Consider the following 112,836-nt stretch of genomic DNA (forward strand, 5'->3'; position numbering starts at 1 on the left):
TACGGTCAAAAGTGATACAAAAGCTTCGAAAGCTGCTGATGCCATGGCAAATTTACAAAGCAAACCACTCTATCGTTTCATCACCGATTGGACAGGGGTGAGGTACCGGTTTGGCGGATTAGATAAAGGCGGTATTGATTGTTCTGGTTTTGCGTTTTTATTGGAGAAAGAAATTTATGGGGTTACACTTCCGCGTATTTCACGCGAGCAGGCCAATGTGGTGAAGCGTAAAAATGTAGATAATTTAAAGGAAGGAGATCTGGTGTTTTTCTCTTTTGGCGGCAATGATGTAGATCATGTAGGGGTATACCTCAACAATGGTTTTTTTGTGCATGCCAGCACTACCAGAGGTGTAATTGTTGATGATTTAACACTCCCTGCTTATCAACGTGTATTGGTTAAATCGGGATCGGTGAATTAGTTTCTTACTGTCATTCTGAACGCAGTGAAGAATCTTTAATTTAAAGTGAAGAAAAGATTCTTCGCTTTGCTCAGAATGACAAATAATGACAAAACAATCCCCATTAAATTTCGTTATTCATTTATGCGTATATTTTTCATAATCTGCTTATCTTTAATTACTTATTGCGCTACTGCGCAGGTAACATTGCTCAAATTGGATGAGTTGGATAAACGCATTGCCAATGGAAAAGATACAACTTATGTAATCAATTTCTGGGCCACCTGGTGTTCGCCATGCGTAGCTGAGTTGCCGAATTTCGAGAAATTACGTTTAGCCAATTTAAAAAAGCCCGTTAAGGTGCTTTTAGTGAGTTTGGATTTCAAGTCAAAATTGCAAAAGGAAGTGATTCCATTTGTGTTGAACAATAAAATTAATGCTGAGGTATTTCTTTTAAACGAACCCGATCAGCAAGCGTATATTGAACGGATCGACAAAAAATGGTCGGGCGCTATTCCTGCTACATTATTTGTAAACAAGAAAGCCAGGCGTTTTTACGAGAAGGAATTTACAGAAACTGAACTGAAAAATACTTTGTTAAACTTAAAATAGATCGTTATGAAAAGATTGATTTTAATGGCTTTTATGCTGATTTCAGGAGTCGCATTTGCCCAGACTGAAGGTTATAAAGTGGGCGATGTAGTAAAAGATTTCTCGCTGAAAAACGTAAATAACAAAATGGTTGCCTTGGCCGATTACAAGGATGCAAAGGGCTATATTGTAATTTTCACCTGTAATACCTGTCCGGTGGCAAAAGCTTATCAGGAGCGTATCTCGGCCTTAAATGCAACTTATGCCGCAAAAGGTTATCCTGTTGTGGCCATTAATCCAAACGATGCTGGAGCCGTTCCAGATGAAAGTTTCCAAAAAATGCAGGCACTGGCCTCAGAAAAGAAATTCAATTTCCCTTATCTGTTAGATCCTGACCATGTAGTAACCAAACAGTTTGGCGCTACCAGAACACCCCATGTTTTTGTGCTGAACAAAACCGGTAAAGGAAATGTGGTTGAGTACATTGGTGCCATAGATAACGATCCCGAAGAAGCAAACAGTACAAAAGTGGAGTATGTTAAAAATGCAGTTAACGAATTATCTATCGGTAAAAAGCCTGCAATTGCATCAACTAAAGCTGTTGGCTGTGGAATAAAATGGAAAAAAGGCTAAACAAAAAGGTTGTATCAAATATAGATTTGTTATCCTGAGGAATAATTCATTGTATAAAAATCAATATAAATGATATTTAATTATTGGTCTTGGGCGATATGTAATTCCCCTCTTTCAGAGGGGTGTCCGCAGGACGGGGTGTTTTATTAGTCCTAGCCGGACAGGCCTCTTTCTTTTTGATGTCAAAAAGAAACAAAAAACACCGGCTGAAAATTTTTCTTTTGAAGCTAGTAGGTTGGCTTGGGCAGTGCAGCCCGAAAAATTTGTTAGGCCGGAATGAAGTAGAACGGAGATATCGTGCTACGGCCTAGCTAGGCGGAAATACAAAATCCGCAAACCGTTTATACTTAAATGATTATAGAATAACATCAATGGTAACCTGTCGATGGCTCGTTTAAATAGGGCTTGAGATATTTCGACAGACTCGCCGTAGAAGTCCTTTTGGATAACAAGACAGCGTGTGAAGCGAAATCGCCTTTATGAATACCCTCTTGGTTTTAAACATACCTTAACCACCATTGTCGGTGTGTTTCCTTGTATCGTTTAAACCACCTGCAAGGGAGATACAAAGCAGCTACTGCGCAAAGCCATATTAAATACACGATTGGTAAACCAAAGCCAAAAGTTGCAGGCCTAAACCAAAATGGAACCTGTACAATTTCTTTGCTGCTATGTCCTGTGGCAAAAAACACTACAATTAAGAGGCTGTGTAACAGATAAAAGTGCAGTACATAATAGAAGAAGGGGACAGCACCATATACAGAAGCTATTCTGGTAAACCGATTGCTTAAGCTTTCAGTAAAAGCCAAAAATAGCATGGCCGGACCTAAAGTCATCGCGATATACTGTAAAGATGGGGGGTATTTGTTTACATTAAAAAAAGCAAGCAGGTTCTTAAAGAAATCGTGATATTCTTTTCGGGGAACAGGATCGCCGTATATATTGATCAATCTCAAAGAGATAAACACAAAGATAGTGAGCAAACCTACAATTAATAAATTGCGTTGCCGGCGATCGGCAGTATAACCTTTTTTATACCAGGCGCCAACGCCATAGCCCACAAACATCACACCCGTCCATGGGAGGATGGCATAAAATACACCGACAAAATGATTGGCCGAAAGCGGCACAACGGTGCCTGATGCCGTGAAAAATATTTTTAAGATCAAGCCGCCATTTGAATCTGCTGGTGCAGGGAATAAATTGAAAAGATTATGCCCAAAAACCAATATCAGGCCGGTTATGAGTACAGTTTTATAAGAAATGCGACTGGCCAATCCGAGGAATATCATACTGGTGCCTATGGCCCAGATCACCTGAAGAATAATAAAATTATATAATGGATTAAAGGTTAACCCGAATGTGATCACAACAATTTCGATCAGGATTAACCATAAGCCCCGTTTTAATAAAAATGAACTCGCCTGAGTTGCTGTTTTGTTCTGTGCCGATAAATAAGCAGATAATCCTGATAAGAAAACAAAGGTTGGTGCGCAGAAATGCGTAATCCAACGGGTAAAAAATAACATCCCTGTAGTCGTATCTGGATTTAGCGGATCGCCGGTCATGGCGCCAACATGAAAGAAATCTCTCGTATGGTCCATCGCCATAATGATCATCACTAATCCGCGGAGTATATCGATAGATAAAATGCGTTTAGATAGAGTACTGTTATCAGCATTCATAAGAATAGGTTTGGTTATTTAAATATAGGCATTCAAAATTATTTTTACCGGCATAATTATTACCTTTAGCTCCGTCAAAAATGTGATCTGAATCTATTTCAGTATGATGTATAAGAAAATCGATTTAGGAATAGTTTAATTGACTATAATGATTTTGATGTTCGAAAAATTATCATAATATTTGTTAAGCGCTAACCGAATAATATCTTACCATTATTACTTATCATAATCGATAATGTATAGATTTCGTTTAGTAGAAATTAAACTAAAATATCATAACACATCATAATGAAAAGAAGAACATTTATACAAAACACAGGTTTGTTAGGGGCAGGAGTTGTCGCATCGAAATTTTCTTTTGCCGCTAATCTTGCACCAGAATTTCCTGTGGTACGTGTAGCTGCTGCAAAACGACACTTTCAAAGTAAAGCTGTAGATGCTGCAATTAAAACTTTCCAGGCAAACGTTAAAAACCCCGAATTGGCCTGGCTGTTCGAAAACTGTTTTCCCAATACGTTAGATACTACGGTTTATCATTCAGAAAAAGAGGGTAGACCAGATACTTATGTAATTACCGGTGATATTGATGCGATGTGGTTGCGCGATAGCTCAGCACAGGTTTGGCCATATCTTCAGTTCGTAAACGAAGATGAAGCACTTAAAAAATTGATAGCTGGCGTAATTATCCACCAAACAAAATGTGTTTTAAAAGATCCTTATGCAAATGCTTTTTATGGCGATGCGACAAAGGTAGGTGAGTGGAAAACCGATAAAACGGCCATGCAGCCTGGTGTTCATGAGCGTAAATGGGAAATAGATTCTTTATGTTATCCAATCCGCCTGGCTTACCATTACTGGAAAAAAACAGGCGATAAAACACCTTTTGATGCCGATTGGAAAAAAGGAATTGAAGCTACTTTAAAAACATTTAAAGAACAACAACGAAAAACGGATAAAGGGCCGTATCATTTTCAACGCGAAACTACCCAGCCTACCGATTCATTACCGATGGCCGGTTATGGTTTTCCGGTAAATCCGGTCGGACTAATCTGTTCTGCTTTCCGTCCGAGTGATGATGCCACCATTTTTCCATTCCTGGTTCCTTCTAATTTCTTTGCGGTATCGAGCTTAAAGCAGGCAGCAGAAATGATTAAAGCTTTACAGCATGACCAGGCGCTGGAAAGCAGTTTGTTAAACCTGGCTGATGAAGTGAGTGCGGCGCTACAGAAACACGCTATCGTTAATCATCCAAAATATGGCAAAATTTACGCTTTTGAGGTAGATGGTTTTGGAAGTTCGTATCTGATGGACGATTCTAATGTGCCAAGCTTGTTAGGCTTACCTTATTTGGGTGCGATGAAAATTGAAGATCCGATTTATCAAAATACAAGAAAATTCGCCCTTTCTAAAGACAATCCATATTTCTTCAAGGGTACAGCTGCCGAGGGAATTGGTGGGCCACACGCTGGTCAGGATATGATCTGGCCAATGAGTATCACCATGCGTGCGTTAACCTCAAAAGATGATACCGAGATTAAAGCCTGTATCGAAATGTTACGCAAAACACATGCTGGCAAAGGTTTTATGCACGAGTCTTTCAATAAAGATAACCCTGCAAACTTTACAAGGGCTTGGTTTGCCTGGTCTAACACCTTATTTGGTGAGTTACTTTGGAGAACCTATCACGAAAAACCAGCTTTATTAAAAGCTTAATATAACCGGCCGTATTGATTGGTACTGACTGAATTGACATCAGTTCAATTCCCAATCAATACGGTTTTGTTTTATCTTTACATACATTGTATCAGAAATTGCCAATGCCCATAATGGAACAATAAGGTATCTTCAACATTTTAAAAAAAATATTCACGTTGCACTTAACTTTAACAGAATGACAATAATAAATGATCATTTGCCTACTTCTACACTTTTAGAAATTAAGGTAGGAGAGGTTATAACAGATGGAAAGGGCCAATCTGGCAGCGTTAAAAGTATTGAAATCAGTGAAACGGATGAGTTTTTAATGTTTCTTTTTCAACTGGAAGGTAGTCACATCATTGTTAGGAAGCTTAAGCAGGTGTGTTAATTATAAAATTGGTCTCGGATCGAAAATCACCTGGAACGATTTAATCTTTTCGTCTTCCAGTTTGTACCAGCCGCTTGAAAAGATTGTTTTTTCACCCATGTTGATATCGTACCAAAGGCAAACTTCTTCCTGATCTACAAATACTTTTTTAACATCGTATTTGAATTTCATTTTCTTCATGTCTCCGATGTAAATATCTGCGCCGTTTCTTTCACCCATAACACCTTTAAAAGTCATATCGTCATGTAATTGCGCTCTGGCCGTTTCAAAGTTTTCGGTGTTTAAGGCATTGATGAAATCAAGTACAACAACTTTAGCATTATGTTCAGTTAATAGTTTATCGGATGTGCTCATAACAAAATCTATTTACGATTAAACGAAAATTTGAAGAGAAATGTTTGGAAGAGAGTAATTGATTGAGTGGATGATTGAATGAGTGGATGATTGAATGACGGAATGGTTAAACAGGTTACTCCAACATTCAATCATTCAAAACTCAATCATTCAATAATTCTCTCATTTGCTTTAACCTTCAAAACTATATACTTTCCCCACCTGTGTCTTAAAACTGTATTTAAAGTCATTTCCGGATTTTTCTTCATTGGTGCCTTTAAGCTTAGGTTTTAACGCATTAGGAGATCTCACCATACAATCTTCGCCTGATAACGATTTGATTGACAGCCTTACAACTTTACCATTCTTCCACTGCAGATCGGTAATTTCGAAGTTACCCCTGGCTCTTAAACCCTGAATACTTCCTGTTGACCATTGATCGGGCAGGGCAGGTAAAAATTGCAATTCACCAGCCTGGCTTTGTAAAAGCATTTCTGAAACGCCTGCAGTGTAACCAAAATTTCCATCAATCTGGAAGGGTGGATGTGCACAGAAAAGATTGGTGTAAATGCCACCACCTTTATTGTAATCGGTACCTGAGCCACCTACTGGTGTAATAAAGTTCTGTAATATTTTGTAGGCATGATTTCCATCCTGTAGCCTGGCCCAAAAGTTAATCTTCCAGGCCATAGACCATCCTGTCGATTCGTCGCCACGTGCAGTTAAAGTTACCCTTGCGGCTTTGGCAAGTTCTGGTGTTTTAATGGTGCTGATTTCTCCCCCTGGATGCAGGCCAAACAGATGAGAAATGTGTCTATGTTGATCTTTGGGATCATCACGGTCGGTTTCCCATTCCTGTAATTGGCCCCATTTACCAATTTTAGGCTTTAATAAATGTGCTTTAAGGTCTGCAATGTAGTTTTTGTAATCACCATCAATGCCTAAAATTTCGGCTGCTTCTATATAATTGGTGAAGAGATCGTACACAATTTGCTGATCGTGCGTTACGCCATCTTCAGTTGGCCCATGCTCTGGCGACCAGCCTAATGGCGATACCAAAGTACCATCTGGTCTTCTTTTTAAGTGGTCATCCCAAAACTCAGATATTTCTTTAATAATCGGGTAGGCAAAATTCTTTAAATAATCTTTGTCCTTTGTAAAGGCATAATGCTCCCACAGTGCTTGTGCATACCACGCGCTACCAGGGGTGTTCCACAAAAAACTCATTCCCCCGAAAATATTATTTTCTGTTTTTACGGTCCAGCCACGGGTATTCGGATATTGTTTGCGTGTGGCTACAGCACTCACTTCCCGCATGCTATTAATGTAATCCAGGTATGGGAGCTGACATTCAGAAAGATTGGTCGGCTCTGCCAGCCAATAATTCATCTGGATATTGATGTTAGAATGATAATCGCTGCCCCAAGGCGGAGTATTGCTTTCGTTCCATAAACCTTGCAGGTTGGCAGGTAAACCTCCAGGTCGTGATGAACTGATCAGCAGGTATCTTCCGTATTGAAAAATTAAGGCTTCTAAGGCAGGATTAGGAGTCTTTTTATAATTGATAAGTCTTTGATAAGTTGGTAAACTGTTGTTTTTAATATCATGCTCACCTAAGTTAATCGCCAAACGGTTAAATAATTGCTGGTAATCCTGAATGTGTGCTTTTAAAAGACTTGGATATGATTTTGCTGTTGCTTGTTTTAGGATACGGTCTATCTTGGAAGCAGGTTCTTCTCCCTTCCAATTTTGGCTACGTTTGTTACTATAATTAGTAGCAGCGGTAAAGAGGACGGTTATGGCATCGGCATTTTCTATTTTTAATTTTTCGCCATCGTTGTCTTTAACGGCATGGCTGCTACCATTTTCGATTTTAACCAAAGCAGTGGCCTGATAAGGCATTCCGTTGGATAACTTACCAGTAAACTGGATGGTATTTCCATTTACGGTGATATTGCCCTGATGTGCGTTTTTAAGTCTAACCGTGCCTGAGTATGATTTTTTTTGACCAGCAGTTAACCTTAAAACCATTACTTTATCCGGAAAGCTGCAGAAATATTCACGTTTATAGCTGGTCCCATTTTGAGTGTAACTGATGGAATGCACCGCATCCGTTAGATTTAATTTCCGTGTATAATTGCTGAAATTTTGTGTTTTATTATCGAAATCAATAAATATATCTCCAAAAGCCTGGTACATACCGCGATCATTTTCATCTCCGGTCCAGAGTGTATTATCATTAAACTGAATATGTTCCTGATTAACGTCGCCGAAAATCATGCCGCCAATGCGACCGTTTCCAATGGGGTAGGCTTCTGTCATCCAGTTTTTTGCAGGTTTATCGTCCCAAAGCAATAAAGATGGTTTTTCTTTCTTTTGCGCGAAAACTGACGTGGAAAAGCTAAAGGCTGCAAATGAGATGAGCGTGCAGAGAATAGCTTGCTTGCAATTAAAAAACATGTTGGTTATTTGATTAGTGTGTAATCAAATATATAGATAATCAAACGATTGCGCTGCCCGCTAAGTAGGTGAATATATATCGATTATTGGCATACTATTCAATTATTTAAGCATCGGATAATTGCACCAGCGAAATTTTAGTTGGTAACTATTATGATATTTTAGATTGGGTTTTAATAGATTTTCTATATTTGATACAACACGCTAAAACGTTTTATGTAAAATGAAATCACTAACCAAATTGCTCACCTTAATCTTGTTTTTGAACCTTATGAGCGTATATACTGCTCAAAGTCAATCCAAAACATCTTTCACCAAATATGTAAATACTTTTATTGGTACAGCGCCCTTAACCGATCCTAAAATTTTAGGTTATGAGTTGCCACAGGGTTGGCGATCGTGGGCGGGTTTAACTTTTCCAGGTAGCTCATTGCCTAATGCTATGGTGCAATTAAGTCCGATTACCGAATTTGGGTCTGGAGCTGGCTACGAATATGAAGATGATACCATTTATGGCTTTGCACACACCAATAAAGGACATTGGAACCTGTGCAACATTCCAATTCTACCACTATCTAATGCCAACGGTAAATTCGGATCTAAATTTTCGCACAAAAATGAGGGTTCGGCACCAGGTTTTTATCAGGTTTATCTAAATGATTATGAGATAAATGTAAAGCTTACTTCAACTTTGAGGTGTGGTTTTCATCAATATGACTATAAGAATCCTACTAACAGACAGATTCTTTTCGACATGGGAAAGGCCAACAGCAGGGTTTCTACATGGAACATCGAGCAAGTTGGTACTTCTGCCATACAGGGCTTCCAAGGTGGCGAAAATGTATATTTCTACGCAACAGTAAATGCCAGGATCGAAAAACTTAATCAGACCGATGTGGGTAAACGCTCTGGCTATGCGATTATGCACCTGGCTGATGGTAGTACAGCGCCTGTGGAACTTAAAATCGGCTTATCGTTTGTAAGCACGGCTAACGCGAAAGAAAACCTGGAAAAAGAGATTGGCAGCAAAACTTTTCCGGAGATCCATAATGAAGCGACAGCAAAATGGGAAACACTTTTATCTACCATACAAGTAAAGGGTGGTACCGAAAAACAGAAGCAAATGTTATATTCGTGTTTGTACCGCTCTTTTTTGTGGCCAGCTTTGCGGAGTGATGTAAACGGGGAGTTTAAAGACGCTAAGCACAATACAGTAAAGGGTAATTTCGACTATTATACCGAACCTTCTCTTTGGGATACTTATCGCAATAAGGATGTACTGCTGGGTTTAATTACGCCTAAGGTTACCCTTGATGTAATTAAATCGATGAAAGAGGTTGGCGATAAAACAGGTTTCATCCCCACGTTTTTTCATGGCGACCATGGTGCATCTTCTATTGCAGGCGCTTATTTGAGGGGGATAGATGATTTCGATATTAAGGATACTTATCAGATTTTATTGCGTAATGCCAATGTAGATGGTGGTGCCCGTCCGTTTGTGAAAGAATATATCGAGAAGGGTTATATTTCAGATCCCGATGTTAAAAATCCACATGTTGAGACCAAAGCCAAAGCAGGCGTTTCTAAAACACTGGAATATGCTTACGATGATTATTCGCTGGCCCAAATCGCCAAAAAACTAGGTGATAGCAGCAATTACCGCACCTTGATGGCGAGATCGAAAAACTATAAAAATATGTTCGATCCGGGTACACGTTTTATGAGGGGCAGATTAGAGAATGGCGATTGGATCAAACCTTTTAATCCACAATACCCTTATTACGAATATATGTACAGGGAAGCCAACGCCTGGCAGGTTTCATTTTATGCGCCTCATGATATGAAAGGTTTAATTGAACTTTATGGTGGTGCAAAAGGGTTCGAATCTAAATTAGATTCCCTGTTCACTGTACCCTGGAATCCGAAATATATCGCTAGGAATGTTGAAACCATGATTGGTCAATACTGCCAGGGAAATCAGCCCGATCATGAAGCGCCTTTTGCATATACGTTTATCGGGAAACCAGACAAATCGCAAAAAATAATCGATAAAATCTTAAATGAGCTATATGGTATAGGGACTGATGGTTTGGCACTTTCAGGAATGGATGATGCTGGTGAAATGTCTGCCTGGTATGTGTTCAGCTCTTTAGGTTTATATCCATTCTCCGCAACAGATGCCGAATATTTGGTTACTGCTCCACTTTTTGATGAGGTAAAATGGAAAACCAGTACAGGGAAATTGTTAACGATAAGCAAGCCTGGGAAGGGAAGGGGTATCACCAACATTAAGGTTAACGGGAAAGCAAATAACGGATATTTCATCTCCCACGATCTGTTTAAAAATGGTGGTAAGGTAGAAATTGGTACTAAATAAGTTCAAAGCTTAATTCCACATTTGTAAAAAAACAAGATCCCGTTTGCCCGTTAATTTGATAATCCATCCCAAACAGCCATAATTTTAGTATATTAGGATAATCAAAAGGGATGGTAACCCAAACCAATCCATCTGATTAAAAATCCACAAAAAAAAATATTCTAAAGTCCACCTTTACGCCACATTTACCCCACGTTTAGGCCACCTTCCGGCCAGGCCTGGTAGGTACTTGCTTGCATACTGCTTCGCACTTGCTTCGGTTGAGTTATGGCACTGGTGTAGATCAGATAAGTCAAAGATTTGCGTCGCTTTAGATCAGCGTGTTAACAATAGCTAAATGAAATGTAAAGAGAAAGTTATCGTAAGGTATTGTTGGTGTAGAGCTGTGTCGGAGCAGCGCGGATAGTGAGGCGATAAAACGGCTTTGAGATTATTCAAATTATCGAGATATTTTGATGGTACTCCCGGCATTATTTCGAATACTTTTGTATCCGATTTTATCAATTGCCTGCTGTATCAATTAACCCGATCGCGAGCAGTATTGTTTTTTAGAATGTTATGTATTAAACGTTTAGCCCTTTCTTAACCGAATCGGAACTGTGGTATAATGCTTTTGAATGCTACTTTATTTTTTCACGGTGGTTTAATCCCCAATCAACCAATGTTTCGGTGACAGGGAAAACACTTAGCCCATATTCTGTCATTGCATAATTCACGGTAACAGGCCTGGTTTCCATAACCGTTCGGGTAACGAGGAGGTTTATTTCAAGTTCCCTCAACTCTTTAGACAGCATTTTTGCAGATATACCCTCAACCTCGCGCTGGATCTTCTTAAATGTGTTTTTTTCATTTATATGATTGTTAAGATATCGCATAATCCGTAGTTTCCACTTGCCGCCAAGTATTTCCAGACTATCCCGGATAGCCGCCAGCTCCTGCTCGCAGGTCGCTTCCCGTTTGATTGGTGTTTCCATATTTGATAGTTAACAGAAGGTAACCGGTAACCATTAGTTAACCGATAACAAACTTAAAGTTTTGTGTCCTAATTTTGAAATCATAAAAATGAAAACAATGAAAAAGAAAGTTGACTATTACGTATTGGATGTTTTTACGGATCAAAAATTTAAGGGAAATCAGTTGTCTGTAGTTTATATTGAGAAACAATTGGAATTGGAACAATATTATGACATCGCCAGGGAGTTTGGATATTCAGAAACTTCTTTTGTAAATTATTCGGCAGCTGAAAAAGTGTTTAGCGTAAGGTCATTTACGCCAGCGAATTTTGAGATTACCGGAGCTGGACATAATCTTTTGGGTGCAGTATGCTTGGCTATCTTAAAAAAATGGGATATTTTCCGCGAACAAAATGGACAGACTTGGGTGTTAATGGCGGGTGAAAAAATCCCCCTTAAGATCACTGAGAAGGATGGAATTCCTTATGTTGGCATGAAACAGCGGCCTGCTGAAGTTATGGTGACTGTACCTGCCAGCGCAATTGCCGAAGCCATTGGACTAGGTACTGACGATCTTACCCTTAAGGATTGGAATATCAATATTGTAAAGACAGAAGTGGGACACCTGATGGTTCCCCTAAAGAATTCGGAGTTCTTAAACAAAGCAGTATTGAGTAAAAGTCTTTTGAAAGAAGCTTCCTCCAAATTCGGATTTGAAGGTTGCTATCTTTTTACTACTGAACATGGTAAAAGTGAATTTCTTGCTGAAACACGTTTTTTTAACCCCAGTATTGGTATCGATGAAGATCCTGCTACCGGAACTGCAGCGGGGCCTTTAACCGGTTATCTTGAAAATCTTGGCTATGTGGAAAAAAACCAAAGTTATCGCATCTTACAAGGTGCTCATATTAGGAGGCCCTCCGTTATTGAGGCAGAAGTAGTGGACGATGGAATTTGGATAAGCGGATCTTCTATAATTGTAATGGAAGGTGTAATGTATTTAGATTGATTCAGACCCGGGAGCTTTTCAGTACTGATTTTCCCCTAAGTTTTATAGATAACAAATTGTCGGAAAAAAATAGGAATAAAACAAAAAAACCTCACATTTCTGTGAGGTTTCTTGTGATCCCGCTGGGATTCGAACCCAGGACCACTACATTAAAAGTGTAATGCTCTACCAGCTGAGCTACGGAATCATTTCCTTTTGTTTAAGGAGGTGCAAATATAGGGATTTATCCTTTTCTTGCAAACATTTTTTGAAAATGTTTTTAGTGTTTTTTAGTTCATGTAAATTTGGCGCTTCTAACTGGTTGATTTTAAATTTTATAGGCCCTGAAAGAATTTTAAAATTTATTTTTATTTGAGTAAAATTTTCTCAAATCATTGCCTATTCACTCGCTTTTGGGATAAAATTGAGAAAAGACTGAAACTGCGCCTTGTGTTTGTTTTTATCCAGTTTAAAATAAAAGGCCCCACGGCGCGAACTTGATTTGTCCTTGTCGGCTTGTTTAATTAACAATCCACTGGCTGTAATCTTCCGGATAAAGTTCCGGTTATCTATCGGTGAATCGTAAACCTGCTCATATAAAGCCTGCAATTGCGGTATGGTAAACCGTTTTGGTAAAAGCTCAAATAAAATAGGATGGAGGGCTGCCTGATAACGGATTTTATCCATAGCGGCCTTAACCATCATATCGTGGTCGAAAATTAATTCGGGAACTTCTTTTAGTTTAAACCACTCGGCATGGTACTGGTCATTGATCTGTTTACTGTATTTATTAATATCGATCAGTGCAAAGTAAACGACCGAAACCGTACGTTCGATAGGATCCCGATCAGGGCTACCATAAGCATGAAGTTGCTCCAGGTAAACATCGTGTAATCCTGTTAACTCCAATAAAATCCTTTTGGCCGCGCCATCAAGATCTTCACTTTCACCAATAAAACCACCCATTAAACTCCATTGATCTTTTACAGGTTCTATTGCCCTTTTTATTACCAAAAGCTTTAGCTGATCGCCGTCATAACCAAAAATAATGCAGTCTACTGCAACAAGAACAGGTTTTTGATTTAAATATTTTCCCATGTTAAAATAGCGTATTTAATTTAGCATCGTTATAATCCGTAATATAACCCAAGATATTCGGATAACCTTCAAATTCTTCGATGGTATGTGTTGTGGTTAATACAATACAAGGCATACCTGCATTTAAAGCCGATTCTACACCCTTTGGTGCATCTTCGAAAACCAGACAATCTGCCGGTCTTATATTTAATGCTGCCGCTGCCTTTAAAAAAGTTTCGGGGTCTGGCTTGCTCATTTTTACGTCATCTGCACTCACAATTGCATCCAAATAACGACGGATATTCAATCCATCTACTACAAAATCTATATTAAAAGGTATCGCAGCCGATCCGATCGCCATTGGAATGTTAGCCTCTTTTGCGCGTTCCAAAAAATGATCCAGTCCTTCAATCAGTGCTAAATGCGGCATGTAGCCTTCCTGATAGCGCTTCTCTTTATCAATAGAAAGGCGTTCTATTTCTTCGTCGTTAAATTTATCTTTTCCGAAAACGCGTTCTAAAACTTCGTGGTTTTTACCATACATTTCCTTTTTTACGTTTTCGTAATCAAGTTGAGCACCTAGATCTTCCGTCATGATGCTGTACCAGGCCAAGGTATGGTATTCCATATCGTTAATCATAGTGCCGTTCAAATCAAAAAGAAAAGCCTTTGGCTTGAAATTTAAATTATGCATATGGCTGCTAAATTATGTGATTTTTTTTACTGTTTAGAATCCTCACCGATATTATGAAAAAATAAGTATAATCGTTACTCTAACGTTAATAATTTTTTCCTACATTAGCCTTAACCAAAAATAAATCAATATGAAGCCGTTTCTGATTTTGTGCGCAATTGCAGGTCTGCTTCCTCAAATTTTTAATCCATGAAAAAAATATTTCTTAAGGCATTGCCCTTCGCTACATTATGTTTAGCTGTAGCTTTTACTTCTTGTAACCAAAAATCAGATAAAGGGACACAAACAACTGAGCAAACTGATTCGTCAAAATACACCACTACCATTGATGGGAAAAGTGTGAAACTTTATACTTTAAAAAATAAGCAGGGCGCTTCAGTTTCTATTACCAATTACGGAGGTAGGGTAGTATCGCTTTTAGTTCCAGATAAAAATAACAAGTTAACCGATGTGGTTTTAGGCTATGATAGTGTGGGGGCTTATCGCAAAAAAGGTGAGCCATTTTTTGGTGCCTTAATTGGCAGATACGGAAATCGCATTGGTAAAGGTAAATTTACGCTGGAAGGAAAAGAATATTCGCTACAGCTTAATGATGGTGTTAATACCTTACATGGTGGTACGGATGGCTTTTTCTCGAAAGTTTGGGATGCTAAACAATTAGATGGACAAAAATTAGAGTTGAGTTATGTTTCGAATGATGGCGAAGCAGGTTATCCAGGGAAATTAGATGTGAAGGTAACTTACACTTTAACTGATGATAATGCTTTACAGATTGATTATTTAGCTACTACTGATAAGATGACTGTTGTAAATTTAACCAATCATGCTTATTTCAACCTAAATGGTGAGGGAAACAACACGATTTTGGATCATGAATTAACAATTGATGCAAATGCCTACACACCAGTAGATTCTACGCTTATTCCAACAGGTAAATTGCAGCCTGTAACCGGAACAGCATTTGATTTTAACAAAGCGAAAACCATCGGAAAATCGATCGAAGAAAATGATCAGCAGTTAAAGTTCGGCAAAGGTTACGATCATAATTTTGTGTTAACCCACCATGATGGCAAAACGGCTGTTGCGACCGTTAAAAGTCCCGTTACAGGAATAACAATGGAAGTTTATACCACAGAGCCAGGCTTACAGTTTTACAGTGGCAATTTCTTAACAGGTGCTGATAAAGATGGTAAAGGTGGTAAATCATATCCTCACCGTTCTGCTTTTTGCTTAGAAACACAACATTTTCCTGATGCGCCAAATCATGCAAATTTTGCATCTACAGTGCTTAAACCAGGTGAAACTTATAAAACAAGTACAACATACAAATTTTTGAAATAACGTTAACGGGTTGTATCATACATATAGAATTGTCATCCTGAGGGGTAATTTATTCTATAAAAATCAATATGAGTGACGTAGAATTGTTTTCCCTTGCCCTACAGTGCGGTCTTGCCTCGGCTCGCCGCCGCCGAAGGGTTCTTTCTTTTTGGCATCAAAAAGAAACAAAAAATGCCGGCTGAAAATTTATTCATTCATACTATAGTTTTCAGCTGCATTCATGAGGGCTTCGCCGTTTTCTTTCGAAGCTAGTAGGTTGGCTTTGGCAGTGGAACCCGAAAAATTTGTTAGGCCGGATTTAAGTAGAACGGGGATACCTGCTATGGCCTAGCTGGATGGAAATGCGACAGCAGTTAAAATGCTGATTGATGTAAAATAACGTAAATGATAGCCTGTAGAAAGCCTGTCGTTATGCCGGATGGGGCATAACGACAGGCTCAAGGTGACAAACTTCTAGAAAAACTAAGATTTATGATACAGCTTTTTTATACTGCCAATAACCGATCAGGAAATTGTGTGATTTTCTCAATGGTTAATTGTTGCATGATCTGGTATAAGTGAGTTTTGAACATATTGATGGTATGATCGCCTCCTTCATTACCTAAAGCGCCAACGCCATACATAAAAGGCCGTCCCATAAAGTTGAATTCAGATCCAACGGCATGTGCTCTTGCTAAATCAACACCTGAACGGATACCGCCATCTAACATGATCTTCAATTTTGATTTGTATAGTGGATTGTTCGCCAATTTGATCAGCGAATTGATTGAGGATTCTCCTGCATCAATTTGTCTGCCGCCATGATTGGAAACAATCACACCATCGGCACCGATTTGGATAGCAGCCTGCATATCTTCATCAGTCGCGATTCCCTTCAGTACTAAAGGTCCTTTCCAAAGATCACGAATGGCAGCAACCTTTTCAATATCAACCTTACCGGTAAATGTTTTGTTCATGAACTGTCCCAGTTGCGACATGTCCATTCCTTTTTCCATATAAGGTTTTAAGGTAGCAAACGATGGAATTCCATGTTGCAGGGTTTTAATTCCCCACAGCGGACGGGCAAAAGCCTGCAGGATATTATTGATTGACATTTTTGGCGGAATGGATAAGCCACTCTTAATTTCTTTATATCGTAAACCAAATGCAGGCACATCTACCAAAACAACTAATACCGGGCATTCAACAGCTTTTAAGCGATTTAAGATATCATCTCTCAAGCTATTCTCTGTAGGGTGGTACAATTGAAACCATGCTTTTCCTTCAGACACTTCGGCAATTCGTTCGATACTGCTGGTAGATACGGTGCTTAATGTATAAGGAATATCGGCTTTAGCGGCGGCCTTAGCTAAAATTTCAGGCGCATTAGGCCACATCAAACCTTGTAGACCAATTGGAGATACCCCAAATGGAGCACTGTAACGACGGCCAAATAATTCGACTGACATGTCGATATCTCCACCAACACGTAAGTAATTCGGTTTAAGGTAAATATTATCGAAGTCGCTCTCGTTTCTCGATAAATTAAGCCCCTCGTTACAACCACCCTCCAGGTAGTCAAAAGCAAATTTCGGAATCCTTGATTTTGCCTTTTTTCTTAAGTCGGCTACAGAAGGGAATTGAGGGTTGTAAGGGAATGTAATCTTTTTACTCATATTTAAATATTGTGATGGTCAGATTCTATTTTAGAAAGCGAAAACTAATATTTTATATTATATTTTCCATCCTGCTCTATCTGCTATTTTGTATTTGCCGTTTTATGTTGGATATAATTGGTCATCTGCTTACACTAGTCAGTTATAATTACTTTGCCTAGGGTTTTGATCTGTCATTCTGAACGTAGTGAAGAATCCTTTGTAAATAAAGCCACACAAGAAGATCCTTCATTGCATTCAGGATGACAAATGGTTTAATTTTGGTTATGGAGAACGTAAAAAAGTATTGTTTCCTAGGGTTTTAATCTGTCATTCTGAACGCAATGAAGAATCCTTTTCAAATAAAGTTACATCAAAAGATCCTTCATTGCATTCAGGATGACAATGGGTCGAAGATATGTCGTTAAACTCCGTAAAAAGCTTCCGCATTATCAGTGAAAATTAATTTCTTTTCTGCTGCAGAGAACCGCTCAGTGTACTTAGTAACTAAATTAAACCAATCCTCGTATGGCCGGCTGATCAGCATTACCGGCCAATCACTGCCGTACATGATTCTTTCTGTACCAAAATGCTCGAACACCACATCAAAACAGTTAAAAAGTTCTTTTTCAGTCCAGTTTTTCCAATCAGCCTCCGCCAATAAACCAGATACTTTGCAGTTTACATTTGGATTTAAGGCTAGGGTTTTAATGTTTGCCGACCATGATTTCAAATCCTGACTTTTCACATCTGGTTTGCCACAATGATCCAATACAAATGCTTGATCGGGAATTTGATCAACCATTTTAATAATATCAGCTAATTGGTTATGATAACACAATAAATCGTAAGTGTAACTGTATTTTTTTAAAAGATTAATGCCTGCAATAAACTTTTTATTCAGGATAAAATCACTGTTTTCAGCTTGTAAAACATGTCGCCAGCCTTTAATTTTCTTAAAATTACTCCAGTAAGTTAAACGTTCGTCTAAATTTGGATCGAGTAAATCTACCCAGCCCACAATTCCCTTTACAATTTCATTTTGCGCTGCCAGTGATAACAAGAAATGGTTTTCCTCTTCCGATTGGCTGGCCTGCACAGCAATACATCCTGTAATTTGAAGATCGTTATATACGGCTATAAGGTCTTTCGGAGAAAAATCATTGCGGATGGCCGTCATTTCTTCATTTATCCAGCTATCTCTAACCGGATCGAAATTCCAAAAATGTACGTGTGTATCAATCATAAAAATTAATTAAAGTTTAAAAATCTGATCCATCAGGATCCATTTTTCTCCCGGTTTCGAACCTGGTAGTGCCTGCTGGAATTTCCACATCAAATTTTCCCATTCCTGCACTTTTGGATTGGTTAAATCGGCTTTCGATTTTTCCTCAAAAGAAAAGTTTTCATTTACTTCCATAATCATAAACAGCCTGTTTCCCAATAAGTAGATTTCCAGATCATCAATGCCAGAAGAAGTAATGCTTTCTTTAATCTCGGGCCAAACCGATTGATGGTACTGCTTATACTCTTCTATCAGCTTTTCATCATTTACAAGGTCGAGTGTTAAACAGTATCTTTTCATATTAGTTCCCGCTGTAGGCTTTAACGGTTTGTTTGCTCGAGCCTAAGCCATCAATACCTAATTCTACCACATCACCAGCTTTTAAATACCAAGGTTCAGGTTTCTGACCTAAGCCTACGCCAGCCGGTGTTCCAGTCGTAATAACATCACCTGGTAAAAGCGTCATAAACTGACTGATGTATGCAATCATAAAAGGAACATTAAAAATCAGATTTGAGGTATTACCATCTTGCAAGGTTTTTCCGTTTACCGTTAACCAAAGGCGAAGGTTGTGCACATCGGCAATTTCATCTTGGGTAGCGATAAATGGTCCGATAGGTGCGAAGGTATCGCAGCTTTTTCCCTTTACCCATTGTCCGTTTCTTTCAATCTGGAACTCGCGCTCGCTATAATCGTTATGCAAAACATAACCAGCAATGTGGTCTAAAGCATTTTCCTCAGCAACATAACTCGCTTTTTTGCCGATCACAATCGCCAATTCCACTTCCCAGTCGGTTTTTTTACTGTTTTTTGGAATGATCAGATCATCATTAGGTCCAACAATCGCTGAAGTAGCTTTGAAAAACAAAATGGGCTCTGATGGAATAGGAGCGTTGGTTTCTGCAGCGTGGTCTTTATAGTTTAAGCCCACACAGATTATTTTTGAGGGACGGGCCAAAGCAGGGCCAAGGCGTACACCTTTATCAACCTGTGGTAAATCAGCAGATTGAATGGCAGCCTTCAATTTCTCCAAACCATCACCACCAAAAAATTCTTCATTATAATCTTTAACCAATGCAGAAACGTCGAAATAATTATCGTTTATAATTACTCCAGGTTTTTCAGCTCCGGCTTCGCCAAATCGTATTAATTTCATTATAAAATGCTTTATTGTATTTGAAAATATTTATTAATTGTTTAAAGTAGTAAATCCACCGTCAATTGGGTAATCGCAGCCTGTAATAAATGAAGCTTCATCGCTACACAGGTATAAAGCCAGGGCACCTACTTCTTCTGGTTTGGCCATTCTGCCAATAGGTTGTGTTTTAGAAAGTTTTTCGAACATTTCAGGGATGTTATCCGGATAGTTTTTCTGTAAAAAACCGTCAACAAATGGCGTATGAACCCTTGCTGGCGAAATTGAATTACACCTGATGTTTTCGCCAATATAATCTTTCGCCACACTCATGGTAATTGCTTTCACAGCACCTTTTGCTGCACTATAAACAAAACGATCTGGAAGACCAATTAGCGCGGCAATTGAGGCCATATTAATAATTACACCTCCGCCAGCTAAACGGATCTGAGGAATTGCTGCATGCAAACAGTTGTAAACGCCTTTCACGTTTACGCGCATAACACGGTCAAAGTCAGCTTCTTCTGTAGTGTCTGCTTTGCCAATATGTGCAATACCCGCGTTGTTGATCAGGATATTGATATTTCCGATCTGTTTAAAAACTTCGTGAACCGCATTATGGTCTGAAACATCACAGCCGTAGCTGAATGCCGATCCACCATTTTTGTTGATTTCGTCTAAAGTATCCTGGGCGTGTTCTGTTCCCAGTTCGATGATGTGCACCTCAGCACCCTGTTTAGCTAAAATGGTTGCAATAGCTTTTCCTATGCCGCTTCCCCCGCCTGTGACTACGGCTTTTTTGTTTTTTAGTGAAAACATGTATATGGTTATAAATTATAATTGATTAGAATACGAATACAAATAAAATAAATATTGTTGATTAAAAATTTTATCTTCTTGCCTAAATATTAACAGATATTGTCATATATCATTCTGGACATTCTAATGGCCTTACCTTGCATAAATTTTACAAAGCCATTGGGTATTATTACTTATATTTGAATATTGTATTTATATTTAAAAATAAGTATTAACCAAATATTACATAAAAACCTAGCTTATAGGTTTTGTTATTAGAGCCAAGTTGAATGAGAAATTTTCTGATTTTTATTTCCTGTTATTTTCTATCGATATCATTTTCTAATGCCAGTATTCGGGCGCCGAAAACAATTGTAATTTCTACGGAAAATCATGTTCGTGTGCGTTTTGGCGCCGAAAAGTTATCAAAAGCTTTAGTTAGTTTGAATTATTCTACCAAAATCGAGCAAAAAGATAAACTTGCTTCAAATAGCAGTGTTATTGCGATTGGTGTGTTTTCTGATAAACTTTTTGTCAATAACCTTCCAGCAGCGATTAAAAATAAGATTTCAACGACCAAAAAAGAGGGCTTTCATATTTATAGCGGGAAAAACGGTGCGCTTTATATAATCGGCAATGATGCATCCGGTGCTTTATATGGCTGTATAGAACTAGCAGATCAAATCAAGAGTAGCGGTAAATTACCTGCGCAGCTGTCATTTTCCGATCAACCTGAAATGGTATTGAGAGGTACCTGTATCGGTCTGCAGAAACCAGATTACCTGCCTGGCCATGATGTTTACGAATATCCTTATACCCCGGAAACTTTCCCATGGCTTTACGATAAAACTTTGTGGATTAAGTACCTGGATATGATGGTCGAAAACCGCTATAATTCGCTTTACTTATGGAACGGACATCCTTTTTCGTCGCTGCTGCGCTTAAAAGATTATCCTTATGCAGTAGAGGTGGATGATGCTACTTTAAAAAAGAACGAAGAAATCTTCCAGTTTTTAACGAATGAAGCCGATAAACGCGGTATCTGGGTGATCCAGATGTTTTACAATATCATTATTCCAAAACCATTTGCAGATAAACACGGCCTGAAAACACAAGATCGGAACCGTCCGATTATTCCTTTAATCGCCGATTATACCCGAAAATCTGTTTCATCTTTTGTAGAGAAGTATCCCAATGTTGGCCTGATGGTGGCTTTAGGTGAGGCAATGGAAGGTGTTGGTCAGGATGATATTGATTGGTTCACCAAAACGATTATCCCCGGGGTTAAAGATGGACTAAAAGCCGCTGGCATTAAGGAAGAGCCTCCGATTGTACTTCGCGCCCATGATACCGATGCACCAAGTGTGATGAAAGCAGCTTTACCTTTATATAAGAATTTATATACCGAAAATAAGTTTAATGGAGAGGCTTTAACTACTTATACCCCGCGTGGGGCTTGGGCCGAGTTAAACAGGAAATTAGCTGCTATTGGAACGATCAATATCTCTAACGTCCATATTTTAGCTAATTTAGAGCCTTTTCGCTACGGTTCGGCAGACTTTATCCAGAAATCAGTTCAGGCGATGAACAAGATTTATGGCGCAAAAGGCTTGCATTTATATCCTCAAGCCAGTTATTGGGATTGGCCTTATTCGGCTGATGAGGTAAAAGGAAGATTGTTGGAAGTAGACCGCGACTGGATCTGGTACAAGGAATGGGCAAGGTACTCGTGGAACTCGCAGAGAGACCGTACAAAAGAAATCAATTATTGGGGAAATGAGCTGGCCAATAAATATGGTGCTAATTTAACTGGAGGTAAAGCTATTCTGAATGCCTACGAAGAATCGGGTGAGATATCACCTAAACTTTTGCGCAGGTATGGCATTACTGATGGCAACCGACAAACACTGACGCTGGGCATGCTGATGACGCAGCTCATTAATCCGTTACGTTATGGGTTGTTTACCTTAATGTACGAATCGGAAGCGCCTGAAGGTGAAATGATTATCGAATACGCCGAAAAAGAGTGGAAGAAACAAGGCCATATTGGCGAAACCCCAATTCAGGTGGCACGCGAAGTGGTTGAACATGGCAAAAAAGCCATTCAATCTATTAATGAGGCTGCACCTAGTATAACGAAAGATACCTTAGAATTTAAGCGACTTAGAAATGATATCTACTGTTATGATGAAATGGCTAATTTTTATGCTGAAAAAGTTAAGGCAGCCCTGTGGATACTGCGATATAAAAATTCGAATCAGGTAGCCGATTTAGAACAGGCATTGCCTTTTCTCCAAAAAAGCGTAGATCATTATGCTAAATTGGTTAAATTGACAGAACACAGTTACCTGTATGCCAATAGCATGCAAACCAAACAGCGTAAAATCCCGATGCGTGGTGTAGATAAAACCTTTATCCATTGGAAAGAGATGTTACCTGTTTTTACCAAAGAACTTAATCATTTTAAAAGAAGTATCGATTCTCTGAAATCAATAAAAGAAGGAACGGTAACTGCAATTGTGCCTTACAAAAGTGCTGATGTTAAAGTCTTAAACGAAACAGAAAGTTATGTGATAGCCAAAGATGCACCGCTTTTTTCAGATACTGCAATTAAGATTAAAGAAGTTGCAGCGCAATTAGTGGGTTTAAAGGGGATTAAACTTGCAAAAGAAAAGCAGATTAAAATTGGAACCGAAATTAAATTCAGCACCAAAGCACCTGTAAAATTGCTGATAGGTTTTTTTAATCAGAAAGATCCTCAATATCTTGCCCCTCCACAGCTGGAAACAGATGCAAGTGCCAATAACTATGGACAGTCTGAAATCAAGATATCGAATGCGTTGGTGCCTTATGGTTTTCCACCGGTAAATGTTCATGCTTATTCTTTTCCTGCTGGAACACATACTTTAAATTTAGGTAAAGGAGCCTGCCTGGTTCTAGGGTTTATTGATGACAAACAGGAACTGCGGATTTTTAATGCAGGTTTAGATGGTAGAGGAAAAGATATCGATTGGTTATTTGAATAATGATGAATACAAGAAATTTAATTGCAACAGCAGCATTGTCGGTACTGACAATTACAAGCTTTGCACAGCAGAAATCAATTCTGGGTACCGAAAAGCTGAAGAAATATGTTACTTATTTTAATTCGATCGATACCGAGGCGGTTAAAAATCATGTGCTCAATGCCGACGCCTTTACATGGTTAGCGGAGCAGGCACCTTTATTTGAATGCCCCGATTCGGTATTGGAGCAAAACTATTATTACCGCTGGTGGACTTACCGCAAACACCTGGTTAAAACGCCTGAAGGATTCATTTTTACCGAATTTATCGAGCCAGTTAAACATGCCGGGAAATACAATTCCATCAGCTGCGCCTTAGGTCACCATATTTACGAAGGCAGATGGCTAAAGGACAATGCTTATTTAAAAGATTATATCAAATTCTGGCTTTACCATGCCGATGTTGGCCAAACGAAACAACGTTTCCATCAATTTAGCAGTTGGATAGATGATGCCGTTTATCAGAATTATCTGGTGCAGCCCGATCAGGGATTTTTGAAGGAGATATTGCCTGCATTGGATAAAGACTACACCAAATGGGAAGCAGAAAGGCAGCTTAAAAACGGCCTGTTCTGGCAACATGATGTTAAGGATGGCATGGAAGAATCGATCAGTGGTTCACGGAAAGACCAGAACCAGCGACCAACCATAAACAGTTATATGTATGGCAATGCCATGGCTTTAGATAAAATTGCGGTTCTTTTAGGTGATAAAATCTTGGCCGACAAATACAAAAACAAAGCAGTAATACTGAAAAAATTGGTTCAGGATAGTTTATGGAATGTTTCTTCTTCGTTTTTTGAAACGAGAAAAGCCAAAGGAGGTTCATCTGATGTTAGAGAGGCCATCGGTTTTACGCCATGGGGATTTAACTTGCCTGATGATCAGTCAAAATATGCAAAAGCCTGGGATCAATTATTAGATACTGCAGGATTTAAAGCACCCTGGGGCTTAACAACCGCCGAAAGAAGAAACCCAACATTTAGGACCAGGGGAACAGGACATAGCTGCGAATGGGATGGTGCACTCTGGCCGTTTGCCAGCTCGCAAACTTTAAAAGGATTGGCCAATCTGCTAACGAATTATAAAAAACACGGTAAAATGAATGCCAGAGTATTTTATCAGGAGTTACATCAGTATGCTGCTTCTCATGTTAAAAACGGAAAACCTTACATAGGTGAATACCAGGATGAGAAAACAGGAGAATGGTTAAAGGGTGATAATCCACGGAGCAGTTTTTACAACCACTCTACATTTAACGATTTAATTATTAATGATCTGATCGGCATAAAGCCACGTCAGGATAATGTGCTTGAGATTTTTCCATTAATCCCTAAAAACCAGTGGGATTGGTTCATGTTAGATCAAGTTTCGTATCACCATAAAACGTTGACTATTTTGTGGGATAAAACCGGAAAAAAATATAATAAAGGCAAAGGATTGTTGGTATTTGTAGATGGTAAAGAGATTTATAAAGGAAAGGATTTGAAGCCTTTAAAAGTTCAGATGAATTAAAAAGAAGGGCCTCGGTCTGTGTCCTCACAGACCGAAACTTAAATCTTGTTTCGTGGAGACACGAATCAAGGCTTGCGAGTAAAAAGCTATAAAATCGCTGTTCCCGAACATCCTCGTTACAAACAAGGACGATAAATATAAAAAGGGCAAAATTAGAAACACAATAACCAAATGAAATATTCGATCAATATAATTAAAACCTTAATTTTTGTTCTTGCAATTTTTAGTGGAATAACCGTTAATGCCCAGTCTTATTATAACGTAATTAAATACGGCGCAAAAAACGACAGCAGTAAACTGGCTACAACAGCAATCAGAAATGCGATAGATGCGGCTTCAAAAGCGGGTGGCGGAACCGTTTATTTTCCTGCGGGAAAATACCTCACTGGCGCGATCCACTTAAAAAGTAACATCACTATATTAATTGATGCAGGTGCCGAATTGCATTTCAGCGATAATTTTGACGATTATTTACCCATGGTAAAAAGCCGCTATGAAGGTGTTGATGTAACCAGTTTTTCGCCTTTGTTTTATGCCTATAAAGCAGAAAATATCTCGATTATTGGTAGGGGAATTATCGATGGACATGGTAAAAAATGGTGGGATTTTGTAGAAGGTTATAAGGAAGGGCAACCACGATCGAAATGGCAAACCACATTTGATGGTTTAAATAAGGATATTATTTTGCCGGATGATCCTAAGCAAATGAAACGCGGTTTTCTTCGTCCACCGTTTATACAGCCCATGTTCTGTAAAAATGTGCTGATCGATGGGATAACCATCCGCAATTCGCCTTTTTGGACGATCAATCCAGAATTTTGTGAAAATGTTAAGGTTCATGCTGTTACCATCAACAATCCCCATTCGCCGAATACAGACGGCATTAATCCTGAATCTTGTAAAAATGTACACATTTCAGACTGCCACATCAGTGTGGGCGATGATTGCATCACCATCAAATCGGGCAAAGATGCGCCAGGCAGAAAAATGGCTGTTCCTGCAGAAAATTATGTGATTACCAATTGTACCATGTTATCAGGTCATGGCGGAGTAGTTATCGGCAGTGAAATGTCGGGCGATGTACGTAAAATAGCCATATCGAACTGTGTGTTTGATGGAACCGATAGGGGGATCCGCATTAAAACAGCCCGTGGCAGGGGTGGTGTGGTTGAAGAGATCAGAGTGAGCAACATCATCATGAAAAACATTAAAGATCAGGCTATTGTGCTCGATATGCAGTATGCAAAAACAAATGTAGAAGCTGTTTCCGAACGTACACCGATTTTTAGGAATATCCATTTTAGTAATATCACCGGTCAGGTTAACCAGGCAGGTTATTTAAATGGTTTAGAAGAAATGCCTATTGATAATATTACCTTTAATGATATTAATATGGACGCCAAAACCGGCTTTTCTATTCAAAATTCCAGTAATATTGAGTTTCATAATATAACGGTGAATACCGAATTAGGTGCATCGATAAAGGCATTAAAGGTGAATAATTTAATTCTTGATGGTTTAAAAAGTAATAAACCTCATGCCAATGCGGCTGTAATTGATCTTACAAACGTATCTGATCTGTTCCTGTACAATGCTTTCCCAACGAAAGAAACGGTTACCTATTTGAAATTAAACGGGGCCGAGTCTAAAAATATATTCTTAGGAAACAATAATTTTAGACGAGTGAAAGAAGCCGTTAAAAAAGAAAAAGAAGTAAGCAGTAACATCGAAATTATTTCAGGAGATAAAGGACAATAATATGAGGTTTAAACTTTTATTAAGTACATCATTTTTAATATTAGCGGCTCATTTTGGTAGCTTTACACAAGAAAACAACCATACTTTATGGTACAATAAGGCGGCAGAAAAGTGGACTGATGCCTTACCGATCGGAAACGGTAGATTAGGCGCCATGATTTTCGCTGGAGCGGCTGTAGATCATATCCAATTTAACGAGGAAACCGTTTGGACAGGTAAACCAAGGGATTACAACCGAAAAGGCGCCTTTCAATACCTACCTGAGATCAGGAAATTACTATTTGAAGGAAAACAGGCAGCAGCAGAAGCTTTAGCCCAAGAACATTTTATGGGCTTGCAAAGTACATCAGGCGACAGAAAAATTTGGGTGAATGAAATGAAAGCCGGAAAAGGCATTCAGGGCAATCCTGCTCTGTCAAATTTTGATGACCAGCTTTGGAAAACCATAAAAGTACCTGCCTACGAAGGTTGGGAAACGGTAGGCTTGGCCAATTTAGACGGTGCCGTTTGGTTCAGAACCACTTTTGATGTGCCAGAAAACTGGGCTGGGAAAGATCTTGTACTCGATCTTAACCGCATCCGTGATCAGGATTTCACTTATATAAACGGTCAGTTGGTTGGCAATACTGATAATACGGAGCCAAGAAAATATACTATTCCTGCAAAGCTGATTAAAAAGGGTAAAAATGTAATCGCTATTCAGGTACTCAACTACTTTGATAAAGGCGGATTGGCCGGTTATAAAGACACCTCAAAAAAGATTGGCATTTATCCTGCCGGAGAAAGTATGGAGCAGGGCATCTCCTTAGTTAAAGATTGGAAATATAAAATCCAGGATGAAGACCCACCTGCCGTACCGCAATACCAGGGCAGTTATCAGCCTTTTGGTGATTTAAATTTGTATTTCAAGCAGACCAAATCGATTGAATCTAATTACAAAAGATCTTTAGATATCAGTACCGCCGTTGCAAAAACCACTTATACTTTAAATGGCGTAAACTATGTGCGTGAGTATTTTGCCAGCCAGCCGAATCAAGCTGTTGTAGTCCATTTAACGGCAGATAAAAAGGCATCCATTAGTTTCGATGCTGAACTTTCAAGCGCGCACAGAAAATCATCTGTGAAAGTTTTAGCGAATAATGTAATTGCTTTATCTGTTCAGGTAAAAGATGGCGCGATTAAGGGAGAAAGCCGATTAACCGCTTTAATCAAAAATGGATCTGTGAAGGTGATTAATGGCAAAATTAGCATCAATCAGGCAGATGAAGTAACACTTTATTTAACAGCTGGAACGAATTTTATCAATGCGCAGGATGTTTCCGGAAATCCGGCAACAGCAAACATTAAAGCTTTGAATGGATTAAAAGGTAAAACCTATACCGAAATCAAACAGAAGCACATTAAAGAATATCAAAGCTATTACAACACCTTTAGTGTCGATTTTGGCCGATCGGATAATGAGAATCTTCCTACAGACGAAAGACTAGCAAAATTTGCAACGGCTAACGATCCTGCTTTTGCTGCTTTATATATGCAGTATGGAAGATATTTGTTAATTTCAAGCTCGAGGCCGGGTACTCAGCCGGCCAATCTGCAAGGGATTTGGAACGATTTGCTTACACCACCATGGGGAAGCAAGTATACTACCAATATTAACCTCGAGATGAACTACTGGCCGACTGAAATTCTTAATTTATCGGCACTAAACGAGCCACTTTTTAGTAAAATCAAGGGGTTATCTAAAACTGGTGCCGAAACGGCAAAAGCATATTACAATGCCCGTGGTTGGGTTTTGCACCACAATACTGATTTGTGGAATGGAACAGCGCCAATCAACGCTTCAAATCATGGTATTTGGGTAAGTGGGGGTGCTTGGTTAAGTGATCATTTATGGGCGCATTATCAATTTAGTAAAGACCGCAAATTTCTGGAAACCGAAGCCTATCCTTTAATGAAACAGGCTGCTTTATTTTATGAAGATTTTTTAGTGAAAGATCCGAAAACAGGTTGGTTGATTAGTACACCATCTAATTCGCCAGAAAATGGTGGTTTAGTGGCTGGTCCAACAATGGACCACCAGATTATCAGATCGCTTTTCAGAAATTGTATAACAGCAGCCGAAACGCTTAATGTAGATGCCGAATTTAGAAAATCGCTAACTGAAAAAGTTAAGCAGCTGGCACCAAATCAGATTGGTAAATACGGACAGTTACAAGAATGGTTAACCGATGTAGACGATACGGCAAGCAAACACCGCCATGTTTCTCATTTGTGGGGTGTTTACCCTGGAAATGATATTACCTGGGATAGTAACGAGAAGATGATGCAGGCGGCAAAACAATCTTTGTTGTACCGCGGAGATGACGCTACAGGCTGGAGTTTGGCCTGGAAGATCAATTTTTGGGCAAGGTTTAAAGATGGCGATCATGCCATGAAATTAGTTAAAATGTTAATGAAGCCAGCCAATAATGGTGCAGGTTCTTATGTAAACCTTTTTGATGCGCATCCGCCTTTCCAGATAGATGGAAACTTTGGTGGTGCAGCCGGAATCGCCGAAATGATAGTGCAAAGTCACCAGGGTTATTTAGATATTTTACCCGCATTGCCAACGGCTATTCCCAGTGGAGAAATTAAAGGTTTACAGGCACGAGGTGGATTTGAACTGAATTTAACCTGGGAGAAGGGTATGCTTACCTCGCTAATCGTAAAATCTAAAACAGGAGGAAACTGTAAAATACGCTACAAAAACAACAACGCAACGTTCGAAACTAGAGCCGGTGAAAGTTATAAACTGAATGGAGATCTGAAAGCGCGATGAATCAACTTACGAAATCTAAAAGGACTGAGCGGGAGAAAATTTCGTCAGTTTTAGGCTGGATTAACACCCTCCAGATTTACCTGTACACATCCCTGCGAAATTTTCCTAAGAGGTTCGTGTGGACACGTACCTTGGCTAGGTGCCTTGGTTCGTGGCCACACGAACCAAAAAGAATTCAATTTAAACAGTTGTGTTTATTACTGTTATTCTTCATCAATTTTTATGGCGTGAGTTCACTCTATGCACAAAACCAAACCAGGAAAGATATATTATTAAACGCCAATTGGCTCAGTATTGCCGACGAAAAAAACAGCAATGTTTTTGATGGTCTTCAGTTAGCCAGCTACAAAACCATAAACTGGAAGAATGTAAATGTTCCGCACAACTGGGATCAGTACGAAGGCTATCAACGCAAACTTCATGGTAATAAACATGGCTATGCCTGGTACCGAAAAAAATTTAAAACCGGCGAAATTAAGTCTGGAAAACGTTTTTTTCTGTATTTCGAAGGCGTGGGTTCGTATGCAACAGTTTGGTTAAACGGTAAAAAAGTGGGCTACCACGCTGGTGGGAGAACAACTTTTACTTTGGATGTTACTTCAGCCATCAAATTAAATAACCAGGAAAATGTGCTGGCGGTAAGAGCAGATCATCCGGCAAATATCCAGGATTTACCTTGGGTTGACGGCGGTTGTTCTACAGAACGCGGTTTTTCAGAAGGTTCGCAGCCGATGGGCATTTTCCGTCCGGTTCATTTGATTGTAACCAATGAAGTTCGGGTAGAACCTTTTGGTATCCACATCTGGAACGACAATAAAATCTCAGAAAAGGCGGCCATTCTGAATCTGAGTACTACAGTTAAAAATTATAGTTTAAAGCCTAAAAATATAGGCGTTGTAAACAGATTGCTGGATCGGAACGGAAAACAGATCAAAGAACTGAAAAAATCTGTTGTTGTTCCTGTCGGAAAAGAAATTCAGATCGATCAGCAGACCGACAAGATCATCAATCCAAAACTTTGGTCGTTGGAAAATCCATATCTCTATACTTTACAAACCACTATCATAGAAAATGGAAAGGTTGTAGATGAACTGAAAACGCCTTACGGAATCAGATGGATCAGTTGGCCCATTGGCGAACAAGTGAACCAGAAACAGTTTTTATTAAATGGAAAACCGGTTTTTATTAACGGTATTGCCGAATATGAACATCTAATTGGGCAGAGCCATGCTTTTAGTAACGAACAGATCAGTTCGAGAGTGCGACAAATTAAAGCAGCAGGTTTTAATGCTTTCCGCGATGCACATCAACCACATAACTTATTGTATTCTGATTATTGGGATAAAGAAGGGGCTTTATGCTGGACCCAAATGGCTGCTCATATCTGGTATGATACACCCGAATTCAGAAAGAACTTTAAATCACTTTTAACAGACTGGGTAAAAGAACGCAGAAACAGTCCGGCAGTTGTTTTATGGGGTTTGGAAAATGAGAGTACTTTGCCAGAAGATTTCGCAAAAGAATGTACAGAACTGATCCGAAAACTGGATCCAACTGCTTCATCACAAAGAAAAGTTACCACTTGTAATGGTGGAAAAGGAACGGATTGGGATGTTCCCCAAAACTGGACAGGCACGTATGGTGGTAATCCCCTAACTTATGGAGAAGATCTTCAAAGGCAGGTTTTGGTTGGCGAATACGGTGCCTGGAGAACAATTGATCTTCACAAGCCCGATGCCAATGGAAAAGGGTACACAGAGAACAGAATGACCGATTTAATGGAAACCAAGGTGCGTTTGGCCGAATCGGTAAAAGATAAAACTGCGGGTCATTTTTTCTGGTTGTACAGTTCACATGATAATCCAGGCAGGGTGCAGGGGGGAGAAGGATTGAGAGATCTGGATCGGGTTGGCCCTGTAAATTACAAGGGCATGTTTACGCCTTGGGAAGAACCAACTGATGTATTTTATATGTTCAGGGCAAATTATGCGCCAAAACAAACTGAGCCTATGGTGTATATTGTTTCACATACCTGGCCTAACCGCTGGAACAAGCCAGGTATAAAAGACAGTATTGTGGTGTATTCTAACTGCGATGAAGTAGAACTTTTTAATGACGTAAACGGCAAATCTTTAGGTAGAAGAAAACGCGGTGCAATCGGCACACATTTCCAATGGAATAAACCGAATATCCAGTATAATGTATTGTATGCCATAGGTTATGTAAATGGAAAAGCTATTGCCAAAGATCAAATGGTATTGCAGAATCTGCCTCAAAGTCCAAATTTTAATGCTCTAATAAGCGATAAAAAGTTAACCGTTCCGGCGCGGGGATATAAATATGTGTACCGTGTAAATTGTGGCGGTGGCGATTATAAAGATACCAATGGCAATCAATGGTCTGCCGATCGAAATTTAAGTGGTCCTGATAACTTTGGCTCAACCTCCTGGACTGCGGATTTTGCCGGGATTCCAACATTTTTTGCCAGTCAACGCCGTACTTTTCAACCTATAGACGGGACTAAAGATTGGAAGCTTTTTCAAACTTTCAGATATGGCAGAGATCAGTTGAAATATCATTTTCCACTTTCTGACGGTGAGTATCTGGTTGAACTCTATTTTATAGAACCCTGGCTGGGTATTGGCGGAGGCTTTGATGCCAAAGCCATGCGTTTATTTGATGTAGCATTTAATGGAATAACGGTAATTAAAGATTTAGATATCTGGAAAGAAGCAGGATGTAATACCTTGTTAAAGAAAACAATCAAAACGACTATTAAAGGTGGCTTTTTGGACATTAATTTCCCAGAAGTAAAGGTTGGTCAGGCTGTGATTTCGGCCATTGCAATCTCAGGTCTAAATCAAAACATCCAAGCTGCACCATCAAGTAAATCACTCCTGAGCAAAATTAAAAATGCAACACCATGCGATTGGTTGGATATTGGAGATGAACAGTTTAAAGGTGAAAATTTAACCTTTACTGATCTACCTTCGAATTTATATGGCGCCGAGTGGCTAAAGGCATCACGCGGACAGGAAAGTATCGAATTTACCGCAACTGATACTGTCGATACGTTTGTGGCACTGAATATCAATAGTAGTGTACCTCAGGGATTCGAAGACACCAAAACTTCACTAAGCAATAATAAGGATGAGATATTCGGTCTTTATCGGAAAAGACTTAATCCGAATGAACGTATAATTTTTGACAGTAGAATAGCCACCGTTTTTGTATTACCGGTTACCCATTTACAGCCCGCTTACGATTTAAAAACCACCACTACTTATAAAGCTATTGATGGTATTTTAGAAGGCAAGGAGGTTGTGAAAGCAATTTTAATGGATAAACAACGCGTGATTTTTAATGCAGCCAACCAAGGGAACTTAACCTGGCAGTTATCAGTCGGCGTGGCCGATACCTATTCCTTAACCCTAAAATACCATAATCCATCAGCGCAGGTTTTGAAAGGGAAACTCGAGTTTTTATCGGCAGATGGAACATTAATGAAAACAGAAATGGTCGAATTTGCACCAACTAAAACCGGAAAATGGAACTACCTCAGTACCAATACCGGGAGCATGATTAATGCCGGGACTTATAAACTCAAATTGATTGCTACAGAAGCTAAAGGACTGGCAGTTGATGCTTTAGATGTTCAATAAGATAAGATGGTACAATATGTGGCCAAAATCTTATATTAATACTGATATTTAGACATGCATATTTGTTTTAACCAAATTAATAAACGAGCCAACAAATAATGAAAGGACTTCCTGTAGTCGATCTTGCAATAATCTTCATTTATCTTGTTGGAATGATATTAGTTGGGGTTTATTTTTCGAGGAAAAATAAAAACTCCGAGCAATTTACAAAAGCTTCGGGCCTGATCCCCGGATGGGCGATAGGTTTATCAATTTATGCAACATTTTTAAGTAGTAATACCTTTTTAGGTGTGCCCGGAAAAGCCTTTGGTAGCAATTGGAATGCCTTTGTATTCAGTATTTCGATGCCCTTGGCCGCTTGGATCGCTTCAAAATACTTTGTTCCTTTTTACCGTAATACCGGCGAAATATCAGCCTATACCCATTTAGAAAAACGTTTTGGTGCATGGGCAAGGGTATATGCAGTAGTTTGTTTTCTATTGACACAGTTGGCCAGGATGGGATCTATATTTTTTGGGATTGCCCTGAGTTTACAAGCACTTACAGGCTATTCTATGCAGATGATTATGATCGTAATGGGCATTTGTATCATTGTTTATACCGTTTTAGGAGGAATTGAAGCGGTAATATGGACAGAAGTGGTACAAGCTGTAGTGAAAACTTTTGGTGCCCTGCTTATTCTGTATTTAATCATTTCGAATATGCCGGGAGGAGTTTCGAAGATTGTAGAGATCGGGCAATCGGCCAATAAATTTAGTTTAGGTAGTTTTAAACTCGATTTTGTAGGATCATCGTTTTGGGTCGTGTTGCTTTATGGTTTTTTCATCAACCTGAATAACTTCGGAATGGACCAAAACTATATCCAGCGTTATCATACGGCATCATCAAGTAAAGCGGCTTCGAAATCGATCTGGTTGTGTGTGTGGTTATATATTCCTGCATCGCTGCTCTTTTTTATTATAGGATCTTGCTTATATGCCTATTATGAAATCAATCCAGAACTGGTAGAGTCGATTAAACACCAGGTAGCTATAGAACGTTTGCCTTTACATGCTTCGGCAGCAGAGGTGTTGAAGGTGCAGCATGCATTACAGCCATCAGATTATGGTGATAAAATTATGCCACATTTTATGGTGACTAAAATCCCTATAGGTTTGGTTGGTTTAATTGTATCGGCCATTTTATCCGCTGCAATGAGTACAATAAGTTCCGGAATGAATGCCTCAGCAACGGTGTTTTCGGTTGATATTTATAAAAGATATTTTAAGCCAGATGTAACCGAAAAGCAGAACTTATCACTGTTACACTTGGCCACTATTGGCTTTGGTTTATTGGGTATGATTGCTGGCATTGCCATGATTGGTGTAAAAAGTATTTTAGATGTTTGGTGGGAGTTATCAGGCATTTTTGCTGCAGGAATGCTAGGACTATTCCTTTTGGGGATCATCAGTAGGCAAACTAAAAACCATGAAGCCATAACAGCAACAATAATCGGCATTGCCGTAATTATATGGATGACATTTTCTTCACTTCTTCCTCCAGAATATGAAGTTTTTAGAAATCCTTTACATAAAAACATGATTATCGTGATCGGCACTTTAACCATTTTTTTAGCAGGACTTTTCCTCACGAAGATTAAAAGTAAAAAGATTAAAACAGCCACTTAAAAACCATTCTGGTTTGATCAGGCAATTATATAGAACAATTTACCATATCAGAATATAATGGAAAACTCACAAAAAGGGTTCATCCCGGTGATGCTCACGCCTTTTTTAAGCAACGGGAACATCGATTATCCAGCCCTTACACAGCTTACCGAGATTTATTTACAGGCCGGATCATCAGGTTTATTTGCCAATTGTCTGTCGAGCGAAATGTTCGAATTGAGCGGCAAAGAACGGATTCAGGCCATAAAACATGTGATCAAAGTTGTTAACGGTGCCGTGCCAGTGGTAGCCACCGGAACTTTTGGTGGCCCTATTACCGAACAGGCCGATTTTGTGAAAGAGGTGAGCGATTCGGGAGTAGAAGCGGTAATTGCGATTACCAGTTTACTTGCCGAAGAAAACGAAACAGATGAGGTTTTTAACGATCGTGTTTTCGATCTGATCGATCAAACAGGTAAAATTCCATTAGGTTTTTACGAATGTCCGGTGCCTTATAAAAGGGTATTGAAACCTACTCAACTGGCCGATTTTGTATCTACCGGAAGAGTGATTTACCATAAAGATACCTGCCTGGATCTTGGGCAGATTAAAGAAAAACTGAAACTGACAGAAGGTAAGACTTTTGGATTATACGATGCCTACATTGTACATGCGGTGGAATCATTAAAAGCTGGCGCATCGGGATTGTCTTGTATTCAGGGGAATTATTTCCCTGAATTGATTGTTTGGCTTTGCGACCATTATAATGATGAAGCTTTTAAAGATGAAGTACAAGTGGTACAACAGTTTTTAATCGATAACATGGACGTAATGCATAACGTTTATCCCGTAGTGTCGAAATATTTCCTGCAAAAGCGTGGTTTAAATATTTCAACCTTCACCCGAAGAAACGTTGGCTCTTTTACGCCAAGCGTAGTTAAAGAAGTAGAAACATTGTTTGATGACTATACCTTGCTTCGCAATAATTTAAATATAAAGGTTTTTATATAGTGGCGCAGTCGTCATCCTGATGGGCAATTTATTGAATAAAATCAATATAAATGACGCGATCTTAAGGATGAATAACTTCGATATATCGTCATTGCGAGAAGGCTTTTTCAGCCGACGAAGCAATCTTACAACGGTCGCTATTAGCGTGTGCATTAAGATTGCTTCGTTCCTCGCAATGACGAATTTCTGTCTGAATCTATCATTGGTAACTTATTTCAGGATCTATTTTGCTAGACCTTATAGGTTTTAAAAACCTATAAGGTCTGAATTAATACTTAATTCAAATATTTCCTTTTATAGTCCAAAGGGGTCATCCCCGTAACCTTTTTAAAGTGCCTGTAGAAATTGGATACATTATTAAAACCACAATCAAAACAGATCATTTCGGTAGGAAGCTTGTTTTCAATTAAAAAACGGCATGCGTGACTCACCCTGATTTCAATCAGGAAATCATAAAAGGTCTTCTTCGTCATCAGTTTAAAATACCTGCAGAAAGAAGTTACGCTTAAATTACTTAATGAAGCTACTTCTTCCAATGTAATATCCTTTTTATAATTACTTAAGGTATAATTGCATATTTTATTGATCCGGAGCGTTTCAGACTCGTTGCTTTGATAGAATGTATTTTTGCTCGTTACAATTGTCGAAAATTCATCCGTCTCAGCCAATGTTTTTAAGATAGATAAGAGGATAATGATCCGGTCTAAATTGGTTGCATCAACTGCAGCCCGCATCAAATCAACCAGTTTATCTTTAGCTTTCCCTTTAATTACCATTCCGCTTTTTGCTTTTTCGAATAATTTCGGGATCAGATAAGCTTCAGGTAAAGTAAGCATGTATTTCCCCAAACAATCGGGCAAGAAATGAATCACCATGGCTTCGGTGGTAAGATCGGGGTTATTTTGGAAATATTCATCTTTACAACGCCAGGTATGAGGTAGGTTTTCGCCCAAAAGCACCATCTCATCTGGCACAAAATTACTGATGTTATCGCCAATAAAACGAACGCCTTCTCCTTTGATTACATAATGCAATTCCAGCTCAGGATGATAATGCCAGATATTCCCAAAATCGGGTTTGATATCATGACGGATACTAAAGGAACTTTGTAAGGTAATTGGAACTTTATGAAAATGAGGCTTCATGTAAAAATAAATATTTGGTTAGAACTGTATTACAATATTCTACAAATTGTGCCACAGCGGCCTAAAGTTAACGAGTTTAATGATAACATCCTATATTAATTTGATAAAAACTATCAGGAAATAGTGTTTTTCATTGTTGAGTTTTGTATATAGCCGTAAAGGCATAATCCAAATATAAGCTGACAAATTATTTTTATATAAATTATTTGTTCATTAATAAATTATGAGACAAGGTAAACAAGGAGAAATTCTACTGGTTTCAAGTGGTGATTTACGGCTTTCGGCAAATCAAAATTGCTGGGCTGCCCAAGTCGAAATGGAGCGAAAGTTAACTTTAGCCATCGAACAATTTGGCTGGAAAGTTAAACGTGCCCATTCATACAATTCAACAAAAAAACATGGCTTTATCGATTCGCAAAGAATGGGTATGGATATCTTTAGAAATATTGATCCCAACCAACCTATAATTGTAGCAGAAAGTGTTTGGCAATACTCACATCATGTATTAGCGGGGCTTAGCACACATCGCGGACCGATATTAACCGTAGCCAACTGGAGCGGACAGTGGCCTGGTTTGGTAGGCATGTTAAATCTGAACGGTTGTTTAACCAAAGCAGCTATAACTTTTAGTACTTTATGGAGTGAAAACTTTACGGATGATTTTTTTACCGATGGCCTGCAAGAATGGCTCTCGACCGGTAAAATTAGTTACGACCAAAGTCATGTTAAAAGTTTTGCTTTAAGTAAGATCCCCTTAAGCGACGATAAGAAAGGAAGAACTTTTGCCAAAAGCTTAAGAGCGCGAAAAGTGATCATGGGTGTGTTTGACGAAGGCTGCATGGGTATGTACAATGCTATCATTCCCGACGAACTGTTGCACAGAACTGGTTTCTTTAAAGAGCGCCTGAGTCAATCGGCATTATATGCAGGTATGCTGCAGGTTACCAATGGTGAAGCAGAGGCTGTTTTAGATTGGCTTTTGCAAAAAGGAATGACCTTTAACTGGGGAACTGAAGAGGAGACACAATTAACTAAAAACCAAACCCTCGAACAGTGTAAAATGTATATCGCCGCCCTGAGGATTGCGGATGATTTTAGCTGCGATACTATTGGAATCCAGTATCAACAAGGGTTGAAAGATTTAACTGTAGCAAGCGATTTAGTAGAGGGTTTATTAAATAATGAAGACCGTCCGCCAGTATTTTCTGTAGATGGTAAAGAACTTTATCCAAAACGCGCTTTACCACATTTTAACGAGGTAGATGAATGTGCCGGTTTAGATGCCCTGGTAACCTACAATCTTTGGAAAGAATTAGGAATGAGCGGAGAAAACACCCTCCACGACATCCGTTGGGGCGAATATTACAAAAATGATGATGTTGACGGTTTTGTTTGGCTTTTTTTAATCTCAGGAGCAGCACCACCTGCACATTTTATTGATGGCTATGCCGGAGCGAGCAGTGATAGGCAGCCTGCTATGTATTTCCGTTTAGGCGGTGGATCTTTAAAAGGCGTCAGTAAACCAGGTTTCATTGTTTGGAGCCGGGTTTATGTAATGGATAATGAATTACATTGCGATTTGGGCGTAGGGGAAGTAGTAGCTTTGCCTGAGGAAGAAACCAAAAGACGCTGGAATGGAACAACACCCGAATGGCCGATTATGCATGCCATTTTAAAAGGTGTAAGCCGCGATCAGCTAATGACCAGGCATAAAGCCAACCACATTCAGGTGGTTTATACCAATTATGAAGCCGGCGCGCACGAAGCTTGCCGCATTAAAGCAGCTGCAATGGATGAACTTGGCTTAAAAGTGCATTTTTGCGGAGATGTGAGTTTAAAAAAAATAAATACAATTTAAATATAAAGACATGAAATCATCAATTTTAGCCTTATTGTTAACCTTCTCGAGCATTACAGCAATTTTTGCTCAGAACAATCCTGTGAACGATAAAGAAGCCTATGTGAAAATGATTACCGAGCGCTCGGCTAAAATTGTTGCCAATCTTGGAATTACTGACGCAAAGAAAAACGAGAAAGTGACGGTAATCATCAGAGATCAATATAGCAATTTAAACGACATCTATGCTGCACGCGACATTCGTGTAAAAGCAATTAAAGAAAAAAACAAAGACAATAAAGTGGAACGCGATTCGGCCCTTGCTAAAGATAGCCATGTGGTAGAAGCATCATTGGCTAAACTCCATAAAAAATACATCAGCAAACTTTCTGCGCAATTAACTAATGAGCAGGTAGAGCTGGTTAAAAACGGTATGACCTATAATGTATTGCCAATTACTTACAAAGCCTACCAGGAAGAAATTTTAACACTGACCGAAGATCAGAAAAAACAAATCTTAGTTTGGCTTACCGAAGCGCGTGAACATGCTATGGATGCAGAATCGTCAGATAAAAAGCATGCCTGGTTTGGGAAATATAAAGGCAGAATAAATAATTATTTATCAGCCTCCGGATACGATTTAAAGAAAGAGGGAATAGAGTGGGAGAAGCGTAGAAAAGCGAAAGCTCAATCGAACTAGCATGGCTAATGGAGCGTATTTAAACGCTCCATTATTTTTTATATTTTTATTCAAGAATATTTCATTTATATATGAATTTATACTTATATTGTATTGTGAATAAAATCACTAAATAGTTTATAGCCAGAAGGTTATTTTACACTGATAAAATTGTATAATAACTGGCACTATTTAGCTTAAAAACTGGGTTTACTTCATTAATTTAAATGATAAAATATACTTTCTAACCAATAATTATTTAATCCAAAACAGAAATATGGGCCATCACAAAGACAATTAATGTTAGATAGATTTTAAAAATAACGCTGTCTAATTCTTATGCCTAACTAGCAAGCTGTAAAAAGCAAATACAAACAAACAATCAAACCCTTCCTTAACCGGAAACACTAATATAAACTGTATAAAGCAATTGCCTTTACAGCTTATATATGCTAATGAAATTAATCAAGCTCAATGCGTGAATGATATCAGATTAGCATTATTAGTAAAAAAACTAACCAAATAACGAATATGAACTCAAAATTTTTACGAAAAACCTCATGGGTTTTAGTGCTCATGCTAATCACATATACCGCTGTTTTTGCCCAACAAAAGCAGATCACCGGTAAAGTGGTCGACAAGAAAGATGGGCAGGCGCTTCCCGGCGTAACCGTTGGGATACGCGGCAAAACCAATAATGTAAGTACTAACGATAAAGGAGAATTTGCATTAATAGCTGATCCTGCAACTGATGCATTGGTTTTTTCCTTTATTGGCTATATCAGACAGACCATTCCCTTAGCTGGCAAAACCAATATCACTGTAAACTTTGCAGAGGATAATACCGCATTAGATGATGTGGTGGTTATTGGTTACGGAACCAAGAAAAAATCAGAAATTCTTGGTGCTGTAGCAACTATTAGTGGCGCTGAAATTCAAGATGTTCCTGCACCTAACTTGGCAGGCGCCATGAGAAACAGAATTGCGGGTGTGGGAGTGAGCCAAGCATCTGGCCGTCCGGGCGCGCCAATTACCTTTAATATTAGAAATTCTACTACAACCACTGCGGCGGCTGGTACCACAGATGAGCCACTTTATGTTGTAGATAATATTACAGTAACAAGAGAAGCTTTCGATAATATAGATGCTTCTATGATTGAGAATTTAACCTTCTTAAAGGATGCCTCTGCTGCAATTTATGGTGCTGCCGGCGCTAAAGGTGTTATTCTGGTTACGACAAAAAAAGGCAGAATCGGCAAACCAAGCATTACTTACAATGGCTATCTGGGCATTTCAGATGCGATCAAGGTGCCAAAAATGTTATCTGGATATGAGCATGCATTATTATTAAATGATACATTCCGTTCTCAGGGTGCTGCTGCATCCGATTACTTCGCTCCGGAAGATTTGGACTATATCAAAACGCTGGACTATAAAAGCTGGTACGATGAAGTATGGCAAGCGGCTACCACACAAAGACATAATATCGGCATTTCTGGTGGTAGTGATAAAATTACCTTTTTCGCAGGAGGAAGTTACCAGGGGGAAAATGGAAATTATGCAGGAATGAAATTTAACAAATATTCATTCAGAAGTGGTGTGGTTGCCACCGTGGCGAACGGCTTAAAGGCAGATGTGAATTTTAACGTTGATTATGGCACGAAAGAACTGCACCATAATGCCCAGGAGAATGATGCAGCCTTTTTTGAACGACTCATAACAGTTCCAAGATGGGTTCCAATTAGTATCGACGGAAAATTTGTTAACTACAATGTTAACGGAGTAAATTCTGCTAATATAAATCCTTTAGCCATTTCTGAATCTGGTTATTATAATAATGGTTCAAATAAGTCATACCGTATTAATGCCTCATTAACTTACGAACCAACCTTCCTGAAAGGACTTGTCATTCGCGGTCAGGTTTCGCAATCCAGTGGGTCTTCAAAGAACACGCAGTATGTACCACCTTTCACGCTGTACAATTTTGTAAAAAGAGGGAATAACCAAGAATTGTTCACCAATCAATTACCAACTGCTACTGCACCTACTTTTCAGCCAACAAGTGCAGTAAGCTCTACTTTCACACCTGGCTTAACTGATAACAATAGCTATCAGTTCTTTCTAACACTGCAATACAATAAAACTATTGCGAAACACACTTTTAGTGTTTTAGCTGGTGCCGAGCAAAGTGAGGGTAATACACAAAATTCAGCTGTTCGTTATTCAAACCAATTAATACCCGGTGTAGATCAATTTTTTGCTTACGATATCAATACTTTAGTAGCATCAAATTTAGAGCAAACAGCAGTTTCCAAACGTTCGGGTTTTGCTCGTTTTAGTTATGATTTTGATAAGAAATACCTAATTGAAGGGGTTGCCCGTATTGATGCGTCATCTAATTTCGCTTTAGGGAATCGTTGGGGTGTATCGCCAAATATTGGAATTGGATGGGTAGTGAGTCAGGAAAAATTCTTTAAAAACAGTAGTGCCCTTAGCTTTATTAATTTTCTGAAATTAAAAGCAAATGTTGGTATTACGGGTGACGACAGGGTTGGCATTCGTTTATGGCAGGATAGATTCCAGATTGATGTAACCAATGGATATATTTATGGAACTTCAAATGGGAATAGTTTGAACCGTTCCCGTCTGGCTAATCCTGAAATCACCTGGGAGAAGAAAAGAACCATTAATGTTGGCTTAGAAACTTCAATGTTTAACAATAAATTAGATATTAGTATTGAAGCCTTCCAAAACTATACTTATGATGGTTTCGAACTGGGTGCAAATAATCAATATCCACAATATTTCGGTACACAGGCTCCCGTATTAAACTACAGACAGCTTTATAACTGGGGTTCTGAATTTAGCATTGGCTATAAAGCAAAGCTTGCAACAGACTGGAATCTTAGTGCGAGCATGAACTTCTCTTATGGCAACTCGGTTACAGACAGGATTTTGTATACACCAGGGTTTTTGATTAACAATACATTTCCTAACTTACAATTGTTCGGTACAGACCCACGGAAGTACAATAGCGGCAATTATGGTTTAACCAACCTGGGCATGTTCAGAACTCAGGGAGAAGTTGATGCCTGGATGGCGAAATACCCCAATTATAGGATTTACGATAAAATCCCACAAGCTGGGTGGTTATATTATGAAGATACCAATGCTGATGGTGTAATCTCTGATAGCGATCTGGCGCCTTTGTATAACAACACCAATGCATTTTTTTCTTCTGGTATCTCGTTGAATTTAACGTATAAAAACTTCAGTTTAAACACGAATATCAATGCACGATTTGGTGGTAAAATCTTTTACGATAGCAGAGCGAGAACAGCTCCTTCGAAAACAAGAAATACGCTGGATATCTGGTCAGATCGATGGACGCTAGAAAATCCGATGAATGGTAAATATCCAAGATTTGATGATCCATCATTAGGAATAAACTCTGATTTTTGGGCTGTTGACGGAACAATGATCCGTATCAATACCATGACTTTAAGTTACAAAGCACCTACAGCTTTTGCAAACAAATTAGGGATCGGCGGAGCCCGTATTCTACTAACCGGAAATAATCTTTGGACCATTGTAAATCCTTTACCTTATAAAGATCCTTATACTTCAAGTGCATGGGATTATCCAATGTTGAGAACGATTTCTTTAGGATTGAGTGTTAACCTATAATTTTTTGAGCAATGATTAAGCAATTAAAAAACAATATAAAAAAGGCCGTAGCTATTTTAACTTTAGCTGCACTTTTGCCCGCTTGCGTAAATAAAGATGAGTTTTTCTTATTACCGGATACCGGCGGCATCGATCAGGCTATTTGGGATAATGATGGCTCTGTACAACTACACCTTAACAGGGTGTACGATGTAGCCATGTATCAATTTCCATTGCAGCTAGTTCCTGATCGTTTTGGTGTTCACTATGCCAGTGATGAGAACTATTTTCCTGATGGTGATGCAAATGCGAAAGCAGCACTTGGATTGCAAGGTGTGTTGGGGAATAATGATGTGAGGTATACTGGTAATACCTATGGAGGCAACCCAGGGAATAATAAATATTGGGATATTGCCAGATGTAATGATGCGATCGCCAATCTTCCTGGCAGTACAATGCTCACCCAAAAGAAGAATGAATTGCTTGGACAATATTATGCGTTAAGAGCGATAACCTATTTCGAATTGGTTAAGGTTTATGGCGGTGTTCCACTTCCGTTAACACCGCAAGGTGGTGATAGTATTTACGATGAAGGTAGAAGGCCTGCTAAAGAGTGTTTCGCGGCAATATTAAGCGATCTAAATAATGCTATTATCCTATTAGAGGGTTTTTCGCCAAACGATGCCGATGGAAGAGGTAAAATTACTAAATTGATAGCTACGTGTTTAAAAGCAAAAGTATTATTGTACTGGGCTAGTCCTCAGTTTAATCCTACCAATGATGCAAAACATCCTTACCAGGCTTCGAGATGGGCTGATGCTTTAACTGCCAATAAAGAGGCTTATGATATGTGTGTTTCGGCAGGTAAAAAATTAATGCCAAATTATTTAGATATTTTCCGTGTAGAAGGTACAAACAATACTGAGGCCATTCTGGTAAGAACTTATTCTAATACAGTACCAAATAGAGGCAATCAAACTGAGCAGCGTGTAAGGCCAACTTCTGAAGGTGGAAGTCCTAATACATACTTTATGCCTACAACAAAAATGCTGGATGCCTATCCCATGAGAGATGGAAAACCATTAAACACATCTACGGCTTTTCCATATGACGCCACCATGTTCTGGCAAAATAGAGACCCTAGGTTTGAAGCTACGTTTGCAACAAACGGATCGGTATATCCATTGAGTGGAAACGCAAATAGAAAACAGTGGAATTATAATTTAGCAGTTGGCGAAAGCAGTGGAAATGCGGTGTATGTTAAGCGTTTCTCTACGCCTAGTTTAATAGCAAGTGCTTCTGTTTACAATAGTTCTGTTGGTGGTGGAAGTGGTATGGATTGGGTTGAACTTAGATTTGCAGAGGTGATGTTGAATTATGCCGATTGTATGAATGAAACAGGAAATATCGCAGGTGCAAAAGATTTAGTCAGACAAATCCGTCAAAGAGCCGGAGTAGTAGCAGGTGATTCAGATTACGGACTCGCATTGGCAGGAAGCACACCACAATTGCGAAACTTAATTCTTAACGAAAGACAAATTGAATTTGCTTTCGAGAACAAACGTAATTCAGATTTAAGAAGATCCCGCACCATGCACTTGCTAACCGGGAATATGTCAAAATTGGAAGTTCAGTTAGTGAATCCTCCGTCAGGATCAGACCAAAAAGATAAAAAAGTATTAGAAGATCCAACAGTTCCGGGGGGTACAACATTATTCAGAGAAACTTTAAACATTAACGATAAAGCAACTTATACCAAGTATTTTAAAAATGTTGTTGTGACAAACACAACGTATCTACCATATAACGTACCAGAGTTTCATTACTTCTATACCTTCCATAATGATTTTGTGAGTTTCGGTAACAAAATTCTTCCAACAACTGGATGGGCAGGTGGTACATTTGACCCACTTGATTAGTATTTAAAGCATAAATGTTTCAGTTTATCTGATTAAAAATTAAAATAATGAAAACTAGATATATTAATAAATTACTCATCGGGTTATGTTTAATTCTTTTTGCTTCTTGTAAAAAAGAATCGGCGAACATCTTTAACATGTTCGAAGATGTTACAGTAACTTTTAACAATAGCGATCCTCGTTGCGTTACCGATTATAAGGTAATTAACGACAAAGAGGAGGTATGGATTGATTTTACCATAAACTCTGCCAATGAGGATATGTATTCTTATGTGTTTGAGGTTTCTGCAGGTACAGCCCAGGCTACACGTTACACAATTGCAATCAGCGATCCTACCAAACGCAGAAGTTTTTCAGCAATTATTAAACTTCCAAATACCGCTTTTCCAGCAGCTGCACTTCGTGATGGTAAACAAAGCTATCGTATCTGTGCGTTAAATGAAAAGGGAGTGTTCATTGGTGATGGATATAAAAAAGTAACAGTTGATGTAAATCCGAGTTTTATGATTTATGCCAACAGGGATATTTATTTACCAGATACCGTTGCAAAATCTTTACCAAGCTTTTTATCACTTACTGAGGCTACAGGTTTTAGTTATACAAACGCATCAGCTAATGCGGGGAAGATAGATTTTGGTATATATAGAAAACCAGGTTCCAATTCAACAGTTCAGACGCCAACCTGGGTAGTGAATTTATATTCTCCAAGTGTTGCTACTAATCCATTAACTGTTTATGATATTAGTGGCTTTAGTCCTAAAAGAACGACTAAATTTAGTCAGCCTGTTACCGGACAAGCCAATGCATTTCTGACTACGGCAATTTCTGGCTCTTCTATTGAGACTTTGGCTAAAGCAAGAGCAATTACTTTTAACGAAACTACTCAAACGCTTCCAGCTAACGGTTTGGCGGCAGGTAATGCAGTGTTTTTCCTTACTCCTGAAGGTAAATACGGTATGTTATACATAAATGCTGTTACTTCCGATTTACAGAAAAGACCTTACATTAATGTCAGCATTAAAGTTCAGCGATAAGATGCTTTAATTAGCGGATTAACGTTTTAACAATTTTTTAATTTGGTTTGAAAGAAGGGAGCTATTGCTCTCTTTTTTTGTTTAAAACATAATTTTTAAGGGAATTTTAACGGGGACACTTATAATGTTCCCTTTTCTTTTGTAAATATTTCCTTACCAAATCTTTGAAATAAACGTATGAACAACGTTTTAAAGGGGTGGAATAGTTTAGTTTTTAGTTTATAGATATTTTTTATTTAAATACTATATTTATATATGAATATTATACCTACCTTGTATTATGATTATATCAATTAAATACAATCTGGCACCGAGAATGGAGCTGAATGGTAATATGATACAATAGCTAGCCAAAATTATACATAAAATAGTGATATTTTGCGTGCAATTTTGAAATATAATATACTTTCTAACCAGAATAAACATTAAGATCAAAGTAAAAAATGAGCCAATACATCCCATATTATCATCGATTTTTTTATTAGAAATCTTGGTTGATTCTTTTTTTATAAAATAATTTTTTTCATCTATTTCTCTGCTCTCTTAATACGCTCCATTTATAAAAGTTAAAACGATACTATAATTGCTCAGTAGATTAAAGTTGAAAACTTTTGATCATTGAAGATTACAACATTAAACGCAGACGGTAAATTGTCTAAATAGAATTAAAAACTAACCAAATAATAAGATGAACTTAAAATTTTTACGCAAAATTTCTTTGTCCTTGCTATTTATGCTACTGGCAAGCACAATCCTTTTTGCTCAAGACCGAAAGATTACGGGTAAAGTTGTCGATCAGGCAGATGGGCAGGGAATTCCTGGAGTAAATGTAAGTCTAAAAGGTATTCCAAGCAATGTGAGTACAAACTCGGATGGAAACTTTACCATCCAAGTAAAATCAGATGCTGATGTATTGGTATTTTCATTTATCGGCTATGTTCGCCAGCAAATTACGGTTGGCAAACAAACTAATATTAATATCCGCCTGGTATCTGATAATAAAAGTTTAGAGGATGTTGTGGTTGTAGGCTACGGTACGCAGAAAAAAATCAGCTTAACAGGTGCAATTTCTACTGTTAATATGAAAGATATTGAAGATATCCCTACGACAAACCTTGCAGCTGCACTTCGAGGTCAGTTACCAGCTGTTAGTGTGGCCGGTGGCGTATCCCGCCCTGGTGAAAACGCTACAATTACCATCAGAAATCCAATATTTTTTGCGAAAGACGGAAAAACTGATCCACTTTATGTGATTGACGATATCCAAAGAACCATTACCGATTTTAATGCCCTTGATGCCAGTGAGGTAGAAAGTATTACCATATTAAAAGATGCAGCAGCGGCTATATACGGTATTTTAGGTGCAAATGGGGTGGTTGTTGTTAAAACAAAACGCGGAAAAGCAGGAGCGCCAAAAATCAGTTACAGTGGATCTTACGGATTAACTGATGCAACAATGCTACCCAAAATGATGAATGGTTTAGATCAGGCTGTTTATTTAAATGATTATACCCAGGCGCAGAATAACTTCCTTGTACAGCCCAATGGAAATTATACAAACCCTGCTACAGGTGTAACCACAAAAATAACATCTTATTATACTCCTGATGAACTTGATTATTTTAGCAAAAACAGTCAGGATTATCTCGCACAGGCTTGGCAGTCATCATACATTATGCGCCATGCTTTAAATATTACTGGGGGTAATGATAAGGCAACCTATTTTGCCGGAGGAAGTTACACCAGTCAGAACTCAAATTTTAAAGGCGTAAATACCGATCGGTTAACATTCAGGGCAAGCGCAGATGCTAAAGTTGCCAATGGCTTAAAAGTTGGCGTTTCGGTTAGTGGTAATATAAATTACAACAAAAGATATTATTTTAAGCAAGGGTCTGAAAGTTTAGACAATGATTTTAAATCGCTACTGGCATCTCCTCAGTTTGTTCCTTTTTATGTAGATGGTTTACCTGTGTTGCAGGCACCAAATACAGGCACTGTTGAAGGAGCAAATTTTTTCGAAGTTCAAAGATTAAATAATTATACGCTTCAAAATACTACAGGTATTAATCTACAGGCTACTGCTGAGTATGAAATTCCTGTTGTAAAGGGTTTAAAAGCAAGTTTAAATTTCAATAGAAACATCAACAACGATTTCAGCAAACAGTACGGCACAAGGTATAATTTATACCAATTTGAAGGTTTAGGTGATAATAAACATATTGTTGGTGGTAAAGTAACCAACATTATATCGGCAAAAAATGGAGATATTGTTCGTTTCACACCAGGGCGTGTAGATGTTTACCAGTTAAACGGATTATTATCATATGCCCGCAAATTCGGAAAGCATGATATTTCGGCAATTGCCTTATTTGAGCAGCAGCACACTTCAGGAGAGAGCCTTGCCGTATCTCGTGAGGGAACATTAGTTGGCGGTTTAGATAATATGAATTTTGCCACTGGGGTACAGGCTACAGATCAGGTAGGAAGGCTAAATGAATTTGGGCGACTTGCTTATGCAACGCGTATAAATTATGCTTACGCTGATAAATATTTATTAGAAGTTTCATTACGTACAGATGCTAATAATAATTTCGCACCTGGGCAGCAATACGGATTTTTCCCTTCAGCATCATTAGGCTGGGTAATTTCTGAAGAAGGTTTTTTTAAGAATAAGGTTAAGTTTGTTAACTTTTTGAAAATAAGAGGATCAGTTGGTTTATTAGGTAATGATAGTTCAAAACCATATTTATACCAGGAAAATTATAAATTGGAAACGGGCAAATCAGCTGTTTTTGGCGGCAACAATGATAGGGGTTTAAACTATGCACCAAACATTATCATCGCCAATGCAAATACAACATGGGATAGCAATTTAAGCACAAACCTAGGTGTTGATGCACAGTTTTTAGATAATAGGTTATCATTAACAGCAGATGGTTTTTTCGCACACCGTTACAATATGCTTTCGGCCCTTACTTCTTCTGTGTCGGTACTTATTGGCGCAAACCCACCTACAGAGAACTTTGCCAAAGTTAATACCTTTGGATACGAAATATCAGCAGGATGGCGTGATAAAATCGGCAAAGACTTCAGCTATAATTTTAATCCATTTTTTACATGGAATGATAATAAGTTACTAATTGCCGATCAACCATTGGGGAATGTAGGTACTTATCTTGATATACTAGGTCAATCAAGTGATAGAGGAGCATTTGGTTATCATTATTTAGGCATGTTCAGGTCTCAGTCAGAAGCTGATGCATTTGCTGCTGCTAACCCAAAATATACCGTGTTAGGCCAAAAGCCAATGGCAGGTATGTTATATTATGCAGATGTTAGAGGGCCAAAAGTTAACGGTGTATATACCGGACCAGATGGTATAGTGGATGAAAATGATCAAGATTATTTAACAGATAAATCAAGTAATCATTATGCCTTGGGTTTAAATTTTGGAGGTGCTTATAAAGGCATTTCACTTAATGTTACTATGGGTATGTCGTTCGGCGGACAAGATGCTATTGAAGGCGATGCAAGAAAACGTGCAACCAGCACAGTTAACCGCCCGGCTTTCTGGTCAGATCACTGGACGCCTGAAAATCCGAATGCCAAATACCCTAGCCCATATTATAGTGCTACCTACGATTTGAATTCATCATTCTGGTTTGTTAGCAGTTATACTTTCAGGGTAAGCAACATCAATTTAGCTTATAGTTTCCCGGCTAAAATTACCCAGAAAATGGGCATAGGTAGTTTAAAAGCTTCGGTAATCGCCACAAATCCTTTTAACTTCTATAATCCTTACACTTATAGAGATAATGCATCATCATATAATGTTTATCCAAACCTTCAATCCGTGTCCTTTGCACTAAATGTTGGATTTTAATTTTACGAAAATGAAAATACATAAATTATTAATATTCGCTTTACTTGTTGCATCCGGAGCAAGTAGCTGTAAAAAAGTTCTTGATAATGTTGATGAAAATTATGCCGTTGCAGGTCAGATTTTTAATGATTCTACATTAGCTGTTTTAAACCTCAATGTATTGTACGATTCTAATCTGCCATCATGGGCAGGGGTAAACTCAGGTAGTGCAATTACCAATCCTAGCGGTCTGTCAGATGAGGCTTATAATGACAATAAGTTTTTCAGGGGCACACTCAGTAATAATGATGTTGGCGATATTGGAACAGCAGTAAATGTTTCAAATAACTATGGTAAAATCCGTCTGATTAATACTTTTATCAGGGATGTTAATGCAGGTACTTTACCGGCAGGCACAAAAAATCGTTTAATAGCACAGGCATTGTTTTTCCGTTCGTTTAGATATTTCGATCTTGTAAGGCTATATGGTGGTGTACCGTTGGTATTAACCCCACTTCAGGCTGTTGGCGATGAAGCCAAAGATGCAGCCTTGCTGCCCAGAAACAAAACCTCAGAGTGTATTGCGCAAATTACCAAAGATTTAGATACCTGTATTAAATATCTCCCTAAAAAGTGGGCTGGTACGGCCGATTGGGGCAGAGTAACCGCAGGAGCTGCTGCCGCATTTAAAGGAAAAGTACTGTTAACATATGCAAGCCCGCAATTTGTTACAAATGCAACAAGCGATCCCAATAATCCCGCAACAATTGTAGAACGCTGGGAGAAAGCATACACGGCAAATCAGGAAGCTATATCATTGCTAACCGCTTACGGATGGAAACTTGCCACATCATACGATAATATGTGGTTTACAGAAGTAAATAATCCTGAAGCAGTTTTAGTAACGGGTTACAATAATTTTAATACGGCCACAAGCAAAAATAACGGTTACGACAATAGCGCAAGGCCGTCTTATTTGGGAACCGGGGGCGGAAGCTATCAACCAACTTGGGAATTAGTCAAATCTTATCCAATGCTCGATGGTAAAGTACCGGGAACATCAACCAAGTATGTTTACAGTGATCAGAATTTTTATAAAAACAGAGATCCCCGATTCGATAAAACCATTGCTTATAATGGCGCAACCTGGCCAATTGTTGGCAACCAGAATTACAGGCTATGGACATATTTTGTAAACAACAGAACAGTTGAGCCAGGAACAGCTAGCAGCACAGGTTTTTACTGCCGTAAAGCCATTGATCCAACTGTTTTGCAGAATAATGTGATTTATTCTGGTACCGACTGGATGGAGCTGAGATATGCTGAGGTTGTTTTAAATCTGGCCGAATCGGCAGCGGCAACAAATCGTTTGCAAGAGGCTTATGACAATTTAATTCTGATCAGAGCAAGGGCAGGAATTGAAAAAGGAACCGATAATTTATACGGGCTTAAAGCAGGCATGACTCAAACCGAGTTAATTAATGCGATAATGTATGAAAGACAAATTGAATTTGCCTTTGAAGGGAAACGTTTCTGGGATTTAAGAAGAAGAAAATTATTTTCAACTGTATTAAACGGTAAAATCCGAACAGGAAAACAATTTAATCTTATTACAACAGGTGCTCCAGCAAGCCTTTCCACTTCACCATATGTGGGGCGTGATGCACTTTCTACAGATCAGGTTTACACTTACATGAGTATAGTTCCTAAAACTTTAGATAACGGTTATACGATCAATTGGAAAGATGAATATTATTTCTTTGGTATTCCAACCTCATCGATTGCCAACAATCCGAAAATTGAACAAACTATAGGTTGGGGAGGAAGTTTCGATCCTCAGCTTTAGCCGTTAGCAATTTTTCGGGGCGGTTTGCTCACCGCCCCGGTTTTTTTATATTTGGTTTGGAAAAAGGGGACATTAATTTGTTTCCTTTTTTTTTATTTAAGAATGTTACATTTATATATGAATTTTATTCCTATCTTGTAACATGGCTGCGAGAATGAATTTAATTTGTTACAGGCATTTTTGCCAATTGATAAGATGATACAATAGATAGCCAAAATTATACATTAAACAGGTGCTTTTTGCACGCAAATTTGAAAGATAATATACTTTCTAACCAAAATTACTTACAAGGATAGACAAAGAAATGAGCCACGATTTTCAATATCAGCGATTAGATTTTTTCTGCTAGTTAAAAATATTTCGTAATTTCTTTCTCTTCCCAACGAACAACACAAATGAAAAAGAACATTTTAAATCTGTTGCTAACAACAGCATTAATACTCTCCGCAAATTATACGTTTGCACAATATCCAAACATTCCTGCCAATATTAAAAAATCATCTGACTCGATGATGAAAGAAGCTTATCATCAATCTGATATTGCCTGGGAGAAAGCAAAGCCTATTATTGCCAAAGAAGCAGCTCAGGGCAAGCCGTATATTCCTTGGGCGGGTAGACCAACTGATTTGCCACAATCAGATTTATTGGCTTTTCCAGGTGCAGAAGGTGGAGGTGCTTATAGTTTTGGTGGCCATGGCGGTAGGGTTATTGTAGTTAAAAACCTAAACGATAAGGGACCGGGTTCTTTGCGTGATGCCTGTGAACAAGGCGGTGCAAGGATTGTGGTTTTCAATGTTTCAGGAATCATCAGATTAAAAACTCCATTAATCATTCGCGCACCTTATATCACTATTGCTGGTCAAACCGCACCTGGTGACGGTGTTTGCGTAGCTGGCGAATCGGTTTGGTTAAATACGCATGATGTGATCATACGTTTTATGCGTTTTAGAAGAGGAGAAACCTTTGTTGGCCGTCGCGATGATGCCATTGGTGGTAACCCTGTAGGTAACATTATGATCGATCACGTTTCGGCAAGTTGGGGATTAGATGAAAACATGTCGATGTACCGCCACATGTATAATGATAGTACTGGCAAAACAGAAGAGAAATTGGGGACCGTTAATATTACGATCCAAAACTCTATTTTCTCAGAGGCGTTAGATTATTGGAACCATGCTTTCGGTAGTACTTTAGGTGGCGAAAATTGCGCCTTTGTACGTAACCTTTGGGCTGATAATGGCGCACGTAACCCGTCAATCGGCTGGAATGGAATTTTCAATTTTGCTAACAACGTGGTCTTTAACTGGAATAACCGCTCCACAGATGGTGGCGATTATACCGCACAATATAACATCATCAATAATTTTTATAAACCAGGTCCGGTTACCGAACTAAAAGATCCGATCAGTTACCGCATTTTAAAACCAGAATCTGGACGTAGTAAATTACCCTATGTTGTTTTTGGCAGGGCTTATGTGGCTGGAAATATAATTGACGGTAATGAAAAAGTAACTAAAAATAACTGGGATGGAGGGGTTCAATTGGAAGATAAAAAAGGAAATTTAATGTCTTTCGAAGAAGCAGGTAAATATTTCGCTGCGATGAAAGCTAAGAATCCGTTTCCAATGCCTAAGATTAGCATTATCCCTACTTTAAGAGCTAAAGAATATGTACTGGCAAATGCTGGTGCCACCTTACCAAAAAGAGATCCGGTTGATACCCGCGTAGTTAAACAGGTTGCCACAGGCAAAATTGAAGTACATCCTGACGCTAAACCATCTGCTTTTCAGTTTGAACACCGCAGATTACCAGGTGATTCTTACAAACAAGGCATCATTACAGAAGTTTCTCAGGTTGGAGGTTACCCAGAATATAAAGGCACACCATATAAAGACAGTGATGATGATGGCATGCCTGATGCTTACGAGCTTAAAAATGGTTTAAACCCTAAGGATGCATCTGATGCTGCTAAAATTACAAAAAGTGGTTATGCGAACATCGAAGTATATTTAAATAGTGTGGTTCCGGTTTCAATTGTTAAACCTAACTAATATGCGTACCTGGAAATTAATTTTTAGCATAGTAGTGCTTTGTGGTATTGGAAATGTAGCTTTTGCGCAATATCCGGTAATCCCAGAGGCTATGGAAAAGAAAGCCGATTCACTTTTAAAAAGCATTGAAGAAAAATCTGAACTGCAATTTTTAAAAGTAAAACACATTGTAGATGAAGAAGCCAAACATGGAAAACCTTATATTCCATGGGCAGCAAAACCAGGCGATTTGCCACAAGCTAAAACAGTGGCCTTTCCGGGAGCTGAAGGTGGTGGTGCTTATTCTTTTGGCGGCCGCGGAGGAAAAGTTTACGTAGTAACCAGTCTTGAAGATTCGGGCAGCGGAACTTTACGCGAGGCCTGCGAGCAAGGCGGTGCCCGGATTATTGTTTTTAACGTTTCGGGGATTATCAAATTAAAAACACCATTGATTATCCGTGCACCATATATTACCATTGCAGGTCAAAGTGCGCCTGGCGATGGAATCTGTGTAGCCGGCGAATCAGTTTGGATCAATACCCATGATGTGGTGATCCGTTATATGCGTTTCCGTCGTGGTGAAACCGATGTTACCCGTAGAGATGATGCCATTGGCGGAAATCCTGTCGGAAACATCATTATTGATCACGTTTCGGCAAGCTGGGGATTGGATGAAAATATGTCGATTTACCGCCATGTTTACGATCCAAAAGACGGTTCCAAACCTGTAAAACTACCTACCGTAAATGTTACCATTCAAAATTCGATCTTTTCAGAGGCTTTAGATACCTATAACCATGCTTTCGGAAGTACAATTGGTGGTTTGAATTCAACTTTCATGCGTAACCTTTGGGCATCAAATATCAGCCGGAATCCATCTGTTGGGATGTATGGCGATTTTGGTTTTGCCAATAATGTGATCTTTAACTGGTGGAATAGAAGTGCCGATGGTGGCGATAATGCTTCATTTTATAGTTTCATTAACAACTATTATAAACCAGGGCCGATTACCCCTGCAGGCGAACCGATTTCTTATCGTATCTTAAAACCTGAATCGGGCAGAGATAAAAAGTTTGCCAACGAATTTGGTAAAGCTTATGTAACCGGAAATATTATAGAAGGAAACGAAAAGGTAACCAAAAACAATTGGGATGGTGGTGTTCAACCTGAAAGCAAAAGAGATAAACAAAAGTTGTTAGATTCGATGAAAGTGGATAAACCTTTGCCAATGGCTAAAATTTCCATCATTGATACCAAAAAAGCTTATGATTATGTTCTGGCCAATGCTGGTGCATCTCTTCCTGTTAGAGATGCTGTTGATCAACGCATTATCAGGCAGGTAAGCACTGGTAAAATTGATCATGTTGAGGATGGGAAACTGCCAGCTCAACAAAGTTACGTAAAACGTCGTTTACCTGCTGATTCATACAAAAAGGGAATCATTTCCGATATTGCACAAGTTGGGGGATATCCTGAATATAAAGGAAAACCTTATGTAGATACCGATCATGATGGAATGCCGGATGCCTGGGAACTTAAAAACGGGCTAAACCCGAAAGACGCTAAGAATGCTTCGAAAATTTCGAAATCAGGTTATGCCAATATCGAAGTTTATTTGAATAGTTTGGTTGATGTTAATAAAGTGAGGCCGTAGAAAGGTTAAAGGAGAAAGACCAGCTGAAAGGCTGAGCATCTCTATCCAAAATCGTCATCTCGACTGAAGCGTAGCGGAATGGAGAGATCTATCCAAATAGATTTCTCGACTGCGTTGCACTCCGCTCGAAATGACGAAATTAAGATGGGGAATACTCGGTGACTTAGTAGTCAAATGATTAAAATATGCCAAAAACTAACCACATATTAAAAGTTATACAGCTAAAAACCTTGCCGTTTTTGGTAATGGCGCTTTTAGCGACTAACTTTTCATTTGCTCAAAAAACAAAGCCGATAGAGCCACCAAAGCCTATCTTCAAAGGGAAGGACGGTAAAATGGCTTATACACCGGATCCAGATGGAAACCGGATTCCCGATTTTTCTTATGCTGGTTACATGGCAGGAGAAAAAGTCATTCCTAATGCAGCAATAAAGGTAATTGTTCCTGTTTCAAAGGGCGATGCTACTTTAAGAATTCAATCGGCTATTAATTATGTTTCGAAATTACCCCTTGGTAAGGATGGATTACGTGGCGCCGTTTTATTAGAAAAAGGAACTTACGAAGTTGCCGGAACATTAAGGTTATCAACTTCTGGAGTGGTGCTTCGTGGAAGTGGAATGGGCGAAAATGGCACAAAGATTTTTGCAACGGGTTTAGACCGGATTGGGGTAATCAGGATTCTAGGTCAAAAAAACAGGATAGAAGAACAGCCCATCGCGGTTACTGATCCTTATGTGCCCGTTAATGCAAATAAAATTACACTGTCTAATGCCAATGGATTTAAAGTAGGTGATCAGATTATTATTAACAGGCCATCAACTAAAGAATGGATCGAAACCCTTAAAACGATCGAGTTTGGTGGCGGTGAAAGTGCTTTGGGATGGAAACCAGGGACAAGAGATATTCATTGGGATAGAAAAATTATCGCCATAAACGGCAATACAATAACTTTCGATGTGCCAATCACTACAGCTTTAGATGCTAAATATGGTGGCGCAACGGTTTCGAAATATAAATGGGATGGAAGAATTGCGCAGTCAGGCGTTGAAAACCTGAAAATCGAATCAGATTATCATAAAGAAAATATTAAAGACGAATATCACCGTTGGACAGCTGTGTCTTTAGAAAATGTACAAGATGCCTGGGTCCGTCAGGTGGTTTTTGAGCATTTTGCAGGTTCTGCAGTAAATGTTTTGGAAACTTCAAAAAGGATTACTGTTGAAGATTGTAAATCGCTTGCTCCAATTTCCGAAATCGGTGGCGAGCGCCGTTTTACCTTTTTAACAACTGGTCAGCAAACACTTTTCCAAAGGTTGTATTCAGAATATGGTTACCATGATTTTGCTGTTGGCTTTTGCGCTCCAGGCCCCAATGTTTTTGTGCAGTGCCAGTCTTATTTTCCTTTCAGTTTTAGCGGTGCAATTGACAGTTGGGCATCGGGCGTTTTATTTGATATCGTAAATATCGATGGACAAGCTTTAAGTTATTTAAACCGCGGACAGGATGGACAAGGTGCTGGTTGGAGTGCTGCAAATAGTGTATTCTGGCAATGTAGTGCTGCAAGGGTTGATAATTTTCAGCCGCCTACAGCTCAAAACTGGGCTTTTGGAACCTGGTCTCAATTTGCCGGAAATGGCTATTGGGATATGTCGAACGAACAGATCCAGCCACGAAGTTTATATTATGCGCAACTAAAAGATAGATTGGGAAATGAGGTGGATAGCAGGAATTTTGTACTACCTGTTGAAACCGAAGCATCAAGCAGTCCGCCTGTAGATGTCGCATTAAAACTAACCAAATTGGCCTACAAACCTGCTTTAACCGTTGCAGAATATATAGATGCAGCACCTGACAGGAATAAAATCCCGACAGATGCCGGTTCTGCAAAAAGCATAGATAAGATCGGCTTAGATAAAGTTATTCAACCTGTTCCTGCAGGTGCGATGGGCATCAAAAATGGTTGGTTGGTCCGTGGCAGCGAAATCGTTCTCGGCGGTCGTCAGGATGTGCCCTGGTGGAACGGAAGCGCCCGTCCGTATGGATTAAAAAATGCCAAGTTTCATATCACACGTTTCGTTCCTGGTCGTTCCGGTAATGGTTTAACAGATGATCTGGATTCGATGACCGATGCCATGAAAAACGGTAAGGTTAAAGTGATAGATCACAATTATGGCCTTTGGTACGACAGAAGAAGGGATGACCATGAGCGCATCCGTCGTATGGATGGCGAAGTTTGGGCACCTTTTTATGAATTGCCTTTCGCTCGTAGCGGACAGGATAAAGCCTGGGATGGTTTGAGCAAATATGATATTACCAAATACAACCTTTGGTATTGGGATAGGTTAAAGCAATTTGCTAATCTGGCTGATCAAAAAGGGCTGGTTTTAATCCACGAGAACTATTTTCAACATAACATTATCGAGGCTGGCGCACATTACGCCGATTTTCCTTGGCGTACCGCAAACAATATCAACAATACAGGTTTCCCGGAACCAGTGCCGTATGCTGGCGACAAACGCATTTTTATGGCCGAACAGTTTTACGATATCAGCAACGAACACCGCAAGGCGATCCATAAAGCTTACATCAGAAAGTGTTTAGCGAATTTTGATGGAAATACAGGCGTTATCCAGTTAATCGGCGCCGAATTTACCGGTCCGTTGCACTTTGTTCAGTTCTGGATCGATACCATAAAAGAATGGGAAAAGGAAACTGGTAAACATCCGATTATCGGCTTAAGTGTAACAAAAGATGTTCAGGATGCGGTTTTGGCTGATCCAAAGCGTGCCGGAGTGGTAGACCTGATCGATATCAAGTACTGGCATTATCAGGCCGATGGAACGGCTTACGCGCCACAAGGTGGCTTAAGTTTGGCGCCACGGCAGCATGCACGTTTGTTAAAACCTAAAAAAACATCTTTCGAAGAAGTTTATCATGCCGTTTCAGAATATAAGAATAAGTTCCCAGAAAAGGCTGTGATGTATTCGGGCGATAGCTTTGACAGTTTCGGTTGGGCAATTTTAATGGCAGGTGGTTCGCTTTCTAATGTCGATGGAATTGATGCTTCAATTTTAACCGCTGCATCTTCGATGAAACCCTTTTTACCTGCAGATAAATCAGCAAAACAATATGGTTTAGAAAATCCAGGCAAGGCATATATTTTGTATAACGCTTCGGCAAATGCCATCAATCTCGATTTGAGCAAAGTATCTGGAAAATTCAATGTAAAAGTGCTCAACCCGAAAACAGGAAAGCTGCTTAAAGAAGAGAGAATTAATGCCGGCGCTACTGCTAAGTTAGAGAAGCTTGGATCAGGAGACGAAGTCATCATCATCAATAAAATTTAAACATGAACATTAAATCTAAAATATTTCTGCTTGTTGTGGTTTCTTGCTTAGCTCTTGGCTGTAAGAAAAAACCGCATTTTGGTGATAAAAGTCTCTTGGTTTCAGAGAATGGAAGGTATTTAACTACTGGTGATGGCAAACCATTCTTCTGGCTTGGCGACACAGGCTGGTTGTTGTTTGGCAGGTTAACAAGAGAAGAAGCAAATACTTACCTCGAAGACCGTAAACAAAAAGGTTTTAATGTCATCCAGGTGATGTTATTACATGATGTTCCATCTAGAAATGTATATCTGGATTCCTCAGTTGTGCATGCAGATGTTTCAAAGCCGATGCTTACGCCGGGCAATAACCCAAAAGATTCTTTGGCTTATGATTATTGGGATCATGTAGATTATATCGTTGATCAGGCAGCAGAAAAAGGCCTTTATATGGCACTAGTGCCTGTTTGGGGTACAAATGTTAAAGCTGGAAAAGTTAAAACGGAACAAGCAAAAGCTTATTCTGAGTTTTTGGCAAAACGTTATAAAGAAAAATGGAATATCATCTGGCTCAATGGTGGCGATATTAAAGGCAGCGATAAAAAAGAAGTTTGGAATACCATTGGCGAAACCTTAAGGGCAAATGATCCCAATCACCTCATTACTTTCCACCCTAGAGGAAGAACAGCCTCATCACAGTGGTTTCAGGATGCAAAATGGTGCGATTTTGATATGGTTCAATCTGGTCACCGCCGATATGATCAGGATACCTCTAAAAATGAGAAATTACATTATGGAGAAGATAACTGGAAATACATTGAAGCCGATTATAAACTGAAACCAACTAAGCCGACAATTGATGGTGAGCCTTCTTATGAGGATATCCCACAAGGTTTGCACGATACGCTCCAACCACGTTGGACAGATAATGATGTGAGAAGATATGGTTACTGGTCGGTTTTCGCGGGTGCCTTCGGCTATACCTATGGTCATAATTCGGTGATGCAGATGTATAAAAAAACAGATTTAAAACCTGCTTATGGTCCTAAAGATCAATGGATAACGGCTATAAATGCACCAGGAGCTAAACAGATGCAGTATTTGAAAGATTTAATGTTATCTCATTCTTATTTCGATCGTGTTCCTGATCAGACTTTAGTAGCTGGAAAGAACGGCGAAAAATACGAACGGGTTATAGCTACAAGAGGTGAAGAATTTGCAATGCTTTACACCTATACAGGTCACAATTTTAGCGTGCAGATGGGCAAAATTGATGGTGACGAAGTAAAAGCATCATGGTTTGATCCAAGAACGGGAAAAATTACATCAATTGGAGAATTTGAAAATAAAGGAATAAAAGAGTTTAACCCACCAGGTGAGCCTGCAAATGGCAACGATTGGGTATTGGTGTTGGAGGAGATATAGAGGAAGCGGATAGCGATAGGCGTATGGCGTTGAGTCTGTACAAGATCGTCATTTCGACTGGAGTGCAACGGAATGGAGAAATCTACAGTGATCGTCATCCTGAATTTATTTCAGGATCTGAGCAACAAGGCTATTAAGATTCCCGCCTGCGCGGGAATGACGATTCATGAGAAACGTCATTACGTGAAACTAAAAAGATGTCATCCTGAGCGTAGTCGAAGGACAATCTTTTTAACAAATTACAGAAAAGGTCTTCGACTACGCTCAGACTGACAATTGCAAAAAAGAAATAATTAAAGAAAAACAGTGTTTAAACCCAATTCCATATTATCATTTCGCATAGCTATTATTAGTATGCTGCTTTGTGGCTTAACATCCTGCACAAAACAGGCTTATATATTTACCTCCTTCCATGAGCCAGCAAACGAAGGCTTGAGGTTTTTGTATAGTTATGATGCGTACCATTGGACAGATTTAAATAAAACCTTCTTGAAACCTAAAGTGGGAACACAGAAAGTTTTACGCGATCCATCAATCGTTCAAGGCCCGGATGGAACCTTTCATTTAGTTTGGACCTGCAGCTGGAAAGGTGATAAAGGTTTCGGTTACGCAAGTTCTAAAGACCTGATCAACTGGAGTGCACAAAAGTTTCTTCCGGTAATGGAAAGTGAGCCAAAAACGGTAAATGTGTGGGCACCGGAAATCTTTTACGATAACGAGAAAAAAGAATATGTAATCATCTGGGCTTCAACCATACCGTATCGCTTCGCTAAAGGAATAGAGGAAGAGGAAAATAACCACCGGATGTATGGTATTACAACCAAAGATTTTGAGACTTTCTCCAAACCAAAGCTATTTCTCGATCCTGGTTTTAGTGTGATTGATGCAGTTATTTTGAAACGGGCAACTAAAGATTATGTACTGGTTTTAAAAGATAATACCCGCCCAAATAGGAATTTAAAAGTTGCTTTTGCAAAGGATGCTTTAGGTCCTTACGAAAATGTTTCGGAGACGTTTAGTCCGAAATTAACCGAAGGACCAACGGTTGTTAAAGTTGGAAAGGATTGGCTGATTTATTTCGATGCCTACGGACAAAAGATTTATTCAGCTTATAAAACAGCCGATTTTAAGTCTTTTAAGGACGTAACTGCGGAGGTTTCAATCCCCGAAGGACATAAACATGGAACAATTATAAAAGTGAAAAGAAGAGTTATTAAGGATTTATTGAAATAGTAACCACCAAGACACCAAGGCACAAAGAAAAAAACGTCATTAAGAGAAGGAACGACGAACGAATACAAAACTTCGTGCCTTAGTGTCTTGGTGGTAAAAAATATAAACATGAAAATATTTAAAATACTTTGTTTAAGCTTACTATTGGCATTTGCGATACAAAACTCGCAGGCGCAGGATACGGTGCGTTATACAGGTAAAACCTTAGTTAATGCAGATTATCATCATGGCCAACTTTCGCCGGTGATGGGCGTACACAGCATCCAAACTTTCAGGGCAAACAGAGAACATCCAGAACTGGCCGAAAACTTCGGCTGGACCTACAACCATGCACCGATGTTGGCTTATTGGAACAACAAATATTATATCGAATATTTGAGCGATAAAGTTGGGGAAAGTATCCCGCCAGGACAAACATTATTGCAGTCCTCGAAAGATGGCTACACCTGGACGAAACCAGAAGTAGTATTTCCAATCTACCGGATTCCTGATGGCACCACAAAAGAGGGCAGAACTGATGTGGCGAAAGATTTAGACGCGGTGATGCACCAACGCATGGGCTTTTATGTTTCCACTAAAAATGTATTCCTGGTTTTGGGTTTTTACGCGATCAGTTTTGATGCAAAAGATGATCCAAACGATGGTCACGGAATTGGCAGGGCAGTAAGAGAAATTCAGTCAGATGGAAAATACGGTCCAATTTATTTCATCCATTACAATTCAGGTTACTCGGAGAAAAACACCAAATACCCGTTGTATACCAGAAGTAAAAGTAAAGCTTTTATTGAGGCGTGTAATGAGTTATTAACTAACAAATTAATGACACAGCAATGGAATGAAGAGGCAGACAGAAAAGATCCATTAATCACTTTAAAGAAACAATATAAAGCATTCAGTTATTATCACTTGCCTGATGGAAGAGTAGTTGGTTTATGGAAAAATGCCTTAACAGCAATCAGCAATGATAACGGCAAAAGCTGGCCTGAAAACGCATCGCGTGCACCGGGTTTTGTAAACAGTAATGCCAAAATATGGGGACAAAAAACTGCTGATGGCAACTACGCAACGGTTTATAATCCATCTGAGTACCGGTGGCCTTTAGCCATTTCAACCAGTAAAAACGGACTCGATTATACCAATCTTTTATTGGTGCATGGTGAAATTACGCCAATGCGTTACGGAGGCAATTACAAATCTTACGGTCCGCAGTATGTTCGTGGTATTGAAGAAGGGAATGGAAAACCTGCCGATGGGAAGTTATGGGTAACCTACAGCATGAATAAAGAAGATATCTGGGTTTCTTCGATTCCGGTACCTGTTACCGATAAGGCCACACAACATGTAAATGATGATTTTGGAAAAATGCCGGCTGATAAAGCACTCGAAATGTGGAATATATACAGTCCGCTTTGGGCGCCTGTTAAAGTTGATAAAGGTACTTTGGTTTTAAAAGATAAAGATCCGTTCGACTATGCGAAAGCCGAAAGATTGTTTCCTGCATCCAGAAAAATTATTGCTTCGTTTTCGGTTACGCCAAAGCAAAATGATTTTGGTTTACTGGAAATCGAATTGCAGAATGCGAAAGGAATGGCAACTGTACGCCTGACTTTTGATACTGCAGGAACTTTAAGCGCAAAAGCTGGTGCACGGTATAAAAACTTCATGAAATATGAGGCAGGTAAAAGTTATGATATCAAACTAAAATTAGATGCGTTTACCCGATTTTATACCATCACTGTTAATGGAAAAGATGTATTAACCAGTTTAGCCTTTCAGCCAGTTGCCGATGTTTCCAGAATTGTTTTCCGCACCGGCGATGTTCGTCGTTTTCCTGATGTAGATACACCTGCGGATCAAACCTATGATTTGAAAAATGCTGGAGAATCAGAGAAAAAGGAAGCGGTTTATGCGATTAAGTATTTAAAAACGGAGGGATTTTGAGACAGTTGGCAGTTTTCAGTTTGAAGTTTTCAGTTTTTCCCTCGTTACGTTCTAAAGCGTTCGTTATTCCGATCGCCTCATCGTCATTGCGAGGAGGCACGACGTGGCAATCTTTCTTACTCTTAGCCATTCTTGCTTTATTCTCCTTCTCTGCAAACGCAAAAATCCTCTTGCCTCAGATCTTATCGAGCAATATGGTTTTACAACGGGATAAACCCATCAATATCTGGGGTTTTGCATCTCCGGATGAGAAAGTTGAAGTCACTTTTGCCGGACAAAAAAAACAGACAATAACTGATAAAAACGGGAATTGGCTTCTTGTTTTAGCTCCACTCAAAACATCAGCAAAGCCGCAAACAATGTCTATCACAGGCTCAAATAAAATTATACTAACCAATATTCTGGTTGGCGAAGTTTGGGTATGTTCAGGTCAATCCAATATGGAGTACGCCATGCGCAAACTCGCTAAAATTCCGAAACCGAAAAATGAAAAATTGGGTTTTCCATCTGATGAAGTTGCGAAGGCAAAGAACAATCAGATCAGAATTTTCCTGGTTAACCGCAAAACATTAAACAAACCCGATTCCATTCATAAAAGTTGGAGTGTCGCCCAAGATTCCGCTTTACGTGCTTTCTCGGCCGTAGGTTATTTCTTCGCGAAAGAAATTCAGGAAAAATTAGGTATTCCCGTAGGCATGATCTCTTCGGCCATTCCGGGCAGTGCCATTGAACCTTGGATAGCAGAAAATGCATTTGCGCAGGAAGATTACTTCAAAAATCAAAAAGTAAGTAATGATCCAGGTAAATTTTATCCCACCATGATTGAACCGTTAACGCAGTTTAAAATCCGCGGCTTTCTTTGGTATCAGGGCGAAACCAATTGTTTTCTGAACGAGAAAATCAGCTACGCTTATAAAATGAAAGTACTGATCAATAGCTGGAGGAAAGCCTGGAAAGAAAAGGAACTGCCCTTTTATTATGTTCAGATTGCACCTTTCAATTATTCTAAAACCAAAGGCAAAGTACCTGTTGATGAAAATACCGAACCTGAATTCTGGGAAGCACAGACTCAGCTGTTGAGATTACCGAATACAGGTATGGTTTCTACCAATGATTTAACTGATTCAAACGAAGACCTACATCCAACATACAAATGGGAGGTGGGCAGAAGATTGGCGCATTGGGCTTTAGCAAACACTTACAATCAAAAAAATGATTTTTCAGGTCCGGTTTATAAAAGTGTATCGTTTAAAAACGGAAAAGCTTTGCTTGACTTTGATTATTTAAAATCGAATGCATCAAATCTACTGAATGGCTTTACCATAGCTGGAAAAGACGGAAAATTTATCAGTGCCGGCGCTTTTGTTAAAGACGGAAAAGTTATTGTTTCAGCAAAAGAAATTGCAGCGCCTGTGGCCGTGCGTTACAACTGGACAGAAAATCCATCAGGAAATTTTTACAGTAATGCTTTACCTGCATTGCCTTTTAGAACTGATAATCCATTAACTAAAACTTTTAAAACCAATTAATGAAACGCAGATTTATACTTTTCTTGTGTTTAACAACTATGTTTTGCTCCCTTAAAGCACAGCAAACGGAGAAATTATACCTATCAGGAACAGGAAACGACAATACCGTTAACTGGGATTTCTTCTGTACGGCTGGTGCAAATTCAGGCAAATGGACCACCATTCCCGTGCCTTCAAACTGGGAATTGCAAGGTTTTGGGAAATATAACTACGGTTTCAACAAAGAGGAAAACAAAGGCAAAGAACAAGGACTTTATAAGTATAAATTTAAGGTGCCTACAGATTGGAAAAACCGAAAAATTAATATTGTTTTCGAGGGATCGATGACAGATACCGAGGTTAAAATCAACGGCAAATTGGCCGGAGAAACACATCGGGGTTCGTTTTATGTGTTTAGATACGATATTTCTAAATTGGTAAAACTTGGCGGCGATAATTTACTTGAGGTAAAAGTATCCAAACATTCAGCCAATCAATCAGTTAATGAAGCCGAACGCAAAGCAGACTTCTGGATTTTTGGCGGTATTTTCAGGCCAGTTTATTTGGAATCGCTGCCCCAAACACATATAGATCGAATTCAGATTGATGCTAAAGCTGATGGCAATTTAGATGCTCAATTGGCTTACACTGGCGATGCCGATAAAATTGAGATCGAGCTTTTAGGAAAAGATGGAAAAAGACTTGGTGATCGATTTAGCACCACATTGAAAAGTGGAATACAAAAGATAAGGTTGAATCATCAGTTTTCTAACCCAGCATTATGGTCTTCAGAGTTTCCAAACTTGTACAATGCAAACTTTACCCTGAGTAAAAATGGGAAAGAGATCCACCAGGTTTCGAAAAAGATTGGTTTTAGAACGATTGAAGTAAAAGAACGCGATGGTGTATATGTAAATGGGGTGAAAATGAAATTCAAAGGTGTAAACCGTCACTCTTTTTATCCATCCTCAGGCCGTACTACGAGTAAAAAAATCAGCATTGCCGATGTATTGCTAATGAAAGAAATGAACATGAATGCCGTTCGGATGTCGCATTATCCACCAGACGGGCACTTCTTAGATATTTGCGATTCGTTGGGCTTATTCGTAATGGATGAACTGGCAGGTTGGCATGGTACTTATGATACGCCTACGGGAACAAAATTGATGAAAGAAATGATGCTGAATGATGAAAATCATCCGTCAATCATCTTTTGGGCAAATGGAAATGAAGGCGGACACAACCGCGAACTCGATCATCTTTTTGCAGAAGAAGATATACAAAAAAGGCCTTTAGTCCATCCTTGGGAAGTTTTTGGAGGTTTCGAAACCACCCATTACCGCGAATTTAACTACGGGATTGGCAATTACGATCATGGTCATAATATTTTAATGCCTACTGAATTTTTGCATGGCATGTGGGATGGCGGTCATGGCGCAGGTATTGAAGATTACTGGAATGCCATGTGGAACAATCCACTTTCTGCAGGTGGTTTCCTTTGGGATTTTGCCGATCAGGCTGTAGTGCGTACAGATAAAAATGGCGAATTAGATACCGATGGAAATCATGGCCCTGATGGAATTGTTGGACCTTACCACGAAAAAGAAGGTAGTTTCTTTACCATTAAAGAAGTCTGGAGCCCTGTTTTTGTAGAGAAGAGAGAAATGACAGCTGGTTTTGATGGTTCGTTTACATTAGAAAACCGTTATGCATTTACCAATCTCAATCAATGTACATTCAACTGGAAATTGAAGAGATTAAAAGCGGGAACAGATGCAGCATTCAAATCTGGAAAAGCTGATGCACCAAATATCAAACCTTTCGAAAAAGGAAAGTTACAAGTTAATCTTCCAGCAGATTGGAGAAGCTTTGATGCACTTTATCTCACCGCAAATGCACCCGATGGCAAGGAATTGTTTACCTGGAGTTTTCCGATAACGCTGCCTGGAGATGATGCAGCGAAAATTGTTGTACAAACAGGTCCTTCAAAGGTAAATCTTAAAGAAGATGCAAAAGTTTATTGGGTATCTGCCAACGGTATCGATTTAACATTCGATAAAACAACAGGTTTGCTGCAACAGGTTCAGAATGCCAAAGGTGTAATTCCGTTTTCAAATGGCCCCATTTTACAGGAGGGTGTAAATAATTTTAAAAACTTCACTCAAAAAATGGATGGTGAAAATTTAGTGATTTCATCAAAATTTGATAAAAAAGAAAGTTGGAATACTTTACAATGGACGATTTATCCATCCGGCTGGTTAAAAATGGAAGTGAAATATTTTCCATCAGATTACTTTACCACTTTCGTAGGATTGAACTTCTCTTATCCTGAATCAGAAATTAAAGCGGTTGAATACAAAGGTAACGGACCATACCGCGTTTGGAAAAACCGAATGAAGGGCACACAGCTTGGCATCTGGAAAAAGGATTATAATAATTCTGCAACTGGTGAAGCACCTTGGCAATACCCTGAATTTAAAGGCTATTATTCGAATATGTATTGGTGTGCGTTTATTGGTAAAAAACAATCCTTTAAAGTGCTTACAGATAGGGAAGATGTATTTTTAAGGTTGTTTACACCGAAAAAATCGAAAGATACAGAATATGATAACATGAGTCCGACATTTCCGAATGGTGATATTTCATTTATGAACGCAATTTCGGCAATTGGCACAAAAACCCAAAAGCCCGAAACAACAGGCCCAATGGGAATGAAGAATATTTATTACGATTTTGATAAAGCCCCAGGTAGGGCACTAAATATGACCTTATATTTTGATTTTTCAGGTAGATAGGTTTAAAAGGTTTTACGGCAAAGAACGCTAAGTTTTTCGCAAAGCAAAAGAATAGCCCGCAGATAACGCGGATTTACGCAGATGAGAAATTATTGGTCTGCGTAAATCTTCGAAATCAGCGGGAGCAATAAATAATAACTAAGTCAGTGTAATCAACCGCGAAGTGCAATAGAATAGCCTGCAGATAACGCGGATTTACGCAGATGAGAAATTATTGGTCTGCGTAAATCTTCGAAATCAGCGGGAACAAATAAATGTTTAACCGCAAAGAACGCTAAGTTTTTCGCAAAGCAAAGAAGAAAGAGTAATTATAGAAGTAAAAAAATCAGTGTATCAATCAATCTGTGTAATCAACCGCGAAGCGTAATGAACATTAAAATCTACATAGCGATCATCAGCATTTGGTTCCTATCCTTTTCAAAAGTGATGGCGCAAGTCTCGTTGCAAAATACCACCTGCGAAATGCTCGAAAATCCGTTGGGCATTGATGTTGTAAAACCTCGCTTCGCCTGGCATATCATATCAAATGAAAGAAATGTAATGCAAACGGCTTACCAGATCTTGGTGTCTTCTTCGCCAGAGAAATTAAATGCCAATGAGGGTGATTTATGGAATTCTGGAAAGATTAACTCACCAGAATCTATTCATATCGCTTACAACGGGAAAATGCTTAAAAGCCGGATGAAAGCCTATTGGAAAGTTAAAGTGTGGACTAATGTTGGGCAAAGTGAATGGTCTGCTAACAACTATTTTTCTATGGGTTTGCTGTACTATAAAGATTGGCCAAAAGGCTGGATTGGTTTTGACAGGGCATTCGCATGGGACAATATCAAAACCGATTCGCGTTTATCTGCCAGATATTTCAGAAAAGAGTTTCAGAGTACGAAAACTGTAAGATCAGCCACCGCATCTATCATAGGTTTAGGTTTGTATGAACTCTACATCAACGGCAAAAAAGTTGGAAATGATGTTTTATCTCCATCGCCTACGGATTACACTAAAAACGTAAAATATAATACTTACGATGTAACCAGTTACCTCCAGAATGGTAAAAATGCAGTTGGCACAATACTTGGAAATGGCCGTTTCTTCGCCATGCGCCAAAATGAAAAACCTTATAAAATCAAAACATTTGGTTTCCCGAAAATGCTGATGAACATCAACATTGTTTACACCGATGGAACAACAGCAAATATTGATACCGACAATAGCTGGAAAGGCACAACGGATGGACCAATCAGAACCAATAACGAATATGATGGTGAAGAATACGATGCAACCAAAGAAGTAGCCGGCTGGAATAAGGTAGGTTTTGATGATAGCAAGTGGGCCAAAGCAGAATTTGTGCAAGAACCAACGGGAACCATTGAAGCCCAGATGAATGAAAACATGAAAGTGATGAATACAATTAAGCCTGTTTCAATTACTAAACTTTCTGGTGGCCGGTATATTTTGGATATGGGTCAAAACATGGTGGGTTGGCTACAGATCAAGGTAAAAGGCATAAAGGGCAAACAAATCAAAATGCGCTTTGCAGAATCATTACAAGATAATGGCGAACTCTTTACAGCTAACCTTCGCAATGCGAAATGTACCGATTTATACACTTTAAAAGGAGGAGAATTAGAAACCTGGGAGCCTACTTTTGCTTACCGCGGATTTAGATACGTAGAACTTTCAGGATATACTTACCAGCCATCAGTGAATGATTTTCTTGGCAAAATGATTTATGATAACATTAAAACGGTTGGAACTTTCGAAACTTCAGATGCTTTAACCAATCAGATCTTCAAAAATGCATGGTGGGGAATTGCCGGAAGTTATAAGGGGATTCCGGTTGATTGCCCTCAACGTAACGAGCGGATGCCTTGGCTTGGCGATAGGGGCGCTGTGGCTTACGGAGAAAGTTTTCTTTTTGATAACGGCAGATTTTATGCCAAATGGTTAGAGGACATCAGAAACTCGCAGAAAGAGGATGGCGCCATTCCAGATGTTGCACCCGCATTTTGGCGCTACTACAGCGACAACATGACCTGGCCCGGAGCAATGCTTTTGGTTACTGAAATGTTATACAAACAAACTGGTGATGTTTCTGCCGTAAAGGACAACTATCCGGCAATGAAAAAGTGGCTTACTTACATGCAAGACCGCTACATGAAAGATTACATTTTAACTAAAGATAGTTACGGCGATTGGTGTATGCCACCCATTACCATCGAATTTGGGCGGGGTAAAAGTGCAGACAAGAAATATCCTTCCGAATTAATCTCAACGGCATATTATTATCATTTCACGCAGTTGATGATACAATTCGCTAAGGTAAGCGGTAACGATGAAGATGTAAAAGCATATGAACTTTTAGGGAACAAAGTCAAAGATGCTTTTAATCAAAAATATTATAACGATAAAGGTTATTATGCTTCTAATGCCTTAACGGATAACATCATTCCACTTTATTTCGGAATGGTTCCACAAAATAAAATAGATCAGGTTTTTAAGAATGTCACTTATACTGTTGAAGTGACAAATAAAGGCCATTTAAGTAATGGTCTGGTCGGAATCCAATGGTTAATGCGCTGTTTAAACGATTATGGCCGACCAGATTTAGCTTATACAGTTGCAACACAGAAAACCTACCCAAGCTGGGGTTACATGGTTGATAATGGTGCAACAACTATTTGGGAATTATGGAATGGCAATACGGCTGATCCGAAAATGAATTCGCAGAACCACGTGATGATGCTAGGCGATCTGCTGATCTGGTATTACGAAAACCTTGCAGGTATAAAATCTGAAGAGGCTGCTTTTAAAAAGATTATCATGAAACCTGAAATGATCAATAGTTTAAACTCGGTAAATGCAAGTTACAATTCGGTTTATGGGTTAATCAAAAGCAGTTATAGCAAAACGGCTAACCAGTTTAACTGGAACATTACCATCCCAGCAAATACAACGGCGTTGGTTTATATTCCTGCAAATAATAAAAATGAAGTTTCAGAAAAAAATAAGTCAATTAAGGATTTAAAATTTGTAAAAATGGAGCATAATAGCGCTGTTTATGAACTTGGTTCTGGAGATTATGCTTTTGTGGTGGAGCGGAAATAAAATAACGGTTCGTGGTGACACGAACCATGGCGAGAAAGGATTACTGTATATAAGCCTCGGTTTGTGTCTTCACGAACCGAAACAATAATTAAAACACAATTATGAGAAAGTTTTTTAAACCATTTATGCTGATAACCTTACTGATCACCTCAGTAAATGCATTCAGCCAAACCAAAGATATTGTTGTGCCAGAAGAAATCCTAACAAAGGCAAAAGAATGGGCTTCTGCACTAAATTTAACCGACAGAACAAAAAAATCCGCTGTCGAAAATGTAATTGCGGTTCATTTAACCACCATTAGAGATTGGCATAACGATCATCCATCATCAACCGTTCCTGATGGAATAAACCCGGTTACAGGCAGTAAACTAAGTGATTTAGACAAACAGATCATTGCTGATTCTGCTATGCCGTCAACCGTTCATCAATCGCTTATGGACGGATTGAAAAAGAATTTAACACCAGAGCAGGTAGAAACCATTTTAGACAAATACACCATCGGAAAGGTTGATTTCACGATGAAAGGTTACAAAGCAATTGTTCCGGATTTAACTGCCAATGAGGAAGCTAAGATTTTGGCTTTTTTGAAACAAGCCAGAGAACAAGCTGTCGATTATAAAAACATGAAGCAGATTTCAGCCATTTTTGAAATTTACAAAACGAAATCAGAGCAGATGTTAAATAACAATGGTCGCAGCTGGAGAGCGCTTTACAGTGCTTACACTAAAAAAATAAAGGAAGAGAAAGCAGCGAAACAGTAGGCAATTTCCAGTGAAAAGTTTTCAGTTTTTGAGTAATAAAGCAAATCTGTGCAATCAAATAATCTGTGTAATCCACCTCGAAGAGAAAGAAATATGAAATTAAAAAAAATATACATCACCATCAATCTAATTTTTGCGTTCACCATTTGTGCAAACGCTCAGGTAGAAAAATGGCAAAGAGGCATCGTAAAACAAGAATTCTTATACGATAAAGCACCATTCCCATCCTGCCACTCCGCAACAATAGCAGAAACACCAACCGGTTTAGTAGCATCGTTTTTTGGAGGAACCAAAGAACGGAATCCAGACGTGGAAATCTACATCAGCCGTTTTGTTGATGGAAAATGGCTGGCACCGATTTCGGCCGCTAACGGTATCCAACCTAATGGTAAAAGATTACCTACATGGAATCCGGTTTTATATCAGGTTCCCGGTGGAGATTTACTGTTGTTTTACAAAATCGGGCCAAAACCATCAGAATGGTGGGGCATGATGAGAACCTCAAAAGATGGCGGTAAAACCTGGTCGGATGCTACAAAATTGCCCGATGGTTATATCGGCCCTGTAAAAAATAAACCTGTTTTGTTAAGCAATGGGAATCTCTTTGCGCCATCGAGCAGAGAAGGCGATGGCTGGAAAATCCACTTCGAGGTAACTCAGGATAACGGTAAAACCTGGAGAACCGTAGGACCATTGCCTGAAAATGGAATTAAAGCCATTCAACCGAGCATTTTACAACATGGCAATGGTAAATTGCAACTATTGGCCAGAACCGCCAACCGTGCCATTGTAGAATCCTGGTCTGAAGATAATGGCGAAACCTGGTCTGCATTAACCAAAACATTTTTACCAAATAACAACTCCGGTACAGATGCAGTAACAATGAAAGATGGCCGCCATGTATTGGTTTACAACCATGTTTTGCCTCCGGGCGATTTAGCTAAAGGGCCACGTACTCCATTAAATGTTTCGGTTTCAAAAGACGGTAAAAAATGGTCGGCCGCATTGATTTTAGAAGATTCGCCGATCAGTCAGTATTCTTATCCTGCAGTGATTCAAACCGCTGATGGTATGTTACATTTCATTTATACCTGGAGAAGAGAAAAGATCAAACATGTGGTGGTAGATCCATCGAAGTTAAAACTAAAGAAAATCAAAAATGGCATTTGGCCGAAACTAAAAGGTTATACCGCACCGGTAATTACTGAAACTAAAAATGAGGAGGGTTAAGATGATAGATTTAACTAGATACGTCATTTCGAGATTTTGGCGATCGTCATTGCGAGGAGAGACGCACTGTAGCCGAGAAATCTTAAGTAAGGGAACTCGTCCCCCTTTGGAGGGGGCAGGGGGAGGAATTTTGAGGAGTGGATATTTAGTAGCCATTTTTTTATTCGCCTTTAATCATCTCTCCGCTCAAACCCAAAACACCGATAACCTCTATAAAAAGCCGCTTGTAGAAGTTTTGAAAGAGATTCAAACGCGCTTTAAAGTTCAAATCAAATACTCCGAACCACAGGTAAGGGATAAATGGGTGAACTATGCAGAATGGCGTTTCCGTGCAAATGTTGATGAAACCCTTGCAAATGTGCTTGCCCCTTTGGATATGAAAGTAAACAAAGAAAAGGCAGGTGTTTACAAATTGAAAGAATACGAATATTACCGTTGGGAGGTCCAGGATGGATGGGCTTATCTGGATAGTTTGGCAACAAAATACCACGACCAGGCTAGCTGGGAAAAACGAAAGGCAGAAATAAAGCCCGAGTTATATCAAGCCTTATTGTTGTCACCATTGCCTGCCAAACCAAATTCAAAACCGATTATCACAACGAAAAGAATTTTTGACGGTTATTCAGTAGAAAACATTGCACTGGAGATTTTACCTGGGGTTTGGATTAACGGTTCACTATATAAACCGTTACATTTTAAAGGAAAAATCCCATTGGTGCTAAGTCCGGACGGGCACTGGGAAAAGCAGCGTTTTAGGCCCGATTGCCAGACCCGCTGTGCTATGATTGCCAGAATGGGCGCTATGGCTTTTAGCTACGACTTATTTGCCTGGGGCGAATCGATGCTACAGTTTAAATATGAAGATCACCGCAAAAGTTTGGCGCAAACTGTTCAGGCTTTGGGGGGAATCAGGATTTTAGACTACTTCAGTGCGCTAAAAGAAACTGATACAACCAGAATTGGCATCAGTGGAGGTTCTGGTGCAGGAAGCCATTCTATTTTAATGACTGCCATGGATGACAGGATTAAACTAAGTGCTCCCGTAGTGGCGATGTCGTCTTATTTTTATGGTGGCTGCCCTTGCGAAAGCGGAATGCCAATCCATCAATGTGGCGGCGGGACTGATAATGTAGAACTGGCTGCAATGGCAGCACCTCGGCCCCAGTTATTGGTGTCAGATGGTAGCGACTGGACAGCACACACACCCGAACACGATTTTCCTTACTTACAAAAAATGTACAGTTATTATGGTGTGAAAGATAAGGTCGAGAATGTTCACCTTCCTGATGAAAAACATGATTTCGGCATTAATAAGCGTATTGCACTTTACGATTTCCTGATCAAAAACTTCAAACTAAATGGTGCTGCAGTTAAAGCTAAAACAGGTAAATACGATGAAAGTAAAGTAACCATTGAAAAGGAAAATGCCCTTTACGTTTTTGGGGATAAAGGTGAAAAATTACCTAAAAATGCAGTAATGGGATTTGAAAATCTGGAAAAATTATTCCCGTTAAGTACAAGCAAATAATGGATATGGAGTATCAAAACAGAAGATCTTTTATCGGCAATGTTGCGTTGCTTACAGGCGCTTTAATGATCCCCAATCAATTGCTTTTGGCAGCAGAAAAGAACAATTATAAAGTTGCCGTGATAGATTTAATGATTTTAAAACGTCAGAAAATCAGTGCTTTGCCACTCGCAAAAGAAATCGGTGCTGACGGATTGGAAATTGACATGGGCGGCCTGGGTAATCGGGAAACATTTGACAATAAACTGGCCGATCCAAAAATCAGGCAGGAGTATCTGGATAAAGCAAAAGAGCTGAACCTCGAAATCTGCTCGCTGGCGATGACCGGATTTTATGCGCAATCATTTGCCAAGCGACCAACTTATCAGAAAATGATCCAGGATTGTTTGGATACTGCTAAAGCAATGAAGATTAAGGTGGTATTTCTTCCATTGGGTATTCAAGGTGATTTAGTTAAAAATCCTGAACTGCGCGAACCTATTGTTGAACGGTTAAAAGTTGCCGGAAAAATGGCTACCAAAGCTGGAATTACAATTGGAATTGAAAGTGCTTTAGATGCAAAAGGCGAATTACAGTTATTAAAAGATATTGATTGCAAGCATGTTAAAAGTTACTTCAATTTCTCGAACGCCATAAAGAATGGAAGAGATTTACATCAAGAGCTCAGAATTTTGGGCAGGAAAAACATCATTCAAATTCATGCCACCAATGAAGATGGTGTTTGGTTACAGAACGATCCCAAAATCGACCTCAATAAAGTAAAATCGACACTTGATGATATGGGTTGGAAAGGATGGCTGGTTGTAGAAAGAAGCCGGGATGCCAAACAGCCAACAAATGTAAAATATAATTTCAGTGCCAATACAAGCTATTTGAAATCAGTTTTTCAACCGAAATAGTATAAATACAATGAAATACTTTTTGAGAAAAATTTATGGTTTTTACAATCTATCGGTACGTGGAGACACGTACCGTGGCGGTGTATCTATGCCTTGGTTCGTGTCTCCACGAACCAAACAAACTAAACCATTTTTAATTTTCTCTCCTTGGTCTGTGTCCTCACAGACCAATCGAGCAAAATATTATCCATCAAACAACTTGAATTTAAAAAGGTGTTCGATAATCTTACTAATGCTAAGTTTATTACATCTAAAAGTAAGTGCAGCAGATATTTACGTATCCATAAATGGTAATGATACTAATGTAGGAACCAAGGAAAACCCCTTGGCCACGCTACATTCTGCTATTAGAAAAGCTCGCGAATTGAGGCGCTTAAATGATGTTTCTACTAAGGATGGAATCCGGATTATAATCGGGAAGGGTTTTTATCAATTGCACGAACCCGTAGTTCTTCGACCTGAAGATTCTGGCACAAAAGATAGTCCGACAACAATTATTTGCGCACCTAACGAAAAAGTTATTTTGAGTGGAGGCATTCAGATAAAAAACTGGAAAAAGTTAAACCGCCCAATTGCTGGTCTGCCAAAAGAATCTAACGGGAAAGTTTGGGTAGCTGATGTTCCAAATTTAGATGGGAGCGACCTGCAGTTCAGGCAGCTATGGGTAAATGGCAATAAAGCCATCCGCGCAAAAAATTATAATGGTGAAGAAATGGGGAGAATTTTATCATGGGATAACGAAAAGCAAACCTGTAGAATTCCATTACAAAAAGGCATCAATTTAGCAAATATTAAAGGAATGGAAATGCTCATTCATCAATGGTGGGCCATTGCAAATCTTCGTGTAAAGTCTGTTAAAATTGTAGGTAATGCGGCGGAACTTTCTTTTATGCAGCCCGAAAGCAGGATCCAATCCGAGCATCCATGGCCAGCACCATGGATTTCAGTCAAAACAGGGAATTCTGCTTTTTATTTAAGCAATGCGATCCAGTTTTTGAATGAACCTGGAGAATGGTTTGAAGATTTACAGAATCACAAGCTTTATTATTGGCCAAAAGCATCAGAAAATATGCTAAATGCTGAAGTGATTGCTCCCGCTTTAGAAAACCTGGTTAAAATAGAGGGAACGATTGATCAACCAGTTTCTTTTGTAAATTTTAAGAACATTTCTTTCGAGCATTCTACATGGTTAAGACCATCAAAACAGGGGCATGTTCCTCATCAGGCGGGAATGTACATGCTTGATGCCTATAAACTAGAAAAAGCAGGAACACCAGACAAACCTACGCTAGAAAATCAGGCCTGGGTTGGTCGTCCGGCTGCTGCAATTGAAGTAAGTTATGCCAATCACACAGCTTTCGAATCTTGCCGGTTCGAGCACATGGCTTCTACTGCTTTGGATTATAAAAAAGGAACTGCTGAGAACGAAATCAAAGGAAATTTATTCAAAGATATTGGTGGTTCAGCCATTCTAATGGGAACTTTCTCTGATAAAGCGACCGAAGTACATTTGCCTTACAATCCTACAGATCAACGAGAAATTTCGACGAACAATAAAATCGAAAACAACCTGATTACCGATGTAACCAACGAAGATTGGGGTGCCGTCGGTATAGGCGCAGGTTATGTTCGGGGGATTAAAATTCGGCATAACGAAATTAACGATGTGTCTTATTCGGGCATCAGCGTGGGTTGGGGATGGACGAAAACCCGAAATGCGATGGAAAACAATACCATCAGCGGCAATAAGATTCATCACTACGGAAAACACATGTACGATGTAGCCGGAATTTATACACTATCTGCTCAGCCAGGATCATTCATTACCGAAAATGTGGTCGATAGCATTTACAAAGCGCCATATCCGCACCTCCCTGATCATTGGTTTTATCTTTATACCGATGAAGGTTCTTCGTATTTTACCATCAAAAACAACTGGACGCCAACCGAAAAGTATCTTCAAAATGCCAACGGACCAGGCAATTTATGGGAAAGTAACGGACCAAAAGTTTCCATTCATATCAGGCAAAGTGCGGGTTTAGAAAAGCCTTTTCAATATTTATTAAAAGAGAAAACCAATTATTCAAAAAGAGGCACCAATCAGGCTGTAGATCAATCTGTTGTATTCGAATTGGTTTTTAAATCTGAGAATCTGCCAGGTAACAATGTCTTAAAAACTTTTGCAAAAGAAAATAATCTCCAGCCAGGTTCAATTTATAAATGGAACAACCGACTGGTAATTTATACTTCAAGTTTAAAGGTGGAGAGCTTGCGGCAAACTTTAAAACGTTTAAACGCGACAGAAGTTAAATTGTACGATAATCTGTTTTACGATTTCAACAGGGAAAAGAATTGTGGCGATAAGCCAGTAGCAGAGTGGGATAACATCATTTTATCAGCCAATTTGGTAAAGGATGAAAAACTCCAGAAAGAATATCTGGCCTATCACAAAACACAGTTCGAAAAATGGCCGGAGATATCAAAAGGATTCTGTAAGGCCGAGTTTCAACGGTTAGCCATCTTTAAAAACGATAGACAGTTAATGCTGATTATCAGTATTCCTAAAGGAAAAAGTTTAGATGAACTGAATCCAAAAACCACTGAGAACAATCCAAAAGTAGACGAATGGAATGCCATCATGAAAAAATACCAGGAAGGAATTGAAGGAACAAAACCAGAAGAGGTTTGGGTTTTCTTTAAACCGATAGAATAAAAGACTTATCGTCCCCCTTTGGAGGGGGCAGGGGGAGGAAAACAATAACGCTTAGAAAAAATAATATCATGTTAAGATTAGGGATTTTAGGTTTAGGAGAGGGCAGAAGTACCATTTCTGCATCATTGGCAAGCAAAAAGTTTAAGCTTATCCAGATTTGCGATGCCAATAAAAAGCTTTGCGAAGAACGGGCTTTAGAATTTGATTTTCAAAACTGGACAACCAACTACGAGGATATGTTAACCAGCGACAAAATCGATATGATTGCGATTTACACACCAGATCATCTGCATTTTGAGCACATTAAACTTGCACTGGAGCATGGGAAACATGTGGTGTGTACCAAACCGTTTATCGATGATTTAGGTCAAGCCAATGAACTGTTGGCGTTAGCCAAGAAATCAAGAAAAAAGATTTTCGTCGGGCAAAGCTCTCGTTTTTTTGAGCCTGCCATGCGCCAGAAGAAAGATTTTGATGCAGGTTTAATCGGAGAACTGATTACGATCGAAAGTCACTACCATGCCGATCATCGCTGGTTTCTAGAAAAAGGTTGGTCGTTAAAACAATCATTTAAGTGGCTGTATGGTGGTTTAAGTCACCCTGTTGATTTTATCAGGTGGTACATGCCCGATATTGAAGAAGTTATGGGCTATGGTATGTTAAGCAGTAATGGTTTAAAAGCCGGGCTGAAAAACCAGGATACCATGCACTTTATCTTTAAAGCAAAAGATGGAAGAATTGCGAGGGTAAGTGGTGCTTATACTGGCCCAACACAGCCCGCAAGTCGCGATAGTGGTATGAGCTGTATCCTGCGTGGAACAGAAGGCGCTAGCCAGGCCGATTACCACGAACTGCGTTATTCGGTTACAACCAAAACAGGCGAAGAAAAGATCATCACCTGGGGCGACTCTACTTTAAAGCACTATTTCCGTTTCGAAGGACAAAGCCATCACGCCGGAGAATACCAGAATTACCTGGAATATTTTGCAGATAGCATCAACAATAACTTTACCGCATACCCTGATTTAAAAGAAGGCATCGGAACCGTTGCATTATTACAGGCGATGGATCAATCTCTAGCAACAGGTTTGCCAGTAAAAGTTGATGAAATTTTGAAAGCAAATCACATTACAAGGGAATCGATAGGATTGTAATTGTTTGCCACGGAGACACAGAAAACACGGAACATAATGCGCCATGCCATGGTTCGTGTCTCACGAACCGGTAATGAGAAAGATCGTCATTGCGAGGCACGAAGCAATCCTACAACTATGGGGTGATTAGCGATCGCATTAAGATTGCTTCGTGCCTCGCAATGACGAAAAATGAATGCTCCGTGAATTCCGTGATTCCGTGGCAACACTAAATAACTAACCAAATAAACCTAATGGGAAACATTGTAGAACGATTAACCAGTTTAGATTACTTTATCGTAATTGCTTACCTCATTATCTTGATTATCATTGGTTATCGGGCCAGTTTTTCTAAAAAGAAGAACGATGATGAGACCTTATTTTTGGCCAATAAATCATTAAACTGGAGCAGCATCGGTTTCAATATGTGGGGTACAAATGTTGGTCCGTCGATGTTATTGGCTTTTGCCAGTATTGGCTATAGCACTGGTATCGTGGCCGTTAATTTCGATTGGTATGCCTTTATCTTTTTATTCTTACTGGCCATTGTTTTCGCACCTAAATACCTTGCCGCCAAAGTAAGTACCATGCCCGAGTTTATGGGCAACCGTTATGGCGATTCTACGCAAAACATTCTCGCCTGGTATGCGCTGGTTAAGATTTTAATCTCCTGGTTATCGCTCGGTTTGTTTGCCGGGGGCTTTTTGGTCCGACAAATTTTAGGCATACCCATGTGGCAATCGGTTACCGTATTGGTCGCTTTTGCCGGATTGTTTACCTTTTTCGGCGGTTTAAAAGCCATTGCCAAAGTAAATGTTTTCCAAATGATTTTATTGATTGCCGTTTCATTATCACTCATGCTTTTGGGACTGAATAAAGTTGGTGGACTTTCTGCTTTATATCAAAAAACACCACATCATTTCTGGAATTTAATCCAACCCGCCAGCGATCCAAAATATCCATGGTACGCCATTTTATTGGGGTATCCGGTTGCAGCTGTGGCCTTTTTCTGTACCGATCAATCGATGGTTCAATCGGTTCTGGGTGCTAAGAACTTAAAACAAGGGCAATTGGGCGTGAGTTTTATTGGCTGGCTAAAAATACTCTCATTACCGTTGTTTATCGGAACAGGAATCCTTTGCTATGTGTTATTTCCTGGCTTAAAAGATCCGAACGAAGCTTATATGACCATGGTAACCAATTTATTTCCTCCCGGTATGAATGGCCTGGTAATCGTTGTGCTGATTGCGGTTTTAGTAGGTACAATTGGCTCTTCTTTAAACTCTTTAAGTACCGTTTTTACCATGGATATCTATGTAAAGAAAATAAACCCACAGGCGAGTAATAAACAGATCATCCGCATTGGCCGCTGGGCAGTTGTTGCAGGATGTATTTTTGCGGTTGTAGTGGTTTTGGCCATCGATAATATTAAAGGATTGAATTTATTCGATGTTTTTCAATCGGTTTTGGGCTTTATTGCGCCGCCATTATCGGTCGTGTTTTTACTCACCGTTTTATGGAAAAGAACCACAAGAAAAGCGGTGAATTTTACACTTTCCATCGGCTCAATTTTAAGCTTGGGCGTTGGGGTAACTTATTTATGGATTTTACCATCGGATAAATACACTTTCTGGCCACATTACCTGATGTTATCATTTTTCATTTTCGCAGGATTAATGATCATCGCGATTTTGATTTCTTTATTGGATAGGTCACCAAGTATTTACACGGTTAATGAAGAACACCAGGCCAATATAGAAAAACCAGCAAGAACAGTTTGGATTTCGTGGATTGCATTGGCCATTGTGATGATTGCACTTTACCTTTTCTTTAATGGACATTAAATGGGGTAATCGTCATCCCGAATTAATTCGGGATCATGATGCAATTGTCATTAAGATTCCCGCCTGCGCGGGAATGACGGCCGAACTAAAAAATGAAAGTAACAAATGAACCACGGATGAAAAGGATGCACACAGATGCAAAGATCCGTGTTTATCTGTGTCCATCCGTGGCAAAAAATAAGAAACCAATATAAAATCTGTGGCTAAAAACTAAGCAAAATGAAAACCTTAAAAAAAATAATCCTCCTCACTATTTTCACCTGCTCGGCAGCACAACTTTTCGCGCAAAAAGCTTCATGGATCTGGTACCCAGGCGATTTCGATATCTACATGAGCAATGTGATGCAGAACCGCAGAACCGAAAGAGGCTCCTTTTTCCCTGTCTTCTGGAAAATGGATAGTCATTATGTTTTGGTCGATTTTCACAAAGAATTTAATCTTGCTCAATCTGAAGAGGTTAAGTTGTTTGTAGAAGGTACTTACAATGTTAAAATCGATGGTCAGGCCATTGCCGGTTTTCCAAAAAGCATTCAAATTCCTGCAGGAAAACACAAATTGAGTTTGAAGGTTTACAACCAGGCACATGTTCCGGCGATTTTTGTTCAGGGTAAAACGGTAGTTTCTGATGAAACCTGGCTGACTACTTTCGAGGATAAAGAATGGATCGATGCGAGTGGGAAAACCTCTGATAAATCGGGAACTACCTTTGTTTCGGCAGGCTCATGGAATTTAACTGATCCAACTCAATTGCCATCACAGTTTAAATTGCCTGTTAAAGGTATTGCCGCGGTAAGTAGAAAAAAGAATGAGGGGGGAGAACTATTAGATTTTGGAAAAGAAACTTTTGGCTTCATTAAGGTTCATGGTTTAAAAGGTAAAGGTAGATTGAGTTTATTTTATGGTGAATCTGCTGAAGAAGCTTATTCTGAAGATAAATGTGAGACTTTAGATTATGTGGATATTGATTTGGCTGTGAAAAAGGATTCCATTATGCCACTTTCGAAAGCATTTAGATATGTGAACCGCCAAACAACTGGAGATGTAACAGTCGATTCTATTTCCATGTTATATGAGTATTCACCAGTAACAGAAAGAGGAAGTTTTAAATCTTCGGATGAGGAGCTCAACAAAATCTACGATGTAGCCAAATATACCTTCCATTTAAATACTCGCGAATTCTTTATCGATGGGATAAAACGCGATCGCTGGGTATGGAGCGGCGATGCTTATCAAAGTTATTTGATGAACTATTACTCGTTTTTTGATGCACCAACTGTAAAACGGACTTTATTGGCTCAGCGTGGAAAAGATCCCGTAACGGCGCACATCAATACCATTATGGATTACTCTTTTTATTGGTTTTTAGGAATTTATGATTACTATAAATTTACCGGCGACCAGAAGTTCGTACAGGATATTTACCCGCGGATGCAGTCGCTAATGACTTATATTGATGGAAGAAAGAATAAAAATGGCCTGTTAGAATGGATGCCTGGTGACTGGATTTTTATCGACTGGGCAGATAAACTGAGTAAAGATGGTGAAGTAAGTTTCGAACAGTTGTTATATGCCAGGAGTTTAGAAACAATGGCTTTATGTGCCAAATTAGCCAATGATACAGAAGGTATTGCCAAATACGATAAGCAGGCTAAAGAACTGAAAAACAAGATTTTTGAACTTTATTGGAATCAGCAAAAAAGTGCTTTGGTTCATAGCCGGATTGACGATAAACAGACAGATAATGTAACCCGCTACGCCAACATGTTCGGGATTTTCTTTGATTATTTTAGCCCGGAGCAAAAACTAGCCGTTAAGAAAAATGTACTCTTAAACGATAAAATAGCCAAAATTACCACACCTTATATGCGTTTTTATGAGCTTGAAGCATTATGTGCCATGGGCGAACAACCTTATGTATTAAAGGAAATGAAAAATTATTGGGGTGGCATGTTAAAATTGGGTGCAACCTCTTTTTGGGAGGAATACAACCCGGATAAAAAGGGAACCGAACACTTGGCGATGTACGGCCGCCCGTTTGGAAAAAGCCTTTGCCATGCCTGGGGTGCAAGTCCGATTTATTTATTGGGAAAATATTATTTAGGCGTACAACCTACCACACCAGGTTATGAAACTTACACCATTGAACCTAATTTGGGTGGCTTAGCCTGGATGGAGGGCAAAGTACCAACAGCGAATGGTGATATTTCAGTGTTTTGTAGTAAAAAAGAAATCAAGGTTTCTTCTCCAACAGGTGTAGGTAAACTAAAAATAAAAAGCAAAAGCAAACCAGTTGTAAAAGGTGCTGAAGTTAAAGAAGTATCGAAGGGAATTTATGAAGTAACAATTGAAAAGGGTAAGGATTATAGCGTGAAGTATTCGGGGTAGTTTCGTCATTGCGAGAAGGCTTTTTCAGCCGACGAAGCAATCTTACTACTATGGGTTATAGCGACCGCTTTAAGATTGCTTCGTCATTCTTCCTTGCAATGACGATAAGCTTATAAACCTGCGAGGTTTGAAACGAAAATCTCAATACGGTAGTACCAATTCCTCATCGGTACCGGAGCGAAGTGGAGGTTTTATTTAGCCGGTCATATTATTTAGAAAAGCGTGGTTCAGTGCTTTTAGGTTATGAAAGCCCTGCTCTCCCTCCAAGTCCTCTCCCGATAGAAAAAATCGGGATCCGGGCTTTCCGTTCTATCAGGTTTATTTAACCAAACTCAGTTGTTCTTGGCTACATCACCCTATCTATAGCTTATTGCGACAGATACCGCGTTAGGGATTTTAAGGTTCTGGGCTACCGCTCGTTTCTAACGAGCGTTGAATAGCTTGTCGTTTACAAACGATAAAATCGTAAAGTTATTTATGCACTCGTTGAGAAACGAGCGCAAGCAATTAAGCGAAATATCATGATACGGTAGCTTCGCGTTAGGGATTGTAAGGGTTCAGTACCGATTTTTCATCGGTACCGGAGCGAAGCGCAGCCCTGCAAAGCCCGGACCCTTGCGTAGCTTGGGGAACGCCCAAATCAGTTGGCAATTGCAGTTATATTAACCATTAGAAAGTCAAAGCCCCCTTTTAGGGGGTCGGGGGTTAAACCCCAATCCTTTGCTCAATCTTTTTAACACATTTATAGGCCTCGGCAAGGATTACATCATTTTCAATCGCTTGATCTACATTTATCGCATTTAACATCGAAATGGTTAAACAGGCGATAATTCCATTATTGCCATTAATACCAATTGGTACCGAAAGATCGGTAACACCAGAAACTGAATCACTATTTTTGAAATAAGAGCCAGTTTGCTGAATATCTTCCAATGAGGTCAAAAAATCTTCTTGCTGGGCTTTAGCATATTTTTTAAAAATGGAATTGTTTTTTAATGTTGTGCTACGCTCAGCCTCGGGCATATAAGCCAATAAAACCTTTCCTGATGCAGTTAAAGGCAATGGAAACAAATTTCCCTCTTCGATAGAAAGCGCAATCGGCCCCGGACTTTTCGCATGAATAATCACCATTACCTGGTTCATGTACAAAATACTCAAGTGGCAAGATTGACGGATACTATTTGCCAGTTCCTCTAATGGAAACTGGGCAGCTTTACGCAGCTCATCAATAGGCGAGTGCCTGTGCGAGAGGTAAAAAAGCTTTAACGATAGCCTATACTTGCCCGAAACTTCATCACGTAAAATATAGCCACGACTTTCCAGACTCATCAACATCCTGTAAATTTCGTTTGGCGTTTTCTCAATACCAATAGCAATTTCAGTTTGAGACAATGGGATAGATTGTGCTGATAAATACTCCAATATATCAAGTCCTTTATCCAAAGCAGGGGCTTGGTACTTCGATTCTTTTTCGTTCATGCGGGTTTAAATTTGGCTGTATCGTATTTTTTACAATTTCAAACATACAAAATGCTTTCTTATTTATCCAAGAGAAGATTTTGTATAATTTAAATACGAATATATGTTTTCATATTTAAAAAAAACATTTATATTTGAATTAGAGATAGTATTTTAAAGTTACGGAATTTAAAAGGCTTAATTCTATAGAATTGAGAATTTATTTCTGAAAAAAATTATCGCTGATGACCATTTATAAACCTAACCAAAACATCCGAAACGGTGTGCAATAGTGAATGAGCAAACTTGTAATATTTTCTTGGCTTTATCTGTTAAGCATTCCGCTTTTTGCGCAAGATATTAAGGTTGCTCAATTGGATTGTGCGTATCGGAATAATCCTATTGGCATTGATGTTCTTTCGCCGGGTTTAAGCTGGAAACTGCAATCAGCTAAACACAATATCATGCAAACAGGCTATCAAATCGTAGTTTCTAGCAGTTTAAGCAATTTAAATAAAAATATTGGGGATGTTTGGGATACTCAAAAAGTAAACTCAGGCCAATCATTACAGATTAAATATCAAGGTAAAAAGTTATTATCAAGCAAAACCTATTATTGGAAAGTCCGTGTTTGGGATAATTTCGGACATGAATCTGCCTGGAGTGCTTCGGCTTCTTGGCAAATGGGATTGCTCAGCACAGCCGAATGGAAAGGTGCAAAATGGATTGCCTATGAAAAACTGGCGGATTCTAATATAAATAGTTTGCCAACGGATGGTAAAAAAGACAAATTCAGTGGCAATAACATCTTGCCAATGTTCCGCAAAGGTTTTACGGTGACGAAGCCAATTAAAAAAGCAACAGCTTTTATTTCTGGTTTAGGCCATTTTGAAATGAGTTTAAACGGAGCGAAAGTTGGTGATGACTTTTTAGCACCCGGCTGGACGAAGTATGATAAAGAGGCATTATACCTCACTTATGATTTAACCAAACAGCTCAAGAAAGGCGAAAATGCAATCGGAGTGATGCTGGGCAATGGTTTTTATTATATTCCTCCTGTTAAAGAACGGTATAGAAAATTAAAAGTAGCCTATGGTTATCCGAAAATGATCTGCAGGTTGTTGATCGAATATACGGATGGAACTTCAGCGAATATCATCAGTAACCAAAGTTGGAAAACCGCGCCATCACCCATAACTTTTTCAAGCATTTATGGCGGTGAAGATTATAATGCCAACCTCGAGCAAAAAGGCTGGGATTTAGCAGGTTTTAACGATAACAAATGGAAATCATCATTATTGATTGATGGTCCGAAATTAAATGCCCAAAAAGAAGAACCTGTAAAGATTTTTGAAAATTTTTCACCTCAAAATATTAACCCGGTTGCCAATGGCGAATGGGTTTATGATATGGGCCAGAACGCTTCTGCAATTATCGAATTGAAAGTACGGGGTAAAAAAGGAGATACGGTCCGCATTACCCCAGCCGAACTATTAAAAGCAGATGGTTCGGCAACACAAAAAAATATCGGCAGCCCATCTTATTTTACCTACATTTTAAAAGGAGATGGTTTGGAAACCTGGCGTCCTAAATTCTTTTATACAGGCTTTCGCTACCTGCAGGTTAAAGGAGCTGTTCCAAGCGGTAAGGCAAATCCATCTGGCAAATCAGTCATAGAAGCTTTAAAAGCCTTGCACATCCGAAATGGCGCTGAGCAGGTAGGTAGGTTTTCATCCTCGAACGAGTTGTTCAATAAAACTTTCAGCCTGATCGATTGGGCGGTTAAAAGCAATATGGTTAGTGTTTTTACCGATTGTCCACACCGTGAAAAATTGGGCTGGTTAGAGGAATTGCATTTAATGGGCAGTTCTGTAAAATATAATTACAATGCAGCGCCGCTTTTCAAAAAGGCATTACAGGATATGAAGAACTCGCAATTGGCTAGTGGTTTGATCCCTGAAATTGCACCTGAGTATGTAAAATTTGAATGGGGCGGCGATATGTTCCGCGATTCGCCTGAATGGGGCAGTAGTGGCATCTTAATGCCGTGGTATTTGTATCAGTGGTATGGCGATAAACAGGCTATGGTTGATTATTACCCAATGATGCAGCGTTACATCAATTATTTGGGCACTAAAGCAAATAACCACATTTTATCGCAAGGTTTAGGCGATTGGTATGATCTGGGGCCAAAACCGCCCGGCGTTTCTCAGTTAACACCAATGGGCGTTACGGGTACAGCCATTTATTATTATGATTTAAAAATTTTAGAAAAAACGGCTACGCTTTTGGGCAAAAAGGCTGATGCAATGGCCTATGCGAAACTTGCCATTGAAGTGAAAAATGTATTTAACCATAAATTCTTTGATGCAAAAAGCAAACAATATGCAACAGGATCTCAAACTGCAAATGCAATGGCGGTTTATATGGAACTGGTTGAAGAAAAGCATAAAAAAGCAGTGATCGAGAACTTGGTTAAAGATATCAGAGATCGTAAAAACAGTTTAACAGCAGGCGATATAGGTTATCGCTATGTGTTGCGCGTTTTAGAAGATGCCGGTAAATCGGATGTGATTTTTGATATGAATAGCCGTTCTGATGTACCTGGTTATGGCATGCAACTGGCCAAAGGTGCAACGGCTTTAACCGAATCGTGGGCCGCTTTGCCAACCGTATCCAACAATCATTTTATGCTCGGCCACTTAATGGAATGGTTGTATAGTGGCCTTGGTGGGATCCGTCAGGAAGAAAATTCAATTGCTTTTAACCATATTAAAATCGAGCCCGAAGTGGTGGGCGATTTAACCTCGGCTGATGTGCGTTACAATTCTCCTTATGGCAAAATTTCGTGCAAGTGGGAAAAAACAGACCAAACGTTTACACTGGAGGTGAATATCCCGGTAAATACAAAAGCAACAATTTACTTTCCTGTTTTGCCGAAGTATGAAATCTCCGAAGAAAACAATTCGACATTTACGGATGCAGGAATAGCAGACGGGAAAGCTAAGGTTGTTATAGGTTCAGGTTATTATAAGTTTAATTTAAAGTACAAATGAAAAAGATAATCATCGCATTTTTCCTTTTTGTAAGTGCATTAAAATTAAATGCTCAGACCATTAATCCTGTTTCGGCCGAAACCATGGAAAAGATTTATCAGAAAGTAAAAACGCCTTATAAATATGGCTTGGTAATGGTTCCTGAGGATAAAGACCATAAAATGGATTGCCCAACGGTTTTCCGTAGGGGGAAGTTTTGGTACATGACTTATCTTATTTTTAGCGGCCGTGGTTACGAAACCTGGCTCGCAAAAAGTAAAGATTTATTACACTGGGAAAATCAGGGCAAACTGATGTCGTTTGGCAATGCTGGCCATTGGGATGACAACCAAAAAGCGGGTTACAACGCTTTGCTAGATACCAAATGGGGCGGAAGTTATGGCGTAAATAAATTCGACGGCAAATATTGGATGTCGTATTTCGGAGGTAAAGAAAAAGGATATGAAGTGGAGCCTTTATCAATCGGAATGGCTTATACCACGAAAGATCCATCAATGGTTCAAGAATGGAATAGGCTTGATAAACCTGTTTTGACTTCGCGTGATGCAGATGTACGTTGGTGGGAAAACCGGAACAAACTTTTTAAAAGTACAGTAATTGAAGATAAACAGAAGTTGACAGGACATCGGTTCGTAATGTACTATAATGCTGTAGGCGATTCTTTGCCAAACAATAAAAAAACACGCTGGTACGAACGCATCGGTATGGCGGTTTCTGATGACATGGTTCATTGGCAGCGGTTCAATAAAAACCCTGTTGTTCATCACCCTGTGGGCATTACAGGAGATGCTGTAATTCAAAACATTAATGGAACCTGGATAATGTTTTACTTCGGTGCTTTCTGGCAAGATAGAAAGGGTTCATTTAACCGTTTTGCTGCCTCAAACGACCTGGTAAACTGGACCGATTGGACCGGTGATAACCTGATTGAGTCGTCAGAAAAATATGATGAATTATACGCACATAAATCTTTCGTGCTGAAATATAAGGGCACGGTGTATCATTTTTATTGTGCGGTAAACAAACTAGATCAGCGCGGCATTGCTGTGGCCACATCGAAAGATTTGGGTAAGAGTAGAATGAATTTTGTAAGTGAAAAGAAGAATTAAGATGAAGAGGCTACCTAATTTTAAAGTTGTAATTTTTCTGACATTCGGTTTGTGGGCGTCCCGTCATTGCGAGGCACTGCCCGTCCCGACTTTTCGGGAATGCAATCCTAATGCGAAAGAACGGCCAACCCATAGTAGTAAGATTGCTTCGTGCCTCGCAATGACGACCAATCAAGATAAGATTAGGCCTGAACCCCGCATCAGAACCAGCTTTAACAAAGATTGGAAATTCTTTTTAGGAGACGAAGCAAATGCAAAATCCCCAGCATATAACGATCTTAAATGGAGAAAACTCACTTTACCGCATGATTGGAGCATTGAGGGGAAATTCGACGAGAAAAACCCTGCAAAACCTGAAGGTGGCGGTTTACCCACAGGGATTGGCTGGTACAGAAAAGAATTTACAGCTCCTGCCAATTTTAAGGATAGATTAATCACCATCGAATTCGATGGCGTGTATAAAAACAGTGAGGTTTGGATCAATGGTCAGTATCTGGGCAAAAGGCCTTACGGCTACAGCTCTTTTTCTTACGAGATCAGCAAATTCTTAAAAGCTGGGAAAAATACCATTGCAGTTAAAGTTGATAATTCAGCACAGCCTGATTCGCGCTGGTATTCGGGTTCGGGGATTTACAGAAATGTATGGCTTACATCTGCTGCAAAAGTTTCAATCAAACGCAATGGCACTTTTGTGAAAACCTTCCTAATCAGCGGCGATAAAGATCAAAGTAACGAAAGCAGAAAATTAAAACCTGGTGAAAGTATCGCTTCAGTAAATGCGGAAATCGAGATTGAAAATAAATTCAACACAAAAGGTGCTTATAAAATCCTAACGACCATTTTGGATGATAAAAATATCCAATTGCAAAAAAAGGAATGGCCACTCCATACAAGTGAAACTGCTATAACAATGAAGATTAGCGGCCTTGGAATAACTAATCCTAAACTGTGGTCTGTTGACCACCCTACGATGTACAAGTTGGTGGTAGAAATTGCGCAAGCCGATGGAAAGATTATTGATCAATATGTAACACCTTTTGGGGTTCGTGAATTCAATTTCGATGCAGCTAAAGGCTTTTCATTAAACGGAAAACCAATGAAAATTTTAGGCGTTTGTTTGCATCACGATTTAGGTGCCCTGGGTGCTGCCGTGAATGTAAGAGCAATGGAACGTCAGCTCGAAATTATGAAAGCAATGGGCGTGAACGCCATCCGTACAGCCCATAATCCACCTGCACCTGAGTTTTTAGATCTATGTGATAAAATGGGCTTCCTGGTTATGGACGAAGCTTTCGATATGTGGGTGAAAAAGAAAACCAAAAACGATTACCACCTCGATTTTCAAGCCTGGCACAAAAGAGATCTGGAAGATATGATCAAACGCGATCGTAACCACCCATCCATTATCCTTTGGAGCATCGGCAACGAAATCCGTGAACAGTTTGACAGTACAGGTATTGCGATTACCAAAGAATTGGTTGGCATTGTTAAAAATTTAGATAAAACCCGGCCTGTAATCTCTGCTTTGACAGAAACCAAAGCCGAAAAGAACTTTATCTATCAGGCCAATGCATTAGATGTTTATGGATTAAACTACAACCACAAACTGTATAAAGATTTCCCTAAAAATTATCCTGGCGTTAAGTTTTTGGCTACAGAAACCACCTCAGCACTTGAAACCAGGGGCTTTTACGACACAGCAGATACCATCCGTCGTTGGCCAAAAGATGGAAAAACGAAATTTACAGAGGGAAATAACGAGTGGTCGGCATCGGCTTACGATAATGTTTCAGCTTATTGGGGTTCTACACACGAAGAAACCTGGGCAGCAGCAAAAAAATATGATCATGTTTCAGGTTTATTTGTTTGGACAGGTTTCGATTACCTGGGAGAGCCTTTACCTTATCCGTGGCCAGCAAGAAGTTCGTATTTTGGAATCGTTGATTTAGCAGGTTTTCCCAAAGATTCCTATTACATGTACCAGAGCGAGTGGACAAATAAACCTGTGTTGCACCTTCTGCCTCATTGGAACTGGAAACAAGGAAAATCGGTTGAAGTTTGGGCATATTACAACAATGCCGATGAGGTAGAATTGTACCTGAACGGAAAATCGTTAGGGAAAAAATCAAAACAGGGCGATGATTTACATGTGCTTTGGAATGTGTCTTTTCAACCTGGAACTTTAAAAGCAGTATCCCGTAAAAGAGGCAAAGACGTTTTAGTACGTGAAGTGAAAACCGCAGGAGATCCGGTAAAGATTGAATTAATTGCAGACAGGAAAAACATTAAAGCTGATGGTAAGGATTTATCTTTTGTAACCGTTCGCATTTTAGACGCTGCTGGTAACGTAGTCCCAAATGCAGATAATCTGGTTGATTTTCAGGTTGAAGGTGTTGGGTTTATTGCAGGTGTTGATAATGGGTTTCAGGCCAGCTTAGAGCCTTTTAAAGCCAACTACCGCAAAGCTTTCCATGGTTTATGTTTGGCCATTTTGCAATCAACGGAAAAAAACGGAACCATAAAATTAACAGCTTCATCAGCTGGTTTAACATCATCATCGATAATTATAAAAACAGGTAAATAGAATAACAGAAATAAATCATTGGCCGTGGTTCGTGTCATCACGAACCACAAATTAAAACCTATCGGTTGGTGTCTCACCGACCGAAATAAGTAAAATAATAACATGGTTGGTTGAGACACCAATCATTAGATAAAATAAAAAGGTATTGTCATTCTGAGGAACGAAGAATCTTCAAACTTAGGAAATTGGCTCTGTTAAAGCAGCAATTGAATAGGTTTTCTGAAATAGGAAAGATTCTTCACTGCGTTCAGAATGACAAAGAAATAAAAAGAAGAAATACAGTGGAGAAGACGATAAATTTAAAAGGAATAACCTGGAACCATAGCCGCGGGCTTTTGCCGATGGTGGCTACGGCACAGCGATTTTCTGAATTATACCCAAATGTAAATATCACCTGGGAGAAAAGAAGTTTGCAGCAATTTGCCGATTTTTCAATCCAGGAATTGGCAGAACGGTTTGATCTGCTGGTGATCGATCATCCCTGGGCAGGTTTTGCCTCAAAAACTAAATCAATTGTGCCTTTGGATCTTTATCTTTCTCAAGAATATTTAAAAGATCAGGAAGAAAATTCTGTTGGCCAATCATACGAGAGTTATTTTTATAATGAACACTTATGGGCCTTACCTATAGATGCGGCAACTCCAGTAGCAGCTTCAAGGCCAGATTTACTTGCTGAAAAAGGCTTAGAATTACCTAAATCTTTTGAAGATCTATTGGCACTTGCCGATAAAGGTTTAGTTGCCTTTGCAGGTATTCCCATCGATGTTCTAATGAATTTTTACACCATCTGCTGTTCTTTGGGTGAAGATCCTTGTCAAGGTGATGAGCAGGTGGTTTCTAAGGAAATTGGTGTTAGGGCTTTGCAAATGTACCGGGAACTGGCCTCCAAAATAGATCAGGCAAACTTCGATAGAAACCCGATCCAGGTATATGAAGCAATGACTTTAACCGATAAAATTGCGTATTGTCCGTTTGCTTATGGCTACTCGAACTATTCGCGTAACGGTTATGCCCGCAAGACCCTGCATTTTCACGATATGATTTCTTTAGATGGTAAAACCAATCTGAGAAGCACATTGGGTGGAACAGGTTTGGCCATTTCTGCTAAATGCGAGGCATTGGAGATGGCTGCCAAATATGTAGAATTTGTAGGTTCGCCCGCCTGTCAAGCTACTTTGTTCTTTGAGAGTGGTGGTCAACCAGGGCACTTGGCCGCATGGAAAAATGAAGAAGTCAACCGACAGAGTCAGCATTATTTTCTGAATACTTTACCGGCCTTACAAAGAGCTTTTCTCCGTCCACGTTACCATGGTTCGATGTATTTTCAAGATCATGCAGGCGATGTGGTGCGCGATTATTTAATAAATGGTGGAGATGAAATCCAGGTTTTATCAGCCATGAACAAATTATATCAGCAATCTAAAAGTTTAGTGTTATCATGAACAGACCGCTTGAAGGACTTTTGGTTTTAGAGTTCTGTCAATTTCTGGCAGGACCATCAGCTGGTTTGAAACTGGCTGATTTAGGCGCCCGTGTAATTAAAATCGAACGACCAAAAACAGGCGATGCCTGCAGATCTTTATCCATCAAGAATCTTTTTGTGGATGAAGACAGCCTGCTTTTTCACACCATTAACAGGAATAAAGAAAGTTATACCGCCGACTTAAAAAATCCGGAAGATTTAGAACGACTTAAAAAATTAATCAGCAGGGCCGATGTGATGACGCATAATTTCCGTCCTGGTGTGATGGAGAAAATTGGTCTGGATTATGAAAACGTTCAAGAAATCAATCCGAAAATTGTTTACGGGATGGTAACCGGCTATGGAAGTGAAGGCCCATGGAAAAACAAGCCAGGCCAGGATTTATTGGTACAATCTGTTTCCGGATTAACATTTTTATCGGGTGTTGATGTAGACGGACCAGTTCCTTTCGGACTTTCCGTTTCGGATATTATGTGCGGAAACCATTTGGCACAAGGTATTATAGCTGCTTTGATTAAAAGGGCAAAAACCCATAAAAGTGTTTTGGTTGAGGTGAGTTTGCTCGAATCCATTTTAGATGTACAGTTTGAAGTATTAACCACCTATTTAAACGATGGTGGTAAATTGCCAGATAGAAGTGGAGCAAAAGGCAGTGCACACGCTTATTTAAGCGCTCCTTATGGCATGTACGAAACCAACGATGGCTATATTGCCATGGCCATGGGCAACCTGCCAAATATCTGCGCAATCATTAATTGTGATATTACTGATCTGTATGTGGAGGCAGGTTCAGCATTCGAAAACCGCGATAAATTAATTGTCCGCCTCGCCGAAACCTTTAAAAAAGAAGATACAAAACATTGGGTTGATCTTTTGGAAGGCCATGGTATTTGGTGTGCAGAAGTATTAAATTATCAAACCGCTACAGCATTGAATACCTATAAAAGCCTACATATTGAACAGGAACTGGATTTAGATGAAGGCAAAAAAATAAAGACAACAGTAAGCCCGATTAGATTGGATAATGAAAAGTTATTTGCCAGTAAAGCAGCGCCAAAATTGGGAGGAAATACTTCAGATATTAATAAAGAGTTTGAATTGAATTAATACAAATGATCCTCATTTCGACTGGAGCGCAGCGGAATGGAGAAATCTATAGGACAAAGACCTAATAGATCTCTCCGCTACGGTCGAGATGACGATCGCTTTAGGAAAGTGACGATTTAATAAACAAAATTATGCTACCGCTTGAAGATTATTTAGTTATCGATTTCAGCCAGTTCCTATCGGGGCCATCAGCAAGTTTGCGCCTGGCCGATATGGGTGCGCGTGTAATCAAAATTGAGCGTTTGGGTGTTGGCGACATTTGCCGCACGCTCTACACTTCAAATCTGATTATGAATGGCGAATCATCTGTTTTTCATGCCATCAACAGGAATAAAGAGAGTTTTGAAGTTGATTTAAAACGCGAAGAAGATTGTGAAATGGTACGCGAACTGCTTAAAAAGGCAGATGTAATGATCCATAATTTCCGACCAGGGGTAATGGAGCGTTTGGGTTTCGATTATCCATCCGTTGCCGCTTTAAATCCAACCCTAATTTATGGCGAAATTTCAGGCTATGGCAACAACACGGAATGGAAAAACAAACCTGGACAGGATTTACTTTTGCAATCCGTTACAGGCTTAACCGCTTTAACCGGAAATGCCGGTAGTGGCCCTGTAGCAATGGGTTTATCCATTGTAGATATGTTGGCGGGCGCGCACCTGGCGCAGGGAATCCTGGCCTGTTTATACCGAAAGGCGTTAAAAAACGAAGGTGGTTTTGTGCAGATCAGCATGATGGAGTCCGCTTACGATTTCCAGTTTGAAACCATCACCACTTTTATGAATGATGGCGGATCGTTACCCCAACGTTCTAAAAAGAACAACGCAAATGCATATTTAGGCGCTCCTTATGGGATTTATCAAACAGAAAACGGATATTTAGCCCTGGCGATGGGTTCAATCCCACAGTTGGGAAATTTACTTGACTGCGAGAAATTGGAAGAATATGTGGAAGTAAGCGAAGCATTTGATAAACGTGATGAGATTAAAGCCATTTTGGCCGATCATCTTTTATCGGCGACTACCGAAAAATGGCTTTCCATTTTAGAACCTGCCGATATTTGGTGTGCCGATGTACTAAACTGGAATGCTTTAATGGCCCATGAGGGTTTTAAGGTGTTGAAGATGGTTCAGGAAGTGGAAATGATAGATGGTTACAAATATGAAACCACAAGATGCCCGATCCGTATTGATGGAGAATTATTGACCTCAGCAATAGGCTCGCCAAAATTAGGACAGGATAATGAAAAAATTATCAAAGAGTTTATAACACAGCAAACCATTGCAAATGCATAACCAAGTAGAAACTTTCAGGATAGCCGTTCGTAAATTTGCGCCATTTGAAGCTGCCATGCAGAAATTCTGGGAGCAATATTGTATCCGTTCGGGCTGCACACTAAAGTTAGATATGGTGGTAATGGACCTGCACGAACTTTACGACAGTACCATCACTCAAAAAGGTTTGGCAAAAGGCGATTTTGATCTAGCGCACATCAGTACCGATTGGGTTTTGGAAGGCTATTCAGCCAATGATTTCGAAGTTTTAAATCCCTACATCAACAAAAACAAACCCGACGATTTCCCGAGGGGATGGAGCAAATCGCTTTTAGGGCTGCAGCGCTTCGGCTGGGAAGTGGTTGGCTTGCCATTTCATGATGGGCCGGAATGTTTTATTTATAGAAGAGATCTATTCGAAAATGAAACCGAAAAAGCTAATTACTTGGCGCAATACGGAAAAGCCTTAGCAGTACCCAAAACCTGGGAAGATTTTCATCAGATTGCCCGTTTTTTTAACCGTCCTGAACAAAATTTATATGGCAGTATTTTCGCCTGTTATCCCGATGGTCACAATACCGTTTTCGATTTTGCTTTGCAATTATGGACCAGAGGCGGGACACTGGTTGATAAAAATGGTTTTATTCAGATTAATACCCAGGCAGCCATTGATGGTTTAAACTTTTACCGTAAAATCGTTAACGACAAAACTGCTGTTCATCCAAAATCTGCAGCATTCGAATCAGTAGCCGCAGGGATAGCCTTTTCACAAGGTGAAGCCGCCATGATGATCAATTGGTTCGGTTTTGCGGCCATGTGCGAAGTAGATGCAAACTCCAAGGTAAAAGGAAAAATTGATGTGGAACGATTGCCATCCGATCCAGGTAAAAACTCAGCTTCGCTAAATGTATACTGGCTTTACACCATTGCAAAGGGTAGTAAAAATAAAGACATTGCCTACGATTTTCTCCGTTTTGCACTGGCTGCAGAACAGGATAAACAGCTCACGTTAGCAGGAGGAATCGGCTGCAGGATTTCGACCTGGGCAGATGAAGAGATCAACCAGGTTATTCCTTATTACCATAAATTAGAACAATTGCACGAGGTGGCGAATATGTTGCCACAGAAACAAAATTGGGCTGCTATTGCTGCCATTATCGACCAAATGGTTTTACAGGCCATCAATACCGATGCCGCAACCGAATCGCTCATCCAGCTCGCACAGAACCAGATTAATGAAATTGACAAATGAGTATTGATATCAAATATAAACCCGACCTGCCACAAACCAAACAGCCCATCATTATTATTGGTGCGGGGGGAATAGTGGCAGATGCCCATCTCCCAGCATATAAAATTGCTGGTTTTGAAGTACATGGCATTGTAAATCGTACAAAAGAGCGGGCACAGAAATTGGCTGATGTTTTTGGAATTCCAAACGTTTATAATTCTGTTGATGAGGCGGTTAAACTTGCTCCAGCAAATGCAGTTTACGATTTAACGATCATGCCTGAGCAATACATCGAAACATTAAAGCAGTTGCCCGATGGAAGTTCGGTGTTAATTCAAAAACCCATGGGCGATGATTTTACACAGGCAAAAGAAATTCTCGAACTCTGCAGAACCAAGAATTTAAAAGCGGCTATAAACTTTCAGTTGCGTTTTGCGCCATTTGTAAGTGCCGCAAAATCCATCATCGATCAAGGTTTAATCGGCGAATTATACGATATGGAAGTCCGTGTAACAATTAAAACACCATGGGAGATTTTTCCGCACGTAATTATTCATCCACGTTTAGAAATTCAGTACCACAGCATTCATTATGTCGATTTAATCCGTTCGTTTTTGGGTAATCCTGAGAGTATTTTAGCAAAAACATTAAAACATCCGGCGAAAAGTTTGTCATCATCTCGTTCTACAATCTTATTTGATTACGGAGACACCATGCACGCGGTAATCAACACCAATCACGACCACGATTTCGGTCCAAATCATCAGGAAAGTTATATTAAATGGGAGGGAACCAAAGGCGCAATAGTAGCTAAAATTGGCCTATTGATGGATTATCCCCATGGTGTACCTGATGTTTTTGAATACTGTATTGTGGAAGACGGGAAATCACCAGAATGGCAAACCGTAACATTGGAAGGATCTTGGTTTCCAGAGGCTTTTATTGGTACAATGGCCAATTTGATGTGCTATAATGAAGGTTCAAGCGATGTTTTACATACCAGTGTGGAGGATGTGATTCAAACCATGGCTGTGGTAGAAAGTGCCTATCAATCGAGTGATATTGGAGGTGTGAAGGTAGAAGAACGATTAAATAATTAAATCGTTATTGTGAGGCAGGGAATAAGCGAACCGAAGCACTCTGATTCACTATGTCTTGGCCAGACGGGCTCTTTTCTTTTGATCGCAAAAGACCAGCAGAGCTAGCTTGAATGCAGTTGAAAACATAAGCGCCCTTGAAAAAACAAAACTCCCGGCTTAAAATTTTTCTTTTAACGTTTCTGCTTAGGTTAGGAACTGCAATCCGAAAAATTTATTAGGCCGGATTGAAGTAGAACGTAGGTGTACTACTCAGGCTTTATTGGATGGAAATGCCAATGTAAAATTTAAGGTGCAATAAAGATTAGTTGAAGGGCTAACAATTAAAATTATAATATCGTCCTCGTTTGTAACGAGGATGTACGAGATAAGCGATTGTATCGCTATAAATTAAAAACTATGTATTTCAAATCAACATTTTTTGAAGATTATCAATTACAAGATAAACGTATAACCTTAGGTCGCACGATAACCGAAACCGATTTTGTAGTTCATGCTGGCCATACCGGCGATTTCTTCCCCCACCATATGGATGCCGAATGGTGTGCAACACAACCTTTCAAACAACGAATCGCCCACGGAACCATGATTTTTAGCATTGGGATCGGTTTAACAGCTTCAGAAATCAATCCTGAAGCCATGAGTAAAGGATATGATAAATTGCGTTTCGTAAAACCTGTTTTTATCGGCGACACCATTCACTCCGAAATAACCATTTCTGAAAAAGGAGAGAGCAAAAGGCCAGAATATGGCACCGTAACCGAGCATGTAGAAATCATCAACCAACATGGAGAAGTTGTCCTAGTCTGCGACCATCTTTTGGTGGTGAAAAAGGTTCATTAGTTCAATGGTCAGTAGTTCATTGGTCTGGGCGCCTATAGCGACAGTTTACCAGACATGATTACAGCACCAATGGCTAATGAACCAGTGATAAATAAACTAATCAACTATCGAACTAAACAAATGAACCAATAACCTAACCAATGAACCAATGACTAATGAACCAACAACCACACAGCCAGAAATTGTAACTGAGGGCGATCCGTCAGGAAAGAAGTATCTATTGCCTTTTATCTTTGTTATCAGTTTGTTTTTCCTCTGGGGAATGGCACATAACCTCGATTCCAGCCTTATTCCACATTTGCGAAAAGCTTTTAACCTGAGCAACCTCGAATCGATGTTAATTGATACATCGATCTTTTTAGCCTATTTTTTGATGGCAATACCTGCTGGAATCATCCTTAAAAAGTGGGGATATAAAACCACTATGATTGTAGGCTTATTGGTTTTTGCATTCGGGGCGTTTTTATTTGTACCTGCGGCTAACAACCTTTCTTATGTTACGTTTTTAATTGCATTATTTATTATTGGCTGTGGTTTAGCTACTTTAGAAACGTCGGCAAATCCTTATGCAGCAGTATTGGGTGATCCAGCTAAGGCTGCGAGCCGCTTAAATTTAGCTGCTTCTTTTAATGGCCTGGCAGCAGCCGTAGCTGGTTATGTGGGTACGCATTATATCCTATCAGGAAAAACATATACCCAAGATCAGTTAATGAACATGACAGAGGCTATCCGTTTAGCCGAAGCATCATCTGTAAAAACACCTTACATTATTTTAGGTACAGTTTTAGTTTTTATTGCAATTGCTTTTTGCTTTATTAAATTCCCCGAGATAAAAACCAAAAGCATTGATGGAGAAGCTAAAGGTAGCTTTCTGGGCGCCTTAAAACACAAACATTTAAGGTGGGCGGTTGTAGCTCAGTTTTTTTATGTAGGCGCTCAGGTTTGTGTTACCAGCTCGTTTATCCGAGCTGCGCAACAAGGAGCAGGCTTCGATGAAAGAACAGCAGGCATTTATCTATTTATTTATGGAATTCTTTTCACGGTAGGTCGGTTTGCAGGAACCGCTTTGTTAGCTTATGTAAAATCACCAAAATTATTGTCCATTTATGCTTGTGTAGCTATTCTTTTATGTTTAATTGCAATAACAATTAAGGGCCCAATTGTGGTTTATGCATTAGGTGGTTTAGGTTTTTTCATGTCCATCATGTTTCCGACCATATTTGCATTGGGTATTGAGGGGATTGGCGATGATACAAAACCTGGTTCCTCTTGGCTGATCATGTCTATCATTGGTGGTTCTTTGGTACCGTTAACCATGGGCGCAGTAATAGATGCCAACAACGATAATGTACAGATCGGCTACAGCATTCCGCTGGCATGTTTCCTGGTGATTCTTTATTTCGGCTTGCGAGGTTATAAAATCGCACACAAATAAAATTTAACGTCATCCGATAGCTATCGGATGCGAGGAGGAACGATGTGGCAATCTATTCTCGAATAAAGATTGTTTCGCGGGCTGAAAACCACCTTTGGTATTTATAAGAAAATAAAAAAAAATGAAATTTAGGTTTAGCAAGATTTTTATATTCATGCTGTTGTTTTGCTTTGACTTTTCAGCAAGCCTCTTTGCGCAACAGAACGAAAGTGCAAAACCTTGGGTATTTTGGTATTGGGTTAAAGGTGCGGTTTCAAAAGCGGGCATCACAGCTGATCTGGAAGCCATGAAATCAAATGGCATCGCGGGTGCTTATTTAATGAGCATTCAAGGCCCTGATAAAGTCCCAGCTTATTCGCCGCCTGCCGTACAACTCACACCCGAATGGTGGAAAATGGTTGAGTTTGCCATGAGTGAGGCGAAACGGTTGGATCTGAAATTAGGCATGCATGTGAGTGATGGTTTCGCGCTAGCAGGTGGCCCATGGATAACCCCTGAATTATCGATGCAGAAAGTAGTTTGGTCTAAAATAAACATCAGTAATACAGTTACTAAGATCAATTTGCCTAAACCAGAATCAAAAGAAAATTATTATAAAGATATTGCCGTTTACGCTTACCCTTCACCAATTGGTGAGGGCATTTCAACAAGAACGGTTAGCCCAAAAATTACAGCCAGCAATGGTGCTGATGCCACTGGCCTCGTTCAGCCTGGGAATAAGAAAAACTTTGGTTCAAATGAATCCTGTTATATTCAATACGAATTTGAAAAACCTTTCACCTGCAGAACGATAACCATTAAAGTAAGTGGAAATAACTATCAGGCACAACGTTTAGCGATAGAGGTAAGTGATGATGGGAAAAATTTTCGATCTATCGGTAGGTTGGTAGCCCCACGACATGGCTGGCAGGATACCGATGAAGATGTTACCCATTCCATTGTACCTGCCACAGCTAAATTTTTCAGGTTTATTTATGATAAAAAGGGATCCGAACCAGGCTCAGAGGATTTAGATGCAGCCAAATGGAAACCATCATTAAAGCTCCTAAACCTCGAATTATCTTCTGAAGCACAGCTCAATCAGTTCGAAGGCAAAAATGGTTCAGTTTGGCGGATCAGTAAAAGAAGCACAGAAACAGAAATTGCCAAAAACCTGTGTGTACCATTGAATAAGATCATTAACCTAACGGATAAATTAAATCCAGATGGAACTTTAAACTGGAAAGCGCCAAAAGGAAATTGGACAATATTAAGGATTGGCCATACTTCTACAGGGCATAGCAATGCAACAGGTGGCGGCGGAAAGGGCTTGGAATGCGACAAATTTAATCCGGAAGCGGTAAAACTACAATTCGCCAACTGGTATGGTGAAGCTTTAAAACATGGCGGACCAGAAATAGCCAAAAAAGTTTTAAGCATTTTCCATGTAGACAGTTGGGAATGTGGCAGCCAGAATTGGTCGCCGGTATTTAAAGCAGAATTTTTAAAGCGTAGAGGTTATGATTTAACGCCATATTTACCCATCATGACCGGTTTGCCTTTAGAGAATGTATCGGTGTCCGAAAATTTCCTTTATGATATCAGAAAAACGATTTCAGAATTGGTTGTCGACCAGTTTTATAAAACGCTGGCTAAACTGGCAAAAGATCAGGGCGTAATTTTTACGGCGGAAAGTATTGCACCAACGATGATGAGTGACGGATTGATGCATTACAAAACGGTTGACATCCCCATGGGCGAGTTTTGGTTAAACAGCCCGACACACGATAAACCGAACGATATGTTGGATGCCATTTCGGGCGCTCATATTTATGGTAAAAACATCATCCAGGCCGAGGCTTTTACCACCGTTCGTATGGACTGGAACGAAAGTCCAGCCAATATGAAAACCCTACAGGATCGTAATTATGCTTTAGGGATCAATAAATTGGTGTATCACGTCTTTACACACAACCCCTGGACAGATCGGAAACCTGGAATGACCTTAGATGGTGTTGGCCTATATTTTCAACGCGATCAAACCTGGTGGAAGGCGGGTAAAGCATGGATAGATTATGCGGAAAGAACACAAAACCTGTTACAACAAGGCAAGCCAGTTGTCGATATCGCCGTTTTTACCGGTGAAGAATTACCACGCCGTTCCGTATTGCCTGATCGTTTGGTTGAAACCTTACCCGGCATTTTTGGCACAGCTGTAGTAGAAGCAGAGCAGAAACGACTTGCAAATGTTGGTGAACCTTTAAGGCAAATCCCGGCCGGTGTAACCCATTCGGCAAATATGGCCGATCCCGAAAATTGGGTAAATCCATTACGGGGTTATGCTTATGATAGTTTTAATCCCGATGTACTAAGTACAGCAACGGTAAAAGATGGTAATGTAGTTTTTGAGAGTAACGCAACTTACAAAATTTTGGTGATACCGGGTAATATGAAGATGAACCCTAATTACCAGTATATGAGTTATTCTACGGTTAAAAAACTCTCAGCATTAATCAAGGCTGGCGCTAAAGTAATTATTGGAGATAAGCCATTGTATCAATCTGGATTTAAACAAGTTAACAAAACTTCTTTTGATAGAATTGTAGAAGAAATCTGGGAAGGAAATTTCGAGTCTTATAAAAATAATGGTCGACCAGTTTATAAGAAAAAGTTAGGTTTAGGCCAAGTTTTTAAAGCACCATTTTATGGAGAAACTTTTGATGCCCTGGGTTTGGAAAGAGATTTGGATGTGAACGATGAAATAGATAATAAGGCAGGTAGAAGTTATGCAAAGGGTATAGGTTACGCGCACAGAATTGATGGAGAAAAGGAAATTTATTTTATTACTAATCAGGAAAATAGAAAAAGAGAACTTTATTTAACTTTAAGGAACGGCAAAAAAACAGTGAAAACTTACGATGCGGTGAGTAATACCTGGTTTACACTTCATAGGGTCAACAATACTATTGCCGGAACAAGTTTAAATTTAACGATGTATCCAAATCAATCAATCTTTGTGATTTTAGATACGCCAGGTGTTTATTCTTTCTATTCAGAAAGCGCAGAGAAGGAATTAAGAGACGCAAAAGGAAAAAAAGTTAAAAAGACAGATATAGATATTTCCAGATCATGGCAGACAAAATTCGATACGGCTTATGCAGGTCCATCAAAACCCATAGTTTTTAACGATTTAACTGATTGGACACAAAACACCGATAGTTTGGTTAAGTATTATTCAGGAACTGCAACGTATAGCAAAAACTTCACCTTCAGCGGAGATCTTAAAAAGAAAATCTGGCTTGATTTAGGCGGATTCTTCAGCATTGCCGAAGTAAAAATCAATGGTATAAACTGCGGCACTTTGTGGACTGCTCCGTACCATTTAGAAATTAGTAAAGCATTAAAAATGGGAGAAAATCAAATTACCATTGAAGTAACCAATACCTGGGCTAACCGTTTAATTGGTGATAGCAAACTACCAGAAAATAAAAGAATTACCAAAACAACTGCACCTTTCCGGTTAGAAGGCAAGCCTTTAAATTCTGCGGGATTATTAGGGCCGGTAGTGATACAAGTGGAAGAGTAAATGGGCGTTAATATTTCAAAATAATGAAAAAAATAATTGTATTAATTCTGGCTTTTACCCAAACGATTGTTTACGCTCAACAAAAGAAGGTAAAGGATAATTTTAATGTCCAGATCAGGTTGGAAAAGGGCGATTTAAATAAAGATGGTTTGATCGACAAAACCGTAATTATGATGGATACGATCGATACAGCCGTTCCATTAAGGTTACAAATATTCTTTTTACAGCCAAATAAGAAATTTAAAATGGCTTTCTCTTCAACTGATGTAATTGAACCCCAATATGTAAACGGTGTACATACTAAAAATACAATTCCATATTTTTTTTATTGAAAACGGATTTTTATTAATGAACGCTGAAAAAAATGATGTTCGCTTTGAGTATAAATTCATCTACAAAAATGGAGTTTTTCAATTGATTCAAACCTCTAGCGTAGTTTATGATGGGCAAAATTCGACAACCGAGACTGTATTTAACCTTATAACAGGAGTAAGAACTGAAACTACAATGTTATTGGGTTCCGAAAAAATCTTAAAGAAAAATACAAAGAAAATAGTGATCAGGCCATTACCTACGCTTCAGAATCTAAAGACTTTTGGCAATAAATTAGATTAATAATAATAAACCAGGAACATTTCCAGGTTAAAAACTTAAGAATAATGAAAAAGCTACCTCACATAACCAAAAATTTTGTCCTGCAGACTTTACGACTTCAGATAACTATTTGTACAGCGCTTTTTCTAACGTTAAGCGCTAAAGCACAAGACAAAGCTTTGGTTAATACGTCAAATTCGCCTTATGCGAAATTGCACAGCATCAATATGACAGATGTAACCTGGACAAAAGGATTTTGGGCAGACCGCTTTAAAGTGGCCACCGAAACCATGGTACCTAACATGTGGGCCATTTATAACGATCCGAAGATCAGTCACGCTTTTCAAAATTTCAAAATTGCAGCAGGTTTAGATACGGGCTCGCATGCTGGTCCATCTTTCCATGATGGCGATTATTACAAAACGTTGGAGGCTGTAGCTGTTTTATATGCTTCAACCAAAAACCCGAAACTGAACGAAATGATGGATAAAGCCATTGTGGTAATCGGTAAATCACAACGCAACGATGGCTACATCTATACCAAAGCCATGATCGAACAGCGCAAAACAGGATCTAAAAACCAGTTTCAGGATCGGTTAAGCTTCGAATCGTACAATATTGGCCATTTAATGACGGCAGGTTGCATTCATTACCGGGCAACCGGAAAAATCACTTTGCTCAACATTGCTAAAAAAGCGACAGATTATCTGTATAATTTCTATAAATCTGCTTCACCGACATTGGCACGAAACGCCATTTGTCCATCGCATTACATGGGCGTGATAGAAATGTACCGCACCACGAAAGATCCACGGTATTTAGAGCTGGCCCAACATTTAATTGCCATAAAAGGTAAAATTGATGATGGCACAGACGATAACCAGGATCGCATTCCTTTTCTACAACAAACCAAAGCCATGGGCCATGCCGTACGTGCAAACTACCTTTATGCGGGTGTAGCCGATTTATATGCCGAAACGGGTAAAGATTCACTTTTAAGAACATTGAATTTAATGTGGGATGATGTCAATCAGCACAAAATGTACATTACGGGTGGCTGTGGCTCGCTTTACGATGGAACTTCGCCCGATGGCACATCCTATAATCCGGCCGATGTGCAGAAAATCCACCAGGCCTTCGGTCGCGATTTTCAATTGCCCAATTTTACGGCACACAACGAAACCTGTGCCAACATTGGTAACGTACTTTGGAACTGGCGCATGTTGCAGATTACAGGCGATGCAAAATATGCTGATGTAATGGAACTGGCCTTACACAATAGCGTTCTGTCTGGAATTAGTTTGGATGGAAAAAACTTTTTGTACACCAATCCTTTGGCGCAATCAGACGATTTACCTTTTAAACAACGCTGGTCGAAAGATAGGGTGCCTTATATCGCATTGTCCAATTGCTGTCCACCAAACGTAGTCAGAACGATTGCAGAAGTTAGCGATTATGCCTACAGTACTTCAGATAAAGGCTTGTGGTTCAATTTATATGGTGGCAATAACCTAAATACTACATTAACAAATGGTCAGAAAATTTCTTTATCTCAAGAAACCAATTATCCCTGGGATGGCAAGATCAAAATCAGCATTAAAGAAATAGGAAATAAAGCTTATTCTTTATTTTTGAGAATCCCGTCGTGGACACATGATGCACAGATCACAATCAATGGGAAAACTGAAAATCTTAAAGCCATTTCCGGAACTTATGCAGAAATCAGCCGCGTTTGGAGAAAAGGTGATGTAATAGAATTAAATCTCCCTATGGATGCCACTTTGATTGAAGCCAATCCTTTGGTCGAAGAAAACAGGAACCAGGTAGCTATAAAACGCGGACCAATTGTCTACTGCCTGGAATCGACAGATTTACCTGGTAAAAGTATTTTTAATGCTTTTATCCCAGCTTCAACCAAATTTGAGGTCAAACCCATTAACATTGATGGTACTGCAATGATGAGTTTAGTAGGAAATGCAAAAATGGTAACGACAAACAACTGGAAAAATGTGTTGTACAGGCCGATTGAAGATAAAAATACAACAACAGAAATTAAACTGGTGCCATACTTTGCCTGGGGAAACAGAGGGCATTCAGAAATGTCGGTGTGGCTGCCTGTGAGTAGATAATATGCGGTCGTCATTTCGAGCGGAGTGCAACGCAGTCGAGAAATCTAACTAAATAGATCTCTCCACTTCGCGTTGCTCCGGTCGAGATGACGACTCTTTTACAAGATTCTATCAATTGATTGGATCAAATATTTAATGTTAAAAAAATGAAACTAAAAATCTTCATATTCTTAAACCTCGCATGTGGCCTTATTGCATCAGCCACAGTAAAGCCTGCATCGATTTTTACCGATCACATGGTGTTACAACAACAAAACAATGTTGCTATATGGGGCTGGGCCAAACCCGCTACCAGGGTAAAAATCAATACCTCCTGGAACAAACAGCACTATAGCGTTATTACTGATCAGGCCGGTAAATGGAAAATAAAAGTTGCGACTCCATCAGCCGGTGGTCCATACAATATTGAATTAAATGATGGTGAAAAACTTATCCTGACCGATATTCTAATTGGTGAAGTTTGGTTCTGTGGTGGCCAATCAAACATGGAAATGCCCATGAAAGGTTTTAAAAGTCAGCCGATAATTGGTTCCAATGAGGTCATTCTAAAATCTACCAATAAAAACATCAGGCTTTATACTGTTCCGCGTTCTTCCATTACCGAACGACAAGAAAACAGCAAAGCTTCGCAATGGAAATTAGCTGCACCAGAAAGCGTTGCCAATTTTAGCGCAACCGCTTATTATTTTGGTTCCTTATTAAGCGAAATGTTAAATGTTCCTATCGGGATCATCAACGATAGTTATGGCGGTTCTACAATTGAGGCCTGGATGTCGCCAGAGGATTTAAAAGCATTCCCCGAGGTTAAAATCCCTTCAAAAACCGACAGCATAAAAGAAGTAAGCAGAACGCCCACAACGTTATACAATGGCATGCTTTATCCTGTAATCGGCTATGGCATAAAAGGTGCCATCTGGTATCAGGGCGAATCAAATTATGAACGTCCAGACCGCTACGAAGACTTATTCCCGGCGATGGTTTCTTCCTGGAGAAAAAATTGGGATAATGGTGATTTTCCTTTCTATTATGCGCAAATCGCGCCCTACAACTATGCCCAATTGCCGCCTTATCATGTTGGTGGGAAATTTAACTCGGCCTTTTTACGCGATGCACAACGTAAATCCCTAACTAAAATTCCAACTTCGGGGATGGCTGTTTTAATGGATATCGGCGAGGAAAAATCCATCCATCCCGCAAACAAAAAACAGGGAGGAACACGTTTGGCTTACCTGGCCTTGTCTCAAACTTACGGTATAAAAGGTTTTGGTGCATTAAGCCCGAACTATGAATCTTTGAACATCGATAAAAATAAAGCGGTGATCAAGTTCCAAAATGTAACAAATGGCTTAACTTCATTTGGCAAAGATCTGGCCTTATTTGAAGTAGCGGGGGCAGACCATATATTTTACCCTGCCAAAGCCACTATAACCGGAAGTAGCATCACTGTTTCAGCAGTGCAGGTTAAAGTACCGGTGGCTGTTCGCTACGCCTTCAAAGATTTTGTAACGGGCGATTTATTCGGAAACGATGGCTTACCCGTTTCTTCATTCCGTACCGATGATTGGGAGAATTAATAATTATAAAATGAATTTCACCACGAAGACACTAAAAGTACAAAGTATTTCATTTAGGAACTTAAATGTTCTGATATGCCTTATATGGTCAAAATTTTTGAACCATGCCTCAGGTGTGCTCAGCTGTCTTAGGTGGTCAAATACAATAGGCAAAAAAACATTAACCACAAAGACACAAAGCACACTAAGTATTTCATTTAGCAACTTAAATATTCTTATATGGTCAAATACCATATGCAAAAAACCATTAACCACAAAGACACCAAGCACACTAAGTATTCCCTTTAGAACCTTAAATGCTCTTATATGTCTTATATGGTCAAAAAGAACCAACCTTTTCTTGGTGTGCTCCGTGGCTTTGTGGTTACTCACCTCAAGCGCCTTTTCTCAAGAAAAAGCCTCAAATAACGTAGTTTGGAATACCCAAAGCCTCAATTCATCAGCATCCATGCCTGTAGGTGGTGGCGATATCGGCCTTAACCTCTGGGTAGAAAATGGCAATGTTTACCTTTATCTATCCAAAAGCGGTACCTTCGACGAGAACAATACCTTGCTTAAACTTGGTCGCGTAAAACTCAAATTATCACCAAACCCTTTTCTAGGGAAATCATTTAAACAAGAACTGATCTTAAAAGATGGTTACGCGCAGATCTCAGGCTCAAATGGTAAATTAAACACAAAAATCAATGTTTGGGTAGATGTTTTTAATCCTGTTATTCATTTAGACATTAAATCAAGCCAAAATACCACAACAGAAGCCAGTTATGAAAGCTGGCGTTTTGAAGACCGCATTACAAAAGGCAAAGAGAACAACCAAAATTCGTATAAATGGGCGCCTCAGGGCATTGTAAAAACCTTTAAAGATGAAATTGCTTTTAAAAACAATACCATTCAATTTTACCATCAAAATAAAGCCGAAACCGTATTCGATATTGCAGTAAAACAGCAGGGTCTTGATGATAGAAAGGCCGAATTGTTCAATCCGCTAAAAAACCTGATTTTCGGCGGCTCAATGCAGGGCGATAACCTGTTTCCGGCAGGGAATGATGAAGGTGTCTATTTAAATACGCCTTTTAAAGCGTGGACGCTGAAAAGTAAAAAAGCTTCGCGTTCAAGTCACATTACCATTGCTTTACATACCGTTAAAACTGAATCAGTTTCTGATTGGGAAAAACAGTTAACCTCACTAAAAATCAATAACAATCATAAATCCAGTATAAAATGGTGGAATGATTACTTTGAAAAGAGTTTCATTTACATCAATTCGAAAGATGAATCGGCCAATCAATCGGCTAAAAATTATCAGTTATTCAGGTATATGTTAGGTTGCAATGCCTTTGGCAAATACCCTACGAAATTTAATGGCGGTTTATTTACCTTCGATCCTCAACTTACTGATACGGCACTGAAATATACACCCGATTTCAGGAATTGGGGAGGAGGTACGCACACCGCACAAAACCAACGTTTAGTTTATTGGCCGATGTTGAAAAGCGGCGATTTTGAAATGATGAATCCTCAGTTCGATTTCTATATGAATTTGTTAAAAAATGCTGAAATCAGGACACAATCTGCCTGGGGGCATAACGGCGCCAGTTTTACAGAGCAATTGGAAAATTTTGGATTACCAAACCCAGCAGAATATGGCTGGAAACGTCCTGCCGATTTTAACAAAGGCATGGAATACAATGCTTGGTTAGAATATGAATGGGATACCGTTTTAGAATTTTGTATGATGATTTTGGAGACAGAAAGGTACAATGGTAATAACATCGAAAAATATCTTCCATTGATTGAAAGTTCTTTAACATTTTTCAAAGAACATTATACTTATTTAGCTAAACAACGGGGAGCAAAAGCTTTAGATGCCAATGGGTATTTGGTTCTGTATCCTGGATCTGGTGCCGAAACTTATAAAATGGCCTATAACGCCACTTCAACCATTGCCGCATTAAAAACCGTTTTAGAAAGACTTCTGGAGCATCGCAATTTAGCTGAAAAGCAAAAATCGGAATGGAAAGCCATGCTAAAAACCATTCCACCCATCAGTTTTAGGGCATTTGACGGCCGCACCACAATTGCTCCGGCAAAACTTTGGGAACGCATTAACAATACCGAAAGCCCACAGTTGTATCCCGTTTACCCCTGGGGCATTTATGGAATTGGTAAACCTGGTTTAGACACCGCCATCAATACCTTTAAATACGATACTGATCTATTGAAATTCCGCAGTTTTATAGGCTGGAAACAGGATAATATTTTTGCAGCAAGATTGGGTTTAACTGAAGATGCTGCAAAATTAACCACCGCAAAGTTAAAAGACTCGGGAAGGAGATTTCCGGCATTCTGGGGACCAGGCTTCGACTGGACGCCAGACCATAATTGGGGCGGCTCCGGTATGATCGGTTTACAGGAAATGCTGATGCAGGTAGACGGGAAAAAGATTTATCTTTACCCTGCATGGCCTAAAGAGTGGGATGTACATTTCAAGCTCTATGCGCCTTATCAAACCACCGTTGAAGGACAATTGAAGAATGGAAAATTAATAGATTTAAAAGTATGGCCTGAATCAAGAAGGGCAGATATAAAAGTAATGATAGAGTGATCGAATTTTGAATGATTGAATTGCATTTTGCATTCACTCATTCTCTCAATCTCTCATTCACTAATTAAAAAGAAACATGGATTTACAATTAAAAGAAAAAGTTATTATCATTACCGGTGCTGCAAAAGGCATTGGTAGAAGCATTGCAGAAGTATTTGCTAAGGAAAATGCAATTGCCGTAATCGTAGGTAGAAAAGCAGCAGATAACCAAAAAGTAGTTGATGAGATTGTTGCACAAGGCAAACAAGCAGAACAATTTGTTGCAGAACTTTCCAATCCGGATGATTGCGAAAAAGTAGTTAAAGAAATCGTTGCTAAATTTGGAAGGATTGATGGTTTAGTGAATAACGCCGGCGTTAACGATGGAGTAGGTTTAGAAAGTGGAAATTATAAAGACTTTATGGCTTCATTACATAAAAATGTAGTGCATTATTATCTGATGGCACACCATGCCTTGCCAGAATTGATTAAAAGCAAAGGAGCAATTGTAAACATCACTTCAAAAACGGCTGAAACAGGACAAGGAAATACTTCGGCCTATGCTGCTGCAAATGGCGGTAGAAATGCATTAACCCGCGAGTGGGCTGTTGAATTATTAAAATATGGCATCCGCGTAAATGCAGTAGTGGTTGCCGAATGCTGGACACCTGCTTACGAAACCTGGATAGAGACTTTGGATAATGCGGAAGAAAAACTAAAAGAAATCACTTCAAAAATTCCATTGGAAAATAGAATGACAACTGCAGAAGAAATCGCAAACATGACAGCTTTTTTAATGTCGGGTAAATCAAGCCATACCACTGGGCAGATTATCCATGTTGATGGCGGTTATGTTCATTTAGACAGAGCCTTGGCGAACGCTTAGAAAATTAATTATTGAATGATAAATTGAGTGAATGATAGAATGATTCCAAATTCGCTGTCAACATTCAATAATTCATTCATTCAAAATTCAATCATTAAATACAATGAAAACCCTTACCTGCACTACACCTGGAACTTTCGAATATTCAGAAACAGAAAAACCTGAACTTAAAAAAGACCATGCCATTATAAAAATTAAAAGAATCGGTATCTGTGGAACCGATTTACATGCCTTTGAAGGCACACAACCTTTCTTTAACTACCCCAGAGTTTTAGGTCACGAGTTATCTGGCGAATTGGTAGAAGCCGATGGAGCCAACAGTTTCAAAATAGGAGAGGCCGTTACTTTTATCCCATATTTTAATTGTGGCGAATGCATTGCCTGCCGGATGAACAAACCAAACTGCTGTGTTAAAATGCAGGTTTGTGGTGTACATGTTGATGGTGGCATGCGCGAATATTTACAGGTTCCATCGAGAACACTTTTACATGGCGAGGGCTTGAGTTATAATGAACTCGCTTTAGTTGAACCTTTAGCTATAGGCGCGCATGGTGTGCGTAGGGCAGATGTCCAGCCTGGAGAATTTGTCCTGGTTATTGGTGCCGGGCCAATTGGTTTGGGTACGATGGAATTCGCCAGAATTGCCGGGGCCAACGTAATCGCGTTAGATATTAACGAAGACCGCCTGGCTTTCTGTAAAGATAAATTAAAGGTAGCACATGTGGTTAATGCGCTTTCGCCTGATGTTACACAACAACTTAGCGATATTACCAATGGTGATATGCCCACGGTTGTAATCGATGCTACAGGTAATCAGAAGGCCATTAACAATGCTATAAACTACATGGCACATGGCGCAAGGTTCGTTTTAATCGGCTTGCAAAAAGGAGATTTAATTTTTAACCACCCTGAGTTTCACAAGCGCGAATCGACGTTAATGAGCAGTAGAAATGCCACCATTGAAGATTTTGAACATGTAATCAGCTCAATGAAAGCTGGTTTGGTTAATCCTACCAACTATATTACGCATCAGGTTAAATTTGAGGAAGTAAAGGATGAGTTTGAAAGCTGGTTAGATCCAAAGAACGGGGTGATTAAAGCGATGGTTAGTATGAACTGACATAATCCGTCTAATTCAAACACGGTCGTCATTCCCGCGCGGGCGGGAACCTTAAAGCGCTTGAATTACTTTATCAGCAAAATAACTGCAAGTGATATTTTAATTACGCGTCCTCCTGAACTTGTTTCAGGATCTATCGTGCTTAGTGTTCCTAAAAAGATCCTGAACTAAATCTACTCAATTATCGTCATTGCGAGAAGGCTTTTTCAGCCGACGAAGCAATCTTTTTAGCAAAAATGGCTGTGTATAAAAGATTGCTTCGTCGT

At 39.3% G+C, this 112,836-nt stretch carries 70 protein-coding genes and 1 tRNA gene (1 of these 71 cut by a window edge); 57 read left to right on the top strand and 14 right to left on the bottom strand.

Features of this window, described 5'->3' with window-relative positions; translation table 11 throughout:
• From ACTJKN_RS10740 to ACTJKN_RS10750, 3 genes are all read left to right on the top strand, one after another.
• Positions 1-421: the 3' portion of a C40 family peptidase gene (locus tag ACTJKN_RS10740; RefSeq protein ID WP_440824835.1), read on the top strand. It extends 128 nt beyond the left edge of the window; the window shows 421 of its 549 coding nt (coding positions 129-549); its start codon lies beyond the left edge, outside the window; it ends in the stop codon at positions 419-421.
• A gap of 123 nt (positions 422-544) precedes the next feature.
• Positions 545-1,012, top strand: a complete 468-nt coding sequence (locus ACTJKN_RS10745; RefSeq protein WP_440824837.1) for a TlpA disulfide reductase family protein — start codon at positions 545-547, stop codon at positions 1,010-1,012.
• Positions 1,013-1,018: 6 nt separating this feature from the next.
• A complete protein-coding gene (locus ACTJKN_RS10750; protein ID WP_230140764.1) occupies positions 1,019-1,624 on the top strand; it encodes a thioredoxin family protein in 606 nt (201 codons plus the stop codon).
• Positions 1,625-2,121: 497 nt separating this feature from the next.
• On the opposite strand, the gene ACTJKN_RS10755 is transcribed toward ACTJKN_RS10750, so the two are convergent.
• The gene (locus ACTJKN_RS10755) at positions 2,122-3,309 is read right to left on the bottom strand and encodes a DUF1624 domain-containing protein (protein ID WP_440824840.1); all 1,188 of its coding nucleotides are present in this window, start codon (positions 3,307-3,309) and stop codon (positions 2,122-2,124) included.
• Between the two features lie 288 nt (positions 3,310-3,597).
• Between ACTJKN_RS10755 and ACTJKN_RS10760 the strand changes: the two genes are divergently transcribed.
• Entirely contained in the window at positions 3,598-5,022 is a 1,425-nt protein-coding gene (locus ACTJKN_RS10760) for a glycoside hydrolase family 125 protein (RefSeq protein WP_440824842.1), read from the top strand.
• A 178-nt stretch (positions 5,023-5,200) separates the two neighbouring features.
• Positions 5,201-5,395, top strand: coding sequence for a hypothetical protein (locus tag ACTJKN_RS10765; protein WP_440824844.1), 195 nt, complete (start codon positions 5,201-5,203; stop codon positions 5,393-5,395).
• Here ACTJKN_RS10765 and ACTJKN_RS10770 read toward each other — a convergent pair whose 3' ends face one another.
• The gene (locus ACTJKN_RS10770) at positions 5,396-5,749 is read right to left on the bottom strand and encodes a nuclear transport factor 2 family protein (protein WP_440824846.1); all 354 of its coding nucleotides are present in this window, start codon (positions 5,747-5,749) and stop codon (positions 5,396-5,398) included.
• 171 nt (positions 5,750-5,920) lie between these two features.
• Positions 5,921-8,188, bottom strand: a complete 2,268-nt coding sequence (locus ACTJKN_RS10775) for a glycosyl hydrolase family 95 catalytic domain-containing protein (protein ID WP_440824847.1) — start codon at positions 8,186-8,188, stop codon at positions 5,921-5,923.
• A gap of 223 nt (positions 8,189-8,411) precedes the next feature.
• Here ACTJKN_RS10775 and ACTJKN_RS10780 point away from each other — a divergent pair, with 223 nt between their 5' ends.
• A complete protein-coding gene (locus ACTJKN_RS10780) occupies positions 8,412-10,565 on the top strand; it encodes a GH92 family glycosyl hydrolase (protein ID WP_440824849.1) in 2,154 nt (717 codons plus the stop codon).
• Positions 10,566-11,185: 620 nt separating this feature from the next.
• Here the strand turns inward: ACTJKN_RS10780 and ACTJKN_RS10785 are convergent.
• Positions 11,186-11,539, bottom strand: a complete 354-nt coding sequence (locus ACTJKN_RS10785) for a winged helix-turn-helix transcriptional regulator (protein WP_440824851.1) — start codon at positions 11,537-11,539, stop codon at positions 11,186-11,188.
• A gap of 88 nt (positions 11,540-11,627) precedes the next feature.
• On the opposite strand from ACTJKN_RS10785, the gene ACTJKN_RS10790 reads away from it, so the two are divergent.
• A complete protein-coding gene (locus ACTJKN_RS10790) occupies positions 11,628-12,527 on the top strand; it encodes a PhzF family phenazine biosynthesis protein (RefSeq protein WP_440824853.1) in 900 nt (299 codons plus the stop codon).
• A gap of 114 nt (positions 12,528-12,641) precedes the next feature.
• On the opposite strand, the gene ACTJKN_RS10795 is transcribed toward ACTJKN_RS10790, so the two are convergent.
• The 3 genes from ACTJKN_RS10795 to ACTJKN_RS10805 all read right to left on the bottom strand — a co-directional run bounded on the left by ACTJKN_RS10795 (position 12,642) and on the right by ACTJKN_RS10805 (position 14,277).
• Positions 12,642-12,714 (bottom strand) — tRNA-Lys (locus ACTJKN_RS10795).
• A gap of 191 nt (positions 12,715-12,905) precedes the next feature.
• The gene (locus ACTJKN_RS10800; protein WP_440824855.1) at positions 12,906-13,604 is read right to left on the bottom strand and encodes an NUDIX hydrolase; all 699 of its coding nucleotides are present in this window, start codon (positions 13,602-13,604) and stop codon (positions 12,906-12,908) included.
• A 1-nt stretch (position 13,605) separates the two neighbouring features.
• Positions 13,606-14,277 (bottom strand): HAD family hydrolase, encoded by a 672-nt coding sequence (locus ACTJKN_RS10805; protein ID WP_440824857.1) that lies wholly within the window; start codon positions 14,275-14,277, stop codon positions 13,606-13,608.
• 189 nt (positions 14,278-14,466) lie between these two features.
• Here ACTJKN_RS10805 and ACTJKN_RS10810 point away from each other — a divergent pair, with 189 nt between their 5' ends.
• Positions 14,467-15,618: an aldose epimerase family protein gene (locus tag ACTJKN_RS10810; RefSeq protein WP_440824859.1), complete on the top strand. Its 1,152-nt coding sequence runs from the start codon at positions 14,467-14,469 to the stop codon at positions 15,616-15,618.
• A 485-nt stretch (positions 15,619-16,103) separates the two neighbouring features.
• Here the strand turns inward: ACTJKN_RS10810 and ACTJKN_RS10815 are convergent, their stop codons facing one another.
• From ACTJKN_RS10815 to ACTJKN_RS10835, 5 genes are all read right to left on the bottom strand, one after another.
• Positions 16,104-17,273 (bottom strand): alpha-hydroxy acid oxidase, encoded by a 1,170-nt coding sequence (locus tag ACTJKN_RS10815; protein WP_029279013.1) that lies wholly within the window; start codon positions 17,271-17,273, stop codon positions 16,104-16,106.
• Positions 17,274-17,676: 403 nt separating this feature from the next.
• Complete coding sequence (locus ACTJKN_RS10820; protein WP_440824861.1) at positions 17,677-18,498, bottom strand: amidohydrolase family protein; 822 nt, start codon at positions 18,496-18,498, stop codon at positions 17,677-17,679.
• A gap of 9 nt (positions 18,499-18,507) precedes the next feature.
• Positions 18,508-18,837 (bottom strand): L-rhamnose mutarotase, encoded by a 330-nt coding sequence (locus ACTJKN_RS10825; RefSeq protein WP_440824863.1) that lies wholly within the window; start codon positions 18,835-18,837, stop codon positions 18,508-18,510.
• A gap of 1 nt (position 18,838) precedes the next feature.
• A complete protein-coding gene (locus tag ACTJKN_RS10830; protein WP_440824865.1) occupies positions 18,839-19,693 on the bottom strand; it encodes a fumarylacetoacetate hydrolase family protein in 855 nt (284 codons plus the stop codon).
• Between the two features lie 33 nt (positions 19,694-19,726).
• Positions 19,727-20,491 (bottom strand): SDR family NAD(P)-dependent oxidoreductase, encoded by a 765-nt coding sequence (locus tag ACTJKN_RS10835; RefSeq protein WP_440824868.1) that lies wholly within the window; start codon positions 20,489-20,491, stop codon positions 19,727-19,729.
• Positions 20,492-20,760: 269 nt separating this feature from the next.
• Here ACTJKN_RS10835 and ACTJKN_RS10840 point away from each other — a divergent pair, with 269 nt between their 5' ends.
• The 7 genes from ACTJKN_RS10840 (at position 20,761) to ACTJKN_RS10870 (ending at position 35,944) form a co-directional block, all read left to right on the top strand.
• Entirely contained in the window at positions 20,761-23,496 is a 2,736-nt protein-coding gene (locus ACTJKN_RS10840) for an alpha-d-galacturonidase (protein WP_440824870.1), read from the top strand.
• Positions 23,496-25,049, top strand: coding sequence for an MGH1-like glycoside hydrolase domain-containing protein (locus ACTJKN_RS10845; protein WP_440824872.1), 1,554 nt, complete (start codon positions 23,496-23,498; stop codon positions 25,047-25,049). Before ACTJKN_RS10840 ends, ACTJKN_RS10845 begins: the two co-directional genes overlap by 1 nt.
• Positions 25,050-25,220: 171 nt before the next feature.
• Complete coding sequence (locus ACTJKN_RS10850; protein WP_440824874.1) at positions 25,221-26,807, top strand: glycoside hydrolase family 28 protein; 1,587 nt, start codon at positions 25,221-25,223, stop codon at positions 26,805-26,807.
• Between the two features lies 1 nt (position 26,808).
• A complete protein-coding gene (locus ACTJKN_RS10855; RefSeq protein ID WP_440824876.1) occupies positions 26,809-29,625 on the top strand; it encodes a glycosyl hydrolase family 95 catalytic domain-containing protein in 2,817 nt (938 codons plus the stop codon).
• Positions 29,626-29,852: 227 nt separating this feature from the next.
• Positions 29,853-33,287, top strand: a complete 3,435-nt coding sequence (locus tag ACTJKN_RS10860; protein ID WP_440824878.1) for a malectin domain-containing carbohydrate-binding protein — start codon at positions 29,853-29,855, stop codon at positions 33,285-33,287.
• Positions 33,288-33,385: 98 nt separating this feature from the next.
• Entirely contained in the window at positions 33,386-34,954 is a 1,569-nt protein-coding gene (locus ACTJKN_RS10865) for a sodium:solute symporter (RefSeq protein ID WP_440824880.1), read from the top strand.
• A gap of 57 nt (positions 34,955-35,011) precedes the next feature.
• Complete coding sequence (locus tag ACTJKN_RS10870) at positions 35,012-35,944, top strand: dihydrodipicolinate synthase family protein (RefSeq protein ID WP_440824882.1); 933 nt, start codon at positions 35,012-35,014, stop codon at positions 35,942-35,944.
• A 275-nt stretch (positions 35,945-36,219) separates the two neighbouring features.
• On the opposite strand, the gene ACTJKN_RS10875 is transcribed toward ACTJKN_RS10870, so the two are convergent.
• Positions 36,220-37,089: an AraC family transcriptional regulator gene (locus ACTJKN_RS10875; protein WP_057935132.1), complete on the bottom strand. Its 870-nt coding sequence runs from the start codon at positions 37,087-37,089 to the stop codon at positions 36,220-36,222.
• 223 nt (positions 37,090-37,312) lie between these two features.
• Between ACTJKN_RS10875 and ACTJKN_RS10880 the strand changes: the two genes are divergently transcribed.
• From ACTJKN_RS10880 to ACTJKN_RS10995, 24 genes are all read left to right on the top strand, one after another.
• Positions 37,313-38,947, top strand: a complete 1,635-nt coding sequence (locus tag ACTJKN_RS10880; RefSeq protein WP_440824884.1) for a fucose isomerase — start codon at positions 37,313-37,315, stop codon at positions 38,945-38,947.
• A gap of 10 nt (positions 38,948-38,957) precedes the next feature.
• Positions 38,958-39,626, top strand: a complete 669-nt coding sequence (locus tag ACTJKN_RS10885) for a DUF3826 domain-containing protein (RefSeq protein ID WP_440824886.1) — start codon at positions 38,958-38,960, stop codon at positions 39,624-39,626.
• Positions 39,627-40,136: 510 nt separating this feature from the next.
• A complete protein-coding gene (locus tag ACTJKN_RS10890; RefSeq protein WP_440824888.1) occupies positions 40,137-43,292 on the top strand; it encodes a SusC/RagA family TonB-linked outer membrane protein in 3,156 nt (1,051 codons plus the stop codon).
• 11 nt (positions 43,293-43,303) lie between these two features.
• Positions 43,304-45,190 carry a RagB/SusD family nutrient uptake outer membrane protein gene (locus ACTJKN_RS10895; RefSeq protein ID WP_440824890.1) on the top strand — a complete coding sequence of 629 codons (1,887 nt, stop codon included), beginning with the start codon at positions 43,304-43,306 and terminating at the stop codon, positions 45,188-45,190.
• A gap of 47 nt (positions 45,191-45,237) precedes the next feature.
• Positions 45,238-46,224 carry a hypothetical protein gene (locus ACTJKN_RS10900; RefSeq protein WP_440824892.1) on the top strand — a complete coding sequence of 329 codons (987 nt, stop codon included), beginning with the start codon at positions 45,238-45,240 and terminating at the stop codon, positions 46,222-46,224.
• A 688-nt stretch (positions 46,225-46,912) separates the two neighbouring features.
• Positions 46,913-50,107: a SusC/RagA family TonB-linked outer membrane protein gene (locus tag ACTJKN_RS10905; protein ID WP_440824894.1), complete on the top strand. Its 3,195-nt coding sequence runs from the start codon at positions 46,913-46,915 to the stop codon at positions 50,105-50,107.
• 10 nt (positions 50,108-50,117) lie between these two features.
• A complete protein-coding gene (locus tag ACTJKN_RS10910) occupies positions 50,118-51,932 on the top strand; it encodes a RagB/SusD family nutrient uptake outer membrane protein (protein ID WP_440824896.1) in 1,815 nt (604 codons plus the stop codon).
• Between the two features lie 395 nt (positions 51,933-52,327).
• A complete protein-coding gene (locus ACTJKN_RS10915) occupies positions 52,328-53,983 on the top strand; it encodes a pectate lyase family protein (protein WP_440824898.1) in 1,656 nt (551 codons plus the stop codon).
• Between the two features lies 1 nt (position 53,984).
• The gene (locus ACTJKN_RS10920) at positions 53,985-55,616 is read left to right on the top strand and encodes a pectate lyase family protein (protein WP_440824900.1); all 1,632 of its coding nucleotides are present in this window, start codon (positions 53,985-53,987) and stop codon (positions 55,614-55,616) included.
• A gap of 185 nt (positions 55,617-55,801) precedes the next feature.
• The gene (locus ACTJKN_RS10925; RefSeq protein ID WP_440824902.1) at positions 55,802-58,963 is read left to right on the top strand and encodes a DUF6298 domain-containing protein; all 3,162 of its coding nucleotides are present in this window, start codon (positions 55,802-55,804) and stop codon (positions 58,961-58,963) included.
• A 2-nt stretch (positions 58,964-58,965) separates the two neighbouring features.
• Positions 58,966-60,366 (top strand): glycoside hydrolase family 140 protein, encoded by a 1,401-nt coding sequence (locus tag ACTJKN_RS10930; protein ID WP_440824904.1) that lies wholly within the window; start codon positions 58,966-58,968, stop codon positions 60,364-60,366.
• A 354-nt stretch (positions 60,367-60,720) separates the two neighbouring features.
• Positions 60,721-61,599 carry a glycoside hydrolase family 43 protein gene (locus ACTJKN_RS10935; protein WP_440824966.1) on the top strand — a complete coding sequence of 293 codons (879 nt, stop codon included), beginning with the start codon at positions 60,721-60,723 and terminating at the stop codon, positions 61,597-61,599.
• 108 nt (positions 61,600-61,707) lie between these two features.
• Positions 61,708-63,540: a six-hairpin glycosidase gene (locus ACTJKN_RS10940; protein WP_440824906.1), complete on the top strand. Its 1,833-nt coding sequence runs from the start codon at positions 61,708-61,710 to the stop codon at positions 63,538-63,540.
• Between the two features lie 170 nt (positions 63,541-63,710).
• Entirely contained in the window at positions 63,711-65,069 is a 1,359-nt protein-coding gene (locus ACTJKN_RS10945) for a sialate O-acetylesterase (RefSeq protein WP_440824908.1), read from the top strand.
• On the top strand, positions 65,069-67,843 hold the full coding sequence (locus ACTJKN_RS10950) for a glycoside hydrolase family 2 TIM barrel-domain containing protein (protein ID WP_440824909.1): 2,775 nt from the start codon (positions 65,069-65,071) through the stop codon (positions 67,841-67,843). Before ACTJKN_RS10945 ends, ACTJKN_RS10950 begins: the two co-directional genes overlap by 1 nt.
• 366 nt (positions 67,844-68,209) lie before the next feature.
• Entirely contained in the window at positions 68,210-70,948 is a 2,739-nt protein-coding gene (locus ACTJKN_RS10955) for a family 78 glycoside hydrolase catalytic domain (RefSeq protein WP_440824911.1), read from the top strand.
• Between the two features lie 101 nt (positions 70,949-71,049).
• Positions 71,050-71,709: a DUF3826 domain-containing protein gene (locus ACTJKN_RS10960; RefSeq protein WP_440824912.1), complete on the top strand. Its 660-nt coding sequence runs from the start codon at positions 71,050-71,052 to the stop codon at positions 71,707-71,709.
• A gap of 93 nt (positions 71,710-71,802) precedes the next feature.
• The gene (locus tag ACTJKN_RS10965; protein ID WP_440824913.1) at positions 71,803-72,939 is read left to right on the top strand and encodes a sialidase family protein; all 1,137 of its coding nucleotides are present in this window, start codon (positions 71,803-71,805) and stop codon (positions 72,937-72,939) included.
• Positions 72,940-73,174: 235 nt separating this feature from the next.
• On the top strand, positions 73,175-74,467 hold the full coding sequence (locus ACTJKN_RS10970; protein WP_440824915.1) for an acetylxylan esterase: 1,293 nt from the start codon (positions 73,175-73,177) through the stop codon (positions 74,465-74,467).
• 5 nt (positions 74,468-74,472) lie between these two features.
• The gene (locus ACTJKN_RS10975) at positions 74,473-75,366 is read left to right on the top strand and encodes a sugar phosphate isomerase/epimerase family protein (RefSeq protein WP_440824917.1); all 894 of its coding nucleotides are present in this window, start codon (positions 74,473-74,475) and stop codon (positions 75,364-75,366) included.
• A gap of 232 nt (positions 75,367-75,598) precedes the next feature.
• On the top strand, positions 75,599-78,079 hold the full coding sequence (locus ACTJKN_RS10980) for an L-rhamnose mutarotase (RefSeq protein WP_440824919.1): 2,481 nt from the start codon (positions 75,599-75,601) through the stop codon (positions 78,077-78,079).
• Between the two features lie 68 nt (positions 78,080-78,147).
• A complete protein-coding gene (locus tag ACTJKN_RS10985) occupies positions 78,148-79,233 on the top strand; it encodes a Gfo/Idh/MocA family protein (protein ID WP_440824922.1) in 1,086 nt (361 codons plus the stop codon).
• 233 nt (positions 79,234-79,466) lie between these two features.
• Positions 79,467-81,056, top strand: a complete 1,590-nt coding sequence (locus ACTJKN_RS10990) for a sodium:solute symporter family transporter (RefSeq protein WP_440824923.1) — start codon at positions 79,467-79,469, stop codon at positions 81,054-81,056.
• 219 nt (positions 81,057-81,275) lie between these two features.
• Positions 81,276-83,441, top strand: a complete 2,166-nt coding sequence (locus tag ACTJKN_RS10995) for an alpha-L-rhamnosidase-related protein (RefSeq protein WP_440824925.1) — start codon at positions 81,276-81,278, stop codon at positions 83,439-83,441.
• Between the two features lie 705 nt (positions 83,442-84,146).
• Here ACTJKN_RS10995 and ACTJKN_RS11000 read toward each other — a convergent pair.
• Positions 84,147-84,920, bottom strand: a complete 774-nt coding sequence (locus ACTJKN_RS11000) for an IclR family transcriptional regulator (RefSeq protein WP_230140880.1) — start codon at positions 84,918-84,920, stop codon at positions 84,147-84,149.
• Between the two features lie 275 nt (positions 84,921-85,195).
• Between ACTJKN_RS11000 and ACTJKN_RS11005 the strand changes: the two genes are divergently transcribed.
• The 18 genes from ACTJKN_RS11005 (at position 85,196) to ACTJKN_RS11090 (ending at position 112,570) form a co-directional block, all read left to right on the top strand.
• The gene (locus tag ACTJKN_RS11005) at positions 85,196-87,955 is read left to right on the top strand and encodes a family 78 glycoside hydrolase catalytic domain (protein WP_440824927.1); all 2,760 of its coding nucleotides are present in this window, start codon (positions 85,196-85,198) and stop codon (positions 87,953-87,955) included.
• A complete protein-coding gene (locus ACTJKN_RS11010; protein WP_440824929.1) occupies positions 87,952-89,064 on the top strand; it encodes a glycosylase in 1,113 nt (370 codons plus the stop codon). The genes ACTJKN_RS11005 and ACTJKN_RS11010 overlap by 4 nt, the downstream gene beginning before the upstream one ends.
• 160 nt (positions 89,065-89,224) lie before the next feature.
• A complete protein-coding gene (locus tag ACTJKN_RS11015) occupies positions 89,225-91,648 on the top strand; it encodes a glycoside hydrolase family 2 TIM barrel-domain containing protein (protein ID WP_440824931.1) in 2,424 nt (807 codons plus the stop codon).
• Positions 91,649-91,929: 281 nt separating this feature from the next.
• Entirely contained in the window at positions 91,930-93,090 is a 1,161-nt protein-coding gene (locus tag ACTJKN_RS11020; protein ID WP_440824933.1) for an ABC transporter substrate-binding protein, read from the top strand.
• Positions 93,087-94,238, top strand: a complete 1,152-nt coding sequence (locus ACTJKN_RS11025) for a CaiB/BaiF CoA transferase family protein (RefSeq protein WP_440824935.1) — start codon at positions 93,087-93,089, stop codon at positions 94,236-94,238. Before ACTJKN_RS11020 ends, ACTJKN_RS11025 begins: the two co-directional genes overlap by 4 nt.
• 131 nt (positions 94,239-94,369) lie before the next feature.
• Positions 94,370-95,533, top strand: a complete 1,164-nt coding sequence (locus ACTJKN_RS11030; protein ID WP_440824937.1) for a CaiB/BaiF CoA transferase family protein — start codon at positions 94,370-94,372, stop codon at positions 95,531-95,533.
• Positions 95,526-96,764 (top strand): extracellular solute-binding protein, encoded by a 1,239-nt coding sequence (locus ACTJKN_RS11035; RefSeq protein ID WP_440824938.1) that lies wholly within the window; start codon positions 95,526-95,528, stop codon positions 96,762-96,764. The genes ACTJKN_RS11030 and ACTJKN_RS11035 overlap by 8 nt, the downstream gene beginning before the upstream one ends.
• A complete protein-coding gene (locus ACTJKN_RS11040; protein WP_440824940.1) occupies positions 96,761-97,843 on the top strand; it encodes a Gfo/Idh/MocA family protein in 1,083 nt (360 codons plus the stop codon). The genes ACTJKN_RS11035 and ACTJKN_RS11040 overlap by 4 nt, the downstream gene beginning before the upstream one ends.
• Positions 97,844-98,239: 396 nt before the next feature.
• On the top strand, positions 98,240-98,683 hold the full coding sequence (locus ACTJKN_RS11045; protein WP_293312064.1) for a MaoC/PaaZ C-terminal domain-containing protein: 444 nt from the start codon (positions 98,240-98,242) through the stop codon (positions 98,681-98,683).
• Between the two features lie 148 nt (positions 98,684-98,831).
• Positions 98,832-100,118: an L-fucose:H+ symporter permease gene (gene fucP / locus ACTJKN_RS11050; RefSeq protein ID WP_440824943.1), complete on the top strand. Its 1,287-nt coding sequence runs from the start codon at positions 98,832-98,834 to the stop codon at positions 100,116-100,118.
• 121 nt (positions 100,119-100,239) lie between these two features.
• Entirely contained in the window at positions 100,240-103,683 is a 3,444-nt protein-coding gene (locus tag ACTJKN_RS11055; protein WP_440824945.1) for a glycosyl hydrolase, read from the top strand.
• Positions 103,684-103,706: 23 nt separating this feature from the next.
• Positions 103,707-104,015 (top strand): hypothetical protein, encoded by a 309-nt coding sequence (locus ACTJKN_RS11060; protein WP_440824947.1) that lies wholly within the window; start codon positions 103,707-103,709, stop codon positions 104,013-104,015.
• Between the two features lie 16 nt (positions 104,016-104,031).
• Positions 104,032-104,298: a hypothetical protein gene (locus ACTJKN_RS11065; protein ID WP_440824949.1), complete on the top strand. Its 267-nt coding sequence runs from the start codon at positions 104,032-104,034 to the stop codon at positions 104,296-104,298.
• 44 nt (positions 104,299-104,342) lie between these two features.
• On the top strand, positions 104,343-106,406 hold the full coding sequence (locus ACTJKN_RS11070) for an aceric acid hydrolase (RefSeq protein WP_440824951.1): 2,064 nt from the start codon (positions 104,343-104,345) through the stop codon (positions 106,404-106,406).
• 146 nt (positions 106,407-106,552) lie between these two features.
• Positions 106,553-107,980, top strand: a complete 1,428-nt coding sequence (locus ACTJKN_RS11075) for a sialate O-acetylesterase (protein WP_440824953.1) — start codon at positions 106,553-106,555, stop codon at positions 107,978-107,980.
• A gap of 343 nt (positions 107,981-108,323) precedes the next feature.
• The gene (locus tag ACTJKN_RS11080) at positions 108,324-110,585 is read left to right on the top strand and encodes a DUF5703 domain-containing protein (protein WP_440824968.1); all 2,262 of its coding nucleotides are present in this window, start codon (positions 108,324-108,326) and stop codon (positions 110,583-110,585) included.
• Positions 110,586-110,661: 76 nt separating this feature from the next.
• Positions 110,662-111,450: an SDR family oxidoreductase gene (locus ACTJKN_RS11085; RefSeq protein WP_440824955.1), complete on the top strand. Its 789-nt coding sequence runs from the start codon at positions 110,662-110,664 to the stop codon at positions 111,448-111,450.
• Positions 111,451-111,553: 103 nt separating this feature from the next.
• Complete coding sequence (locus tag ACTJKN_RS11090; RefSeq protein ID WP_440824956.1) at positions 111,554-112,570, top strand: zinc-binding alcohol dehydrogenase family protein; 1,017 nt, start codon at positions 111,554-111,556, stop codon at positions 112,568-112,570.
• Positions 112,571-112,836: the final 266 nt, after the last annotated feature.

The organism is Pedobacter sp. 22163 (genome assembly GCF_052045595.1).
Lineage (GTDB): Bacteria > Bacteroidota > Bacteroidia > Sphingobacteriales > Sphingobacteriaceae > Pedobacter.

Coding starts and splice junctions, on each gene's coding strand:
- ACTJKN_RS10745 (WP_440824837.1), top strand. CDS start 545: ATGCGTATATTTTTCATAATCTGCTTATCTTTAATTACTTATTGCGCT.
- ACTJKN_RS10750 (WP_230140764.1), top strand. CDS start 1,019: ATGAAAAGATTGATTTTAATGGCTTTTATGCTGATTTCAGGAGTCGCA.
- ACTJKN_RS10755 (WP_440824840.1), bottom strand. CDS start 3,309: ATGAATGCTGATAACAGTACTCTATCTAAACGCATTTTATCTATCGAT.
- ACTJKN_RS10760 (WP_440824842.1), top strand. CDS start 3,598: ATGAAAAGAAGAACATTTATACAAAACACAGGTTTGTTAGGGGCAGGA.
- ACTJKN_RS10765 (WP_440824844.1), top strand. CDS start 5,201: ATGACAATAATAAATGATCATTTGCCTACTTCTACACTTTTAGAAATT.
- ACTJKN_RS10770 (WP_440824846.1), bottom strand. CDS start 5,749: ATGAGCACATCCGATAAACTATTAACTGAACATAATGCTAAAGTTGTT.
- ACTJKN_RS10775 (WP_440824847.1), bottom strand. CDS start 8,188: ATGTTTTTTAATTGCAAGCAAGCTATTCTCTGCACGCTCATCTCATTT.
- ACTJKN_RS10780 (WP_440824849.1), top strand. CDS start 8,412: ATGAAATCACTAACCAAATTGCTCACCTTAATCTTGTTTTTGAACCTT.
- ACTJKN_RS10785 (WP_440824851.1), bottom strand. CDS start 11,539: ATGGAAACACCAATCAAACGGGAAGCGACCTGCGAGCAGGAGCTGGCG.
- ACTJKN_RS10790 (WP_440824853.1), top strand. CDS start 11,628: ATGAAAACAATGAAAAAGAAAGTTGACTATTACGTATTGGATGTTTTT.
- ACTJKN_RS10800 (WP_440824855.1), bottom strand. CDS start 13,604: ATGGGAAAATATTTAAATCAAAAACCTGTTCTTGTTGCAGTAGACTGC.
- ACTJKN_RS10805 (WP_440824857.1), bottom strand. CDS start 14,277: ATGCATAATTTAAATTTCAAGCCAAAGGCTTTTCTTTTTGATTTGAAC.
- ACTJKN_RS10810 (WP_440824859.1), top strand. CDS start 14,467: ATGAAAAAAATATTTCTTAAGGCATTGCCCTTCGCTACATTATGTTTA.
- ACTJKN_RS10815 (WP_029279013.1), bottom strand. CDS start 17,273: ATGAGTAAAAAGATTACATTCCCTTACAACCCTCAATTCCCTTCTGTA.
- ACTJKN_RS10820 (WP_440824861.1), bottom strand. CDS start 18,498: ATGATTGATACACACGTACATTTTTGGAATTTCGATCCGGTTAGAGAT.
- ACTJKN_RS10825 (WP_440824863.1), bottom strand. CDS start 18,837: ATGAAAAGATACTGTTTAACACTCGACCTTGTAAATGATGAAAAGCTG.
- ACTJKN_RS10830 (WP_440824865.1), bottom strand. CDS start 19,693: ATGAAATTAATACGATTTGGCGAAGCCGGAGCTGAAAAACCTGGAGTA.
- ACTJKN_RS10835 (WP_440824868.1), bottom strand. CDS start 20,491: ATGTTTTCACTAAAAAACAAAAAAGCCGTAGTCACAGGCGGGGGAAGC.
- ACTJKN_RS10840 (WP_440824870.1), top strand. CDS start 20,761: ATGAGAAATTTTCTGATTTTTATTTCCTGTTATTTTCTATCGATATCA.
- ACTJKN_RS10845 (WP_440824872.1), top strand. CDS start 23,496: ATGATGAATACAAGAAATTTAATTGCAACAGCAGCATTGTCGGTACTG.
- ACTJKN_RS10850 (WP_440824874.1), top strand. CDS start 25,221: ATGAAATATTCGATCAATATAATTAAAACCTTAATTTTTGTTCTTGCA.
- ACTJKN_RS10855 (WP_440824876.1), top strand. CDS start 26,809: ATGAGGTTTAAACTTTTATTAAGTACATCATTTTTAATATTAGCGGCT.
- ACTJKN_RS10865 (WP_440824880.1), top strand. CDS start 33,386: ATGAAAGGACTTCCTGTAGTCGATCTTGCAATAATCTTCATTTATCTT.
- ACTJKN_RS10870 (WP_440824882.1), top strand. CDS start 35,012: ATGGAAAACTCACAAAAAGGGTTCATCCCGGTGATGCTCACGCCTTTT.
- ACTJKN_RS10875 (WP_057935132.1), bottom strand. CDS start 37,089: ATGAAGCCTCATTTTCATAAAGTTCCAATTACCTTACAAAGTTCCTTT.
- ACTJKN_RS10880 (WP_440824884.1), top strand. CDS start 37,313: ATGAGACAAGGTAAACAAGGAGAAATTCTACTGGTTTCAAGTGGTGAT.
- ACTJKN_RS10885 (WP_440824886.1), top strand. CDS start 38,958: ATGAAATCATCAATTTTAGCCTTATTGTTAACCTTCTCGAGCATTACA.
- ACTJKN_RS10890 (WP_440824888.1), top strand. CDS start 40,137: ATGAACTCAAAATTTTTACGAAAAACCTCATGGGTTTTAGTGCTCATG.
- ACTJKN_RS10895 (WP_440824890.1), top strand. CDS start 43,304: ATGATTAAGCAATTAAAAAACAATATAAAAAAGGCCGTAGCTATTTTA.
- ACTJKN_RS10900 (WP_440824892.1), top strand. CDS start 45,238: ATGAAAACTAGATATATTAATAAATTACTCATCGGGTTATGTTTAATT.
- ACTJKN_RS10905 (WP_440824894.1), top strand. CDS start 46,913: ATGAACTTAAAATTTTTACGCAAAATTTCTTTGTCCTTGCTATTTATG.
- ACTJKN_RS10910 (WP_440824896.1), top strand. CDS start 50,118: ATGAAAATACATAAATTATTAATATTCGCTTTACTTGTTGCATCCGGA.
- ACTJKN_RS10915 (WP_440824898.1), top strand. CDS start 52,328: ATGAAAAAGAACATTTTAAATCTGTTGCTAACAACAGCATTAATACTC.
- ACTJKN_RS10920 (WP_440824900.1), top strand. CDS start 53,985: ATGCGTACCTGGAAATTAATTTTTAGCATAGTAGTGCTTTGTGGTATT.
- ACTJKN_RS10925 (WP_440824902.1), top strand. CDS start 55,802: ATGCCAAAAACTAACCACATATTAAAAGTTATACAGCTAAAAACCTTG.
- ACTJKN_RS10930 (WP_440824904.1), top strand. CDS start 58,966: ATGAACATTAAATCTAAAATATTTCTGCTTGTTGTGGTTTCTTGCTTA.
- ACTJKN_RS10935 (WP_440824966.1), top strand. CDS start 60,721: ATGCTGCTTTGTGGCTTAACATCCTGCACAAAACAGGCTTATATATTT.
- ACTJKN_RS10940 (WP_440824906.1), top strand. CDS start 61,708: ATGAAAATATTTAAAATACTTTGTTTAAGCTTACTATTGGCATTTGCG.
- ACTJKN_RS10950 (WP_440824909.1), top strand. CDS start 65,069: ATGAAACGCAGATTTATACTTTTCTTGTGTTTAACAACTATGTTTTGC.
- ACTJKN_RS10955 (WP_440824911.1), top strand. CDS start 68,210: ATGAACATTAAAATCTACATAGCGATCATCAGCATTTGGTTCCTATCC.
- ACTJKN_RS10960 (WP_440824912.1), top strand. CDS start 71,050: ATGAGAAAGTTTTTTAAACCATTTATGCTGATAACCTTACTGATCACC.
- ACTJKN_RS10965 (WP_440824913.1), top strand. CDS start 71,803: ATGAAATTAAAAAAAATATACATCACCATCAATCTAATTTTTGCGTTC.
- ACTJKN_RS10975 (WP_440824917.1), top strand. CDS start 74,473: ATGGAGTATCAAAACAGAAGATCTTTTATCGGCAATGTTGCGTTGCTT.
- ACTJKN_RS10980 (WP_440824919.1), top strand. CDS start 75,599: ATGCTAAGTTTATTACATCTAAAAGTAAGTGCAGCAGATATTTACGTA.
- ACTJKN_RS10985 (WP_440824922.1), top strand. CDS start 78,148: ATGTTAAGATTAGGGATTTTAGGTTTAGGAGAGGGCAGAAGTACCATT.
- ACTJKN_RS10990 (WP_440824923.1), top strand. CDS start 79,467: ATGGGAAACATTGTAGAACGATTAACCAGTTTAGATTACTTTATCGTA.
- ACTJKN_RS10995 (WP_440824925.1), top strand. CDS start 81,276: ATGAAAACCTTAAAAAAAATAATCCTCCTCACTATTTTCACCTGCTCG.
- ACTJKN_RS11000 (WP_230140880.1), bottom strand. CDS start 84,920: ATGAACGAAAAAGAATCGAAGTACCAAGCCCCTGCTTTGGATAAAGGA.
- ACTJKN_RS11005 (WP_440824927.1), top strand. CDS start 85,196: ATGAGCAAACTTGTAATATTTTCTTGGCTTTATCTGTTAAGCATTCCG.
- ACTJKN_RS11010 (WP_440824929.1), top strand. CDS start 87,952: ATGAAAAAGATAATCATCGCATTTTTCCTTTTTGTAAGTGCATTAAAA.
- ACTJKN_RS11015 (WP_440824931.1), top strand. CDS start 89,225: ATGACGACCAATCAAGATAAGATTAGGCCTGAACCCCGCATCAGAACC.
- ACTJKN_RS11025 (WP_440824935.1), top strand. CDS start 93,087: ATGAACAGACCGCTTGAAGGACTTTTGGTTTTAGAGTTCTGTCAATTT.
- ACTJKN_RS11030 (WP_440824937.1), top strand. CDS start 94,370: ATGCTACCGCTTGAAGATTATTTAGTTATCGATTTCAGCCAGTTCCTA.
- ACTJKN_RS11035 (WP_440824938.1), top strand. CDS start 95,526: ATGCATAACCAAGTAGAAACTTTCAGGATAGCCGTTCGTAAATTTGCG.
- ACTJKN_RS11040 (WP_440824940.1), top strand. CDS start 96,761: ATGAGTATTGATATCAAATATAAACCCGACCTGCCACAAACCAAACAG.
- ACTJKN_RS11045 (WP_293312064.1), top strand. CDS start 98,240: ATGTATTTCAAATCAACATTTTTTGAAGATTATCAATTACAAGATAAA.
- fucP (WP_440824943.1), top strand. CDS start 98,832: ATGACTAATGAACCAACAACCACACAGCCAGAAATTGTAACTGAGGGC.
- ACTJKN_RS11055 (WP_440824945.1), top strand. CDS start 100,240: ATGAAATTTAGGTTTAGCAAGATTTTTATATTCATGCTGTTGTTTTGC.
- ACTJKN_RS11060 (WP_440824947.1), top strand. CDS start 103,707: ATGAAAAAAATAATTGTATTAATTCTGGCTTTTACCCAAACGATTGTT.
- ACTJKN_RS11065 (WP_440824949.1), top strand. CDS start 104,032: ATGAACGCTGAAAAAAATGATGTTCGCTTTGAGTATAAATTCATCTAC.
- ACTJKN_RS11070 (WP_440824951.1), top strand. CDS start 104,343: ATGAAAAAGCTACCTCACATAACCAAAAATTTTGTCCTGCAGACTTTA.
- ACTJKN_RS11075 (WP_440824953.1), top strand. CDS start 106,553: ATGAAACTAAAAATCTTCATATTCTTAAACCTCGCATGTGGCCTTATT.
- ACTJKN_RS11085 (WP_440824955.1), top strand. CDS start 110,662: ATGGATTTACAATTAAAAGAAAAAGTTATTATCATTACCGGTGCTGCA.
- ACTJKN_RS11090 (WP_440824956.1), top strand. CDS start 111,554: ATGAAAACCCTTACCTGCACTACACCTGGAACTTTCGAATATTCAGAA.